This is a genomic window from Fusicatenibacter saccharivorans, assembly GCF_015557635.1.
Taxonomy (GTDB): domain Bacteria; phylum Bacillota; class Clostridia; order Lachnospirales; family Lachnospiraceae; genus Fusicatenibacter; species Fusicatenibacter saccharivorans.
The window spans coordinates 1-115,343 of sequence record NZ_JADNOP010000004.1 but is presented as its reverse complement, the minus strand read 5'-3'; the positions used below and the strand labels follow the sequence as shown (position 1 = coordinate 115,343).

The following is a 115,343-nucleotide window of genomic DNA, read 5'->3' as shown; positions in this document are numbered from 1 at the left end:
AGGGAACATTAGCATCATACACCCAAGTGCTTGCATAACCTCTTCTCTTCTGAAAAACATATCTGATCTTGGTGAATAAACATTGATATGATTAGACTCCAGAAATCTTGCCAGCGATATAACCCGCTCATGCTTAACCGAACTGAACAAGAAAGCCAGCTGATTATAATCCTGAATCTTTCCAGAATTCTTAAGCCTGTTTATAAAGTCAAGAACTCTCTCATGCCATTCATCCTCATCGTCTTTGCTCGCTAATTTCACGACACACGGACTCTCTATTTTAGACGTTTCGTTAGCTACGATTCTCTTGTCATATCTGAATTTATCCCACTCAAATTTGAACTTTGATCCAGACGTGGTAATCATCCATTTATTATAGAACTCAACGATATCGCTATCCGATCTATAATTGATCACAAGCGGTATTATCTGACATTTTCCCACGTCGAACTTAGATGGAAATTCAAGTATATTTCGTATCGTTGCACCTCTAAATCGGTATAAACCCTGGTCATCATCACCCACTACACAAATATTCTCGTGGGTTCCTAACAAAAATATAGTCTGTTCCTGAATATAATTTGTATCCTGGTATTCATCGACCATTATGTATTTAATCGAATTTCTCAAGTCTTCAAGAATATCTTTGTTCTCTTTCAGCAATCGATAACACTCTGTTTGAATAGCAGAAAAATCCATTAAATTTTCCTCATCAAGCATCGCTTGGTATGTGTTTACAACTTTAGCAATCACTGATATTTCCATATCGTGATCACTAAGCATTGCGTCAATATCTACAACCTCTTCTGTCAAATTATTTGAAAATTCACAGATTGCCTGTGCCCATTTCCAAGCGCCACCCTTTGGCATAACATTTTCAATTCCAGAAATCGTTCTGAATTTGTAGATATTCCTAAAAACCAAATACTGCTGATCAAACGTATCCAAAAGTCTGTAGTTTTTTTTCAGTCTTGTATACTCTAAGTGATCTTTAATAATGCGAAGACATAGCGAATGAAATGTTCCCACGTACATTTCGTTGACATTCACTGTAATATTTCTACTCGCCAATTCGTTTGTGATACGTGTGATTAACTCCTTCGCTGCTTTTTCCGTAAATGTAGCAATAAAAATATCTTCTGGTTTAACGCCTCGTTCTTCAATTAAATAAATAGCTCTTTGCACCAAAGTATAGGTTTTTCCGGTACCTGGACCCGCCGTAATAAGAACAGGACCTTCTGTAGTAGAAATAGCTTGTCTTTGGCCATCATTCGCATTACCAAAATCAAACATTTATTTTCCCCTTTTATTTTTCTCGGAGCTCTTCGTTCTTTTCCGTTTCTTCATCTGGCAGGGTTTCTAAAATATCACTAATCTGGCAATTCAACGCCGTGCAAATTCTAAGTAATACATCTGTAGTAATGTTCTCTCCCTTACCCAATTTCGCCATAGAAGCTGTGCTGATTCCGCTAAGTTCTCTTAATTCTTTTTTATTCATACCTTTATCAATAAGCATTTTCCATAACGGGTTATAACTGATACGCATCCAATACCTCCATCTATAATGATTATTCAGTCACCTTAGTTTCAATAGCAACCTGTTTCTCTTCTGTCGCTTTCTTTGCCCATGACCAGCCGAACAGCTCTCCACCATTTTCATAAAGTTCAATCGCCGTAATGAATAAGCAATCCCATTTTTTCCATGATTTTGTTTAGAGCATTTACGCTTTTAACATCTAGTCCCATATCCTGCAGTTTTTTTACAATTTCTCTTTTGTACAAATCACCCTTGTAATTATAAGGCATAGTTTGACCACCTCAGCACATTATCGAATAATCAAGTTTAATCGTTATCGTTCTGAGCAGATGAAGTTAACTCCATCATCTTTTGTGCGTATGTAGCTCCATCAATTTCTTCATCAGCATACTGTCGCATAAGCTCATCAATCTGTTCTTTTAATTCTTCTCTAGTCATCTTTTCGCTCCCTTAAATTATTTGTTATAGTTTCTAAAGTCTTCTTCTGATTCATAAATATCATCAGCGGAAATACTATTCTTATGACCACATTCGGTACACTTCCACACATAATGATGGTCATCAAATCCCGGTTGGTCATTCAAATAGACATTACAACGGTCACAGTACCAATCAATTCCCGGAAATCTTTCACTCATCTTCGCTACCTCCTTCTTCATCTGGATGTGCAGCATCATATTCTTTAATACCATTTATGATTTCTGCTTTTGCTTTTTCTATTTCGGTTTCGTTGTTCTTCTTTCTCGATTTGAAATAGTCAACAACTTTAATAGTTGCCGCAGCCAATAATGAAGCACCAACTGCCGCTACTCCAAGCCAAGGCAGCATCTCCATTTTACCTGCCTCTTTGCTTGCAAGCTCCAGCATTTCAACATACTTTTCTGGGCCTCCTGCTACTTTTGCATCTTTTGATAATTCTGCATAATCCCAATTCTGAGCCATACTATTCCTCCTCTTGACTTTTAGTCTTTTCATCGAGCTCTTTTATAAGTCTTTCTGCTTCATTAATACGCTGTTGTTCTTCGTCAATCTCTTCCTGAAGATGCTTGATACTCTTTTTCTTTCTAGCAATAATTTCTTTGGAAGATTGGATATTGCCTAACAACAACTTACGTATTTCTGAAGTATTAACGTGAGCATTTTTTATCTCATCATTCTTTATAAGCTGTTGAGCAAGAATGCCTCCAACAATCGCAGCTGTAGCTGTTGTTAAGCCGACTGGCGAAGCCAATAACCCTGTAGCAATACCGGCGTACTTTGGAGAGGTTTTAAGAAAAGCATCAAGCATTGATTTTGTTACTACATTTCCGCCTTTTCTCGATTCTTGAATTGCTTCTAGCTTACCTGAACGAATCCATCTTCTTACGGTTTCTGGATTTGTATTTAGCATATCTGCTATTTCCTTAACACTATAAGTATCCATCAAGCTCCCTCCTTGTAGTAATAATGTATCACAACAAATGTAGTATTACAAGAATAAATGTAGTATTAAATTGTGAAGTTTATATTAACATCATACACGCACGAAACCCTCCCAGCCATGATGGTTGAGAGGGTTTTAATTTATAATTCTGGAATACCAGTCTTTATTTCGTTTTCATTATAATCCAATTTCAATTCTTTTCTTAACAGATTATAGTCCTGCACAATTGCAACGACTATATCTTTTATCATTCTGAATTCTTCTTCATCAGCAATATCTTTAACATCAATACTTCCACCTGAACCATTTCCCGAATAATGGTCTGCGGCAAATCTATATGCAACCGCAAGCTTTAACAGTTTTTGTGAAGCCAAACTGCCATTGCTTATTATGTAATCACACAACTCTTTCTTGTTAAACTGCGATATCGGTGTTTCAATCTCTTCTGTTTTTCTTGTAACAGATGAACCATTTGCTTTGCTTATATTGAAAGTAGTAGTTTCCTTGTGTGTTGGCGTAATTTCTAAAAAAGGAGCCTCTTCAAAAGGTATATTTCTTTTATCTGTCAGTTCTATAAAATGCCTAACATACTCAGACTGAATAATAATCGCATACAATTTGCAGTATAACTCAGAGTACTGTTTATAAAAGAAATCATATTTGAACTTTACATCATTTGAAAAAAGTTCAAATCCTTCACGGAACTCTTGCTGGACTTCCTCGGTCTTTCTTGTAATTTCTTCTATGTCTTCTTTAGTTGCTAAATTCTTACCTTTTTCATCCATGTATGAAGGAAGATAATTTTTGACAAACAAACCAATTAAAAACACTGCAACTGTCAATAAAATTTCAAATATCAATATAGCCCAATCCATATTAATTCCTCCTTGTATTTACTGATTCATGCTTAACGCTTTTTCATAACATCTAATCCACAGCCTAAACCCTTTGACCGTTTTTTCAGTAGATATGTTTCAATATAAGAAATACGGACTTTCATGAGCTATTGCCTAATCTCAAAAAAAGCCCGTAAATACGCTACTTTTCGCTATTTATTTCTCTTTCTTTGACATCAAGACTACCGTCTCCACATGCTCCGACCACGCGAACATATCATACCCCCATGCCTCTTCTGCCTTATATCCGTGTTTCGTCAGATACCGCAGGTCTCTCGCCAATGTATCCGGATTGCAGGAGACGTAGACCACTTTTTTCGGTGAAAGGGTTACGACAGAGGACAGAAAGGCTTCATCACTGCCGGCTCTTGGCGGGTCCATGAAGACGACGTCGGCTTTTTCGCCTTTTTCAGCCATGGAGACCATGAAGGCGCCGGCGTCGTTCTGGTAGAAGGAGACGTTTTTGATTTGGTTTCGTTTGGCGTTTGTTACGGCATCGCGGACGGCGTCCGGGTTCAGTTCGACGCTGATGACTTCTCTGGCATCGCGGGATGCGATGAGGCCGATGGTTCCGATTCCGCAGTAGGCGTCCATGACGCGTTCGTTTCCGGTAAGGCCAGCCATAGAAATGGCTTTTTCGTACAGATTTTTCGTCTGAACCGGGTTGACCTGGTAGAAGGACTGCGGGGAGATGCGGAAGGTGCAGCCGCAGAGTTCATCCTCGATGTAACCGCGTCCGAAGAGGACAATGTCGCGTTTTCCGAGTACCATGCTGTCGGTGCGGTCGTTGACGTTCAGTACGATCGTGGTGATCTCCGGGTGGAGTTTGCGCAGGGCCTTTACGAAGTTGTTTTTTGACGGGAAGACTGGTGATACGCAGACGAGGACGACCATGATCTCGCCGGAAGCAAAGCCGGTGCGCACCATGACGTGGCGCAGGAGGCCGTAGCCGCTGTCCTCGTTGTAGATCATGATTTTGAAGCTCTTCAGCAGACTGCGGATATCGCGGATGATGGCATCGGCACGCTGATCCTCGAGCAGGCACTCATCGACCGGGACCACTTTGTGTGTGCCCTTTTCATAAATGCCGGATATGATCGTTCCGTCTTTTTTGCGTGCAAAGGCGGAATTGACTTTATTCCGGTAATGATAAGGATTTTCCATGCCAACCATGCCTTTGACCTGGACGATGCCCTTCAGAGTCTTCTTCAGGAACTGCTCTTTTTTCGCGAGCTGCTCTTCGTAGGAGAGGTTCAGATATGTGCATCCGCCGCATTTTTTCTGATAAGGACATTTCGACGATGATGAACTCTTTTTCTGCTTTCCTTTTTCCGGTGCCACGCTCTTTGTTTTCTCGGTACGAACGGCTTTCTTTTTATTTTCCCTGTCGAAATACGTCTTTTTTCTTCCGTCAGATCTTTTATTCTTCTCTCTCGTGTTTTCCACTTTCTCTTACCTTCTTCCTCTATTTCGCAAACCCGCGCAGCAGCGCGATCTCTTTTGCATATCCGTCCAGCTCATTCGGTGTTTCCAGATAGAACGGCAGTCCCGCCAGCGCCGGATGTTTCACAATCCGCTCAAATGCCGCAAGTCCCAGCGATCCCTCGCCGATCTTCTCATGGCGGTCCTTATGGCTCTCAAACGGATTCTTGCTGTCGTTCAAATGAACCGCTTTCAGCTTCGAAAGTCCTACCACGCGGTCGAACCTCTCAAGCACATCATCGAGGTGATCCACAATATCGTATCCCGCATCGTACACATGGCACGTATCCAGGCAGACACCCATGTGGTCTTTTAATTCCACGCGCTCCAGAATCGCCGCCAGCTCCTCAAACGAGCGGCCGACTTCGGTTCCTTTTCCTGCCATCGTCTCGAGCAGCACCGTGGTCGTCTGCTCCGGTTTTAAAATTTCATTCAGCATCTCCGAAATCAGACGGATTCCCTCTTCTGCCCCCTGTCCGGTATGGCTGCCCGGGTGGAAATTGTAGCAGTTTCCCGGCGTATACTCCATCCGTTTCAGATCATCCGCCATCGTCATCCATGCAAACTCTCTCGTGTGCGCATCCTTCGAGCACGGATTCAGCGTGTACGGCGCATGTGCCAAAATGCGCTCGATTCCATGCTCCTTACTGTAAGAAAGAAACGCTGCGACATCCGCCTCGTCGATGGCTTTCGCCTTGCTTCCTCTCGGGTTTCTTGTAAAAAACTGAAAGGTATTCGCCCCGATGGACACCGCCTCTTTTCCCATGGCAAGATATCCTTTGGACGATGATAAATGACATCCTATTGTCAGCATAACTTTTATTCTCCTTTATTTCCAAACCACAACTCACCGATTCTCTGCGAGCCGCATTACTTAAAGCACAATTTTCCGGTACGGAATTCCCATCTCCGAGAGTGCTTCCTCCTCCCGCTTCTGACACGTAAAGAGCAGCACCTGCGTCCGGTTTTCCGCCAGCCATTTCAAAGTTTCTTTCAGCCGGTTTTCATCGTAAAACGCAAACGATTCATCGAGAATCACCGGCAGCTCCTCCTCGCCGCAGAGCACATCCATCGCCGCCATGCGGAGCGCAAAGTACGCCTGCTCGATCGTGCCGCGGCTGACCTGTTCAAGCGGCACATATTCGTCTGCGGTGTGAAGGCCGATCCGCAGATTCTCATCCATATTCACCTGCAGATAGCGGCCATTCGTCAGCGATGACAGCGTTTTTGACATCTGCTGTTTTAAGCGGTCGCCGATCCGGCTCTGCATCTGTACGGAGAGACTCTGGATCGTCTCCCCCGCCAGGGAAAGCGCATCGAGTTCTTCCTGCAGATGATCTTTTTCCGTCATGGAAATGCAGAGCTCTTCGTATTCACTCTGCAGGTTCGACAGCACCGTCTGTTTCTGCCCCAGCTCCTGCTTCAGGCGATCCACATTCCACTGCTGGCGGCGGATCGCCTGCTCCTCCGGCTCCGTCACGACCTGCTCGACCTCCGTTTTCCGGTGACGGAACAGACTGTACGCCAGATACAAGAGCGCCGCAATCGCAAGCCCGAGTCCCGTTCTCGTCAGCAGCGAATCAATATGGAAGAACTGCAGAATGCATAAGAACAAGAGAAATCCAGCCAGCGCCACGCACGCGGCACCCCATTTGCGGCTCTTCCGAGATTCTTTTTTCATCTTCCGCACCCGTTCGATCGGCACATCCTTCTGATAAATATCCCGCTTCATCTGCTCTTTCGCCTGCTGCAGATTCTCCTCGCTCTGACGGCACTCCTCCGTAAAAACGGAAATTTTCGTCTCAAGTTCTTCCTTCCGTTTTTCCAGTCCCGCCAGCGTCTTTTTCTGTTCCTGCTCCAGGCGCTTTCTCTTCTGCTTCAGCAGATCCAGCGCCGCCGCCACATCGAGCTCTCCATCGCTGCTCCCCTGGTAATTTGCCATATAGTTCCGCAGCTCATCCGCAAGCCCTTCCTCGGTTCTGCCTTTTAACTGCCCGATCGAAGCCGTATTATCATACACAATCTCACTGACACCGCCGAGCAGCATGGAAAGATCGCCGTCCTCCACGGAGAGCACCTCGCCGTCCGTCAGGCACACCAGCTTTGCATTGGCGTTCTGCCGCCCGAAATTCCGTGTCAGGCGGAACCGTTTGCCGCCGCTTTCAAGCACCATCTCTCCCGCATAGTATGCCGGATTTTCCCATGGCTCATAACGACTGTAGACATCATTTTTTGCCGCCCGCCCCCGGCCGCGTGTCATGCCAAACAGCATGCTGCGGATGAAGGTATGGACGGTCGATTTTCCGCTCTCATTTTCCCCGCTGATGAGCTGAATCCCATCGGAAAATTCCAGTGTGCGGTTCTGCATTTTTCCAAAATTGCGGATTTCCAGTTTTTCTATTTTCATCTTCTACGCCTCCCGCAATCTTTTTTTCAGCCGTTCCTGCGTGCCGCCAGCAGCGCCTCGAGACCATAGTCGAGCGCCTTCTGTGACTGCGCATCCGTCTTTGTTTCAAATGCTTCAATATAGGTGCTGATCAGACTAGCGCCATACGTTTTCTTCAGCTGTTCCAGATCGTATGCCGGACGTGTTTCATCCTCCACAGAGATGACTCTGCCGCAGTCCAGCAGCCGTTTCGGAGAAAATTCCAGCTCGGCGGCACGGTGTCCCACAAGTTTCAGGCGGATGATTTTTCGGATCTTCCCATCCTCCCGCAGCGCCAGCTCCTGTTTCAGCTTCGTCTCCAGCGCATACTGTGTCAGATCCTCCGTCACGTTCAACACCAGATCTTCGTACTCATATCTGGCAAACGGCACAAACTGAATCCGCGTGCCGTGCTCGTCCACCGTTCCGCGGATGTAGCCGTGCGGCCCCAACTGCGTCTCATCCGTCGGTTCGAGTGCGCCTGCGTATACCATTTTGTCGGGAATAAGAATCCCCGGCTTATGAATGTGCCCGCACGCAATATAATCAAACCCTGCCTGCGCCATGCGGCCCGGATTCCACGGCATGTGGCGGGCATCGCCGCCGTGCGCGAGCAGCAGATGATATTTCATTTTGCCCTCCGGCCGCACGCCGTCCAGCCGGTTTTCCAGGATCTCTTTTTTGTCGTAACTGCATCCGTACACCGCCGTCTTCTTCTCCGGGACTTCAACACACTCCGGCTCCGGCGACAGGAGCATTACCACGTTGTCTGCCCAGTCGAAACCGCGGTAAAAGCTCTCCCGCTTCACATAATCGTGGTTTCCGGCAATCAGAACGACGATCGTCTCCGGGATGGACGCAAAAAGATCGTTGACCTCTTTCAGTTCCCGCAGAAGCGGCTGGCACTGAAACAGATCTCCCGCGATCAGCAGAAAGTCCGTCTTTTCCCGACCGGCCAGGCGGATGATCCGCCGGAAGCTCTCCCAGATGGCCTCCCCGCGCTCCTCGCTCCAGGGAAATCCCGCATCCGGCTGCATGCCGAGATGCACGTCCGCAATATGAATAAACCGCATAGGCGCATACCCCTTTCTGGATTCATTTTCTCTATTACTACAATACGGACGTCAGGCGCACCAAATCCACATTAGATTCCACTGCACCCGGCATCCGTATTTTTTAAATTTCTATATCACTTTTCGTAATTACAGCTCGCAGTTGTTTACTGTTCTCGGGAACGGGATGACGTCGCGGATATTGCCCATTCCGGTCAGATACATGACGCATCTTTCAAATCCCAGTCCGAATCCTGCATGGTGGGTAGAACCATATTTTCTGAGGTCCAGATAGAATCCGTAATCTTCCTCAGCAAGTCCCAGCTCTTTCATACGGCCAAGCAGTTTCTCGTAGTCGTCCTCACGCTGGCTTCCGCCGATGATCTCTCCGATGCCAGGAACCAGACAGTCCATAGCGGCAACGGTCTTGTTGTCATCGTTCAGCTTCATATAGAACGCTTTGATCTCCTTCGGATAATCGGTAACGAAAACCGGTCTCTTGAAGATCTGCTCGGTCAGATAACGCTCATGCTCGGTCTGCAGATCGCATCCCCAGTATACTTTGTAATCGAATTTGTCGTTGTTTTTCTCCAGAAGCTCGATAGCCTCGGTGTAGGTTACACGGCCGAACTCAGAATTTACGACATGGTTCAGACGCTCGATCAGTCCCTTGTCCACGAAACTGTTGAAGAACTGCATTTCTTCCGGTGCATGCTCCATAACGTAGCGGATGACATATTTCAGCATTGCCTCAGCAAGCTCCATATCGTCCTCCAGATCAGCGAAAGCGATTTCCGGCTCGATCATCCAGAACTCTGCTGCATGGCGGGTGGTGTTGGAATTTTCTGCACGGAAGGTCGGTCCGAAGGTGTAGATATTGCGGAATGCCTGTGCAAAGGTCTCGCCGTTTAACTGTCCGCTTACGGTAAGGCTTGTCTTTTTTCCGAAGAAGTCCTGTGTGAAATCGACAGCGCCGTCCTCGGTTTTCGGAATATTGTCAAGATCCATGGTGGTTACCTGGAACATCTCGCCGGCTCCCTCGCAGTCGCTTCCGGTGATCAGCGGGGTGTTGACATAAACGAAGTCTCTCTCCTGGAAGAACTGATGGATCGCATAGGCGCAGAGGGAACGAACACGGAATACTGCCTGGAAGGTGTTGGTTCTCGGACGCAGATGGGAAATGGTACGAAGGTATTCCATGGAGTGGCGTTTTTTCTGCAGCGGGTAATCCGGTGCGGAAACGCCCTCTACGGTAACTTCTGTCGCCTGAATCTCAAACGGCTGTTTTGCCTGCGGGGTAGCAACGAGGATACCTTTTACGATGATGGCTGCGCCGACGTTCATTTTGGAAATCTCAGAGAAGTTTTCCATCTCATCGTGGTATACGATCTGCAGGGTTTCGAAATAGCTTCCGTCGTGCAGAACGATGAAACCAAAGGTTTTGGAATCACGTACGCTGCGCACCCAGCCGCCTACGGTTACTTCTTTGTCCAGGTATGCTTCCCGGTTTTTATAAATCTCTCGGATGGTTGTAAGTTTCATTGTCTTTTTTCTCCCTAAATATTCATAGTGCTTTCTTTATTCTAACACTTTTTGCGTCATTAGAAAACCCCGCAAATCACTCGATCTTTACTTTTTTAATATAACTGATGAAGACATTGCCGTTCTGTGCGAACAATGCATCGCTGTCATCGTCAGAAAGTGCAGTTGTCTCGCCCGTTGCCGGGTTATACAGCCAGGAATTTCCAAAAATATCGTATCCGGTCAGAAGCAGACTCTCGTTCGCGCCGGTCTTTACAACAACGCCGCAGCCGCTGCTGATCATATAGAGAATTTCTTCTCTTGTGCAGCCCGTCAGGTTCAGCAGTTCGTAATCATCACCGAGTGACTCCTTCAGCACGTTTTCGTCCAGAGATGCACTCTGGAATCCCGACGGCATCGTTGTCTCGTCGAGGCGCATGCCCTGCTGGCGGTTTCCGCGCTCCCACACATAGGACTGGCTGCTGTTCAGCACAACGCCGACATTCTCATCGGCAAGCTGTACGGCCTCGGCCGGGGAGCTTAAAATGGCGATCAGTTTTCCTTTTCCATATACATAGTAAAGATCTGCGCTGCCCGTGTCGTACGACATCGTAAGATCGGTCCGTAAGGTTGAATAGATATATTTCGGTGTCAGTGTCAGAAGCGACTGTGTTTTGCCGCTCGTCGAGAATTCCAGAAGGAACTGCTGCTCTCTTCTGTCGTCCACCGTTGCCAGGCGGCCCGTCACCAGTTCCTGGCTCTGCTGCTCGCCGTTCATGATGTGATCCTCCGGCGCATCCGCATAGCCGTTTTCCTGGCGTACCACGCGGTCCAGCTCCAGAAGGCCGTCCGAAATCGACACGCCTGTCACATAATAGCCGTCCTGATGATACTCTTTTTTCACGTTTCCGTCGATGCTGACAATCCGCACCGTATGCATAGCGAAAACTTCATTGCCGGAAATATCTTTTAAAATATCGCTGTCGTTTGCCATACCATAGACAAAGTCTTCATTGATAAAGCCAAGTGCCCGGATCTTCTGTCCGTCATCCGCCGCAAAGCGCTGCGTTTCCCCGCTCTCCAGATTCATCACGGTGATGTTCATCGCACTGCTTGCATTGTCCGCATCCATCCACGCGATGCTCTCCTGGCTTTCCGATACTACAAAGCAGTCCTCCGGGATACTTTCCCGGACCACCGTCGTCGTGCCGGTTTCAATATCTACCTTACACAGGTTCTCATTCAGATAGAGATACATCTCTCTCTGCTTGTTGACGTAGGAGAGGCGGTCGAGCTGTTTTTTCAGCATCTCGTAGGAAATATCCGCCGGAACGAAAATCTCCTCGGTTGCCACATTCCGCTCGGCGCGATAATAGTAAACGGCTGCTCCCACTTCACCCTCGTGGTTTCCGCGGTTCATATAGCCATAAACAACAAACGTCACATCGCCCGCATCATCCACACGCACAATGTTGACATCATGCTCTCCGTGCTGTTCCCGTTCATCCATGCTGCCGTTCTCACGGAAGCTGAAAACGCGGATCGTCTTGTTGGCGCTGCGGTTGTAGCACCAGAGATCACCGTTTACTACAAATGCGACAATATCACCTGCCGTATTCGTCACATACTTGGTATCCTCGCCGGTCACACCGAGGTTGATGCCGGATTTCGTCAGAACACCAAGCTCCGGATCAAAGATCTGCTGTGCGCTCCGCTCGAAGTCCAGCAGAATAATCTCTCCGTCGGACTCTCGCATCCGATAGAACTCGCTTACGGTATAATACTCCGTCTGTCCGTTCTCATCCTGCGCACTGATCATGTACTCCTGTGTGATGCTGGTCGTCGTCTCATTCGCTTCTTTGATCTGCTGCACCGGCTGCTGTACGATCGTCGGTGCGAGGCTTCCCCAGGAAATCTGGTCGAGGCTGGAATGAATGTTGACATTGAGGAACGAAGAATTATCCCCCGTCTCATCCGGCTCAAGCTGCGGAACGAGCGCTTCCGCCTGCGTTTTATCCAGGCATGTCTGCGCAAACATCTGCGTGTAGGCCAGATAATCGCCGACCTCCACGCCGTTGCGCTGTACAATGCGGGTGTAATACCAGGCAGACTGGCCGTCCCCGTAGGCAACCTCGAGCTTCAGCGTATATTCCTGATTCATCAGAATCGCGGTCTCTAACTGGAAGTCTGCTTTCAGATAGCTTCCGTCCTCGTCAAACGATTTCAGCACCGAGTTTTCAATCAGCGCTCCGCCGTCTGTGCTTTCCACCGTATAGGTCACGTTTTTAATTTTCTGTCCCTTCGCATCAATTTCAAGCGTAAGCGAACGGTCCGTCGGCAGCGGTGTCAGGTTTTCTCTTGTCGTTACGCCGTTCATCTCCTGGCGGTATCCGTACATGCGGTTCACTGTCGTGTCCGCGGTCTTCATGTACAGCACCGGAAGACTCGCTGCGTCCAGATCGGTCGCATTCTCCGTCGTCTCATGGCTCATCAGGTGTGTGAACACACCGACTGATGCGGCAAAAACAAGAAAAAGGATCAGAATCCTTGCTGCTCTTTTATTCATCACGGCTCCTCCTTTTCTGTGAGGAGGTCTGCCAGTGTCGGCTTCACATGGTACGCTTCCATGCACGCTTTCAGTTCTTCCGGCAGTTTTTTCGAGCCTTCCTGGCGTTTTACCGCGCGGATCAGAAGGTTCTTCGGCGTGTGCTCCATGTCGATGAATTCGAGAATCTGTGTCTCATAGCCTGCATTCTCCAGAAGCTTTGCCCGGATTCCGTCGGTCAGAAGCGCCGCCATGCGCTCTTTTAAGATGCCGTAATCCATGATCGGATACAGTTCTTTGTTTGCAATCTGGCGGTTCAGCTCATGCTGGCAGCACGGAACGGAAAGAATAACTTTTGCATTCCATTTGACGGCCTTTTCCAGCGCATAGTCAGTCGCCGTGTCGCACGCGTGCAGCGTCACCACCATATCGACCTCGTCGCGGCCGGTATAAGAAGCGATGTCACCCTGATAGAAATGCAGCTTTTCATAGCCATATTTCTCTGCCAGTCCGTTGCAGATTGCGATGACATCCTCTTTCAAGTCAAGTCCGATGATATTGACATCCAGTTTTTTCAGTTCGCGGAAGTAATAATACATCGCAAACGTCAGATACGATTTTCCGCAGCCGAAATCGAGAATCGTGATCTCGCGGTCCGATGGGAGCTGCGGCAGGATATCTTCGATGAACTCCAGAAAGCGGTTGATCTGGCGGAACTTGTCGTAGCGGGTCCGCACGATTTTGCCTTCTTTTGTCATAACACCAAGATCCTGTAAAAAAGGAACCGGGATTCCTTCTTCCAGAATATACCGTTTCTTCCGGTTGTGCGCCAGATTGACGGGTTTGCCGGTTCCTTTCATATGCGGTTTCTTTTTGATCGTCATCGTTCCCTTTTTGCTGACCAGAACAGATGCTGTGCAGATGTCGGATTCGAGCTGCATCTGCTTGAAGGTTCCGTTCATCCAGTCGCTGATCCGGGTGATCACGTCGTCTTTTGTCATATTTTTATGAAACTCCTTCGTGCCGACGGTCTCCTGGCACTGAAAGAGCAGTTTTCCTTTTATTTCAACCGGGCGTATTCTCACTTTGGACACTTCACTGTCCCCTCTTGGGCCGCTGATCGTGATACGGTACAGCCCTTCCCGGATTTCATCCTGTAATAATTTCTGTAATTCCATTTATACTCTCCAAACTTCCTGAATCGTTTGTAAACATGTGTAATAAAGCCCCTTACAACCCCGCTAATATTGTAATCTGTTTTCCGCAAAACCACAACAGAAAAATTATTAAAAATGTGTTACCCTCTTATTACTTTATGGCGCAGTTTAAAGCCACAGATTGTAATAATGTTTCCTCCTGCTCCGCCTCCGGAACATTTCATTATAAAAAAGAACGCCGATCAAATCGAGCAGTTCCTCTTCTGCCGTTTTCTCATCCTTCCCGCCGTTTTCCCTGCCGTACTGACGTGCGATATTCCGGCAGGTGTGCTCCATCATGAGCCGGTCCGGGAATTCGTCGTACATCATGCTGCCGCGGTAATCCATGCGGTCACACTCTGCCTCCACCAGCCGCTGCAGATCAGATGCCGTCCGGGAATAATACGACTGCATCCGCTGCCGTTCCCGCGCTTCCTGCTGCTCCTCCATACTTCTTCCCCATAAGGGCTGTGCCGCAAAAAACGGCTCCGGCCGCTCCATCGGATTTCCCTGATAGGAATTTCTTCTATTTTCATACACTCTATCCTGATTCATGCCTGTTTTATTTCCTTTTTGCTCTTCCTTATACCATATGCACACCGCCGCCATTCTGCCGTTTCCCAGATCTCAAACACAATTTCACTTGCCAAAACCGCCGTTCCGTACTAAAATACAACCTGTATCTATTTTTCCGATACATCATATAGGAGTGAATATCATGAATCTGAATATGCAAACTTTCAACATCAACACGCTGCTTGGCGGTCTCGATAAAGTCCGGGACGTCATGGGTGTTTACCAGCAGCAGCTTCTTCTGATTGTGATTGTTTTTGCCCTGCTGAACTGTTTCTTCGGCTATGCGCTCCGCAAGCTCTGGAGCGTCATTCCCGGATTTTTTCTCGGCGCGGCCGCCGGTTATGCAGCGGGTACCTACACGAATCAGACCACGACGATCACCCTGGCGCTTGCCGTCGGCACCGGTCTTCTGACCGCAATCATTGCCTTCGTCCTCTACCGGATCGGACTTTTTCTTCTGATCTGCGGGCTCGTCGGCTTTTGCCTCTGGCATCTCGTCAATCCAAACGATATCACAGGTTATGGACTCGTCGCCCTCGTCGCTTTCGTGATCGGCCTGATCTGCGTTCCGTTCGAACGCATTTCCGTAATCCTGGTCACCTCCATCTGCGGCGCCCTCACGACGATCCGCATGGCATATTTCTTCAAGGACCTCGATCTGAACATGATGTTCTGGATTGTCTCTGCCATTCTCGCCGCAGCAGGCATGCTCTTCCAGTTTAAACCGTGGAAAGAGGCGGACTACTGGGAGGATGACGACGAAGAAGAACGCGAACACCGTGCAAAAGCGCGCGCCAGACGGAAGCGCAGATCCGGTTTCGACCCTCTTCCATCCAGAAAGAAGAAAAAGAAACGCCGCGGCTCCTCTTCCTCTTCTTCCGGCAACGCAAGAGATCCGTACCGCAGCTATCAGAAACCGTCGAACCGTACCCGTGTTTCGCAGAACACCATGTACGATTTCCGTTTTGTTCCGGAAGAACCTGACGATGACGACGATGAGAAAGATCTTCCAAAAATCATCCGCCGCCGGCCATCCGCAAAACCGGCCGCTCCGGAGGAGTTTGACGAAGAAGAAACATCCCCAAAAGCTTCCATGGGCGACACGAAGCCGTATACCTCTCCTTCCAAACCGCAGATCACCGAGGACGGCATCCCGGATGTCGATCTCTCCGCGATCCGGCAGCAGATTTCCGAAGAGGTACAGAGAATTTACGAAGACGATCAGAACTCGTAATCCGCACTGCAGCGCAGAAAACCCGGCAGGCAAAGGAACATTCCCTTGTCTGCCGGGTTCATTTTTTATCCTGATTTTCAGTTATAAAGATACTTCTGATTTGTCTCCAGATCGATCGTGTCTTTGTCGAGCCACTGATATCCCGTATCGATCTTCTGATCTACCGGAAGTCCCTGAATCGCGCGGACGGCCGCCACGATTGCCGCATAGCCAAGACCGTACGGATTCTGCGTTACGGTACCGTACTCGCGTCCCTCCTGGATCGCTTTCTGCTGTTTTTCACCGGAATCAAAACCGACAATCTGAATCTGCTCAGTATTTTCCATATCTGCCAGCGCATCCAGCGTCTGGTCTGCCATGTCTTCGTTCGTACAGAAGATGCCCTTCAGAGCCGGGTAGGTTTCAAGTGTATTTTTCAGCATGTCCGCGATGGATTCTTCTCCATCTCCGTAATTCACCTGAACCACTTTCACATCGGTATATTTTTCTTCGATCTCTTTTTTAAATGCTTCCACGCGCTCTACGCTGCTCTCGGTGTTGTACTGATGTGCAACAATCGCAACCTCTCCGCTGTTGCCGATGGCCTCACAGAGATGATCTGCCGCAAGCTTTGCTGCCGCTGCGTGATCAGTCGCACATGTCGAGGTGATCAGATCACTCTCGATACCGGAATCCGCGATGATGACTGGAATCTGGCTGTCGGAAGCCTCTTCCATCTGTGCCTGTCCCGACTGCTGGTCAATGATGCCAAGGATCAGCGCGTCCGGATTTTCCGAAATGACAGAGTCGATGATATTGATCTGAGAGTTGGTGTCACTTTCATTTTCCGGGCCTTCAAATGTCATATAAACTTTGTCGTTTCCGGTGTAGCCAAGCGAGGCGTTCAGATCGTCAAGTGCCTGCTGCGCACCGGCTTTTACGGCTTTCCAAAAACCGGCACTTAAGTCTTTTGCAACCACGGCGATGTAAGAGCCTTTTTCAACGGTAAGTCCATCCACGGTGTCGTACAATGCTTCCATGCCGTCTTTGTGCGGAACGGTGATTTCTATTCGTTTTTTGTCTGCTTCTTTTCCTTCATCTCCAGAGCTTTCAGAAGATGTGGATGCACTGGCTGACTCTGCTGTAGAATCTGCGCTGGACGATGAGGCCTCCGGGCTTTCTTCTGCCGCCGGAGTTTCTGTCACTTCCTGAGACGACGATGCTGCGGTGCTCTTGTCTGTCACTGCTTCTTTTCCGCATCCAGCTGCCGAGCACAGCAGGATTCCGGAAAGCAGTACTGCAATCATTCTGCGTTTCATAATTCTCCCTTTCTGCTTTGCCTGATGAATCATTTTCCATTACTTTTTACAGTTTTGTTACATAACCTTTCTCTATTATACACAAACCGTAAAAATAGTCCAGTCCTGTTTTCTTATGATTTTCTGAACTTTTTTGCAATTTCACATAGCTCTGAATAGTTACACAAAGCTGTGGAAGATTTCACCTTCTGGTTTTACGGTAAACGAAAGCCGTTTGCCTGTCCGCGGATGCTTCAGCTCGAGATGATGCGCGCACAGCGCCAGAGATCCTTTCTCTTTCGCCCCATATTTTGCATCCCCCGCCAGCGGATATCCCGCATGGGAAAACTGGACGCGGATCTGGTGGTGGCGGCCCGTTCCGAGGTGGATCTGCACCAGGGTTCGGTTCTCCTGTGTCCTTATCACTTCATATTCCAGCACCGCTTTTTTCGCTCCGGCGGTGCCTGGCTGTACGACGCGGGATGTGTTGCTCCGTCCGTCTTTTACAAGGAAATCCTCAAACTTCTGCACGCCCTGTTTTTCGATTTTTCCCTCACAGACGGCGAGATACTCTTTCTTCATCGTCCCGTCCTTCACCTGCCGTCCCAGTTTTCCTGCGGCGTCTTTGTTTTTCGCAAACACCAGCACGCCCTCAACCGGCTGATCGAGCCGGTGAACGACCGCCAGATATGGAATCTGAGTCCGCGCCTGACCCGGTGTTTCCGCCCTTGCCTGCTTCGCCAAATAATTCAGCAGCGCATGCTCCAGATCCATCTGTCCCATCCGCGCATTCTGCACTGCCATACCCGCGTGCTTGTGAACAACAAGAATATCGTTATCTTCCATTAAAATATCTTCTCTGCAAAATCCAGCCACTTTCTTCTCCTGTTCTGACTTCTTATTTTCGATACACGGATTTCTCCGCTGTTATGCTTTAAGAAGTATGCACCATTTCCGCCGCATCTGTCAAGAAAAACATGCCCGGCGGACGAATTACACAACACAAAAAGCGATCGCCATACCAATCATTTTTTCTGATACAGCGACCGCTTTTTCTTTATTTTCCATATTCAGTTTTTTCTCTACTTTCAAGGATTTTCACTGGTTTTCTTTCTTTACCGATCTGTGATCTTTGTTTTCGCTTTCGTTTGATATTTCAAAGATCGTTTCTCTTCCATTTCCCTGTTGTAGATTTTCTTTTTTTCGGGAAGATGTTCTTTTTCAGAGGCTTTTCCTTTGCGGTTAAGATTTCCACTCCGAAAATCTTTTCCTTAGGATTTCCTAAGATCTGCTCTGATCTCATGTTTATCAAAAGGTTTTCTTTCGAACTTCTTTTGTATGGATCTTTATCTCAGGTTTTCTTTCCTTTCGGAAGTCTCTCATCTTAAGAACATCTTCCTTTTCCCTTTTTTTCCATTCTTCTATAGAAGATTTCTCGTCTCTTTCTATGAAAATGGTTTGTTCTCTTGAAAAGGGGGTCCCAAGTCTTTCTCTTTGTACCTCTTGGTTAGGTTTTTGTTTTCTTGTTTCTTTGTGATTTTAATATAACAGATCCGCCAGTATTTGTCAACACATTTTTAAAATATTTTTATTATTTTTTTATATCGCTTTTTCTTTTCTTAATTATTGTGTTTATTTTCTGAATTTTATATTGTTTTCTGATATTTTGTTTCAAATAAGTGCGCAGAAAAAGAGCTATGAAACAGACTTTTCTTCTGCCACACAGCTCTTTCTCAAATACTTATCCTCTATAATAGTTGATCAGGCATCCCTTGCGGATGATTTCTCTCTCATCATCGGTCAGCGCGCCTAACGTCATCTCGAACGGAACAAGTGCTCCGTCTTTTACAACGTACGCTTTGATCACATCGGCTTTCTCTTCCACTGCCTTGCGGATCTCCGGTACAAAGATGTAATCTCCGTTTGTAAACGGCAGATCTCCCTCCGGGATCAGGAATGGAAGCATGCCCCAGTTGATCAGGTTGGAGCGGTAGCGCTTCGTTGCATACTCGTTGGCGATGTTTGCCCAGCCGCCTAATACCTTCTGGCAGGAAGCTGCCTGCTCACGCGCAGAGCCGTCGCCCGGTTTTACAGCGAAGATGGTGGATCCGACACCGACGTTTGTCTTGTCGATATCCGGGTACTGGGTATGGATGGCTGCGAAGACCGGTTTCAGTTCCGGAAGTGCCTCTGCCGGGCAGTTTCCTTCCTGGATGGCTTTCTCTGCGACCTGTACTTCTTTTGCACGTCCCACGTAAGCCGGATCTTTTCTTGACAGGGTGAACTCTGCCAGTCCGAGCGGGTTGGAACGGAAGGAAGAAGTCTCGCCGGATGGAATCAGCTCGTCGGTTGTCGTAACCGGATCGTGGATCTCGGAAACAACCTTCAGAATCAGGTTCTCGGCAAGCTGCGGCATAGCCGGCCAGTCTTTGATGTTCGGTCCGAACTGGATTTCTACAGACGGATCTGCCACACCCTTGCTGTCGAAGACACGGTTCTCGTAAATCTTCTTGTCGAAGTGGTATGCCGGTTTCGTGTATGTTCCGGTGAACTCGTCTGCTGCGGTCAGGAATCCCTTGTTTGCTGCGGTTGCTGCAATGGAACGTGCATCCATCAGGGCAACGGAAGAAATCTGGCCGTTCTGGATCTTGGATCCCTCGCGGTTCGGGAAGTTTCTGGTGGAGTGACGGATTGAGAACGCATTGTTTGCCGGAGTATCGCCTGCGCCGAAGCACGGTCCGCAGAATGCGGTTTTTACGATCGCACCGGTTTCCAAAAGGTCTGCCAGTTTTCCGTTTCTTGCCAGCTCCATATAGATCGGGGTACTTGCCGGGTAAACACTTAAGGTGAACGCATCGTCGCCAATGCTGTGGCCTTTCAGGATATCGGCTGCGTCGCAGATGTTCTCAAATCCGCCGCCGGCGCATCCTGCAATGATTCCCTGGTCTACCAGGAGTTTTCCGTCGTGTACTTTATTTTTCAGAGTGAACGGAACTTTTCCGTCGAGGCTGATGGCTGCTTTCTTCTCTACATCGTTCAGGATGTCATCGAGGTTTGCTTTCAGCTCTTCAATGGTATAAACATTGCTCGGATGGAACGGCATCGCGATCATCGGTTTGATCTTGTCGAGTTCTACTTTTACAACGCCGTCATAGTAAGCAACCGCGCCAGGATTCAGCTCTTTGTAATCTGCGCTTCTGCCGTGGATCTGATAGAACTCGCTGATCTTCTCATCGGTTCTCCAGATGGAGGACAGACACGTTGTCTCGGTTGTCATAACGTCCACACCGATCCGGTAATCTGCGCTTAAGGAAGATACGCCAGGTCCTACGAACTCCATAACTTTGTTCTTTACGTAACCATTTGCAAAGACTGCACCGATGATGGCAAGTGCAATATCCTGCGGTCCTACGCCCGGCTGCGGTGCGCCTGTCATGTAAATTGCGATCACTCCCGGCATAGCGATATCATATGTTTTGGAGAGAAGCTGTTTTACCAGCTCCGGTCCGCCCTCACCCATGGCCATGGTTCCGAGTGCACCGTAACGGGTGTGGGAATCGGATCCGAGGATCATTTTTCCGCCGCCGGCAAGCATCTCGCGGGCAAACTGATGAATTACTGCCTGATGAGGCGGTACATAGACGCCGCCGTACTTTTTCGCACAGGTAAGACCAAACATGTGGTCATCTTCGTTGATGGTTCCGCCGACTGCGCAAAGGGAGTTGTGGCAGTTGGTCAGCACGTACGGTACCGGGAATTTTTCCAGTCCTGACGCGCGCGCGGTCTGAATGATTCCAACAAAAGTAATGTCATGCGATGTAAGTTTGTCAAATTTGATCTGCAGATTTTCCATGTTGCCGGAAACATTGTGGTCTTTTAAGATTCCATAGGCAATGGTTTCTTTTGCAGCATCCGCCGGACACGGCACAGCGCCGGTACGCGCTTTGAGTTCCGCGCGGCCTTCTTCTGTATCCGGGATGATGTCGATTCCGTTGACAAGGTATGCACCTGTGTTCAGTAATTCAATCATGTCGTTCCTCTCCTCTTGTTGTTGATAAAATGTTAGGGTCAAAAAGTCTTTTGACCCCTTCGATACCCGGATTGCTCCGTGCTTTGCACTCCCGCAATCCTGTACGGCTCTGAACGGTTTTACAGATTTTCGCTGTTGTTCATATACGTCATGTAGCTTACGACCATCATGGCAATTTTAAAGGTCAGCGCATCGTCAAATTTACGAATGTCGAGTCCTGTGCTCTTCTCGAGCTTCTCCAGACGGTACACCAGAGTATTTCTGTGTACATAGAGCTGACGGGATGTCTCGGACACATTCAGGTTATTTTCAAAAAATTTATTGATTGTGGTCAGTGTTTCCTCATCGAACGTATCCGGCAGATTTTCGCCGAAGACTTCGGTCATAAACATTTCGCACAGCGGAATCGGGAGCTGATAGATCAGACGGCCGATGCCGAGGTTGTTGTACGGTACCACGTTTTTGTCTGCGTAGAAAATTTTTCCTACTTCGAGTGCCATCTTCGCCTCTTTGTAAGAACGCGATACACTCTTGATCTCGTTGACCGGATTTCCGTAGGAAACGCGCACCTGGGACATGGCCTCCGCATTCAGCATATCCACCAGCATTCTTGCGGTCTGGTTCATATCCTCGAAGGTGTCGGTGTCTTTCAGTTCTTTTACAATAATAATACTCTTCTCATCGACCGCGGTGATAAAATCCTTCGGTCTCGATGCGAACAGGCTCTTTACGGTTTCCTGCGCGCTGATGTCTTTTTCCATCTTCGTTTCTACCATGAAAACAACGCGGCGCACGTCGGTGTCGATGCGCAGCTTTTTCGCACGGTTATAGACATCCACCAGAAGGAGGTTGTCAAGAAGAAGATTCTGGATAAAATTGTTTTTGTCCAGACGCTCTTTGTATGCAATGATGAGGTTCTGAATCTCGCATACTGCAACTTTTCCGATCATGTAAGCGTCATCGCTGCTGCCTTTGGAGATCAGAATGTACTCTACGTTCTGGTTGTCATATACTTTAAAATAATGATATTCCTGTACAATCTGGCTGTCCGCAGCGGATAATACAAAAGAACGGATGCTTTCTGCATCAATCGCGGTTTCCGGGAATGTGGTCACCAGCAGAACACCATCCGTATTCGTCACACATAAATCAATTCTCGTAATATTTCTTAATTCATCAAGGGTTTTCTGTAATACCTGACTTGATACCAAATCTGCCACTTCCTTTCTCCTGGCGCATTTTACTCCAGGGTGCATCTTATTTATAACTATAGCTTATTTTTTTCTCATTGGCAACTATTTTTTGCTTCGCAAAAGGAGGGTCGTGCATATGCAGTTACTGTTCACTCAGCAGTGAAACACTTGCTGTTTCGCTGCGTAAGAAAGTGATTCAGGCGTGAGCAGCCCTCCTTTTGCGAAGCAAAACTTTAAATGAGGGCTGCGAATGTTACAGTTCGCTGGAAACCAGTGAACTGTAACCATATGCAAAAAGGACCGGCATCCGAACGGATGTCGATCCTTTTCTCTATGTTTGCGCATACGCGCTGATGTTCATATGGATTAGTTGGTAATGGTGATCTCTGTCTCTTTGTCGAACAGATGAACTTTCTCCATATCCAGAGCAAATTTAACGGTATCACCGCTTCTTGCAGTTGTACGAGGATCTACGCGGGCTGTCATTGGGAAGCCTTCGCAATCGAAGTACAGGTAAACTTCTGCACCTAACAGCTCGTATACGTTGATCTTGCACTCAACTACGCTGTCTTTGGAAGTTTCGATGAACATCTGAGAATCATGTACGTTCTCAGGACGGATACCCATAACAACGGTCTTTCCGTCATATCCGCCGTCGATAACAGCTTTTGCTTTGGAAGCCGGCAGTTTCATGTTGTATTTACCAACAGTAAGAGTAACGTCGTTTCCGTTAACTTTTACTTTTGCATCCAGGAAGTTCATCTGCGGAGATCCGATGAATCCTGCAACGAACAGGTTGCCCGGTGCGTTGTACAGGTTCTGCGGGGTATCTACCTGCTGAACAACTCCGTCTTTCATAACAACGATTCTGGTACCAAGTGTCATAGCCTCGGTCTGGTCATGTGTTACGTAGATGATGGTAGCGCCCAGTCTCTCATGCAGTTTGGAAATCTCGGTACGCATCTGTACACGAAGTTTTGCATCCAGGTTTGACAGAGGCTCGTCCATAAGGAATACTTTAGGATCACGTACGATGGCACGTCCCATAGCAACACGCTGTCTCTGACCACCGGAAAGAGCTTTCGGTTTACGGTCAAGCAGTTTCTCCAGGTCAAGGATTTTAGCTGCTTCTTTAACCTGTTTGTCGATCTGATCTTTCGGAACTTTTCTCAGTTTCAGACCGAATGCCATGTTATCATATACGGTCATGTGCGGATACAGAGCGTAGTTCTGGAATACCATTGCGATATCACGGTCTTTCGGCTCTACATCGTTTACTACTTTATCGTCAATTTTCAGAGTACCATCGGAGATCTCCTCAAGACCTGCGATCATACGAAGTGTTGTAGATTTACCACATCCAGATGGTCCTACGAAGATGATAAACTCTTTGTCAGCGATTTCCAGGTTGAAGTCTTTTACTGCTTCAAAACCGTTCGGATATCTTTTTGTAATGTGCTGTAAAGATAAACTTGCCATTTTTGAATCCTCCCTAAATGAACATCATGCGTTTTATTATGAGTTTTGCATTTGCATCTCTCTTACTTATGGGACTAGTATACCTTTTCTACCCGCATTCGACCATGCCACAATTACACAAACTTTCCTCCGGCAGATTGGCAATTCTGCTTTCGGATTTTCTCGAACCGTTCTCTTCTGTCCACTTTGCACAAACAAAATGTTCACTCTTATACAAAATGACGAAACGAAAAGTTTATATTCTCTTCATTGCATTTTTCTGAAAAATTCGCTATACTTTTCTATGATGTCTGCCAGCCGGAACGTTAATCGGCGGCACACTTAATTCAACAGAAAAGAGGAACAAATTATGAGTTTTTTCAGCCTGGACAGTAAGTTCTCGCAGATTATGGGCCGTGTCTTCGACCTGATGATGCTGAACATTATTTTCCTTATTATGTGTATCCCGATTGTGACAATCGGCGCCAATTTCACAGCAATGTACTACGTCACGCTGAAGATGATCAAAAATGAGGAGACGTATATCTTCCGTACCTACTGGAAATCCTTCCGCGAAAACTTCAAGCAGGCAACTGCCATCTGGCTCATCCTGCTGGCGGTTCTGATTGTTCTGATTCTTGATCTTCTGCTGGTCATGAAAATGCCGGGTACCATCACCTACCTGCGTTTTGTTTTCCTGGTACTGATCTTTTTCGAGGCCATGGTACTTTCCTATGTATTTCCGGTACTGAGCCGCTTTGACAATACTGTAAAAAACACGATCAAGAACTCCATCCTGATGGCAATCCGCCACCTGCCGTGGACCATCATGATCCTGCTCGTCAATCTCTGTCCGCTGCTGATCTATGTATTCTCCACGACAAAGATTGTCAGCTATCTGATTCTTCTGATGTTCCTTCTGGGCTTTTCTTCTGTGGCACTTGGATGCTCCTGGTTCTTCGTGAACAAGATCTTTCCATATTATATGCCGGAAGAAGAGAACGAGGTTCTGACCCCGGAAGAAGAGTCCTTACGCGCACTTGAAGCAATGGACAGACCAAGCCCGCTGACTGAACGTTCCGATGACGCTACTCCGGCTGAAACTACCGATGCTGCAGAAACTGCTTCGGAAGAGGAATCTGCAAGCCCGGCTGAACAGACAGAAACAGATGAAACAAACGAATAAATAAAATGCATTTCATAAACAACTCCCCGCCGGGAACCGCATCTGCTGCGTGTTTCCCGGCGGGGAGTTGTCGTTTTCTATTCTCTTTTATTTTTCAACACTTCTCAGGCATCCTGCTGTGCTTCCTCCTGTACCGCTTCCGGTACGATCATCGGAGGCATCGGTTTTTTCTCCTTTACAGCTTCATCAAACGTAATCGTAACCTTGAACAGGTCGCCGTCCAGATAAATGTTGAAGCTTCCATGCTGCAATACCGTCAGGTTCTTTGCGATTGAAAGACCCAGGCCGCTGCCCTCGGTGCTCCGGCTGACATCGCCGCGGATAAAACGCTCCGTCAGTTCATCTGCCTGGAAGTTCAGCGGGTTCTCGGAAATGTTCTTAATCGAGAACTGAATCTTTCCGTCTTTTTTGATGGCATCCACATAAACCCGTGTTCCCGGCATGGCATATTTGCAGACATTTACGTACAGGTTTTCCAGCACACGCCAGATGCGGCGGCTGTCCGCACAGATCAGAAGCGGCTCCGGCTGAAGAATACAGATCAGATCAAGATTACGGCTTTCAAACCGCTCGGTAAACTCTCCGTTCACCTGCTGTACAAGTTCGTTCAGGTTCAGGTTCATAAATTCCAGTTTAATGTTTCCGGAACTGATCTTCGATGCCTCGACAAGGTCCTCCGTCAGCTGTTTCAGGCGCTGTGATTTTTCGTCGAGTACGCGGATATAATCTTTCGCTTTCTCGTTTTCAATATTTTCCCGTTTCAGCAGATCGACATAATTAATAATAGAAGTAAGCGGTGTCTTGATATCGTGTGATACGTTCGTGATCAGATCCGCTTTTAAGCGCTCGCTCTTCATCTGCTCCTGCACTGCCGCTTTCATTCCCTCTCCGAGCGAATTGACAATTCCGGCAAGCTGAAGGTTGTCTTCCCCCTGCAGCTCCGTCAGGTCAATCTTGTAATCCAGATCGCCCGCAGCAATCTCTTTTAAGCCATGTTCAATCTGTTTTCTTCCGGATGCCTCGCGCAGCAGAAGAAGCAGCACTGCGGCATCCATCACCAGGGTAAGGAATACGCCGAACATTCCGAAGCCGCAGCAGAGAATGATCTGCACGCCGCAGAAAACGCAGAACATAAGGATCGTTCGCTCCGACTCCTGTCTGCCTTCATAGAAGGTTCTTCCGGCAGACACGATCCGGTGGCCGACGCAGTACAAAAACGACTGTTTCCAGACGTTGCGTGCTTTGATCCGGCGCACCAGTGAGCAGTACGGAATCAGTGTGATCAGAAATCCGGCGAGAATGCCCGATGCGGCCACCAGGCTTCGCCATGTATCTGCTTCATTTCCATAGGATCCGCTGTAGATGTAGTTTCCGTCAAAATTCTGGATATAATGAACGCCGCCGTAGGAAAGTTCGATGCAGACAGCAACGATTCCAACTGCTCCCATCACAATCAGGATGGCGGCTGCAGCTGCGATTTCCGTGTACCACTGATCGAAAAAGTAAAGGCGGATTTCTTTGTTTTTTCCATTTCTTCCTGCCTGCAGTGTGAACAGGACCAGGCAGACCAGCGTTCCGATTCCGCCAACTGCAATCATCAGAAGAAGGAGCTGCATTTTCGGAAGCCACTGGCTGTAGATCTCACTGTACTGGGAGAAATAGTCGCTTGCTGCCAGATCCGGATCCAGTGCAACAAAGATCTTCTGATAATTATCTGCAATCTGATTGTTCAGCAAATAGCTTCTCGCTGCTTCCACGGCCGGGCTGTTTTTTCTTGTTGCATAAGAACGGACTTTGTCGGCACCGCCGGTCCGGTCAACAACAAAGGCGAACGGATAGGACGATTTCTGCGCAATGGCTGTTGTGTAACCATTTTTCCAGGAATCCACATTCGTATAGATATTTCCTTCTTTATCCTCCAGACAGTACCAGAGATTGGCATCGTCCGCATCGACGCTGATGCCGCTCTCCTGGTTTTTAAAAGCAGCAACTTCTTCCGTGACCCCGGAAAGTGTCATGTACAGATCGCGGATGGATACCTTTTTCAGATTTGCCGCCGCGTACTCATAGAGGTACGTTCCCGCTTTCGTTTTCTGCGTTTCCAGGCTCATTCCCTGATCGTATAGATACAAAAACTGGGAGGAAACATCAGCAGGATCAATTTTTTTCTCTTTCAGGCTTTTCACTGCATTATCGGAAGGAAAGTAGACCTCGCCGTCCGGGGAAAAGCTGTCAAACGTCTCTGCATCTGCCGCGCTCACTTCTTCGGTGAGTGCGGCTACATCCGTCTCTTCTGTTTCCTGGCTCACGTCAGTTCCATCTTCGTATGCAAGATAGGCTTCTTTGTCAATTCCGGCATCGTTCGTCGCATAATTGTCCGCAGTATACGCTGCCACCTCATTGAGGTCTGCGCTGCTGCCGTCATCGTACATCTTGACAAGCTGGTCAATGGTGTACGTTGTACTTATCCCGCCGCTTCCCTCTCCATCGGTTGCAAAAGCACGGTAATCAATCTCTTTTGTTCCGTCGTATCGACCGTTTGTGCCGAATTTACTCATATCATTATAGTAGCTCATGACGTTATGAAGCTGCCGCTGCACCAGTGTGCCGCATGCGGTGGTTTCTTCAAACGCATACTTTTTTGCTGCCGCATTCGGCGTCAGGCCGACGCTGGAAAGCATCAGTGTCTGAATGCCCCCGAACAGCGCACTGGCGGCAAAAACGATCAGCAGAAGAAAAACGATCAGCTTCCCCGTCAGGCTGTAGAGTTTTCGTTCTTTCACAATTATTCACTCCTTATTATTGTTTCTCAATCTTATACCCAATTCCCCATACAACTTTCAGATAGCGCGGCTCCTTCGGGTTGATTTCGATTTTCTCACGGATGTGACGGATGTGGACCGCAACGGTGTTGTCCGCACCGATCGCCTCCTCGTTCCAGATGCTCTCGTAGATCTGTTCAATCGAAAATACCTTGCCTGGATTTTTTACCAGCAGCAGGAGAATGTTGTATTCGATCGGGGTCAGTTTGACTGGTTCGCCCTCGACGCTGACTTCTTTTAAATCGTCGTTGACGAGAAGACCCCCGACCTGATACACATTTTCTTCGTCGTCCGCCGGAAGATTTCCAAGTTTCGTGTAGCGCCGCAGCTGAGATTTCACCCTCGCCACCAGCTCGAGCGGATTGAACGGCTTCGTCACGTAATCATCCGCGCCGATGTTCAGTCCCAGAATTTTGTCCACATCCTCTGATTTTGCGGACAGAATAATGATCGGAATACTGCTCTTTTCCCTGATTTTCAGCGTCGCACGGATGCCGTCCAGTTTCGGCATCATGACGTCGATAATCAGCAGCTGAATCTCCTCCCTCTCGAGCATCTGGATGGCCTGCATGCCGTCATATGCTTTCAGCACATGATAGCCCTCCTGGGTCAGATAAATCTCAATGGCGTCTACAATCTCTCTATCATCATCACATACTAAAATGTTGTACATTTCTTCTTTCTCCACCTTTCATTTTTTCTTTTCCGGCACTTTTTTCCGCGCCGGACCTCCCACATGATTCAAAGATGATTGTACCGCAAATTCCCTCAAGTTGCCAGATGTCTTTTGTTTTCATCCTTACTGTACCAAAGGAATCTTTAGGTCCGCAAAGGAAAATCTTAAGTTTCTATAAAGTTTTGTCTGTGAATTCAGAGCTCAAACATTTTTTAGACAATTGCAATTATTTTCTTAGCACATCCTGCTTGCCGTCTATGCGGATCTCAATAATTTAAAGATTATCAATGACCGGTACGGCCATGAAGAAGGGGACTTCTCTATCCGCCTCACCGGACAGTTTCTGCAGGATTCCTTCGGGAAACGCGGTGTCTGCGGACGCATCGGCGGCGATGAATTTGTATGCCTTGTGCCGTGCTCTGGCGCAGCGATGTCCGTGGATCTGTATCGGACCCTGCACTCTGCTTTCGACCTCTTTAATAGAACGAGCGAAAAAGCATATAATATTACCGTTTCCACCAGCTTTTATCTGCTTCCCGGCGATACGGAATCCACACTTCAGGAGATGCTCGCGCATGCGGATGCAATGCTTTACGAGGAGAAACAGAAACGAGATAAGAATGTTGCGAAAATTTTACCAAAATAGGAATTGATTTTTTTCTGGAAAGCAGTTAGAATACTTGAGGGATGATTTTTGAATCCCGTATTTCAAGCGAAACAGACCGGCAAAAACGGCTGTTTGATCAAAAAATTTCTAAAAAAAGGCAGGTGAACAGAATGGATAGTTGTGATTCTCATGGGCGAAGTACCAGCATAGGACGGGAACCGGAAAATATGCAGGATGACGGCCATCCTTCTGTCCTGCTTTAATCTTAAATATTTTCCCTTCTTATCCTATGAAAACCCGAAGTAAGACACATGATCCAAACCAGTTTTGAAACGTAATTCTCTGGTTCTTTTTTCGTGTGCTTTTACTGCCCTGTGAGGGTTCCAACATGCTTTTTCGCACCGACAGCACGCATGTTTTTTTCTGCTGTCAAAAAAAAGAATGGAGGATAACGAAAAAATGGAAAAACGAGTACAGGATTATACCCAGGAGATCCTGGATACAATCCGCAGTAACTCTTCTCCGGCTGTCATGGGCAGCCGCCTGGAAGATTACCACGAAAATGACCTGGCAGATGTTCTGCCGCTTTTAACGGTTCCGGAGCGATGCAAACTGTACCGCATTCTGGACACGGACATGCTGTCCGATATTTTTGAGTATGCTGAATCCGACAACGTAGCCGAGTACCTCGAAGAGATGGATGTCAAAAAAGCCGCTTCCATCCTCTCCAAAATGGAGACCGATGCACTGGCCGAGGTTCTGCAGAAACTCGACAAAGCAAAGAAAAAACTTCTGATCGAACTGCTCGATCCGGAAGTACGCCACGATATTGAGATGATCGCCTCCTTCGATGAAGATGAAATCGGCAGCCGCATGACGACAAACTGCATCATCATCCGCGAGGATCTGAATGTCAAACAGGCGATGAGCAGCCTGATCGATCAGGCCGCAAAGAACGACAACATCTCTACCATCTTTGTTGTCAATGCGCAGCAGAAATTTTACGGAGCGATCGATCTGAAAAACCTGATCATCGCAAGACGCGACGAGACGCTCGAGGATCTGACCGTAACTTCTTACCCGTACGTATATGCAGAGGAGCCGATCAACGAGTGTATCGAAGAACTGAAGGATTATTCCGAGGATTCTATTCCGGTCCTCGACAATGACAACCGCCTGCTCGGTGTCATCACATCATCAAACATCATCGACCTGGTTGATGATGAGATGGGTGAGGACTACGCGATGTTCGCAGGTCTGACCGCAGAGGAGGATTTAAAAGAGCCGTTAAAAGACAGTATGAAAAAACGTCTTCCATGGCTGATCATCCTGCTCGGTCTTGGCATGCTGGTTTCTTCTGTAGTCGGTATTTTCGAACAGGTTGTCACAACCCTTCCGATCATCATGACCTTCCAGTCCCTGATCCTTGACATGGCCGGAAACGTTGGTACCCAGTCCCTGGCTGTTACCATCCGTGTCCTGATGGATGAGTCCCTGACCGGAAAACAGAAATTACAGCTTGTTTTCAAGGAAATGCGCATCGGTTTCTGCAATGGTCTTCTGCTTGGTGTTCTGTCCTTTGCTGTCATCGGACTTTTCATCTTCTTATTCAAGGGAAAGACCATGATGTTCGCATTTTCCGTTTCCGCCTGCATCGGCATCGCACTGCTGCTGGCAATGCTGATTTCCAGTGCAGTCGGCACCTGCATTCCGCTGTTCTTCAAAAAGATCCACATCGATCCGGCGGTTGCTTCCGGTCCGCTCATCACGACGGTCAACGACCTTGTCGCTGTTGTTACATTCTATGGCCTGAGCTGGCTGTTCCTGATCGAGATGCTGCATCTCGCAGGCTGATCTTTTGATACGACTGAAAAATTTTTAAGAGGCAGATATCAACTTTTTCTGGTTTCGGAAAAAGCTGATATTTGCCTCTTATCTTTTCTCTTCCCTTCTTTACATTCCAAACAGAAACCGATATAATAGCAGGTAACGGTGCTTTTATGCTTTGACGTTTCACAGTGCCGCAAATATTTTGAAATGAGGGTTTTTGAAAACATGATTGTCAATCTCATCACCACAGTCTACAACTTTCTCTGGGGCGATCTTTTTACGATTCCGCTCCCGGGCGGCGGCAGTCTCGGAATCTCCCTTCTGATTCTTCTGCTGATCCCAACTGGCATCTATTTTACGATCCGGACACGTTTCCTTCCCATCCGTCTGTTCCCGGACATGATCCGTGCCCTGTCGGAAAAGAAAAATGAAAAAAGCAGCCTTTCTTCTTTTCAGACACTGATCGTTTCCACCGCAACGCGTGTCGGTATGGGAAATCTGGTCGGCGTTGTCGCTGCAGTCTCCGCCGGAGGCGCAGGTGCTGTGTTCTGGATGTGGGTGACGGCTATCATCGGCTCGTCTACCGCGTTTATCGAAGCTACGCTCGCACAGCTTCACAAAGAAGAAGATCCTCTGTACGGCGGCTACCGCGGCGGTCCTGCCTACTACATTCACGATCTGGTTGAAGACCACCTCAAGAAGAAAAAACGATACGTTCTGCCGGCTGTCCTGTTCGCCATTGCCGGCCTGATCTGCTGGTGCGGCATCAGTCAGGTAATCAGCAATTCCGTAGCTTCTTCTTTTAAAAATGCATTTTCCATTCCGCCGCTTTACACCAGTATCATGCTGGTGATTCTTTCTGCAATCATCGTACTGCGGAAAAATGCAACCGTAAAGGTGCTGGATTTTGTAGTTCCTGTCATGGCAGTCTGCTATTTCTTTATCACACTGTTTATCATCGCAGTCAACTTCCGTCAGATTCCTTCTGTGTTTGCACGCATTTTTGAGGAAGCCTTCGGACTTCGTCAGATGGCAGCCGGCGGTTTTGGTGCTGTTCTGATGAACGGTGTAAAGCGTGGTCTGTTTTCGAATGAAGCCGGTTCCGGCTCCGCTCCATGCGCCGCTGCCGCCGCAGAATGTGACCGCCCGGCCAAAGCAGGCCTTGTACAGGCGCTCGGCGTTTTTGTTGACACAATCGTCATCTGCAGCTGCACCGCAATGATTATGCTGCTTGCACCAAAGGATCTGATTAATGGCCTTTCCGGCATGGATCTCTTGCAGACCGCCATGCAGTATCATCTGGGAAAATTCGGTGTGATTTTTATCGCACTTACGCTGTTTTTGTTCAGCTTTTCCACGTTCCTTGGCATTTTGTTCTATGCAAGAAGCAACGTTGCCTACCTGTTCGGTGACAAGTGGTGTTTCCAGACCGCTTACAAGGTTCTGGCACTTGTGATGCTGTTTATCGGAGGAATTGCCGCTTACACGTTTGTGTGGGATCTCGGTGATGTCGGTATCGGGCTGATGACAATTTTCAACATTATTGCACTGTATCCACTTGCAGGTGAGGCGCTTTCCGAGTTAAAATCATATGAGGAGTCGAAGAAATTGTAAATCCTGTGGATTGCTGTTTCGGACCGAAAAAGGGGTTTTAGAAAAAGGAGGTTTTTACACATGATCATTGAACCATCAAACTACACGTATGAGACAATGCCGGACTACACAGACGCGGTAGACGGCGCCGTGGAAATTCCGGTGACCGGAGAGGAAATTGAGATCCGCTATGCGCATGAAGTTGTCTACGACGAGGCGCACAATCTTCATCTGGAAATTTTCACACCATTCCAGATGGCGCACCCGGAGCGCACCTGGCCGTGCATCACATTTATTCAGGGATCCGCCTGGATGAAACAGTATGTCTACCAGAAGGTCGGCATGATCGCCCGTCTGGCGCAGCGCGGCTACGTTGTTGCAATCGTCGAATACCGTCACAGCGGAATCGCACATTTCCCAGCGCAGATCATCGACGCAAAAAATGCGGTACGTTTTCTGCGTGCGCATGCGGAGGAATACAAGCTGAATCCATCGCAGATGTTCCTGATGGGAGATTCTTCCGGCGGACAGGTTTCTTCCGTTGCCGGCATGACCGCAAAGAGCGGAAAACTTGACGAGCCGATCAATGAGGAAAGCTGCGAGGTATGCGGTATTATCGATCTGTACGGAGCTGTTGATGTGACACTGCCGTACGGCTATCCGATAACGCTGAACCATCAGAAACCAGACAGCCCGGAGGGCATGCTGATGGGCTATGACATCACCGAGCATCTTGAGGAGGCTAAGGCAGCCTGCTCCAAAACATACGTGAACGAGGATTTCCCGCCGATGCTGATCGCACACGGCACCAAGGACACGATGGTGTTCTGCCAGCAGAGTGTCGATCTCTACCACGCATTAAAGGATGCCGGAAAAGATGTACAGCTGTATCTTCTTCGCGGCGCAGACCACGGCGGTGCAGCATTCTGGACCGAGGAAATGATTACCGTTTACGATAACTTCTTCAAAAAATGTTTGGGTGAATAACATGAGAATTGCTTACTGCGAAGATGAACCGGCGCAGCGTTCCCGGATGGAACTGCTGCTCCGCACCTTTGCGGAGCGAAAAAGGCTTCCTCTGACCGTGGAAGCCTTTTCAGACTCCGCCGCTTTTCTGTTCCAGTATCCCGGCTCGTATCCGTTTGATCTCATCTTTCTCGATATTGATCTCGGCGGAATGGACGGCATGGCGCTGGCGCGGAAAATCCGTGAAACGGACAGTGAGGTGCCGATTCTCTTTCTGACGAATCATAAAGAATATGTTTTCGAAGGATATGAGGTGCAGGCGTTCCGGTATCTCTTAAAGCCGGTGACAGAGGATACACTGTTTCCGCTGCTCGAGGAGCTGCAGGCGATGCGCGGACAGGAAAAGCCGCATCTGCTGCTTTCACTTGGCGGGGAGACGCAGAAGCTGTTTCTCTCCGACCTGCTTTTTGTGGAATCCGATAATCATTATCTGACGCTGCATACAGCCGCCGGAATGGAAACTTTTAAGAAAAATCTGTCGGAGTTCCGCGAAGAACTTTCTGCCGCATGGCAGGCTTCTGGTGAGACGGGGGAATGTTTTGCGGCCGCACACCGGAGTTATCTTGTGAATCTCGCTCATGTGGAGCGGATCACGCGGACGGAATGTCTCTTGTCGGACGGAACAAAAATTCCGGTCAGCCGCGGATGCTATGCATCACTCAACCATGCGTTCCTGCAGTTTTACCGGCCGAATGCGTTTTAAAGGTTTTGCATTTTTTAATTTCCAATTCCGAACGAACCGAGGTGATGTTTCATGGCGCACATTCCATTTTTATCCCATTATCTGGAACGCAAAAATATCGAATACCAGAACCAGCTTCTCGCCCGCCAGGTCGAGGAAGTGCAGAATATCTATCTGACAATGCGCGGCTGGCGCCATGATTACCACAATCATCTGCAGTCAATGAAGGCATATGTTGAGATGGGACAGTATGATAAGCTGCAGGAATATCTCGGGCTGCTCGAAAATGATCTCGATCAGGTCAACCAGCTCTGCGACTCGGGGAATGTGAATCTCGATGCGATTTTAAATTCCAAAATTTCACTCGCCGAAAAGAACGGCATCCGCGTGGATTACAAGGCAGCCTGCCCGGCCAATCTTACGGTGAGTGATATTGATCTCTGCGCGCTGATCGGAAATCTGATTGACAATGCGGTGGAAGCATGCGAGGGCCTTGCGGATCCCTATATCCGGCTTTATATTGGTGTGCTGAAAAACCAGCTGTATATTTCCGTTACGAATGCAACAAAGGATACTGTGCGGAAGCTGGACAGCGAGTATATCACCACGAAGCGCGGAAATCACGGGCATGGGCTGAAACGGATCAATCTTGTTGTGGAAAAGTACGAAGGATATATCAACCGGCAGAACGAGCCCGGCGTTTTCGTGACGGAGATTATGCTGCCGCTGTAAAAAGCTCTTTCCAGAATTTTTTGATTTTGTCCGATGATTCTACAGAAAAATTTTGCAGAACGTGAACACTTTTTTTGCTGTTCGCGTTCTTTTTTGTTCCATTTACGTACTTTTCCCCCGTGTTTTGCATGAATATGGTAGGATAACTACAGTTCACGAAAGACATGTGACAGAGGAGGTCTTTATGTATTCATTATGGTCTAACTACATTTATATTCATCGGGAGCTGTGGCATTACAGCAAAAAGCCGTTTCTCTTTCAGGCACTCGAAATCGTCTCACAGGTGCTCACCGGCTTTTTCGGGATTCTGCTTCCTGCCGGGATTCTCCTGTTTCTGGAACAGAGCAGCGGCTTTTCCGGATTTGCACTTGGAACGCTCGTTCTCTTTCTTTGCTATGCCGTTGTTTTTGTCAGCCACACCTTTCTGCAATCGCGGAACGCCTGGCAGTATACCGAATTCCGGACCGGCTTTTTTACGCGCCGCCTTCTCTGTCATTTCATGCAGATAGATTATGCGGTTCTGACAGAACCAAAAACGCTGCAGCTCGCCGAAAAAGCCGTCGGAGCCACCTGCAGCAACTGGGTCGGCGTGGAAGGCATGTTCCGATACGATGTCACAATTTATTCTTCGTTTCTTGGGCTGATTCTCTACGCAGGACTGATCGGAACCGTCCATCCGGCTATCATTCTTCTGCTGCTTGTGCTCTCGGTTCTGCAGTTTCTCAGCTACCGCCGCGCGGCTTCTTACGAAGTCCGCCGCAGAGACGATCTGTCTGAAATTGAAGTATCGCAGCGCTATTTCCAGAAACAGTCGTACAACACATCCGCCGGAAAGGATATCCGTCTGTATCAGCTGAACGGATGGCTCGATGGTGTTTATCGCCAGCTCAACAAGCGGTATCAGAAAATTCTGTTCCGCATCCGCAGCGCCTACTTTGCAAATGATCTGCTGACACTTACACTACAGCTTCTGCGCGACGGAATCTGCTATGGCTTTCTGATTTACCGTCTATCCCACGGCACGATGACCGTATCCGGCTTTGTGCTTGCGCTCGGTGCCGTCTCCGGTTTTTCTTCATATTTTAACGAGATCACCGCCGCGCTCTCCAAATCCGTGCTCTGTCTCGAGCAGATCCGCTGGCTGCGGGAATTCTTCGATCTCCCGTTCCCTGCAGGCCACACGCTGCCGTTCCGGCCGGAACTTGCGGAAGAAAAACCGCTGGAAATCTGCTTTTCCCACGTCTCGTTTTCCCATCCGGGCGGCGATAAAAGGATCCTCGATGATGTCAGTTTTACACTCCATGCGGGCGAGCATACGGCACTTGTCGGCATCAACGGCGCCGGAAAATCCACCATTGTCAAGCTGATCTGCGGGCTATATCAGCCAACGGAAGGGAATATCACCATCAACGGCATTCCCCTTGGCAGTCTGAATCCGGCACAGTATTACAAAGCAATCGCGGCGGTCTTTCAGGACCCGTTTGCACTCTCGTTTTCGATTGCAGAAAATGTGAGCTGCTCCCCACTGGAAGAGACCGATCGTAACCGTTGCCGAGAAGCACTCATCCGCGCCGGACTCTTGGAAAAAATTGCAAGTCTGCCGCAGAAAGAAGAAACCTATCTTGGCAAGGATATGGCGGACGACGGCATTACGCTTTCCGGCGGTGAAATGCAAAAACTGATGATGGCGCGGGCACTCTATAAAAATTGCCATCTGCTCCTGCTCGATGAGCCGACGGCTGCGCTCGATGCAATCTCGGAAAATAAAATGTACGAAACCTACAGCACACTGCTGAAAAATAAGACTGCGCTTTTCATCTCGCACCGTCTTGCATCGACACGCTTCTGCGATACGATCCTGTTTCTCGAAAACGGAAAGATCAAAGAATGCGGAACCCACGATGAGCTGATTGCCCTTGGCGGATCGTATGCGCATATGTTTGAGGTGCAGAGCCAGTATTATCAGGAAACGGAGGAAGATATCTGATGAAAATGAAAGAACGGTTTCATGCCATCTGCCGCTTTTTAACTATGGTGAGCCAGGGCAATCACCGCGTGCTGTTCTGGCTTCTCGGAAGCGCTTTTGCAGCTGCAACGCTGCCGTATCTCTCCTTGTTTTTCTCGGCGCGAATTTTGAATTTACTGCTTGCAAAGTCGTACCGCGCCTGTCTGTATACTGTTGTCGTCTTTCTGCTTACGCAGTATGGGCTGGGATTGTTTGAAAAAATCTGCCGTCAGTATCTCGACGGCCAAAAAGAACTCTGTCTTGCACGCACGGAACAGAAAATCACCGCAAAGGCGCTGGAGCTGGAGTTTGAGAAATTCGAAAAAACAGAGACGATGGATGCCATCCGGCGCACCAACGTCTCCTCCATGGGATCGGGAAATGTGGGTGACCAGCTCATTGTCATTCATACGCTGATCACTTCCCTGCTCTCGGTTCTCTATGCCCTGTTTTTCCTGCTCCGTCTGTTTCTTCTGCCCGACAGCAGCAGGAATAACTTTTTCACCTCGTCGTTTTCGATGCTTGCACTGCTCCTGCTCTGTGGTGTGCAGCTTGCACTTTCCTCCCGCATCAACCGCAGGAGTACGCAGAAAAAGATAGAGCTGAACCAGGGCAACGACCATTCCAACTCGGTTGCCAATTATCTCGTTAATGTGATGCTTGAAGAACGGCGCGCGGACGATATCCGCATCGGTCATCTCGATCATTTTCTCGACGTACAGTTTGGAAAAGCCATGGAACACTTTCTGCCGATGTACCTCGACTTCGCCCGCTTCTCCGCCATCACAGACGGAAAAAACGCGCTGCTTTCGCTCCTTTCCAATTTCGCTGCGTACCTTGTGATCGGCGCCAGGGCTCTGTACGGCGTTCTCCCCATTGGGGATGTTCTTCTGTATGCCGGTTCCGTGACACGCGCCATGAGTGATCTTCAGACATTTCTCGCAACCGGATCGGAGTTCGACTATATCAATTCCTATCTCTCGACCTATGAGGATTTCATTGCGCAGCCGTCTATGGCCTACGACGGTACACTGCCGATTGAGAAACGCGACGACGGCCAGTACGAATTTGCGTTCCACGATGTCTCATTCTCTTATCCCGGTACGAATATTCCGGTACTCGAACATGTGACACTGTCCTTTGCCGTCGGCGAAAAAACCGCCCTCGTCGGCCGTAACGGAGCCGGAAAGACAACACTCATCAAGCTGCTCTGCCGCCTGTATGAGCCAACTTCAGGTTACATCACCCTGAATGGCATTGACATCCGCAAATATAGCTACAAAGAGTACACGCAGGCATTCTCCGTCGTTTTCCAGGATTTCCACCTGTTTTCCCTCCCGCTCGACGAAAACATCGCCGCCGGAACCGAGATTGATGAAGCTGCTTTGCAATCCTCTCTTGCAAAAGTCGGTCTCACCGACCGTGTACAGCAACTCCCGCAGGGCGTCCGCACCCGCCTTTACAACAACAACGGCTCCGGTGTCGACCTTTCCGGCGGCGAGGCCCAGCGCACCGCCATCGCCCGCGCCCTCTACAAGGATGCCCCGTTCGTCATCCTCGACGAGCCGACCGCAGCCCTCGACCCGATCGCTGAGGCCGAAATCTACAAACAGTTCAGCCAGATGACCGCCGGTAAAACGGCTGTCTACATCTCCCACCGCATGAGCAGCTGCAAATTCTGCGACCGTATTATCGTCCTTGACCACGGCCGCATTGCAGAGGACGGCACCCACGGCACCCTCCTCGCAAACCACGGCATCTACGCCAATCTTTACGAAACCCAGGCCCAATACTACACCTGAGTCCTCACCATCCCGTCCCCCACAACGTAAATGGGAGTCAGAAAAACACAACCCCTGGCAGTTCGTGCTAAGAACTTCCAGGGGTTGTGTTTTTCTGGCTCCCCTCCACTTATTTCAGGAATGCAAACGGCTCCTCATCATGAATAAAATGCATCAGATGATACGAGCACATAATCGCTACATTCTCTTCTCTGAGGATTCTCTTTGCCTCCTCACGGTCCGCCAAGACAACCTCAATAACTTCGCTCTCCTCCAAGTATTTCCGGCTGATCTCACCCTCACACCAGCCGTAAACTGCGGAGCATGCCTCGTCCGTCATTCCAATGGTTGTGAAGAACGGTTTTTCATAACACGGATCTACTTTTAACGGGTGGAACGTAAGCCCCGTCTCCTCGTGCATCTCACGCACTGCCGCTTCGTGGAACTCCTCACCTGATTCTACGAGGCCTGCCGGAAATTCGTAGATGTAGTCGTCAATGGAAACACGGTACTGGCGAACCAGAACGATTTTATCGCGCTTCTCCCCGTACAGACTGTACATCAGCACGCCGTCCGGCGTATTCTTCTTCGTCTTGATCTTCAGCGCTTCCATCGTTTTCGCGCGCGAAGCAACATAGTAACGGAACGGGTGATCCACCTTGTTCTTCCCTTCCACCAGATAAAGATTTACATATGGATTCTCCGTCTGTTTCGTGATTTTTTCAATCTTCGGCATGGTATCGCTCCCCCTTCTTTACGCATCAAAATCAGTCTCAAACACGCCCTCCGGGGTGCGCATCGTCAGCACGCCGAGGTTGAATTCATCATCCATCACCGTGATGTGGTACTCGAAAATCACATCATCATCAAATTTCGATAATACCACATAGGAACCGTTCTCTTTTCCCTCGATCTGGTCGCAGATGTCATCGTAAACATCGCTTCCCGAAATCGGCCGCGGATAGCCGGATTCTTTGATTTTCTTTTCAATCATTTCATATAATTCGTTCATGTTCTGCCCTCGTTTTTCTTTTTATCGGTTATGTTTCATTGTACCACGAAAAGACCCGCGGGGACAATCCATTGCGGCGATTCACCGTGAACTTTTTTTATTTTCATACATCTTCTGGTCCGCCTGTTTCATGATGACGGATTCCGAGATTTCCATGTTTTCCCGGACCATTCCGCCGACGGTGCCGTTGATTCTGTTGTACGCCGTCATGATGCCCTCTGCGCCGCTCTCCTCAATACATCTGCGGAACGGCTCGAGATACAGCTCATATTTATTCCGCGGGTCAATCGAAGAGTTCTTCCAGCCGCGGCCGACCTCGGTGTTGTTTCCATAGAAGTGTTTCAGGGTTGATGCACAGCGCAGATATTTTGGATCGTCGCCCTGCATTCCCTCGATGTAAGCGCCGGCCATTTTTCCGGTCAGCACAGGGTCCTCGCCGTAGCACTCCTCGTTTCTTCCCCATCTCGGATCACGCTCGAGGTCAACGGTCGGTGCCCAGCGGCTGCGGGAAGGATGTCGTCACGTCCGGCTTTCCTTTACGATCTCAACCGCCTCTTTCACCAGCTCTTCAATGCGGTCGAATTCGTTGTTTTCAATCATCGTATTTTTTACCATCCAGCTTCCGCCGCATGCTGCGATGCGGTCGTATGCCAGGTATTCTCTTACATTCTGCGGGTTGATGCCGCCGGTCGGCATGAATTTCATCATGGTGTACGGTGCTGCGATGGCACGGATGTATTTCAGTCCGCCTGCCGGTTCTGCCGGGAAGAATTTCACCATGGTGAGCCCAAGACCGATCGCCTGCTCCATCTCAGTCGGGGTCACGATGCCCGGGATCACTGGTACTTCGTGTGCCTGACACCATTTTACTACCTCCGGGTTGAGACCCGGGCTGACGATAAATTTTGCTCCGGCTTTTACGGCGCGGTCCGCCTGCTCGGTTGTGAGCACAGTTCCGGCTCCCACCAGCATCTCCGGGAATTTTTCACTCATAATGCGGATGGATTCTTCTGCCGCATCGGTGCGGAAGGTCACCTCGGCGCAGGCAAGTCCGCCCTTGCAGAGAGCTTCGGCAAGCGGCTCTGCTTTTGCTGCATCCTGTAAAACGACAACCGGCACAATGCCGTATGTTCCAAGCTGTTCGAGAATCTGATTCATGATAGCTGTTCCTCCGTTTTGATCTTTATCTGAAATTTATTCTGCATTCTGTTTTTATTTTATTCCCTTGTATCGTAACTGGACAAGTTGTTTTTTTCTATTGTGCGGATTGCCGAATACATTGTAAAACTTGCTGTTTTGTGATATGCTGGGAATTGTTGTTATGGTTCAAAAATATCATTTTTTTGCAAGGATGCTTTTATTATGAAAGAAAAACTGCAGACGAAATTTGCCACCCGGCAGTACATGATTTCGGATACGTTTGAGTTATACTATTACAGCACCGACGATGTGCCCGGCGTAAAAGAACATACGCATACGCATTATGAGTTCTATCTCTTTCTCGAAGGGGCGATCTCACTGGAAATCGACGGAGTGCTCTACACACCGACGCCCGGCGATCTTCTTCTGATTCCGCCCGGCGTACCGCATCATCTGGTGATGCACGACCTGTCTGTGCCGTACCGCCGCTTTGTGTTCTGGGTCAGCACCTCTTTTGCAGAGCAGCTCCGCGCCCGTTCCGCCGACTACGTTTACCTGATGGAATACGCTGCCGAAAATCAGAAATATCTGTTCCCGCTCGATTCCGTCGAGTTCAACACGATCCAGTACCGCACCATCCGCCTGATCGAAGAAATGCGGTCCGATCATTTTGGAAAAGAGACGCAGATTTTTCTCTACGTCAGCGACCTGCTGATGCAGATCAACCGAACGGTGTATGAGCAGCATCACCCGCTCACCCGGAAAGCACAGCTCTCGCTGTATGAACAGCTCTGTTTCTATATTGATGAGCACCTGTCCGAGAATCTGTCGCTCGAACGGCTGGCGGCGGAACTTTTTGTGAGCAAATATCACATTGCACACGTTTTCAAGGATGAAATCGGCATGTCGATCCACCAGTACATTTCCAAAAAGCGGCTGGCAAGGTGCCGTGAAGCGCTGCTCGGCGATGTACCGGTCACAAAGGTGTATCTGCTGTTCGGATTTCACGACTATTCGAGTTTTTACCGCGCGTTTAAAAAAGAGTACGGAATCTCGCCGAAGGATTTTAAAGAACTGCATACCGTTACCAGCGATTAACACGGTCGTTCCAAATGCACTGTTCACTTTGTACTTTTCAGGAGGATTTTTAATATGTTTCAGATGTGGGGAAAATTAGTGAAAAACAATCATATTCTTCAGGATCTTACCGTCTGCATCGACGATGAGGATACCAGAACGCACAAGGTCTTCCGTGCGCTCGATGAAATCTGTGATGCCTGGAATCTGGCGAAGCCGATCTGGCTCGATACGAATATTTCGGAGTTTAAACGGAGATCGAAAACGCGGTTCACACAGGATAATTTTATTGAATCGCTGGAGTTTGATTATCTGGAAATTCAGATTACAGAGGAATAATGTTCTCTCGTTTTTGCAGCGAATAAAGCAAATGCAAAAGCCGGGCATCCGGCGGAACCTGGGAGCGGCTGTTCTTACAGTCCCCTCTGCGGTTCCGTCGGATGTCCGGCTCTTTTTATGTATTTTGTCCCTGGCTTTGTATCCCTTTTATACCACGCGGTTTTCCATGCCGCCTTCCAGGTACGAAGCAATATTTTTCTGCACCAGTCCGATCAGGCGCGTGCGGGCTTCCTTCGATGCCCAGGCGATGTGCGGCGTGATGTACAGGCGGTCGTCGTCCGCCATTTTCAGCAACGGACTGTCACTGCGGATCGGCTCGCTGGAAAGTACATCGAGCGCTGCTCCGGCGATCAGGCCCTCTCGCAGGGCACAGCAGAGGTCACGCTCATTCACGATCGAGCCGCGGCCGACGTTGATCAGAATTGCGTTCCGCTTCATGTTGGCAAACGTTTCGATATTCATCAGGTTCTCGGTCGCCTCATTTAACGGGGCGTGGATGGAAACCACATCAGAATCCTTCAGCAGACGATAGAGATCGACCCGCTCGTAGTCCGGATCGTCGTGTGCACCGGAGGTGGAGTAATAGATCACACGGCAGCCGAATGCCTGTGCAATCGAAGCCACTTTTCTGCCGATCGCGCCAAGGCCGATGATGCCCCACGTCTTGCCCTCCAGCTCGGTGAACGGTCTGTCCATGCAGGTGAAAAGGCTGCTGGCGGCGTAGCTGCCGTTTTTTACGTAATCATCGTAATAACGGAGTTTTTCTGCCAGATAGAAGTACATCGCAAAGGTGTGCTGGGCCACGCTGACGGTGGAATAGCCGGCGACGTTCGTCACGGCGATGTTGTGGCGCTTCACATAATCGAGATCGATGTTGTTGATGCCGGTTGCGGTGACGCAGATCAGTTTCAGGTTCTCCGCGCCGGACAGGGTGCGGCTGCACATGCGCACCTTGTTGCAGATGACAATATCCGCCTCCCGCACACGCTCCGGGCATTCCTCCTCCGTTGTTTTTTCATATACTGTCACTTCTCCAAAACGGGAAAAGCCGGACAGATCCATGTCCTTTCCCAGTGACTCTGCCTCAAGAATTACAAGTCTCATGTTGGTTCCTCCTTTTGCAGATGATGATTCTGCTTTATCCGGGAAAGCAGTGCCGCCTGTCTGTTTTGAAAGACGGCACTGCCTGAAATATTTTTATCTTAGATACCTGCGGACTGCCGATTCGGAAATATGGTCATGTCGATATGCCATGCTCCCCGGCCTGATCCCCTGGTATTTACACGTATTCGCTGATAATCTCCCTCATCAGCTTCTCTTCCTCTGGCGTCAGCATTCCGGCAAACCTGCTCTCGGCCGCGGCGGTCTGGCGGATGCCCTCCCTGACTTTCGAAATCCTCGCTTCTTTTTCCGGATCTGCGAACAGTTCATTCCTCTCTTTGGCGGACTCGCTTCCCGCAGTCTGCGCTTTTGCTTTCGCCGCTCCGGTTCCTGCCTGTGCCATGGTTTCCGCCTGCACCGGCTGCCGTTCGGTCTGCTGTACGGTTTCCAGCACCGCACTCTGTTTCGTCGCTGCAAACTCATTTTCCAGATAGTCTGTCCAGCCGTTCAGCAGAATTTCCTCTTTTCCGCCGAAATCCAGACAGAGCCGGAAAAAGACAAGGCATCCGGCGAGCGCGGTGCCCGTTCCGAGGTAGCGCATCAGCTCCGCCTCTCCATAACGGTATCGGTAGATCGCCCACAGCGAAAGAATCGACAGCGCCAGAACCGTGAGGATCATATTCTGGCTTCCGCGCAGAAGCGTCGGGACTGCCATTCCCGCTGACCTGCCCTGTGCAATCTGGCTGCGCATAAACGCCCCGGCATTCGAAAAGGGATGCGCTTTTCTCTGACACGTTTCCAGCACCGACCTGGTCCATTTCGACTTTGGTTCCTTCAGCCTTCCGAGATCGCGGATGGCCCGGGTGTAGAAACGGTTATTCCAGAACAGGCACCACACACCGGCGATTCCTGCTGCTATCATTGCGTATAAGAACACATTTTGTTTCACACAAAACTCCAGCATTCTTATTCCCCCTGATGATTTTTGAATTTGCCTGTCATGATCATATGCCGGTGCTTCCGTTGCGGTGCATCGGCGGATGCCGCGGCAGAATTTGCGCGCACAGGATTCTTCCGCTGGCATATCGGCAGTGGAGACGTGTTACAGTTCACAGGTACCTGGGAACTGTAACATTCGCAGCCCTCATTGAAAATTTTGCTTCGCAAAAGGAGGGCTGCTCACACCTGAATCACTTTCTTACGCAGCAAAACAGCAAGTGTTTTACTGCTGAGCAATCCGTAGTGAGCATCTTCTTGTTCCGATGTGCCACAGTATAGCACTGCCGGAAAAATTTGGAAACAAAAAACGTTCGTCAAATTCTTTGTGATTCTGTGCTTTTTCGCGTGAATTTTTATTTTTCGTTCCTTCAGGGGACTGCTTTCGTGCCGGTTCGCGTGGTTTCGCTGGTTTTCGCCTGCCCGTTTGTCGATTTTTTCTTCTTGCTTTTTTTAGATTACAGGCGTTTTACCATTTCCTGCAGCAGGTTGACACAGTGGCGGGCTGCCTCGCTCTCAAAGGTCGGGTAGTCCATTGTTGCGCTGTCGTCTGCTTTGTCGGAGATGGCGCGGAGTACGACGTATGGAATCTTGTTCAGATAAGCGCCCTGCGCAATCGCAGCGCCCTCCATCTCGGCGCAGGAACCGTTGAATTCCTCGATCAGATGGTTTTTCACTTCTTTGCTGGAAATAAACTGGTCACCGCTGACCACGCGTCCGCGGAATACCTGGATTTCCGGATTGACTTCCTTGCAGACTTCCTCTGCCACCTCTGCGAGGTGCTCGTCTGCCGGGAAGCTCAAAACGCCCATCTGCGGAATCTCGCCGAGCGGGTATCCGAAGATGCGCACATCCATGTCGTGCTGAACAGCATCGGTCGAGATGACGATATCGCCGATGTTAATTTCATTCCGCAGGGAGCCTGCAATTCCGGTGTTGATGACACAGTCCACGCCGTAATCATCTACAAGAATCTGGGTGCAGATACCGGCATTTACTTTACCGATTCCGCTGCGCACAACAACCACTTCTTTTCCGTTCAGGTAACCGTGGTTGAACTCCATGGATGCTTTCGTGCGAATTGTAACATCCGTCATCATTTCCTTTAAGCTTGCAACTTCAACTTCCATTGCACCGATAATTCCGATTAACTTCATGTTTATGATATCCTCCAATAACTTTACATGTACTCTCCGATTCTTTCTGTTCTTGCTTTTATGAAATCATTTTTGTCAGCGGTCAGCTGCTAAAGTAAGAACGGAAAACTCCGGGAGTCCATTTTCTTTTCCTTCTGGTTTCTTTGTAATTCCTGTTACAGTATACAATAAATTTTGGATCTGTGGTATCTTTTTTCTTTGCTGTTTTCGTAATCTATGGTATAATAGCAGGAACCGAAGAATTATCGTGGCTGAAGTTCACGATAATGTTCTAATTTTTTATTCACAAAGGAGGATCTTATCGATGGAATATACAACAAAAGGTACCTGTTCCAGAAAAATTCTGTTTGAGGTAGAAGACGGTAAAGTACACAACGTACAGTTCGTAGGCGGATGCAACGGAAACACACAGGGTGTTGCAAGACTCGTTGAGGGCATGGACGTAAACGAAGCCATCTCCCGCATGAAAGGCATCGACTGCAACGGACGCGGAACATCATGTCCAGACCAGCTTGCAAAAGCACTGGAACAGGCTATCCAGAAATAACTTTTTTTACGCTTGCTCTTTTTTATTATAATACCTCCCCGGGGAATGCTCACCCCGGGGAGTTTGTAATTTATCCACTTCTGTTTTTTCTTTTCTGATGCAGCACAGCTTCCCTGCCGCCTGCTTTCTTCCGGTTTTTCTTCTATATTAATAGCACAGTCTTTCTTCCAGCCACCGGACTGCTTTATCTGTCCCATTTGTCGCAGAGACTGTTGATCTGATCGGCAAATTTCGAAAGGTCTTTGTTAGCACCACCTTTGTTTCTTGTAATGACGGTGAGCAGCCGCTGACCAGCCGCAACGAGACGATCGAAGACGGCATTTCCGCTGCTTCTCGTGCGCAGTGTTCCTGCGTTTGCCGTTGTTTCCTTCTGGATCGGAATGCCAACGGTTTTTTCGATGAATTCATTTTCTTTCAGGTCAAATACCGTGCCGGAGAACGGAGCCATCGCCGGGTAGCGGAATTCGTCCCACAGTTTTTCTGCAAAAATTTCCGTCACTTTATCTTCGCCGTGCGTTACGAAAACGCGGTCCGGTTTTGCCCGCAGACTGCCCGCCCATTTGAGCAGTCCTTCCTGATCTGCGTGGCCGCTCATGCCCGGGAACTGGATGATGTGCGCGTTCACATGAACCTCTTCCTGGAACAGTTTCACCTCCTTCGCGCCTCCGATCAGCGCCCGTCCCAGTGTACCGACGGCCTGATAGCCGACGAAGAGAACCGTACTCTCCTGCCTCCAGAGGTTGTGCTTCAGATGATGCTTGATTCGTCCTGCATCGCACATGCCGCTCGCGGATATGATGACCTTCGGGGTTTCGTTGAAGTTGATGGCTTTCGACTCATCGGATGTAATCGAGAGCTTTAAGCCCGGAAACAGAATCGGATTAATGCCCTGCGCAAGGAGCGCAGCAGCATCGGAATCGTAGCACTCTTTCTGGTGATCGCGGAAAATATTGGTTGCCTCAACGGCAAGCGGACTGTCCACGTAAACCGGGAATTCGCCGTGACCGTGAACCAGATGTTCTGCCTTAATTTCACGAATAAAGTACAGCATCTCCTGCGTTCTGCCGACAGCAAACGACGGGATCACGAGGTTGCCGCCGCGATCGAGCGTTTCCTGAATGATTTTTGCCAGTTCCGGCACGTAATCCGGTTTCGGTCCGTGGCTACGGTCGCCGTAGGTGGATTCCATAATCACGTAATCGGCGCTCTCCGGGTACTCCGGGTCGTTGATCAGCGGCTGATGGATATTTCCGATATCGCCGGAGAAGAGCAGTTTTTTCGTCACACCGTCCTCTGTCAGCCACAGCTCAATGGATGCGGAGCCGAGCAGATGACCGGCATCGAGAAAACGGATCTGAATGCCGTCCGATAGTGTCACACGCTGATGATACGGAATGCCCTCCAGCAGACGGATCACGCCGAGGGCGTCCTCCATTGTGTATGGTGTGACGTAATCTTCTTTTCCCGCCCGGCGGTTCTTACGGTTCCGCCACTCGGCCTCGGCGAGCTGAATGTGTGCGCTGTCGCGGAGCATGATGTCCGAAAGCGCTACCGTCGCCGGAGTCATATAGATTGGGCCGCGGAAGCCGTGCGCATACAGCAGCGGCAGATTTCCGGTATGGTCGATGTGCGCGTGCGTGATCAATACAAAATCAAGCTGGGATGCCGGGACCGGAATCGGCTTGTTTTCATAAATATTCGGTCCCTGCTCCATACCGCAGTCCACTAAAAACTTCTTTCCGGCAGCCTCCAGATAATAACAACTGCCCGTCACTTCATGTGTTGCTCCAAGAAATGTAAGACGCATAAGATGCCTCCTGTTCTCCCGTTTTGTTCGGGGACAAAATGTTGTCACTGCGGGTCAAAACACGCGTTATACGTTTGGCCCGTTATCGCGGCAGTCGTCAAGTTCTCATGCCAGCATGGTCTTTGACGCGTTGTCCGCGAAAATAATCTGAAATTCCTTTTGTATTTTATGCTTATTCTCTCTTTTTTGATTATTATAGCATAATATCTGGCAGATTCCAACGGAATTTTAAGGCAGATTGCACAACAATCTTAATATTTTTGTTCAATTATGGGCATCGGCCGCCGGAAGTGCATAGAAAAGAGGCACCGGTATTCCTGCAGTAATACCGATGCCTCACTTATCGGGGCCAGCCGATGTTCCGTATGATCACTCACACGCTGAACATAGTAACACATGATGACTCAGATCTGTGTTGTGGTTGGAAAAAGGAATTTCGACGCGTTGAAAATCCTGAAAGATCTGCGTTTTCGTCTTAATATATTCATTGTTATAAGGTTTCTATAGGGGACTGGCCCCGAAATTTTTAAGGGGTGAGGGAGTGTAAACTGGGTCGGGTTAGAAATTGTTTCCGGTCGTTTACGCTATCTCTCTTGTGCTTATATTCATAATATTTTTTGCTCGTTTTAATTTGAATATTCGTAACTTTCAGTTAGCCAATGTAGATTCCATTTGTTGAACTTCCACCATTCTCAAGTACTCCATTCTTTGTACATGAATGATATCCTCTTAAGCGATAATAGTACCCTTTTTCTACTTTTACCTGTGTACTCATATACAAAGAATTCGTATTATACGATACTTTGTCCCATTTTTGATAACTATAAAAGTTCCCATCCCCACTAGACCGTTCCAAATACACATTCAACTTCACCGTATTACAGCTAACGTTGCATTCCGTTCCTCCGGTTATTCCAACATACCCGTTTCCATTATTAGTAATTCTCACAAATCCTTGGTGCAGATATGTACTTCTCGCTACACTCTGGTAGTCTCCAAAAGCTTCTAGATCATTTGTCAATTCAGATCCATCAATAATACTGCCTAAATAATCCAACGCATCTGCATGCACATCAACTGTATTCAAAGACATCGCTACAATGAGCATCGCACAAAAGAGTAAGTTTTTTAAATTTATAACCTTTTTCATACTTCCTCTTTCCCCTCGTCTTCACCTACATATTATATACGTGCATTTCATAAAATAATTACACATTATACTGCATTTCATTTATAATTTTCACCAATTCCTCCTTTTCTATCTGTCCGCTTAATTGATAATAGGCATCTTTATATTTCCATAATGCATAATAATTTTCTTCTCCATTCTCTGCTAAAGTTCCCATTTCAATTTCTATCACATCATCAAGTGTTTCTACTTGAACCTTTTCTTTGTCTTTCCAATTGCCTTGTGACAAATCTTTTTCATTTGCTGCCAAATGAAAATAGATAGAATGTTCTCCATATTGATATTGGATCACCGCCATTTCCGTTTCTTCAAATATCATAAATTGACTATATTTCATTCCATCTGGTACATAATAAAATTCCGGCACCTCAATATGGATTTTTTCTACGATCTCTGTTTTTGCTTGTTCAAAATTTGTTTCTGATCCGTCCCGATTTTCACCATTATCTGTCCACGTCACGTCACCCGTATTCCGAACCCCACTAATCGTCTCCACCAACCGAATCCGATTCGCCTCGCTCGTCATACTCGCCCCAAAAACGCACGCTCCCACAACCAACACAACACCAGCTGCCTTTGCCGTCCGTACCCAGTGTTTTGTTGTTTTCGCTCTCTTCGCAATCTTCTTCTGTCTCTCCGCCTGCTTTTCGCGTTCTGCCTTTCTCTCCACGATCTGGCGGCGGATCTCCAGTGTTTTTTCTGTCGGGTTGCCTTCCGCGTCCGCGAGTCCTTCCTTCTGGAGTCGCTGCTGGAAGCGCTCGTACATTGCGTTCAGTTCTTCCTCTGAAAGTGCAGGCGCAGCCTCCGGCTCCTGTTCTGTTGCTGTGTTTCCTTCCTCTGCCTTTACAACTGCCGATTCCCCTTCCACCGTTTTCGAATCCGCAGCCATTTTTTCTTCCATCGTCTGCTCCAGTTTCTTTTTCAGCTGTTCTTCTTTTTCTATCTTTTTCATCTTCTTCCGTTCCTCGGCATTTTCCATGTTGTAACCGCTCTTGACTTTTTTTCTTCTTGAGGGGATAATAAAAGCCAAATGATATTATCAAATTCCAGGGAGGAATTCTCATGAAGCATATTGTTCTGACAGGCGGAGGTACCGCCGGCCATGTTACCCCGAATATTGCCCTGATTCCAAAATTAAAGGAAGCAGGTTATAAAATCTCTTATATCGGTTCCTACGACGGTATGGAGCGCAAGCTGATCGAAGATCTCGGCATTCCGTATTACGGAATTTCATCCGGAAAGCTGCGCCGCTACTTCGATCCGAAAAACTTTTCCGATCCATTCCGCGTCGTAAAAGGCTACTTTGAAGCAAAAAAACTGCTCAAAAAGCTGAAACCAAACGTTGTCTTCTCCAAAGGCGGCTTCGTTTCGGTACCGGTTGTCCTTGCCGCCAAAGCATGTAAAGTCCCGGCGCTCATCCATGAATCGGATATGACGCCTGGCCTGGCAAATAAGCTGTGTATTCCGTCCGCTGCAAAGGTCTGCTGTAATTTCCCGGAAACCGTTAAATGTCTCCCGGAAAACAAAGCCGTTCTGACCGGAACGCCAATCCGCCAGGAACTGCTGTCCGGCGATGCACGGGAAGGCCTGAAGTTCTGCGGATTCAATGCCGCAAAACCGGTTATTCTCGTCATCGGAGGAAGCCTCGGTTCCGTCGCTGTCAATCATGCGGTCCGTTCTATTTTACCAGAACTTCTGAAAGATTTCCAGGTGATTCATCTCTGCGGTAAAGATAAACTGGATGCATCCTTAAATGGTACCGAAGGTTACGTTCAGTTCGAGTACATCAAAGATGAGCTCCCGGATCTCTTCGCCGCAGCAGATCTGATCATCTCCCGCGCCGGCGCAAATGCGATCTGCGAAATCAGTGCTCTGGCAAAACCAAACATTCTGATTCCGCTTTCTGCCAATGCCAGCCGCGGAGACCAGATTTTAAATGCGCGTTCCTTTGAGCGTCAGGGTTACAGTAAAGTTCTGGAAGAAGAATCCGTGAATGCGCAGACCCTTCAGTCCGCAATCCGTGAGGTTTACGAAAACCGTCAGACCTACATCAATGCGATGAAGAAGAGCAGCCACACCGATTCCATCGGCCGCATCCTTTCCCTGATCCAGGAATGCGAACGCAAATAGTAACTACAGAAATCCCCTTTCTCTGGCTTTGTCAGCAAAGTGCTGGCAAAGCCATTTTTTCGTCCGGGTCATTTTCACCCGCAGATTTCCGATGGTGATACCCATTTCGGATGCTACTTCCTTTTCCGAACGCTCATGCACCTTGATTTCACGCGTAATATAATAACCCGATTCATCATGATCTTTCAGTGCATCCATCACTTCCTGAAAAAAATGATTTCTCTCCTGCTTTTCTTCCTCTGCAAGCGTCGGAAGTTCCATCTCTTCCGCCCGAAGATCCTCATCCAGTTCATTCCAGTCAAAACGTTGTGTTTTTCTTTGATAATCAATTCCCAGATTCTTTGCAGCGACACGGACCCAGCCTTCTACTCTGTCTTCATCCAGCGCATCAATATTCAGGTACAGTTTCACCATCGTTTCCTGTGCGATATCATCCGCATCGGCTTCATTGTGCACCACCTGCATTGCGGCTGAATAGGCTGTCATTACATACTTTTTATATATTTCTGAAAAGTTATTTTTGTCCATTGTTCTCCGCCCCTGTTCGTCTGTCATTGATTCTTTTTCTGGCTGCTGCCAGCCTTTTCTCAGGCCTTCAGCTCTGCCGTCACGCTCTCAATGATCTGCTCTTTTACCGCATCCTCGAGAGTTCCCTGCTTCCATGCAGCAATACCGGCATTGTCACCTTCATATCTTGGAATCAGATGCATATGGAAGTGGAATACCGTCTGTCCTGCTGCCTCACCATTGTTCTGTACCAGATTGAAGCCATCAGAATGAAGCGCTTTCGTCATGGCCGTCGCCATTTTTTTGCCGAGAATCATTGCTTTCGCTGCGGTTTCATCCGGAATTTCATAAATGTTTGCAAAATGCTGTTTTGGAAGAATCAGCGCATGTCCTTTCGTTGCCGGTCCCTGATCCAGAATGACACGAAACTCATCGTCCTCATATAGTGTTGCGGTTGGAATTTCTCCGTTTGCTAATTTACAAAAAATACAATCCATGATCTTTTTCTCCTTTACTTTTTTTAATTTTTTTGTTGTTCTGAATCCCGTTTCGCACGGTTCCGGACAACTCTATTTTCTCACTATTTGTCGAAAAATGTCAAATAATGCAGAACGCTTTTTGTTGCGCGCTCCCCCTTTTCAATGCTAAACTTTTGCCTAATCAAAAATCATTACCTACGCATCATAAGGAGGATACGGCTATGTCAAAAGAACCAACAACCAATTCACAGGGCTTATCGGAAGAATGTCACGCTATGATTTCCCGGATTTCACATGAGGTTCGAAATCCTGTTGCGATTATCCACAGCTTTCATCAGCTTCTTCTTTTAGCGCATCCGGAGCTTTCCAACGATCTCTATTTTCAGAAAATTCAGGAAAATATGGCTTTTCTGAACTCCCTGCTCGATGAGCTCTCCTGCTATAATCATTCATATCGGGCGGTACGCGCTTACGTGAATCCTTATCTTCTGCTCCAGAATCTCTGTGCCGATACCGGCGTTCTCCTCGAAAAACAACAGGTTTCCATTGAACTTGTCAAGGAATCTGCCATTCCGCGCTTTGCCCTTGATACCACGCAATTTCGTCAGCTTTTTCTGAACCTGATCCGAAATGCGGCGGAAGCAATGCCTTCCGGCGGAACGATCAAAATCTCTCTCTGTTTCGACGGTGACTTTCTGACCATCCGTGTGCAGGACACTGGCTGCGGAATCCCCGCCGAGGATCTGCCGACTCTCTTTGACCTTTTTGTCACACATAAGAAAAACGGAACCGGCCTTGGACTTGCCATCTGCAAGGAAATTGTAACCGCACACGACGGCACGATTTCCGTTTCTTCCGTTCCCGGGGAAGGAAGCACCTTTACGGTTGTTTTCCCCTTTTCCTGATCCTTGCCATTCCCGGATAGAGAACCGCCATCAGGACTGCACCTGCCAGAAAACCGCCGATGTGTGCGAAGTTGTCCACATTTGAAGACTGGAATCCGACCAGCAGCGAAAGGACAGCCATGACGGCCATCCGCCGGAAGGTGAGATCCTCCAGCCTTCCTTTCCGAAATGCCAGAAAAACAAGCATCGCTCCGACTGCAGAAAAAATCGCTCCCGAAGCGCCGGCGGAAACTGCCGGTGCTTCCCCTGTTTTCATCAGGGACAGTTCATGCAGATACGAGCACAGATTTCCGACGAGTCCGCCGCCCAGATAGATGACCAGATAACGGATCTTTCCAGCTGCGCGTTCCAGGTAATCCCCAAGGAACAAAAGAAGCAGCATGTTGTTGATCAGATGCTGGATGCCAAAGTGAAGAAACATACTCGTAAACAGGCGATAGTATTCTCCGCTCTCAATCAGCGGCGCATACGCCGCACCGCAGTCCATCATATGTCTGGAGCTCTCTGTCCCTCCGGTCAGTGTGACTGCAAGGAATACCAGAATATTGCATACGACGATGACCAGATTGATGCTGTTTTTTGATCTCTTCCACATACGGTCCACGATATCTTCGTTCGGATCGTAACTGTTTTTCCTTTGTTCTTCCATTACATCATTTCCTTATCTGTGCTATTTTTTTATTATAATTTAATTCACTTGTAAATGCAAGAAATCGTCAAATTTTTTTCTTTTTTGATAAACGTTTTTCGACAATTATTGACGCTTCACGACGGCTTTCGACGTTTTATGACATTATTTTTTACATTATTTCTTTTTTTAATTTTATGCATAATTTTCTTTTCTGTAATATTTTTGTTTCATTCGCATAACTTTTTTCTTTGATCATTCTGCCATATTAAAAATAACGCATCCAGCGCTTTCTCCAAATCGAAAAAGTGTAATGCGTCATTTTTCTCTAATTTCTGTTTTTCTCTCCCGCCTTATACCGGTATTTCTTCCCGGCAAATGAGATATCGTCTCCATCCTCCAGCTTCTTTTTTGTCTCGCCCATCAATGGAACGCCATTCACCGTTGTTCCGTTCCGCGAATTCAGATCCAGCAGATAATCTCCCTCTTCTGTACTGACCAGCTTTGCGTGAAGGCGGCTTACCGTACGGTATGGCAGAATTACATCTGCCGCCGCTGACAGTTTTCCAATCAATGTGCTTCCGCGTTCAATCGGAATCAGCGGAAGATCAATCGGATCTATCGGAATCAGATATGCCCTTCCCTCATCCTCCGGGCTGGTCAGCAGTTCCGTTTTTCCAAACAGATCCTCTTCATGCCCCTCCAATTCCATCAGGCTGTGCATCTTTCTGTTTTCCTGTTCTTCATTCTTTTCCCATGTTTTCTCTTTTTCGACTGAGGAATCCCTTCTCCATCCCTGCTGTTCTGTATCGCTTTTCGGATTCCATGTTCCATCTTTCTGTTTTAAGCCCTTCCGATTCTGATATTCCGAAAATACATCTCCTGTTTCTCCTTGTTTCCGGATTCCTGCGGCCTTCCCATAGCTTCCTGTTTCTGTTCCCGACTGCCGCTTTTTCCATCGGCTGACAAGTTCCAATACCAGACTTACAATTCCCACAACAGCCGCCGCTCCTCCCAGCACCAGATACCAAACAGTTTCGGCCTGTGTCCACCGCAGTGCCAGCACACCTCCCAGAAATCCGATGCAGATCACTGCTTCCACAATATTTTTCCAGCGTCCCTCATCCTTTTCTTCCTCCGCTTCCACAAAAAAATTTTCCGCCGCTTCCGCTTCTTGTTCTCCCCAAAGTGTTTCCTCCATCTGTACAGGCGGATTTTCTTCCCTAGGACGCTCTTTTCCCTCCTGCTCCGTCGTTTCTTTCTTCTCTTTCCCTGTCTGATATAAGAGTGCCTGAATCATCTCAACCGAAAAGATCTCCGCCGAAATCTCCCGATACAGTCCATACCCGAGTACTACCGCATCCTGCTCCTGGTGATCCAGCTTCGGCAGCAGATATTCCATCAGCTCCCGGATCTGCTTCTGAAAACAGCCTGTGTGTCCCTGCTTTCCCGGCAGATAACAGAAGGAAAAGTTCTCCAGATTTGCATCTGCAAAAACCAGCTCCGGCTGCAGAACGAGGCCGTCCGGTGCAAGCAGGTACTGCCCCAGTTCTTCGAGAAGATCCAGCAGCTGTTCAAATAGTTTCCGCAGCGCCTCCGCCCCAATCGAGCGCTGTTCAAACACACTCTGAAGCGACTGCCTTGATGTCACCTCATAGTAAAACAGTGTTTTATCATCCATTTTCCCGATTTTGCAGTCCAAAAGCCCTGGGATTGCGTTTGTCAGCAGCATACGGATCTGATACGACGCCGTGTCCGGCTCTTTTTCCTCCTGTAAAATAACATACGTATGGTTCAAATCTCTTTTATAATCAATCTGCATTTCTCCGCTTCCGTCCTTACTTCTGGTTCCAGATCTGTTTTACTGCCCGTATCTTCCGGATCGTTTTCACCGGATTGTTTCTCCTGCTTTCACTCAAAACCGAATATTCCCACGCGTTCCGGCTCCAGATTGGCAGAATGTTTCCTTCTGCTTTTATCTGAATCTCTTTTTCTCTGCATTCCGTCTGTACAGTCACCGATTCAGCCGGAAGCGGTATCTGGGAAATCCACCATTCCATCCGGCTTTGGGCGGCTGCCTCTCCTTTTTCCACAGACAGGCGGCCTTCACTGGCGGCAAGCATTGTGCTTTCATATGCCGCAAATGTATACCAGCTCCGTGCGTGCACAAAAAATGTCAGCGACAGCAGAAGAAAAATCACCATCAGAACAAGCGGCACGACCAGAACTGCCTCTACCGTAATACTTGCTTTTCTCATTTTCACTTTCAAAGCATTCCGCACCTCCCCACAAATCCAAGCAGCAGAAACGGCACCAGCGGTATAGAATCCTGTTTCCGTATTTTCTTCCGCATCAGAAGAACTCCGCAGAGTACCGAACAGAGAATGAGTCCCAGCGTCAGAACGCCGAACGTCTGCCCAAATCCCAGCCAGATTCCAACCGTCAGAAGCAGAAGGCCGTCCCCGTATCCCACCTGTTCCCGTGATATATAACTGAGCGTCAGAAATCCCGCTCCCGGCAGCAGGGACAGCAGCCATTCCAGCCACGATGTCTGTTCCACCAGAATCTGCCATCCAATGCCTGCAAGGAATAAAACACCGGTCAGGACAAGGCTGATCTGCCGTTTCCTCACATCCATTCCGGCAAGAATCCCCAGATACAGCAATATAATTGCACTCTTTACTTCTTCCTGATACACAGCCGCGGCCTCCTTTCCGCAAACCCGAGTTTCTGTTTACCGTCCTTCTTTCCGGTCTCACCCGGAAAGAAGACACCTGCTCTGCTCATATCCGGCTTTCTTACGCCGCCTTTTTCGCGCATTTCGAGCACTGCGGCAGTCCATCCGTCTGTTCCAGTGCTACAAGTTTTACTTTACGTTTCAGCCCTTTGCAGGAAAGACTGTTATGATACCGGTTTCCGTATTTCGTATAGTAAACTTCCGCACCCGCAGCGCCATTTCCCACGCACTGTTCGCATTCCTTATATTTTTCTCCATCCTGATTCCGTTTCCACGCAAGCGCACCCGGTGAGGAAACCTGGATCGAAAGATTGATATGACTGCACGACGAATCGGTATGATACACACTGCCGTTCTCAGTCACCCACACCATCTGTTTTGCTTCGCCCTCTTCTTCATCCGCCTCCTCTTCTGTCTTTCCGCAGAACAGATGCACTTTCGCACACGCTGCAATTCCCCGGTTCCGCACCGGAATGAGGCGGTTTCTCATTTTCGGCCAGTAAATCGCTTTCAGTTCCAGCCATCCATTTTTCACACGGCTTCCTGCCAGTGTCACCATTCCATTTTCGCGGATTTCTTTTGGAATCTTTGCTTCTGCATAAGCAATGCACGCGGCCGTTTCCGGTATTTCATACGTTTCTTTTCCTGTCTCATCCACCGCGTAGGCACAGACGGAAAGATACCGCGCGGACTCCTGCAGAGATACCGTCAGCATTCCATGCAGCCGGTAAAGATCCACGATTTTTAATAACACAAGAACCGCGATCAGAAAAACAGGAAGTGCCAGTGAAGCTTCCACCGTCAGGCTTGCCCTGTTCCATTTTCGTTTTACAAAAGGCTGCTCTCCTGATCCGGATTTATAAAAATTCCCGGAAGAGTGGATAAGTTTTTTGATAAGGTTCCAGAAATAAATGTGCCGTTCAGAAGAACACCCTTTTGTATCCCTGCCGGAGTCATCCCATTTTTCAGGCTGCTCCCTGCATCTCATATCCATAATTTCTCGTAATCTCATACTCTCGTTTCCCAATTACCGCCGTAAAACCGGCTTCCAGTTCATCGACACAGCAATCCAGTCGGAAACCCAGCTGCTGCTGTTCTGTCCGCATATTGTATTCCACCAGATCCATCGCTCCAAACGTTACCGCTTTTCCCGATTTCTGCATCAAAAGCAGCCGCAGATAATCGGAATACTCCATGCCGCCCGGTGCATTTTTTCTGCTCTGATCCCCTGTTTCCAGCAGTTTCGGAAGCTGTTCCAGAGAAAGCTGCCACGATTCTGCCGTTTTGAACAGTGCTACTTTTCCACCATCCAGCATTTCCCGCAGATCCAGAATGCTTTCTGCAAATGCCCAGCACACGGCAAGTGCCATTTTCACAACCGGCATCGCCGCCGGAACTCCAAACGACGCGGCAATTACCCCCGCCATTGCTTCCATCTCGCCCTGCTTCTGCGCATCTTTCGCCAGATACACCAGATTTGCCGCCTCCCGCAGCGCCAGCAGACGGTTCACGGTTCCCGCCAGATTATCCTGGTCACTGTTTTTTCCGCAGAGCACATATTCCACCTGGCACTGCAGCCCTTCCTTCTTCTCCTTGCTGGTATAGCACGGAAATTTCCACAGAATATATTCGGACGAAAGCATCTTATCCACAAAGCTCAGTTCTTTTCCACACTCTGCCATGCCAAACCCGCTCTGCAGCTCCCGTTTTGATGCAAGAAACGATACATCCGTTTCCCCCTGTGACAGTGCCTGCCCTTCCGGGAGGACCAGTCCTAAAATTCCCATTTTCATTACTTTTTGAATGACCTCAATCGGATTCACAAAATCTTCCGGTACCGGCTGCTTCTGATCCGGTTCCGAAGGCGTGCCGTTTCCAGATTCTCCTTCACCTTTTGTTTTTTCTGTTCCCTCTTCTGGCTGTTTGGATTCTTCATACTGTTTTAAAACCTCCTCTTCCTCGTAACCGCTCTGTCCGTCCTCCTGACGTTTCACGGTTTCCTGTTCTCCTCTTAATTTCTGGGAAAGCTGCTGTATTCCATAAGTTCCAAGGCTGGCTTTCATTGCCTCACAGATCTGACGGGAGAAAGCACTTCCCTCCTCGTCTGTCGCAAGACGATAGCCGCCGAGATAAACTTCTGTAACCTGTCCGCCAGATAAACTGCCTGATAGAATTCCCATCCCCGATGCAGTGGGGGACAGAACTTCTCCCGCAGTTTCTGCGACTTTTCTGCTCATGGTTTCAGGTTTCCAGACACCGCTCTTATCCCCGCCGTTATAAAAAAACAGCTCGTACTGTCCCAGCAGTGTTCTGTCATACCCGGCAAACAGAGAATACAGTCCCTGTTCCATTGCGCAGGCCGTCATCACCCGTGCATGGGCATTTCGCACCGACGCAATTGTCCCGGAAATCAGGGAAAGCATCAGTATCAGAACGAGACACAAATATGCTGTTATGCTTCCGGCTGCCCATCTTTTCTGTCTTTCTGTTTCCCTCATGGGATACAGCTCCTTCCACTTTACTTTTACTTTTTCGAACTTTAGATGCCGTGGATCGGATAAAGGATATACCGAGACACAGATATGCAAATGACATATAGGTCCGTACCGGCTTCTAAATTTTTCTTTGGAGTTCCGTATTGGACATTTTCCCGTTTATACGGTGTTGCTCTGGTTTGTGACCTTCTCCATCAGACTGTTGACCAGACTCACAAGCTGCTTTTTAAAGATTAGTACGAGTCCGATCAGCACAACGAGAATCAGAATCACTTCCACAACACCCACCGCATCTTCCTCTTTCCAGAACTCCGATATCAGCTTCATAATTCCCACCTCCCTCTCTTTACCAGCTGTTGTGGGGATAAAAACATCCCCTATGCATAAAAGGACAAAAATGCCGGAACCGTGAGTATGACCAATACAACCGCAAGCATCATGCCCATCGGAAGAAGAAGCTTTGTCGATGCCTTTTCTCCTGTTGTTTTCGCCTGCCTTCTTCTCTCCTCAAAGGCCTCCTGCGATTCCTGTTTCAATAATTCCAGCAGTCCTTTACTGCCTTTTTTCAGATTCTGCGTCAGCAGAACAGCAAGGGAACGATACGCTCCGGTTCCCATACGCATTCCCATGCGCTGGTACGCTTCCTGCTCGGAAACACCGTTTTCCATCTCCTGGCAGGTAAATACAATCTCTTCATAGGCAAAACGTTTCTGCCCGCCAAGCGCCAGATTTTTCCGGTAATCCACTGCAATCCGCTCGAGTACTTTCCGCATCCCAAGCCCGGCACCCAGAAGAAGAACCATTTTGCTGACAATTTCGGGATAATCCCGCAGCATCTGTTCTTCTCTTTTCTGCCTTGCTTTTTCTTCTTCCCTTCCTTTTGCCGCCCAGCAGACTGCTCCTGCCGCCGCGGCAAGTGCCATCAGCTCCAGACCTGTCAGATCCGGCACTTTTGACCATGTTACAGTTTCTCCGTTCAGTGTCTCCGGCAGATAATAAGCTGTTTCTTCGGGATGCGCTTCGTTTTCTTTTTCCACTGCTTTTTTCAGTGCCCTAAGAACCGCATCCCGCCCTTTTATCTCCGGTGGATAGACCTGAACCTTCCGTATATATTCTGTTGTTTCCCCCTGAAGTTCCAGTTCCGCTTTCAGCGTAACCTCCACTCCTTCTTCGGGAATCTCGTCTGACAGCAAACCCCGGCTGTCAATCAACAACGGCCTGTCTGTTTCCCAGCTAAGCGCCACCGGGCTTCCCGGTATTTCCGTAACCAGATCCATGTTTCTGTTTACCGTATGAAAAGACAGATTCTCACCTAAGATGATTTCATCCAGCGCCTCTATCGCCGCACTGAACGCCTCTTCTATCTCTTCTGCGCTGTAAGCTCTTGCAGGTACAGACAGTGTAATTCTTTCCGGTTTCTGATTTCCAACAGAAACCTCAAGTTTTTCCTCTGTCGGTTGGCTGCCTAAGGCACCCCGTTCCAGTTGAAGTTCCGCTTTTTCATCTCCTGAAACTTTTCGCACTCCGATCGGAAGGCAGAGTGCAGTGCCCGCTATAAACCCTGTCGCTGCAAGGCAGAAAATCCGTCTCACCAATTTGTGATCTTCCGCCTTTTTTCTCATCCGGAAATACCAGATGAACAGCCCCGCCCATGCGGTCAGACAAATCCACAACATTTGATTCCTCCCCTTTTTTGCGGACGAATCGTTATGATTCGCAGTCTTACTTTTTAAACTTCAATTGCTTCTTAAAATTCAATGTCCAGAATCTTCTTTCCAAGCACCCATGCTGCCAGATACACGGCAAGGCATCCGCTCATGAAGAAAACTCCGATTACATTCCCATACATCACACTTAAGAATTCCGGAAAGGAAAGCTGTACATATCCCAGAATTCCAAACGGCACAACACTCATAATATTCTGCTCGAACCGCCGGGAAGAAACGCCCGCACGGATTTCCCGCATCGTGTCAATTCTCGTACAGAAAATATCCCACGTATTCTGAAAGATCTCGCAGACATTTCCTCCTGTCCGCTTCGCAATCACCAGTACACTTGCAAACGTCGCAATATCGTCAATGCGGCTTCGCACCGCAAGATCCTGAAACAGTTGTTCCACCGGCACGGAAATCATCATTTTATGACGCATCCGGCGCAGTTCCTGTACCAGAATGTTTTCTTTTCCCAGCGACTGTTCCAGCTGTCCTGCCGCCTCCAACACTGCATTTTCCATGGAATAGCCGGAACGCAGTGCCGTGTGCATCCACGCAATCAGATCCCGGAAGCTGTCGTACAGCTCCTCTTTCCGTCTCTGAATCCGGTTTTTCCGATACGTGTGAAAACATACGATTCCAACCGGAACCACAGCAATGCATGCCCACCACGCCCGGTAACAGAGCAGGTTCACAGCGGCGGCAATCCCAAGACTGATTCCCGCTATTTCGAGATATTCCCGACCGGTAAATTCCCAGATCTGATAGTCAATCCCCTTCGTCTCCTTCTCCTCTGCCATGCCCGTCTTTGCCTGGCTTCCCGCACGTATTCTCATCCTGTTTTCCCCTCCAGTTTTTCTCTGTGTACCAGTTCGCCTGTCTTTTGCAGGCCTCTCCCATATTCTCTTCGAAACAAAGAAACCGTTTTGATTTCGTCCTCCTCCATCCCTGTGATCTCTGCGATCTCCTCCACCCGACGGCTTCCATCCTCTCCGCGTCCTAAATGCACGAGAATTTCGATTCCCGATGCAATCTGGCGGCGGATTGCTTCCAACGGGAGCTGCACTCCCATCAGCACCATCGTTTCCAGACGGGAGATCATATCTTTCACGCTGTTTGCATGTGCCGTGCTCAAAGATCCCGCATGCCCGGTATTGAGTGCGGATAATAATTCAAACGTTTCCGCTCCGCGCACTTCGCCGATAATTACGCGGTTCGGCCGCATACGCAAAGCTGCGCGGATCAGATCGCGGATCGTAATTTCTGTTCCTGATTCCAGATTTGCCTCTTTTGCTTCCAGCCGCACCAGATTCTCCACACCCTGGATCTGCAGCTCTGCATTGTCTTCGATGGTTATGATGCGCTCGCCCTTTGGAATGTAGGCGGAAAGCACATTCAGAAATGTCGTTTTGCCAGATCCGGTCGCCCCGCCGATCATCATGCTGTAGCGGGTCCGGACGAGAGCCTGCAGAAACTCTGCCGCCTCTTTTGTAATACTCCCGATGGAGACCAGAAATTCCATCGTCACCGCCTGCTCCGGAAAGCGGCGGATGGTCAGAATCGGTCCGTTTAATGCGACCGGTTTCATGACAACGTTGACGCGGTCTCCATTTTCCAGCCGTGCATCCACAATCGGATTCTGTTCATTCACCACGCGGTTGCACCGGCCTACAATCTGCTGAATCACATCCTCCAGCTTTTCTGCGGAGGTAAAGCTTTTGCCGTATCTCTCGATTCTGCCGTTCCGTTCCACGAAGATATGCTGATAACCGTTTACCATAATTTCGGTAATTCCCGCATCTTCCAGCAGCTCCTGCAGGACATCGAGCCTCCGCACACTGTAGAACAGCTGTCTGCGCAGCTCCGCCTTCTGTGCCACCGGAAGATACCGTGTTTCTTCTTCCCCTAAAATCAGACCGTCAATCTCTTCGAGAACCTCTCCGTCATCCGGTTCGGATGCGATATCGATCCGCTCCATCAGTTTTCTCCGCAGAATTTCCGGCATTGTCATGTTTCTTCTCCTCTTCTGCCGTCCCGCAGAATCTGACGCACATAGTCGCCCAGCTCGCTCCAGACAAGCTCCTCAAAGTAGGCTTTTCCCGTCCGGTTTGCCGTGTGGAACGGAACGTGGATTTTCCGCATCTTGTCCAGCACCGACTGGCAGTCCCACCGGCGCAGCAAATTTTCAAACTGCTCCATTTTTGCCGCAGAAATCACATCATTCCTTATCGGAACGTAAATTTCATTGCAAAAATCCAGGATCTGATACAAATCCACCACGCCATCCCCGAGGTCGAGAATCAGCACTTCATAACTGCTGTTCTTCTCAATCTCCTGAAACAGCCATTTCCATTCTTCATATTTTGCAGTCTGAATGTCCATCGGCGATGCGGCGGGCGGCAGATAATCCAGGTTCTGCATCGACTGGACCATTCCGCCCAGTTTGTAGATGATGCCCTGATTTTCCTGTCTCGCATAATACAGAATATCGCTCATCCCCCTGTCGTAGCTGCATTCCAGCAGCCGTTCAAATCCGGAATAGCTTTCCATATTGAGATACAGCACTGCCCGCTCCTTCGCCAGAATCTGCCCCATCGTCAGGGCAAACGAGGTTTTCTGCGTCCGTCCGACCGGCGAATAAATGCCGATGATGCGCATTTCCTTTTTCGGCAGCAGTGCAGGCGATGTATCGACACCATTTTCTACGCCGTAGCACGCCATGACCTCGCGGATCACCTTTTCCGACGACTGGTATTTGTAGACCGCCGGATACTGATCCAGCACCGGACTGTGTACGCCCTCAGACAGAATGATAATCTGACGGATCGGATACCGGCGGATCTCTTCTTTCATCGCTTTATCCGAAATCAGAAGAATCTCTGTTTCGTTATTCTTTGCGAACTCCAGAAACATCTCCGCACTGGAAAATGCATGCACTTCGAACGGAATATTTCTCTTCTGGTTCAGATATTCCATAAAATTGCGTGCATATTCCATTTCCGTGTCACAGACTGCAAAAACACTCTTTTTCTTTGCAGTATTCAATAAAATCCCCCAATCCAGAGCAGCACTCCCATCAGCACGGGAACGGAAAAATGGATGCACTCCATGCCCCACTTCCCATCGTAATAGGGAACCGGCTCTGTTTTTTTCTGGTATTTTCTTTTGGTAAAATAAGTTTGGAAATAATTGAAAAATTTGGTAAGACGCTGCGGTAAATTTCCGCAGACGAGAATAATTCCGATAGATAAGACCGCTCCAGACAGGAACGACACAATCATACATTTCAGGATCGCTGGCACACCGAGAAAGCCTCCAACAGCGGATAGGAGTTTGATATCTCCCGCGCCCAGCATATGAAAATAGAACAGAATGTAAAGTGCGAGTATCGGGAAAAGCATCCCAAAAAGAAAAATACCCGCTCCCGCGGCGCCATAGCGGATGAGCTGTGTAACCAGCCCGGCGATCCATGCGGTGATAATCCATTCATTTGCAATTCTGCGTGTTCTTAAATCCATCCATACCGCCCCTGTCGCAACTGTCAGTACCAGACAGTGCTGCAAAGACATTTTGTCTCTCACCTCCCGTTTCGTTTGGGTCAACTTGATTGTGAGGTCATTATAGTTGCCTCTTTTCGATTTGTCCAGCGGTTTTCGGCAATTTTTTCCGGTTTGTGAATTGCCTCCAAAAACGGGATGAAAATTTCTCACACCCAAAAGAAAAATCGTGTGAAAGGTTTTCCGTTTTTCGCGGATTCGTAGAATCGTATCGCAATTTCACCGCTGCTTTTTAGCTATTATTTTATGATCCTTTTTTGAAAGAAATCTTCCAGCCGCATCACAGCAAAAAGAAACAGACCAGAACTTTTTTCTTCGTTCTGGTCTGCTTCCATACAGTTTCTTCTGTTTTTACTGAATAAAATCCGCATACTCCGCTCTGCTGACCTTCTTCAGATCCTCCGGCGCCATGCACAGCGTGGTTCCGATTCTTCCCCCGCTCACGTAAACCTTGTCAAAATTCGCCGCACATTCCTGAATCACGGTCGGATACTGTTTTTTCATTCCGATCGGGCTGCATCCGCCGCGGACGTATCCGCTGACTGCAGTGATATCTTTGACATGGATCATCTCGATGGATTTCTCCCCCACCGCTTTTGCGGCTTTTTTCAGGTCTACTTCCTCTGCAATCGGAAGCACCAGCACATAATACTGCTTGCTTTTTCCCTGTGCCACAAGCGTTTTAAATGACTGCTCGACCGGCGCGCCGGTTTTCTCTGCTGTGTGAAGCCCGTCGATAAATTCATCGCATTCATATTGAAGAACTTCGTATTTGATTTTCTGGCGGTCCAGAATCCGCATTGCATTTGTTTTGATTTCTTTTTCTTTTGCCATTATTTTCTCTCCGGTGCTCCCTGCAGTGCATACAGTTCTTTTTTGAGCTGTTTGATTTCTTTTTTCATCTCAATATTTTTCTGTTTCAGCCGTACGACAGCATCCCCGGCTTCTTCCGGTTTTACAGAAAGTAAACGTGCAATGCCGAGGGTATTGATGTGTTTTAAGCAGTAATCCGCATACGCTTTTTCACCGGAAAGCATGGTCACGCGAACGCCGCCTTTGTATTTCTGGGCACTTAAGATTTTAATCAGACGGATTTCCCCTGTTTTTGCAACGTGGGTTCCACAGCACGCACAGCTGTCGTAACCTTCGATCGTCACAATCCGCACCTGGCCCTCGATCTCTTTTTTGCTCCGGTAATCCATGGTTTCCAGCTCTTCCTTTGACGGATAACTGATCGTAACCGGAACATTTCGAAGCACGGCTTCGTTTGCCTCCTGCTCCACATCGTAGAGCTGCTCCTCGGTCAGAACGCCGTCAAAATCAACGGTAATGACATCACTTCCCATATGGAATCCAACGTTGTTGAAACCGTAAATCCGATGCACGATACCTGACACGATATGCTCTCCGCAGTGATTCTGCATATTGGAAAAACGTTTTTCAAAGTCAATTTTTCCAACTACCGTTTTGCCCGGCTCGAGCGGTGCTTCCACGGTATGCCAGATTTCGCCGTCGATTTCCTGTACATCCGTTACAAAAATTCCATCCAGCGTTCCCTCATCTGCCGGCTGGCCGCCGCCCTCCGGGAAAAATGCGGTCTGATCCAGCAGCACGCGGTACATGCCGCCCTCGCAGACGCTCCGTTCTACGGTTGCCTCAAATTCACCCAGGTACGCATCCTGATCAAATAATCTTGTTGTGCTCATAATTTTTCCTCTTTTCCGTCTATTCGTTTACAATGTCAATCTGGCACATTTTCATAGCTTCCAATGCATTTTTATGACTCTGCGGCGTTACGCCCGCGCACGCGGATGCATCGACCGAAATCGGCACTTCCGGATAAAATGCTTTCAGCAGCATGGCATTGGAAATCACGCAGATGTCGGTGCAGAGTCCCACGAGTTCAATGAATTCCGGCACGCCGCCTGCCAGTTTTTCGATCTCCTCCGGCAGATTTTTTGCACCGAAGGTGATTTTATTCATCACCACGGCCTGTTTTTTCTCCGCCATTTTCTGAATTGTATCCTGCAGTGCATGACCCTTCGTTCCTTCGATACAATGCTCTACCGGAAGTTTTCTGCCCTCGGACGTTTCCAGATAATCCGCAAAATGGGTATCTCTGGTGCAGATAACAGCTCCGTCAAACGAATCCATCACCTCTGCAACGCGGTCAACAATCCCGACCGCCTCTTTCGTGCCGAGACTTCCGTCGATAAAATCATTCTGCATATCTACTACAATTAATACTTTCATCTTTGTTCTCCCTTCTGGGACATTTTTTTATAAATGCTGCATCCAGCTCAGTGCCAGTGAAATCCAGCTCTGGCACTCTTCGCGTACTGCGTTCTGGTATTCATAGCTCTGTGTCTCCTCGCTTGCAAGGCCAAGGCCGTGGCCGCCGACCGGATAAATATGCATTTCTACCGGAATCTCCAGTGCATGCAGTGCAGTAAAGAACAGAATGGAGTTTTCTACCGGCACGCAGTCGTCCGGCGCGGTATGCCACAGGAAGGTCTTCGGCGTATCGAGGCTGACCTGATTCTCGAGAGACATCTCGTCTACCAGCTCATCGTACCGGTCTCCCAGCAGATTGGTGAAGGATCCGCGGTGCGCTTTCGGACCGGATGTGATAACCGGGTAGGATAACAGCAGACCGTTCGGACGAAGCTGCTCTGCGTCTACGCCAAGTTCTTCTGCAAGGAATGTTTTCTTTTTCCAGAACACACCGTACGATGCTGCCAGATGGCCGCCTGCGGAAAATCCCGCTACTACTACTTTGTTCGGATCAATATGATATTCTGCCGCATGCTCCCGCAGATGTGCAACGGTCCAGGCAAGCTGGCGGAGTGCCGTCGGATAGTGAGCTGCCGGAGCAACACTGTAATGCAGAACAACAGCGTGGTAACCGGCTCCGACAAACTTCAGCGCAATCGGCTCTGCCTCACGCTCGGACACCCATTCATAACCGCCGCCCGGGCAGATCACGATGACCGGACGCACGCGTTCCGGAGCAATCTCACGCGAGTTGTCCAGAAAATACGTATATAATTTTGCAGTTTCTTCTGTATCTTTTACTTTGACATCTAATACCTGATAATTCATAAATTCTTCCTTTCCCCCAATTTTTCCGGGCATGGGCACGGCCACAGCCGCCAATTTTTACTCTGTTGTCATTATACCGTATCAGCGCAAAATATCAAGCGTATCACGCCAGTCACTTTTTTCTTTTCAAATTCACTTCCTCATAGTATAATAATTTTAAATTTGCATGTTTTTGAGCGGCAAATAACACACCAAGGAGGATATTGCAATTATGGATTCCAATCTTATTGTCCTTACCGATCAGGACGGAAATTCTGTCCGTTTTGAGCTTCTGGATATCGTAGAATACAAGGAGGATGAGTACGCAGTTCTCTATCCGGCCGACGGCGGCGATGACGAACCGGTACACATTCTGCGCATCATTTCCGAGAATCTCGATGTCAACGAAGCCGAGTTCGAAGGCCTCGATGACGATGAACTGATCGACACCATTTATCAGATCTTCCGCGAGCGCAACGATCTGGACGACTGATTCTGCCACGCAAAAAGAGCAGCATTTTTACCTTTCACACGTCGGTAAAATGCTGCTCTTTCTTTATTCTAATTTTTCCTCTTTCTTTGTTTCAATCCACAGTCGGTAATTTCACAGAGTCTGACATGTCAGCAAAATGCTGACTGTGGTTTGCCTCATGTCAGTGGGGGATACCGATTTCTCTCCGCCCGCCACTGCCGTTAACTTTCTTATTTGCAATTCATCTCACCACCTATAGAGGTGAGAGAATCCTTGCTATTATTTGTTGAATATTTTTCCAATATCGCAGCCAGTGGAGAGAATATCTCTTTCTGAGGGACATTACAATTTATACTGCATAAAATTCCCATTGTGCACAAATCCAAAATCTGTATACAACTTAACGCCCATATCCGATGCCGTAATCTGTATTGTTCCGCATCCATATTCTTTTGCATCTTCTATCACACGGGACAGCAATTCTTTTGCAATACCTCTTCTTCGATACGCCGGATCTGTAAACATACTGGACAGTAATCCAATTCTGCCGCTCGGGCATTCAAAGTATGGAGGTTTTTCTACAAATGACATTCCACTTGTTGCGATGATGCTCTCTCCGTCAACAGCAATCCAAGATACAAAAGTACCATCCGCCATATGACGTTCATAGTAATCTTTTAACGCAGGTGCTAAATCAATTTCTTCTTTTGCCCCCTCTTCGCGAAGCTGATGGATTCTCATCTGAATGAAAAAATCCAGTTCCTTTTGGGTAAGTCTTTTATATTCGATTGCCATTTTTATTTCCTTCTGCTTATTTTCTCACATCCAGCACCTGCACATACGGGTCGTCCTTTGTGCATGGTTTCCAGTCGTCTTTTCCCTCTGCGTTCGGGTTTCCGGTTTTCATGAAATTGGTCCAGTCGTCCATCATTTCTTTGCTGAGGGCATAGTCGCCTTCGGTTTTCGGGCGCCAGCTTCGGCCCAGGGTTCCGAACATGTACCAGAGTTCGGAGGAATGGAACGCTCCGGCGTCGTCACCTAACAGGGCACGGGTGAAGTAGTAAACGTAAGCCGGTTTTCTTCCGAGTTTTTCCAGCGCAAGGCTCCAGTTGATGCATCCCTTATAGATGCCGCCGTGCTCGCCTTTTTCTTTCATCTCCGGGAACACACCGATGTCGTCTGCAGTTGAACCGAGCATATATGGGATGTCCTTGATTTTTCCTTCGGTTACGGCATCGTTATAGCCGCAGGTCAGCAGATGATTGTCGATGTTCGGTACGAAGCTCAGCATTCTCGATGGATTTACGCGGCCAAACTCCTCCTGCAGCTCCACAATTTTCTCAGCCGGAATCGCACGCAGTTCTTCCAGCGATTTTGCTCCGCTAAGCTCTACAAATTCCTGGCCGATGGTTTCTGCCTCGGAAAGCGGCATATCGCGGTTCAGTCCGGTGTCGTAGCCGCCGGCGCTCTGGAAAATGGCTTTGCTGATCCAGTTTTCAGTCAGCGGAGAACTGACGAGTGTCTGTACGCTCATGCATCCCGCGGACTGGCCGAATACGGTGATATTTTCCGGGTTGCCGCCGAATGCTGCGATATTTTCTTTTACCCATTTCAGTGCTGCGATCTGGTCGAGAATCGCGTAGTTTCCGCTTCTTCCGACACCGCTCTCCTCGGACAGCCACGGATGTGCCAGAAATCCGAAAGCACCGAGACGGTAATTGATCGTAACGAGAATCACGCCGCGTTCGCAGTAAGCAGATCCATCAAATTCGGATTCGTGGCTGAAGCCGTGCATAAACGCGCCGCCGTGAATCCAGAAAGCAACCGGCAGTTTTTCATCCACTGTATTTGCCGGTGTCCAGATATTTAAGTACAGACAGTCCTCACTCTGCTTCATGCCGAATTCCGGGTCGAGATAAAATTCTTTTCCATAGAAGGAGTCCGGCTCATGCTCGGTCTGCGGGCAGACGCATCCGAAATGATCCGCCTTATAAACGCCCTCCCAGCACGCCGGCTCTTCCGGCGGGCAGAATCGTTTTTCGCCTACCGGCGGCTTTGCGTACGGAACGCCGCGGAATACGGTGTAGCCTTCTTTTGGTGTACCATGAATCTGTCCATATTTTGTTTTTGTCTCTGTAATTGCCATAAGTAAAAATCCCCTTTCCGTTTCTTATAACTGTGATAAAAACCCTCATACAGCTTCAGTATAGCAAATCTTTTTCTTCGCTTCTATATGCACAATTCCAAATAATGGCACCCAGTTTTGTAACTATTGATTATTGGTTATGCAGACATTTAAAAATCCTCTTGATTTATTAGCACACAGAAATAATAATATTTTGTATATAAGATTGACTTATTATCACTGACAAAAACTTTTCATGACTGATCTGGTTTACTTTGACCGGTTTTGGTGCTACACTTCTCTTTGCTTCAAAACGACATATTTCATAGTGAGGAGGAGTATTTAGTATGAAATCCATTTTAACAGATCTTCTGGCAATCATCGGCGTTGTGCTGAATGGTCTGCCGCAGGGTCTTCTTGCTCTGACGTTTGGATTTGCATCGGTTCCGACGGCGCTGGCATTCTTTGTTGGTGCGGTGGGCAATACGATTACGCAGAGTGTCGCACCAATTTCCTTCCAGGCGGAGACGATCACTTACGCCGGAACGGCTGGAAAAGACCGTTCGGAACGCTGTACAATGATTTTTATCGGCGGTGTGATTATGGCTCTGATCGGAGTGTTTGGACTGCTGACAAAAATCGTAAACTTTGTAGGTGAGGATGTTGCCTATGGAATGATGGCCGGTGTCGGTATCATTCTGGTAAAGGCCGCGATCGATATGATCAAGAGTGATGCCATTTCCGGCGGTGTTTCCCTGGCCGCAGCACTGATCACCTATTACTTTACCAAAGACAGTGCCAATACCCTGGTTTATACCATCGTCATTTCCGTTGTAGCATCCTGCATTGCCAATGCATTTTTCAACAAAGAGAAATCCAGCATTGTCGTAGAGGATGATAAATTTGTCCGCCAGAAATTTACAATCAATGCCAACGTAATTCTCGGCGCACTCGGTATGGTCTGCCTGAACATTGGTTCCAACATTTCCTTCGGCGGAATTACCGCAGGAATGGCAACCGGTGGAAATTACAACGTCGATAACCTGACCGTGATTTCTTCCCTGGCCGATATGTTTTCTTCCTTTTTCGGAGGAGCCCCGGTTGAGGCAATCATTTCCGCAACTGCCAATGCACCGCACGCTGTATGGGCTGGTGTCATCATGATGGTTGTGATCGGTGTAATTCTGCTTCTGAAACTGCTTCCGAAAATCGGAAAATTTGTTCCGTCTTCTTCGATCGCAGGTTTCCTGTTTGTACTCGGTATCTTCAAAACCGTTGTACTGGATGCGCCGTCTGCCTTCGCTGTCAATGCAGCCGTCGGCGGAACCACAATGGTTGTCACTGCAGTAACAAACCCGTTCCTCGGAATGCTGGCCGGTGTTGCTGCAAAACTGCTTGGATTATAAATTCAGTAACATAAGAGGAAAATCGTATGAAAGAATACAGCATGGAGCTCTGCGGAGTGAAAAGAACACTTCCATTTATCCCGATCAGTGAGGAGATGGCGTTTGCAAGCTTTGTTGTCCTTGGTGACACCGAGCTGGTAAGTGCATGTGCGCCGGAGCTGGCCGCAAAAATCGGAGAAGTCGATGCCATTGTCACCGCAGAAGCGAAAGGTATTGCCCTAGCGTATGAAGTAAGCAAAGAGCTGGGCCATAAAGAATTTATCGTTGCACGAAAAAGCACAAAATCCTACATGAAAGATGTGGTTTCCGCATCCGTTCATTCGATTACAACAGCGGGTGAGCAGCATCTTTATCTGGATGGAAAAGACGCAGATAAAATCCGCGGCAAACGTGTCTGCCTGCTGGATGATGTCATTTCCACCGGCGAGTCCCTGCACGCACTGGAATGCCTGATGGCGAATGCCAGTGCAGAGGTTGTAAAAAAAGCAGCGATCCTTGCTGAGGGCGATGCTGCTGATCGAAAAGATATTGTATTTCTGCAGAAGCTTCCGTTATTCAAAAAGACGGGCGACGGAGAGTACGAAGTCATCGAATAATTGCCAATCCTTCTAATGCATATAGAGAATAGAAAAACGGTGCAGTTCTGAATTTCTGCCATGAATTCAGAACTGCACCGTTTCTTTTTAAAAGAGACGCAGAAGCATCATATACGAAATGGTTCCAAGAAGGATGGAGACGAGGGTCTGGTGTTTCCATTTGTAGGTGATAAAAACGACCGCTGCTGCGAGCAGTTTCGGTACTGCGGCAGAGATACCGCCGGTGGGAATATCTTTCATACAGTAAATGATCAGTACCGCCATGATGGCAGACGGCAGTGCCCGGCCGAGTCGTTCGAGTGATGCGGGCATTTTACGGCTGCCGGAAACTGCAAGAAACGGGAGTGCACGGAGTCCGAAGGTGATCAGAGCGGAGACAGCGCCAGCGTGTGCTTCTCTGCTTTTTCCCATTGGTCAATGAAAATAACGAAAAACAGGGCTGTCATACAGAAATCAAGGCCCGTCAGGTCAAATGGAATGATCTGGCCTAAAATGCCGCCGAGAACCGAACCAACTATCCAATAGCAGCGGCTGAACAGAGCGACGAGGAACATGGTGTCCTCTTTTTCTTTTTTCGGAAGATCTAAGGTACAGTTTACGGCGTATGTCTCATCGGTCATCGTGTGAATCATGTACAGCTTGCGGCGCCCCATCTGTTTGAATTCCTTCAGGAAGGTAATGCTGTAAAAACTCTGGCGGCTGTTCATCAGAAGTGCAGTGAGCGCAATGGTGATGAGGGAAGCGCCGCTAGAAAGAAACGTAATCAGAACGAACTGGAACGCGCCCGTATAGACCGTCAGACTTACCAGCAGTGAATCATACCAGGGAAAGCCGGCGGATGCCATCATCATGCCGTAGGCCATGCTGACGAAAACGTAGCTGCAGAAAATCGGGATGGATTTTACGAAAGCAGTTTTTAAGGTAGTGGAAGAAAATCGTTTCATAGATAAAATATCCTCACGTAAAAATAAATTTTAAAAATTAAATTTATCATACTATCTATATCATAGTGAGTCAATAGGAATACCATTTTACGCCAAAAGAAACGGATGACCTTCATCACCCGTTTCTCTCATTCTGCTCCAATCAACACATTCTTCCCCGCAAATGCAAACCCATAATGCCGGATCCTTTCCTGCGGCACGCCAAGGGCCACCAGTTCTGCGTCGTATTTTTTATCCACGATCTGTTTTAAAGCCTCCTGCACCGCATCTTCCAGTGTCTCCTTTTTTACCCGGCTGCAGACTTTAAATTCAATAATAATCGCCGGATCTTTTTCTCTATTCTTCGGAATCATCATCACATCATACCGTCCAAATCCACTTTCCCGATTCGACCGGATCTGATAACACTCTGCGCGTTCTGCCATCAGTCCCAGGACGAAGCCATGATAGAATCGTTCCGGCTCCAGGCTTTCATTTGTTTCCCCGCCGACATCAAAATGGCTGAAGGTCGCAAGGGACACTTTATTCATATAATAATTCATCGCTTCCAGATCGCCCTGCATCAGTGCTTTCACAAAGCTGCTGTACCCAGCTTCCGATGCTTCAAACCATCCGCTGAACATATCATCAAACATGCTCACCGTTTCCAGATTGGTGATACGGAGCTGATACCACGGCTTCAAAGTAATTCCGCGATACTCCACCTCTTCCGCTTTCAGATAACCGCTCGCGAGCAGCAGACTCCAGATTACATTTTCATTGTAATCCAGCTGTTCAAACACCATCTGCTCATCAAAGTTCACCGTGACTGCCTGTCCGTTCAGTAGATCTTCCATATACTCTTTGATTTCCGGCGAGGCGGTGCGGATCAGCTTTCCCACCAGACCGTTCGAACTCGTATCTGCCCAGTACGGGCGCAATTTCTTTTCTTTTAAATAATTGGTAATCGACCATGGATTGTAGATATCGCGGTGTCCGCCGAAGATAAATCCATCATACCACTGCTTCACAACATCCTTTTTGTCTCCCATTCCGAACTCGTCCAGAGATGCAAAAACTTCCTTTTCGGTAAATCCAAAACAGTCCGCATACAGATCCGATGTCGTCGTCACCACACGCAGATTATTTAAGTCAGAAAAAATACTTTCTTTCGAAACCCTCGTGATTCCGGTCATCATCGCACGTTCCAGATAAGGATTCGTTTTAAACGTCGCATTAAACAGACTCCGCACAAACGTTGTAAATTCCGCCCAGTAGCCATGGACATACGCTTCCTGCATCGGCGTGTCGTACTCATCCAACAGAATAATCACTCTTCTGCCGTAATACCGCGCCAGATACATACTCATATTATTGAGTGCCGCTGCGGCCTCCGCATCACCCATATGCAGATTGACCTCGTTGTATGCTTTCTTCTCATTTCCGCTCAGCAGATCCCCATCCAGAAGATAACGGTTTTCTTCATACACTCTCGCAATCTGCTGTTTGATCTGAATTTTTGCTTCCGAAAGCTGATCTGCTTTCACGGCTGCAAAACTCAAAAAGATCACCGGATACTTTCCCTGCAGTTCCCGATATTTTTCTTCTTTCCAAACGCCAAGTCCTTCAAACAGATCGCCCCGGGCGGCATATTTATTAGAGAAAAAGCAGTCCAGCATACTCATATTCAGTGTCTTGCCAAAGCGGCGGGGGCGGGTGATCAAGGTGATTTCATCTCCGTTTTCCCACCAGTCCTTGATGAAGTGAGATTTATCCACAAAGAAATAATGGTTTTCCCTTAAGGATGCAAAATTCTGTTTTCCTATACTGATTACTTTTTCCATCCATCACACCTGCTTTCGGAATTTGTCCTTTTCTCGATTATACACTATCCTTTCCTGAATTCCAATCTTAAAACATCCTATTCGCCGCAAACGTAAAAAACAATAACGCCAGAAACAGCACTTCCAGCACCGCTCCCAGAATGGTAATGATCTTTCCCGTCTTCTCTTTCCAGATTTTTTTCATCCCCAGATACAATAGAATTCCGATCACCGCGCCAAGCGTATTATCGATCACATCCGTAATATCACTCGCGCCGATCGCAAAAATATACTGCGTCACCTCAAAAAACAGGCTCAGTCCCGATGCAAGGAGAATGCGGTTCTGGATTTCGCTGTCCGGATAGAAGGCTGAGATGCAGAGGCCGAACGGCAGAAAGACCAGCATATTTTCGATAATTTCACTAATCTGCACTTTCCCGTTCACCACAACCGACGCCGCATATGGAATCAGATTAATCCCCCGCAGGTGCGGAATTTCTTCCGGGCGCAAGGCGAATTTGAATAAAATGCACCAGGCAAGCAGCGCCAGGTAAATGCCGAATACCACAAGTAATGCTTTTGATTTTTTCTCGTTTTTCCAGGTCATGTTCTTTCCTCTCTCATCTTCACTTGATAAGAGGATTCTACCAAAACATTCTTAGGATTCCGCTTCTTCTTTTCCAAAGAAATCCCAATAAATTTCCTAAGATTTTCTGATGCTCAGATTCTTTTACATTTCTTCGTCATGCCAATTTATTATATCTTTCATATCAATTATATCTTTTACATATCACAAAAAAACTGTGTATAATACCCCGTGTGCAGAGAAATGAATCAAAATGAAAATCCCATGTTCCCCTGGGACAGCAGTATTCTCCCCACTGCTGTCCCTCCTTTCAGGGAAACTGTTACTGACAGTTTTCTTTGGTGTAGACGAAAAGAGGAGGCTGTGCAGCGACCACAGCCTCCTCTTTTCTATCTTTTTCGTTTTTCTTTTTGTTTATTTCTTAATCTCATACCCGCAATACTGCATCACCAGCTCGCAGAACATCGCATTCGCCCAGGAGAACCACTCTCTGGTGTAAACGGTCGGATCATCTACGAAAACACCCTCGTGCATCAGTCCTGTACCCCCGTCGGTTGCCATCAGTTCGTGGATCATCTGATGTTTCTCCTCCTTTGTCGGTGCGGTCAGTCCCTCGATGGCTTTGGAGATGTGCCATACGTAGCGAACCGGTGTGTGCGGGCTTCCGATACCGGAAAGCTTCGTTCCTGCATAATAGAACGGGTTTGCCTCGCTTAAGATCAGCTTTCTTGTGTTGTCAGCCACTTCCTGGCTTTCCGGCTCGTAGCCGAGATAGCTCATAGCCAGAAGACTCGGTACATTGGCATCGTCCATCAGATTATACTGGCCAAAGCCGTCTACCTCGTAAGCATAAACATCGCCAAGTCCCCAGATATGGGTGGTACCGTAAGTCTCAATGGCCTGTTTTACGGTCTTTGCCATCTCTTCTGCTTTCTTCGCAATTTCCTCTTTTCCGCCGACGAAATCTGCGATCTCCTTCAGATAATTCAGAACGACAACCGCAAACATGTTGGACGGAATCAGATAACCGTAACGGCAGGAATCATCGCTTGGACGGAAGCCGGACCAGATCAGGCCGATGCCGGATTTTACCTGCGCACCTTTTCCATCGCGGGAAAGCGTATCGGTGTAGGAGCAGTTTTTACGGATGAAGCTGTACGGGGATTTCTCCTCGTGGTTCATTTCAGTCTCAAATACAGTCAGGATTTTGTCAACACCTTCCCAGAAAACCTCGTCAAACTGATCCGTTCTTCCGGTGTTCTTCCAGAACAGATAGGAGAACTGCAGCGGATAGCAGAGAGAATCGATCTCATACTTTCTCTCCCAGATCCACGGTCCCATATCGGTCTCGTCCTTCTCCCAGCAGTTGCCGTTCGGTCCTTCGTTGAATGCGTTTGCGTATGGATCGATGTTGATGCACATAAACTGGCGGCGGATGAGGCCTGCGATCAGGTCAGCCAGCTCCGGGTCGTTCTGCGCCGGAACAAGGTACGGGCGCAGCTGTGCTACCGAGTCACGCAGCCACATTGCCGGGATATCTCCGGTGATGACGTAGGTGCTGCCGTCCTCCATTTTCTTTACGGTTGTGTCGAGGGTATTGGAGTAGCATCGCTCAAACATATCAACGATTTCCGGCTCGTCTTTCAGTTTTTCTCTCAGGCTTAAAATCAGCTCCTGAACGGACTTTGGTAATGTCTCTTTCATTCTTTTTTCATCCTTTCGCTCAATTTTTTCATTTCCCGTTATCCTGCAACAGGGCATCTCCGTAATCGAAAATGCCCTGTTGTAGTTCTTATAAAGTTAATGTATCAAACTTATTTCTGTGCGTCAATCTGTTTCTGAGCTTCCTCGCGGATGGTCTCCCAGCCTGCTGTCTCAAGCTCAGCATCGATGGTTTTTACAAGCTCTCTTGGATCCTGTGCGCCGGTGAATAACTCAGAATAGTATTTTTCATATACGGCACGGCAGTTTGCAAGCTCTGTTTCGATGTTGGAGGTATCCAGGTTGAATCCAAGCATCTCAGACGGAGTTGCTTTCTCGTTCAGCTCTTCTACTTCATCCCACTGGTTGAAGTCAACATCGTCTGTCTGAGTTACGTTGAAGAAAGTACCCTGGGTATATCCGGCCATACCCCAGTCAGTGGTCAGGCGGTGTACCTTATTGTCATCGGTGTACTCGAAGTCTTTTCCTTCTGCTCCATAGTAGAACCAGTCACGTACTTTGGAATCCGTATTTACCAGGTTCAGAAGCTGAAGTGCTTTGTCCGGGTGCTTGCATCCGGAGTAAATACCATTGATGGAACCACGTACAGTTGTGTTGGAAACGACTGTGTTGCCATACTGTACTGCTGAACAATTGGCGATACCATTGTTCGGACCCCATGTTGTTTTTGCAGCGCCGCTCCATCCCTGTGCAACAAAGAACATTGCGTATTTGCTGGAATCATCTGCTGTCGGAGCGTCTCCGTTGATGATGCCCTCCTGATACATTTTACGAACGATATCCAGGTTGGAAAGGATTTCTTCGTCATCCAGCGGATTGACAACGGTCTTGCTGTCATCGCCGTATTTAACGCCGATTGCCGGAAGTCCGGAGCTTAAATCATCGTAGTTCAGGTTCAGCAGGAAGTTTGCACCATTTTTGGACATGAAGTACGGAGATCCGCCTTCGCCCTCTTTTACTGTCTTCAGAGCATCGTACAGAGTATTGAAATCTGTTACAGAATTTACATCAATGTTATATTTGTCTGCAATATCCTGATCCCATACAAAGTACTCGGAAAGGGAGCTGTCTTTGTAGGTCGGTACGCCGTAGATTTTTCCATTTACTTCTACTGCTTTCCAGTAATCTTCCGGAATCATGTCATACAGCTCGGAAGCGTTGTCTTTGAGCAGATCTGTAATGTCCATCAGTGCGCCGGTGTTCACCTCAGAAGAGTAACGGTTCTGGTCGGTGAACAGGATATCGAAATACTCGCCGGAGTTTGTGATAACGCTTCTTCTGTTATCCCAGTCACCCCACGGAACGATTTCCATGTCTACATTAACGCCGATTTTCTCCTCCAGATATGGGTTGATCTGTGCAAGCCACTCATCATAATCCTTCGGCATTCCGTTACCAACCTGAATCCATTTCAGTGTAACAACTTCATCTTTTGCATCACTCTTTGAAGAGCTGCTGCTTCCGTTGCTGCTTCCGCAGCCTGCCAGCATGCCACCGGCCATAACAGCAGAAAGTGCAAGAGCTAAAAACTGTTTCTTTTTCATTGTAGCATCCTCCTGATATAAAATATAGAATGTTGAAATTATCCTTAACCGAAGCCTTTTGCTTCAGTATGAGATCCATAAAGGTAAATGGTCGATCAGCCTTTTACCGCACCGACCGTCAGACCGGAAATGAAGTATTTCTGGAAGAACGGATAGCAGCATGCGATCGGGATGATGATGATGATTGCCATCGCCATACGGGCGCCCTCTTTTGGCATCGAGTTCATGTACTGTGCCGTGGTAACGCCAAGAGACGGGTTGTTTGCCATCATCTCAATATTTCTCTGTACGTGATCCAGCAGAGCCTGCAGGGAATACAGCTTGGTATCGCTGATGTACAGGGAAGACTGGAACCAGTCGTTCCAGTAACCGAAGGTGAGGAACAGGGCGATCGTTGCCATCAGCGGTTTCGACAGCGGCAGGGCGATCTTTCCGAAAATCTGGAACTGGGTTGCTCCGTCGATCTGTGCCGACTCAATGATGGATTCCGGAATGTTGGTCTTGAAGAACGTTTTACAGATAACAACGTTGAACGAAGAAACACAAAGCGGAAGGATCAGCGCCCAGATACTGTTTTTCAGGTTGAGGAACTGTGTGTTAACTACATAAGAAGAAATCATACCACCATTGAAGATCATTGGAATAAAAACGACCATGGTGAAGAATCCGTTCAGTTTGTAGGTGCTTCTGGAAAGAACGTAACCCATCAGCATCGTAAGGGCAACTCCGATTACCGTACCGATAACCGTTACCGCAACGGAAACGCCAAGTGCAGTCACAATCATCTGTCCTTCCCGAAGAAGGAATTTGTAGGAATCCAGCGAGTATGCACTCGGGATAAACTGGTAGCCATTCATCTTGATCGAATGCTCGGAAGAAATCGAGATCATGAAGATGAATACCACCGGGATAATGCAGGCCAGGGCAAGGATCACAAAAATAACATTGAAAATTGCATTTGTAGATCCCTGGATCTGATTTAAATGTGAAGAGGAAGCCAGATCAAGATCTTTTTTCTTTTTTGCCATTTTTGTACCTCCTTAAATAATCGCGCTGTCTTCATCAATCTTCTTCACAATGGCATTGGCAAGAAGGATGGTGATGCAGCATGCAACAGACTGGAAGAATGTTGCCGCAGAAGTCATTCCGATCGGAGTGGAAGACTGCAGTGCGTTGTATACATATGTGTCGATAGTTGCTGTCGTTTTGAAGATCGAACCGCTTGCTCCCTGAGAAAGCTGGAAGAACAGTCCGAAGTCGGAGTAGAAGACCTTTCCGACATTCAGGATGAACATCATGATGATGACACTCTTTAAGCAAGGCAGGGTAATGTGCCATACCTGCTGTCTCTTATTGGCGCCGTCCATAACGGCTGCCTCGTACAGTGTGGTATCAATACCGGAAATGCTGGACAGGTAGATAACCATGTTGTATCCGGTAGATTTCCACAGATACATGAAGATCAGGATAAATGGCCATACACCGGCACTCATGTACCACTGAATCGGTTCCTTGCCTGCATTTCTCATTATACTGTTGATCAGACCGTTGTCCTGGTTCAGGAATGCATCCAGGAAGTAGGAAGCTACAACCCATGACATGAAATATGGGAAGAACATCATCGTCTGATATACCTTCGACGCTCTTTTGTTGTGCAGCAGGCTGATCATGATAGCCAGTCCTACGGAAAATACCATACCAAGAACGATAAATGCAAGGTTATACAGGATTGTGTTTCTCAGGATGACGAACAGGTCGTTGGATCTGATCAGGAACGAAAAGTTTTTGAAGCCGGCCCAGTCACTGTGGAGCAGGTTATAAATGAAACTCTTTCCGCCGGTGATTTTGTAATTCTTGAACGCAATGATCAGACCGAACATAGGCAGGAAGCAGAACAGAATATACCAGATGGTGGTCGGCAGCGCCATGACGGTCAGCTCCGTGTCATTCTTGGTCCAGCGTCCTTTTTTCTTTTTGCTTGGTTTACTCAAGATTTTTTCCTCCTTCTCCCGATTGCTCGGGCTTATCACTTGATCCGTTTATCTTACAAACGGAATCCCGGTAAATAATCTTTCCGGGAATGCGGTATACCTCGCCGCTCTTTTTCTGCGGTTCATTCATATGTTTGATCATACGTTTTGCCGCAAGACGTGCAATCGCGTCGGTGTCAACCGCAACCGTGGTGAGCGACGGACTGCACAGTTGTGCATAAATGGAATCATCAAAACCGGTCACGGAAACATCCTCCGGTACGCAGATTCCACGCTCTTTTAATGCCTGCACTAATTTGAATGCGGTGGCATCGCAGTTACAGACAAATGCGGTGGGCAGCTTCTCCGGTAGCAAAAGCGGAATGGCAATGCCTTCCTCGCTTCGGTCCGGGATTCTCCACTCATTTTTCGGGGAAATTCCCTCCTCCAGCATTCTCCGCAGATATCCGAGATATCGGTCGGAAATACTGGTTGTACTTCCTACGGTTCCGACAAATCCGATGTCTGTGTGGCCCTGCTGGATCAGGTAATTGGTCAGCTCATAGGAGCTGTAAATATTCTCGGTGATGACGGAATCGGATTTGTGGGTTCGATCGTAGATGTCCACATACACCTTCGGGAGATCAATCTGTGCAATCTGCTCCCGGACACCCTTATCGAGAATACCAAGAAAGATCAGGCCGTCGAACAGCCCTCTGGTCTGTATCGTGTTCATGTCCGACGGGAGTGTTGCTGTTGTCGGAGAAATCATGATACTCGAACAGGATGCTCTCTGCAGCTCGTAGATGATCCGCTCGTACATTGCCATATAAAATTTTCCTTCGTCTCCGGAGCTGAACCGCGGACTCATGATGATACCGACTTTTTTGCTCTTCCGTTTTCCGTAGTCCGGAAGGACATAACCGGATTCTCTCGCAAGCGCAAAAATCTTTTCTTTCAGTTCTTCTCCCACGCCGTCTTTTCCGTTCAGCGCCTTGGAAACTGTTACTTTACTGATGCCCAGCTTATCTGCCAGGTCCTGCATGGATACTGATTTTCTCTCTGCCATGTTACCAACAGCCCCTCTATTTGTTTCTTAACTTGTGTTTAGATGTTAACATCTTTTAGAAAGATTGTCAATAGCCTTTTCGTTATTTTGTATATTAAAATTCTTATTTTCCAGTCCTAATTTGTATAGATCGAGGAGTATTCTTCTGTTTCTTTTGATTTTTTAGACAGAAAATCTGTGTTCTTGTGTTAAGTCACATAACATCTTAATATTAACGCAGTACTTTTTCGCCTGTTTTCATTTTTAACGAAAAAGCAGCGGAAAGTCTGACTTTTTCGTCTAATTGTCATACTCCCCGCTGTCTTTTTTCATCTTCTGCTGTTTTTCATACTACCGCCAGACAGCCATGGCCTCATTGCCTGACACCGCCGTAAAACCGCGGAACAATGATTACCCGCAAATAAAGGTAACCACACCCTTGTCATTATCTGACAGGCTTTCCATATCTTTCTCTGCGGTTCCCTGCTCCACAATCTCCACTCCATAACGGAACTCACTGAATCCGGACAGGTCCATCTTGAAGTTTGTTTCCCATGTGTTATTCATAATCCAGCTGTAAACCGGCCGTTTATTATTCTCCTCTTTGTTATCGCACAGAAGGATTGGGTGGGATTCCATCTCCCCCATGTAAAGTAACGGTGTGTCAAAAGTATTAACCAGAATCGTCTGATCTTTTGTCCGGTAAACGAGCCCTTCATCCGCAATATAGTATTCCATATTGGTGCCAGGAAGCTGATCAATACCAGGGCGCATGGTAACACCTCCGTTCTGGATCATCACTTCCGCATCCGGAAGATTTAACGATAACGGAAGGTACAGGCTTTCGATATCCTCGCTTAATGTTTTGGCTACCCGGTAAGAAAACTCAATTTTCGGAAGATGACGGTACATTTTGATCACAACACTGCTGTGATACGTTCCCTCCAGGGTAAAGATCAGTTCTACTTTGGTAAACACCGGTCCGTGATCCAGAATTTTCACATCCGTAAGGTCACCCTGATACTGCTCTGCGTGAAGTCCGCGGATATTTCTTCCGATCAGACTGCGTTCCGCATAAACACCCTTCCGTATTTCGGTGCGTTCATAAACCGGCGTGAAGAACGTTTCCAGACCGGATTTGCACATTTCAACCTCTGCTTTTTTATTGTAGAAGGAGGTAATGCCCTCTCCGACTTTCCATTTGATCTGAAAGAAATCGTTTTCCAGACCGTAAGGCAGTTTGTAACTTTCCGGATCGTACGTGTTCACAATATCGCGCACCCGCTCTGCGCCTACCCAGGCAGTTCTGGTGAACAGGGTCTGGGACAGAGCCGGCTGCTCTTCGTACGTGAACGTTTTCTCTTCCATCGGCTCAAATTCTGCCAGAAAACTTATCAGGACTCCGCGCGGATGAGCAGACAGCTGCACCTCCATCTCCTGTTTTGTTTTGTCATCGGTTACTTTAACTGCAAAAAGACTTAAAGTTTCTACGTAAAATTCTACCGGAAATACTCTCTTTTGATGGCTTGTGGAGACCGCTTTCACTTTGCCGGACAGATTGTAATACCGCAGGATATCACCCAGTTTATGGCACTGTTCATTTTTACGCATTGCCGCGGCCTCATGTGCCTTGGAAGCATAGCTGCTTTTTCGCATATCCAGATTTGTTACCATGGTATCATACGGATTGGTTACCGTAGCAGAATGACCCCAGGTGTGCTCTGCATACAAAAGAGAATTGTCGCCATATGCCTGAATCATTTCTTTGTTATGTACCCCTGTTTTTTCTTCCAGTCGGTCGCAGATATGGTTCAGTCGTACGGCTTCTTTGTAATGTTTTACCGCATATGGTGTACTTCCAACGCCATTGCCCCACCAGTCATTGAGGGCACCCCGATACACTGGTGCATCCTGCACTTTATCCCGGATCTTGTCATACAATTCCTGAAGCGTCACCATATGCATGGTGACTTCTTCGCCATATTTTTCATTAAACAGCGCAACCGTATCTGCAATGGCCGGGTTGATCGGCGCATTATCCGAAAAAACGCCGGAAACACTGGTGATATAGAAATCGTACGGATAACCGTTTTCTTTATATTCCTTTATGCTCGCAGCCAGATTCGTGTGCAGATTTTCCAGAAGTCCTGTCACATCACCATTCTTTTTGCCGAAGTAATTTTCTGTCATAAAGTTAACATTTTTATTCAGGACGATGCCGAGGGCATTTCCCAGGTTATAATGCTCACCATTCCATACCAGCAGACGCTGTCCGTTCTCATTTTCCCAGAAATACGGTTTCTGGTTCTGATACAGCGGATACATGCCGTGATGGGTATGGATATTGGTATACAAAAATTCTACTCCGTTTTCGATCAGGGCATCGCGCTGTCCCATGGAGATACCATTAATATCTGCAATCATGGCTGTTTTGATCTGGATTCCTTTTTCGCCGCAGATTTCCTGCATCGTATGGATTTTTTCTTTCAGATATTTGCAGTCGGCAAGATCATTAAAGTTCAGATAATTGGCAGACAGACCGATGTTTCCTTTTTTTACCAGATCGAAAAACTTTTCTTTTTCTTCCTCCGTTGCCATTTTGAAAAACTGCTCCACGCAGTACCATGTCTCACAGTTCCATTTCAGATCTTTCTGGGTTGTGTTGTTTTTGATTCCATTTTCAATCAGTTCGACCGCCCTGCGGATGTTGTTTGCCTGATTGTAGATAACCTGCTCCTGCAGATCGGTGTATCCCACGTCAGTGTGGGAATGATGTACGATGTAGACTTCTCTGATTTTGTGTGTCATGATAATTTCTCCTTTTCCTGTTCTATGTTGCTCAAAATTTTTATCTCTCTTTACCCCACAGATGCTACCAGCATTTTAATCATTTCGCCCTCTTCCGGTACAATCCGGTATGTTCCGACCGCTGCAGGAACGATGGCGGTTTCTGCGTAATGTACCGTGAACGGTGCAAAGCTGCCATCCATGCTCTCGATGCGGGCACTTCGTCCCTCCACGAGATTCATCACATGAACCGTGTCATCCATCGAGACGGTGTGCGGCCCGGAAAGTGTATAGCGGATTGTGTCGATAAATTCGCGGCTGTGCAGTCCGGTGCGCTCTACTTCACAGTTTTCTGTTTTTTCCATCGTTCTGGTCTGGCCGACGATATTGTCGTACACCCATTTGGTATCACGGTTCCACTGAATATTTTTCATACCGTGGTCGAGGTGGATCGGACGCGGCAGTCCATCCATGCCAAGGCGGCCCCAATCCCATAGTTTGAAGGTAAAGATATACGGTGTCGCACTGATCTCCAGCACCATCGTGTTTTTTCCGGAGCAGTGCACCGTTCCTGCCGGGATCAGCACATGATCGTGTTTTTTGACCGGAATTTTGTTGACATATTTTTCAGCTGGGAAAAGTTCTTCTCCTTTTTCTGCTGCACGAAGTTCCCGCCCCATCTCTTTTTTATCCACGCCTTCTTTGAGACCGAGGTATACATACGTTTCCTCGTCTTCATCGGCATCCAGAAGATAGTAGCTCTCATCCTGCGTATATGGCATGCCGAATTTTTCATAGATATATTCGGTCAGCGGATGTACCTGCAGGGAAAGGTTCTGACCGCCCATCGTATCCAGCAGGTCAAAACGGATCGGGAATTCTGCGCCGAACCGGCCGTGGACTCTTTCACCCAGCAGTTCATGCGGCGCATAGAAGACAAGATCCTGTGCCGGTACTTTTAAGACTTTTCCGCCGATTTCCAGATTCAGGCTGTTTTCCTCCGGAACTCCGTCAAAGCTCCACGCGAAATTTTCCTTCGATGCATCCAGACCAAAGTTTTCCTTCATCCACTGACCGCCCCATACGCCAGGGTCGAAATACGGCTCCATACGAAATGGCTGTCTGGCAAGCTGCTGCAGTGCGCCTCGGAAGGCATTTCCCGTTGTAAGAACCGGTGCATTTTCTTTCTCCGTATCCAGAAGATACGTGAATTTTTCATACCGCTCTTTTTTATAGCGGTCCGCCAGACGCCATTCAATGAAAAATCCCCGTTTATATTTCGTCAGGATCGGATCATTATAATTGGTACTGTGCCAGTTTGGCATGCCGCTCCGGTAGCGGAGCTGAACTTCCCAGCGGGTCAGATCACAGTAAACAAGAACATCTGCTTCGGCCAGAAGCTCTGTCGCTGTACCAACGATCACGATCAGACCACCGTTTGTATCTTTTTCTTCCATACATTCTGTCTCAATTGCTTTTTTCATGGTTTCCAGCTTTTCGCTCTCAAACCAGGTATCTATTGCTTTATGACACATGATACCGAAAACACGGTCATCGGTGATGTAATCGTTAAATTCTCTTAACAACGTTTCTTCGTCTTTGGCACAGTCTTCGATATCAAAAATCCGGTCCGGCTGCAGCGCATTGGCCAGTTCCATTATTTCTTCTTTTCGTACACCCGGGTACAGATCAAAGGAAAGAATACAGGTTTTCTTTTCTTTCTGTTTTTCCTGAACCGCCCGTTTTAATTCTTCGATGATCTCCTTTTTTTCATCCCAGATTTCATTTTCGTATCCTGTGATCTTCATTTGCGGATGTAATTCGTAGTTTCCATATTTCTTTTTTAAATTCATTTAGATTCTTTTCCTTTTCTTAATTTTTCTTCCATCCATTGGGTTGTTTCCTGCGCCGATCAGACCTATCATCTTTGTTTCAACGCTTTCGCATCTGGCGGATTTCGCACTTCTGTCCGGTTTCGTTTTTTTACATGTCATATGTTTACAGTTCCACCGTGTACTTATAACGATTTCCCGGATAATAGCAGATCGAATATTCAAAAACCTCGCCGCCCTTCCGAAATGTCTGCCGTGTCCGGATAAAAATAGGCATCTGCGCATCAATTTTCAGTGCTTTCTGCACCTCTTCCGATGGAAGTGCCGCCTCAAGCGTATCCCGGCCGGATTCAATATAGATTCCATGCTCCTCCCACAGATACTGATACAGCGATTCCATGTATGGCTCCGGCTCTGTTGGCAGTTCGCAGATTTTTTTCAGATACGTAATGGTATAGACCATGGGTTTTCCCACAGCATTCCTCACACGTTTCAGGCAATAACATGGCTCCGTCAATGGAATCTGCAGACTTCTTGCTACTGTTTCCCCGGGACTGATCAGTTCCATCTTGCAGTATGTTGTCTGCATTTCGATATGATGCTTTTTCATTTCTTCCGTGAAGCTGATGACACCTTCCATCTGCTCTTCGACTTTCTCGTAGACAACATCTGTTCCGATGCCGCGCCGTGCACGGGCGTAACCGCTCTGTACCAGATTCGTCATCGCCTGGCGTACTGTCACACGCGAAAGCTCGTACTTTTCCATCAGCTCTTTTTCTGTTGGCAGAAAATCTCCTTTTTTGTACGTGCCGCATTCGATCTGCTGTTTCAGAATCTGTTCCAGCTGCGCATACAGCGGCGGTGCTCCCGGATTTCTATCCATTTTTGCAGTTTCTCCTTCTTCTTTTCTCTCCATAGCATTGTATTTTTGTTTCTGAAAATATTTTTGCTCTATTGTGTTTTTTCAGGAAACTGTGACAACAGGCCTTCCATGGCACGGCCGGATGTTTCCGTTTCTATCTGAATCCGAATCTTTCTTTTCTCGCACTCTCTTTCCAGTTCTTTTCCAAACCAGGAAAAACTTTTTGCAATCTGTCCGCCCAGAAGCAGCAGATCCGGCTGATATTCCTCCAGCACAGGAAGAAGGCCAGCCGCCACATCTGCTCCAAATCTTCTCCAGACTTCTTCTGCCTCCATGTTTCCCGCTTTTACCAGACCATACAATTCTTTTCCACTCCACACTTTTCCTGTCACAGCCAGGCTAATCTGCTCCAGCCCGCGCACAGAAAGATAATCGTCCAAAATGGAATCTCCAAACGGCTGTTGATAAATCCATCCATTTTCCGGCACACCTTTTCCTGTTTTCACCGTTTTCCCGTTTTCTATAAAAGCCGACCCGGCGCCGGTTCCGATGCAGACGCACAGAATTTTATCTACATCACGACAGTTTCCGTACCAGCTTTCTCCCAGTGCAAATGCTTCAATGTCATGTAAAAACAAAAATCGTGCTGATCCAAGTTCCGGCACGCGCGCCTTGATTTCTCTTTCCAGTGGAATCCCGTAAATGGCATCGTACTTATTCAGTCCCTGCATCCGGCTGATTCCATTTTCATAATCAAACGGACCCGGAATCGCCATCCCAACTCCGACAACACTTCCGTCTGCTTCTCTCATCAGTTCCCGGCAGATCTTTGCAAAATTGTCCAGAATCTTCTCTGTGCTCTTCTGCGCCTGTGCTGGAAATTTCCGGATTTTCGTTCTTACTCCATTTCTGTCCGACACACTTCCTTTGATTTCCGTTCCGCCAACATCCAGAAGGATATATTTTTTCTTCTCCATCCCGCTTCCGTCCCTTTTCATCTTTTCCCTGTATTCTTTCTGTTTATATGCCACTAGGATCTCATTTCTTTGTATTGGTTCTCCTGCCACCTTGTTATAATGTTATAACCTATTCATTTTTCTGTTGCAAGCGCCTGTCTGCAATTTTGTCTGCTTTTGCAAAACTTTGTGAAAACGCGATAATACGTTTTATGCACTTGGCGCAGAACGCAAAAAATCCCCTGTTTCCGGGGTTTTTTATACACTCCGGACAGAGGATTTTTCTTATTTTCTACTTATTTTAATACATTTTCCAATTTAACAAAAAGGTTATTCATCTCCTGCGCCACACTCTGCAGACTCTTTTCCCCGACATAGTTTCCAATCGCAAACAATGCCTTATACAAAAAATTAACCGCCCCCTGCAATTCTTCGTTTTGCTCTTTTGTTTCTTTCCGAAGCTGCTGCAGTTTTTCTGCCATCGGAAACAATTCCGCAAGAATCTGCTCTTTTCGTGCCCGGTCCGACGGTTCATCTGTCTCCATTTCTTCGAGATCATAGTTATCTGTTCTGCCGCATTTCCCCTTGCACACTGCGCAATCCGGATTCAGACGGTTCTTTTCTGCCTCCACGCGTACAATCCAGGATTTCCCCTCTTCTTCCCTCAGCTCTTTTTCCGGATTTGCCGCACAAATTCCGCCAAGCAGAATCTCATGCGTGGCTTTGTCCGGGCGGTGACCATTGCTGTCACCGCTGGAAAACTCCTGCGATTCACCTTTTGCTGCTTCTCCTCTTCCATCTACCGACCGGGCCAGACCGATCAGCGCACCAAGAAGCTCCTTTTGTATCTTCGTCATACTCATTTTTCTAATACCTCTTACCGAGCTTTTCATTTTTTTCGTCTTACATATTCCACAAAGCAGAATGTACCAATTGTAAAAATACTTTTAAGGGCACACGCTAATTACTATATCTGATTTTCTACAAAATTTCCCCCTTCGTAGAAATCACCACGGTTTTCACCGGAATCTTCTTTCCACTCTCTTTCAGTGCCATCTTCACGGCACGCTCCATTCCTGCGCAGCACGGAACCTCCATGCGTGCAACCGTGATACTCTTAATATCATTGCACATAAAAATCCGCGCAAGTTTCTCGGAATAATCGATATCGTCAAGTTTTGTACAGCCTACGAGAACGACATGATCCCGAATAAAATCCTGGTGGAAGTTTCCATACGCATACGCTGTACAATCCGCCGCAACGAGAAGGTCTGCTCCTGCAAACATCGAAGCCCGCTCCTGCACCAGCTTGATCTGCACCGGCCACTGGCGGAGCCGGGACGGAACTGCTGCAGAATTTTCCTGCGCATCTGCACGGTCAATCGCCCAGCTGTTTTCACCTGCTTTTCCTGCTCCGGTATTCTCCTGTCCGGCCGCCTCTTTTGCCTTCCGCTGGTTCTCTTTTACCGCCTCCTCATCATACGGCAGCGCCTCCCGCTCCACAAACGAAATCGCATCTGCCGGACAGACCGGCAGGCAGTCACCGAATCCGTCGCAGTAGTCATCCCGGATCAGCTTTGCCTTCCCGTCAACCATCGCAATCGCACTTTCATGACAGGCATGCGCACAAAGCCCGCATCCTGTACATCTGTCTTCCTCTATCTGAACAATTTTTCGAATCATCGCTGAATCTCCTTTTTTCTCTTTATTTCTCAATACCTGTTTGTTTCTCAACTATGATATCATACTTTATCCCTGTTTTGACAGTTGTTTTTTCTAGTAGTTTTTTCCTACAATACCAACTCTTCATCCAGTGCCAGCGAATAAATAATTTTCTCTTTCACTTTCTTCCCTGTCGTCCGCTCCAGTGCCTGCTGGTAGTAGGCGAGCTGTTTTTCATACCGCTTTTTCAGCTCCCCGGCTTCTTTCACACGGTCCGTTTTGTAGTCCACAAGAACAATCTCATCCCCCTCCGGGAACCATGCATCAATGATTCCCTGCACGAGAATGGTTTCGTCTTCCGGATAGGACGGATCTGCCTCACTTGCCGGAACGGACATCACAAACGGCTGCTCCCGTTTCAGGGTTTCATTCAAAAAGGCATTCCGCATCCGCATTCCAACCGGACTTTTTGCGAAAGCGAGGATCGATTTGAAATAAATGCATTCCGCTGCTTCTTTCGTCATCTTTCCTTCTGCAATCAGTTCCTCCGTCTGTGCCATCAGCTCTGTGATGCTGTACGCTCTGCGGTAATCGAGACATTCCAGCAGGCGGTGGTACGCCGTTCCGCGGTCAGAGCCCGTCAGAGCCGCAACATGATCCTTTTTCAGAAAGCCCGGCACAATTGGTACGAGTTCTTCCTGCGCAAACAGCTCTTTTCCGATCTCGGATTCCTCCATCCCGGCCTTCTTCAGCTGTGAAACGGTAACCTTTACCGGAATCTGTTTTTCCTTCTCATACGGATACTGGTAGGCAAACCGCTCCTCCACAAGTTCCTTCAGCGCTGCTTCTCTCGGCGGCTGCTTCGGAATTTCCATGATTTTCTGCTCATTCACCGCGCGCTCCATCTGATGCAGCACCTCTCCCTCAACAAGTCCTGCCGGTGATACAAGGCGGATCGTTACCGGAATTTTCTCTGCATACAGCGGATTGTCCACATTCCCTGCCAGACCGAATTGTTCATACAGCCCGTCGAAACACCGGTTTCTCGAAAATGCCGGCAAAATCCAGTCGAGATACCCGGATGCACTGCTCAATGTCTGATACGACAGCAGCTCCTCCTGCCGCCCCGCATGTGCCGCGCACTGCTTCACGCGGCTCTCCAGCTTCGACGCCATGCCCGTCATAATCAGCTTCTCCTTCGGGCGCGTCATGGCAACGTAAAGCACCCGCAGCTCCTCCGCCAGATTTTCCAGCTTCATGCTCTGCCGGATGATCTGCCGCGGCAGTGTCGCCTGACGGACGCGGTGCTCCGGATCGATCGCATCCGCGCCGATACCCATGCGGGAATGGAGTACAAGCGCCGCACGGCTGTCCATCTGGTTAAACGATTTGCCCATGCCCGAGAGGAACACAACCGGGAATTCCAGTCCTTTACTCTTGTGAATACTCATGATACGCACCGTGTCTGCGCTCTCCCCGTAAATATTCACCTCGCCGAAATCGACTTCATACTTCTGAAGCTGCTCGATATAACGGATAAAGTTGAACAGTCCACGGTAACTCGTCGCCTCAAATTCCACCGCCTTTTCCACCAGCATCTCCAGATTTGCCCGCCGCTGCACACCACCCGGCATTGCAGATGCATAGCCGCCGTAGCCCGTCTCCTCGAGAATCTGTGTGATCAGCTCATGGATCGGCGTATACGGCACGCGGCTTCGCAGCGTTTCGAGCTGTGCAAGGAACCTCCTCAGCTTCTCCCGGAGTGCTTCATCATCCCCCATCGCCGCATATTTTCCACATGCCTCGTAAATTTTCACATCTTTATCCACACAACGCACCGCCGCAAGCTCCGTGTCTGTGCATCCGCAGATGGGGGAACGCAGAATGGCCGTAAATGGAATCTCCTGACATGGATTATCACACAGGTGCAGATAATTCAGCACCGTAACAATTTCCTGCGTGGAAAAGTACCCTGTTTTTGATGTACTGTAAGCCGGAATTCCAGCCGCCTGGAGCACACGCGAAAACGTCTCCGACCAGCCGCTGACCGCACGGAGTAAAATGACGATATCCCGGTACTGGATTTTCCGGTATTCCCCGGTCTCCTTATCCACAACTTCCTCATTTCCAACCATTTCCCGGATGCGCGCCGCAACGGCAGCCGCCTCCGTTTCCATCTTCGTCTCGCGGGATTTATCATCTTCCAGCTCCGGCGCCTGGTCGTCCAGCAGCAGAAGCTCCGTTTCGTATGCCCTCTGCCACGGATCCATATTTCCTTCTTCTTTTTTCGGGAACACCGCACCCGCATGAAGGCTCGCCGCCTCATCATACGCAATGCCGCCAAGCTCCGGACTCATGAGCTTACGGAACACATAGTTCGCCCCTGCAAGCACCTCCGGCCGGCTTCGAAAGTTTTTATCGAGATCAATCCTCTGCTGGCTTTCTCCGTCTTTTTGATACGTGCGATATTTTTCCAGAAACAGCTCCGGCCGCGCCAGACGAAATCCGTAGATACTCTGCTTGATATCGCCGACCATAAACCGGTTCCACCTGCCGTCCTCCTCACCGGACACCGCAGAGAGCAGTGCCTCCTGGATAAAGTTGCTGTCCTGGTACTCATCGATCATAATTTCCCGGAATTGCTCCGACAGCTCCCGCGCCGCATCGGTCCGCACCAGGCAGCCGTCTTTTTGCTGCACGAGAATTTCAAGCGCAAAGTGTTCCAGATCGGCATAATCAAGAATATTTTTGCTCCGTTTTTTCTCCGCAAACGCTTTTGCAAACTGCTCCGTCAGATCAATCAGCACCCCGATGGGCTCCCGGCAGTCGGCAATCTCCTCCGCAATCGCAGCGCTGTCCTTCTCAAAGAACTGCTCTTTTAACTTCTGCAGCTCCTTTTTACATGCATCGCGCTCCGCCTTTACCTGATCTTTCAGCGTTTCACTCACATCGTCTGCCTTTTTCCGCGAAAGTGCTTTAAACTTCATTCCGGCCATCGCGCGCACCAGTTCATCAAACGATTCTGTTTCCAGCAGTTCTTCCACCATCTGCTGGTCAGAAGCCAGCGCCTCATCATATAAATACGGTCCTCCAGAGCTTACTGCTGTTTTCCGGTTTTCCTGAATCCCTTCCAGAATACTCGAGAGCCGCTTTTTCGCCTCGCTCATCAGCTCCTGTACCCAGATACTCTCCTGCACTGCTTCCGGTGAATCCATCTGGTACGCCGCCCGGCACTCTTCGAGCCACTGCTCCGGCCATGGATAGCTCATGGAAAACTCATACAGTTTCAGCACAAGTGCATCGAGCCCGTCATCCTGCTTTCCCGCCGCGTAGCTCTCCACAAACCGTGTAAATGCAGACTCCTTTTCCGTAAAGCGTTCTTCCATGACCTTCTGGATCACATCGCTTTTCATCAGACGGATCTCCCCTTCATCCGCCATGCGGTACACCGGATCGAGATCGATCATCTGAAAGTAATTTTTTATCACATAGGAACAGAAACCGTGAATTGTGCTGATCTGCGCATGGTGAAGCAGGGTCTGCTGCCGCTGTAAATGCTCATTTTCCGGGTTTTCCGCAAGGCTCTGCTGCAGAGCGCGGCCGATTCTCTCTTTCATTTCTCCTGCCGCCGCACGCGTAAAGGTTACGACGAGAAGCTGGTCAATGTCGATTGGATGCACAGGGTCTTTCACCATTGCAAGGATCCGCTCTACCAGAACCGCCGTCTTTCCGGAACCCGCCGCCGCGCTGACCAGAAGATTCCGGTCTCTCGCATCAATGACTTTCTGCTGTTCCGCTGTCCATTTTACTGCCATGTTCTTTCCCTCTTCTTTCTGGCTGATTTTCTTTCCCTCACTTGGAAAAAATGCACCATATTTCACTTTTTCAAAAGCAGTCACTCTTTTTGATCTCTTTGTGCTGTCTCCTGCATTACCTTCATCAGCAGTTCTGTATCCATGCCCTTTAATTTACGGTATTCATATCCCTGAATTTTCTGATCGAATCCGCAGATTCCCTGATATTCGCAATATGCGCATGCCGTTGCTCCATCCCGCTGAAACGGCGAAATTTTTACATTTCCCGAGAAAATGCCCTCGCCGATCTCACGTACCTTCTTTCTGGTGTATGTCCGAATCACATTAAACTGCTCCGACGATGCCACTTTCGAATAGCCCGTGTAGCTTCCATCCTTCTTCTTTCCAACCGGAATCACATCCGACGTCGTTCCATCCGCGAGTACTCGGTCGAGAAGCTCCACCACCTTCCGATCTGCATTTACAAGGCCATCCATCCGCAGTGCTTTCAGCATCCGTCTGCCCCACGCCTCATCGGTCTCATCTTCTTCTTGGTCGATGATCGGATCATCAATATGATAATAAAATACCCCCGCAGGCTCCACCAGCTTACCTGGATGCTTTTTCTGCTCCAGCTCCACCGCCGCATCCAGATAAACCGCCAGCTGCAGCTGTAACCCATAATAGAGCGCCACCAGGTCAAGCGATGTATTTCCCGTCTTGTAATCGATAATTTTCACATAGACCTTATCGTCCGTCTCACAGAGATCCACGCGGTCAATCCGTCCGCGCAGGCGCATCTTCTCATGCTCCGACAGATCAATATTAATCGCCGACAAGGAGTCCTCCATGGAGAACGAAACCTCAAATTCACCCGGCTCAAATTCTCCCTGCCGAATCTGCTGCTGCAGCGCCCACACCGTCCGTTTCAGAATCCGCTTTACGCAGATGATGCGATACTGATTCCGGCTTGAGCTCTGGAAAATCGTGTTTCCGTAATCTGCCATCGTCTCCTCGACGCACTCCTCGATCAGGCGGTCACGGGTATCATCCCCGACAGTCTTCCATGTCTCGCCATTTTCCTGCAGTTTTTTTGAAAACTTTTCGAGTGCTTCATGCATAACCGTTCCCATATCGACCGCTTTCAGCTCATACTGATCCCGCTCGCGGATCTGAAGTCCGAACTCCATAAAGTGGGCAAACGCACATGCCGCATACTTTTCCAGCCGTGTCGCACTGTTTTTCAAAGTGTCCCCGTACAGCGCCGATGCCGCACTCCTTCCGATCACACCGTCCGCACAGCGCAGAAAAGCCGCTTTCCGATATGTCTCCGCCGGAATCCCCGCCTCCGGATGTGCCGCATACCAGCGGTAAAGCTCTTCAAACAGCGGATTCATCTCGCCCTCTGCCGCCTTTCCAAGCTCCTCCAGAAACAGTGCCTCCCCGGAACGCGGCATTTCCAGTTTTTCCTCCGGATTTTCCTCTTTTTCGATATCCCGCACCGGGATCTCCGGGAAGAGTTTTCGGATTTCGTTAATCAGATACGACGGATTCTGCGCCTCGCCGGACGCGCCCGCTTTCGCAAAGGAAAGGTACAGCCGCTCCGATGGTTTTGTCAGATTTCGGTAGAGATGGAATTTCTGCTGATACATCGTCTCCCGCGCCGTCGGGGAGAGTTTTGCATCCGCGCGCTCCAGCTCCTCGCGGTCATACTCCGAAAGAATACCGCCTCCCGCGTCGTGACGCGGAATCAGCCCGTCGTTCACACCGACGAAAAACAACACACGGATATCCTTCAGACGTGATCTCTCATTGTCACCGATCAGTACCTGGTCCGCGGTCGGCGGAATAATGCCAACAGAAGCCTCTGCAAAGCCAGCCTCCAGAATCTCCTGATACTCTGCCAACGTCATTTTTTCATCGCCAAGCACCTCGACAATCTTGTCTAGCAGTTCCATAACGATGCCATAAATCTGGCTGTATTCTTTTGCAAATGCCTCCTGACCCTGCTGTTCAAACTGACACCGTCGCTCTTCGAGCTTTTCCTGTACCTGATTCTGAACGACAAGCGCATACAATGCCTCCGTCCGTTCCCGCACCGTGGCATCTTTTTTCTTCATCTGTTCCGCAAACGGCTGAACCTCCTCATAGAATTTTTCCCGAAGAAGATTGCGCTGCGGCACTTCATCCGGTTTGATGCTGCGATACCCCCTCGTCCACGTTTCCGCATACGCTTTTAGTCCGCGGATTCCAAGCGCGAGTACATAATTTTCCATCGCATCTGTCTCCGCACGGTTCAGACTCGAGAGACCGCAACGCAGATAACGGAAGACGCTCTCGTAGGAAAAGCTCTGTACCACCATCTCGATCGCCGCGCGCAGAAATTCCACGAACGGATTCATCAGCACAGAATGCTTTTCGTCCACAAAGTACGGAATGCCGCATTTTTCAAAAATTTCCCGCGCATATGTGCCATAAATAGAAAGATCTCCGGTCAGAACGGCAAAATCCTGGTACCGCATCTTCTCCTCACGCACCATGCGCCGGATCAGGCGCACCGTTTCCTCGAGCTCCGCACGTGGAGATGGCGCTACACTAATGTAAATACCCTGCTGTTTCAGATTTTGTCCGGACTCCAAATGCTCCTTTTTCGTTTTCTGTGCATTTTCCAGCGTGCTTGGCCCAATTTCTTTTTTGTTCTTTCCATTTGTTCCTGCCCCTGCTTTTGACTCTGCTCTTTTTCCTGCCTCTGTTCCGACAATCCTTCTTATTCCATATCGAAACAGGTTCTGTTCCAACTGATCCATCATGCTTCCCGACTGAAAACGGCCATATCCCGAGCGTCTGACCCAGATTTCCGGCTCCACTGGGCACCCTGCTTCGTCTGCCGCTTTCATAAGCTGTTGAATCAGCTGGCGGCTCATCGCAAAGAGCTGGTGCGGGATCGCCTTTTTATACGGATCCTCCCGCTCATCCATAATAATCGTCACATAGACCTTTTCACAAAGCCGGAACAGTTTTCCAAGCACACCGATCTGTACTGGCGTAAATCCGGTAAATCCGTCCACCAGTACCTCACTGTTTCGAATGAGTGATGATTCTTCCAGCTTTCCCGCCAGAACTTCCAGCACATCCTCCGCCGTCACGTAGCGATTTTCCAGATATTCTTCAAATGCACGGTAGATTACCCCGGTGTCCTTCAGCTTTGCTGCCAGCAGCTTTTTCTCTCCCGTCTCCTCCGCCCACGTATCAAGCTCGGACGGCGCAATCTGATACTGCTTCAGCTCGGAAATCAACGATTTCATCTGCGAAACTGCGCCGGTTCTCTTTAACGTACTTCCAAGAATCGTCAGCTCCTTTTTCTTCTCCTGTGCAACGCGTTTTACCACAAGACTCTTTCCCGTTTCTTCGAGCACCGGGTACAGACTGCCTCCGGTCTCCTCAAAAATACGGTAAGCCAGACGCTGGAAGCTCAAGATATCAACATTTAAAATACCGCCCGCCGGATGCAGTGACACAAGCTCTTTCTGCGTCTGCATTGTAAACTGCTCCGGCACAATGATCAGATAAGTTTTCTCCGGGTGGCGCATCGCTTCCGCCAGAATTTTCTGATACGCATATCTCGACTTTCCAGCTCCCGAATTTCCCATAATAAACTGCAGACTCATGTTTCGCTCCTCCTGTTCTGATCCACTTCTGCCAAGAAAATAAACATAGCTACAGTATAGCAGACTCCTTTTTTTGATGCAATCAACCTTCAGGCAAACAGTAACCATTTTCTTCCGACAATACTGCCGTATATTTCCAACATAAACGGCCGCTCTTAACAGCTGAAAATATTCAGCATTAAGAGCGACCGTACATTTTAAGATCAATGACAGCGTCATATATTTTTATTATGTTATACTTTTCAAACGTTCCATCAAGGTTTCCATGCGGCACAAAAAAATCGTTGCCGCAAGTAAATCCGCAGCTCCTCCCGGACTCATATTTTTCCGGATACAAATCTGATTCAGTTCTCGCACTTTTTGCAAACCCTCCGCGCAAAAAGCACCACCTGTCTTAAGAATTGCCCTTGCTTCTGTTTGCAGCCATCGCATTTCTTTCTCACTGGTTCTGCTGATGACATTTGTGTCCGTAAGCTCTCCTATAATCTCAAGAAGAATCTGTACATTGATCTGATTTTGATCCCTGTTATTTGCTATATACTGTTTCATATGAGGAACCGTAAGTTCACACAGAATCGGATATCCGCTCATCGCCAGTCCCCGGACTCCTTTCTCGCCCAGATGACAGTAAATTTTTTCTCCATGTGTGATCCCCGAGCTTTGTTTTAGTTTCCTCAGATCTTGTTCTAGCTCTTTTTTTGTCATTTCCATACTGATTCGGCAAACATTCTCCGACTCGATTTTTCCGTAATTTCTCAGGGAAATTCCGGCTGCAGCTGCAAGAATGCCAATCGTAAAAATGATTCCTTTGTGCGTATTGACTCCTCCGGTTGCAACAAACATTTTTTCTTCCGTCTTTTTTCCTCTTTCTCTGAGAAGGGGAAACAATGTCTTCGGATCTGCCTCCCAGGAATACCCGGCTTCAAACATTGCCGCCAGATCTTCGGCGATCGCCTCTGTACTCTTTTGAAATGTCTGACAGTTCATATCTGTATGCGCACCGGTATCCTCCCGGTCTACTAAGCCTGGTTTTGGTGTTGTATACACTTCCTCCATCAGTGCCTGACTGATCTCAGCAGCTACGCCTCTTTGCAGCTGTTCTTCCCATATGATACCATAGATCTTTTTTCTCAATTCTTCGATCGAATGTTTTCTGCTTCTGCCACACTGGCAGGCCGGGTTGTCGCATAACAGACATTTTCTTTCCGGAAATCCAAGATCCTTTCTGCTGATTTTCGTATTTTCTTTTTCCAATACATCAATATCATACAGTCTCCCGATCTTCGTCTCTTCCAAAGCAATCATAAGCTTTTTCACCTGGCAGCCGTCTGCTTTCACAACCAAATATCCTTCATATCCGGTTATGTTTTCTTGTACCAGCCGGACTTCCGTCGAAATTTTTTCCGTTTCCAGCTTATTCTGTATCTTTTCTAGTCCTTCATAAAAGACCTTTTCGAAAAGTTCATTTACCTTTTCCGGACCCGGAATATTGAGCATAAAGCAGATTAAGGTACCCGGATATTTTTCAAGAAGCTCTTTCTGCGTTGCCACCCTTTTTTCTCGGCTCCACAATACCTGCTCTAAGGAAACCTTATTTTCCGTTTTCATTCTTTTTCCTTTCCAGATAGCGCCAGGTACTTTCCGGAAGCATCCCGCAGACGCTTTTTAATTGATTTTCCGCATATCTTTTTCTGACCTCAGATGCACTGATGATCTGGTCTCCATATGTTTTTCGGGGAATTTCATGAAAGCGGATCTGATAGCACGGCAGCTGCTCCCGTAAGCACTGGTTATAGGTATGTGTCACATCGCAGGCCGGTTCACTGCCTACATAGCGATCCGTTATATTAAGTTCCGGTGCAATACGCTCTCCAAATAACTGAATATCCAACTGGCAATTCATCTCATAGGCTTTCGCTTTTTCTTTGATAAAATATGTCGGAAACACAGCCGGCGAAATCATGTATTCTGAGGTCTGGTGAAGAATCACATTTGGAATTTCCTGTATTCCTTCTTTTACCAACTGATACCGTTCTCTCGTTGTCAGAAAGCTCTGTTCTTCTGAGAGGATAAAAATGTGCAGCCATTTGTTTTTTTTTGCCGCCTCCCGGATCAGGTATTCATGTCCCCTGGTAAAGGGATTACAATTCATAACCACTGCCCCAATACCGTTTTCATGCCTGTTTTCCACTTTGCACTTCTGTTGTTCCTGTGTTTCTTTTTTTAATCGTTTCAGGAATTTTTCAAGTCCGTTTTTGTCATTTTCCAGAAGAAGAATTTTTTCTGTCTGTGTCACCGGATACATTCCCATACTACAAAACAGTTCCTTGTTCTGAGGCTTGGTAAATCCAAAAAAATGAGAAATTCCCATTCCATAAAAATATTCAATCAGAGATGTCATAAGATGCGCCAGCAGATTCTGTCCTTGATACGCTTCTGATACCGCAACACATTTTATGATATTTTTCTGGCAGGAAGCAGTTGCTATGATTTCTTTCTCTTTTCGCAATACGATAGAATGCGTAATCTGCTCATCATAAGTAAGTCCCATGTATTCCAGAAATTTTTTGAGTTCCTCTTTCTTTTTCCCGGTAAAAGGATCCCCCGTTTCTTCCATATAGTCACTCACTGCCTGCCCTCCCTTCTCTTATTTATGTACTGGCTCCGGGAGTATATTCTTTTCCTCTTTAAACCGGAATGGTTTAATCTGATGAACTACATCCATGATGGTTCCGTCTCTGCTTTCAATAATTCCTACAACACGTTCGCCAAATTCTACTTTCTCCGGTTCTCCTGCAATCCGGTAAGCCAAATCCCGAAGTTCTTCTATCGTTTTCAGCGGAAGTCCACTGTTTTTTACCGCTTCCAGCAGATCTTTTCGCAGTGGGTTAACTGCAACTCCATATTCCGTGATGACTACATCTACAGATTCTCCCGGTGTTGTCACTGTTGTTACTTCCGTACAGATTGCCGGAATTCTTCCCTGTAATAAAGGAGTCAGTACAATGGTGCATTTTGCACCTGCCGCCGTATCCGGATGGCCCCCCTGCGCACCTGTTATAACGCCATCGGAACCTACTACAACATTGCAATTGAAATTTACATCAACTTCCAATGCTGCCAGAATCACAAAATCCAGTTTGTTGACTACTGCGCCCTTGTTAAAAGGATCTGCATATTCACCGGCACTGATTCTGAAATGCCTGATATCTTTTACTGATTCTACCGCATCCAGATCAAAATCCTGCGTATCCAGAAGTACATCAACCTGATTGTTATCCAGAAGATCACACATCGGTTTTGTCAGACCTCCGACACCGAAACGCATACGGATTCCACGTTCCTTCATGATTTTTGCCAGCGAAATGGTGGAAGCGATAGACGCGCCTCCCACACCTGTCTGATAGGAAAATCCATCTTTAAAGTACGGGGTAGACGTTACAAATCGTGTACAGTAATCCGCCATCATCAGTTTTCTCATATCTTTCGTCGGTTTTGCTGCACCTGTTGCAATTTTTTTCGGATCTCCGATCGCATCTACCACTACTACATAATCGACTTTGGTCATAGAAATATGTGCCGGAAAATTAGGAAACGGCACCAGGCAGTCCGTAATTGCTACGACCCTGTCTGCATAATCAGCATCGACCATCGCATAGGACAACACTCCGCAGTCCGCCTTTCCACCGATACCACGACAGTTTCCATAATCATCACACGTCGGTGCTCCGATAAATGCAATATCCAGGTGTACTTCTCCTGTTTCGATTGCCCGAACTCTGCCGCCGTGAGAGCGCATCACTGCAAGCCCTTTCAGTTTTCCCTCGGAAATCGCCTTTCCAATCTCACCGCGCACACCGGAAGACTGTATTCCCGTAATCGTTCCATCTTCCATGTACGGCACCAGTCCTGCATGCGCTTTCCCAAGAGAGCTGGCACAAATGGTAATATTTTTAATACCCATTTTATGGATTTCTTCCATCACCATATTTACAACCAGATCACCATCCCGGAAATGATGATGAAATCCAATTGTCATGCCATCCCGGATTTCGCATTTTACCAGTGCCTCATGAATTGTTTTCACCAGTTTGCTGCCATCGGAATTCACCACGCAGCGGGTTTTCGGACCATCTTTCCGATATTCATAACCATCATAATAATACACTCCGTGAAATACTTCTTTTCCTGTTATCTTCAATATTTCCTCGGGAATTTCTCTCCCTACTGCATTTTTCATTTTACAGTTCCCCCTCGTACACACCGGAAGCCTTGGCCAGTTCAATGATTCGCTTTGCGCCATCATAAAACGCAATATCAATCATCTTTCCGTCTACAGTAAACACACCGATTCCCTGTGCCTTTTTGCTGTCAATCTCACGGACTACTTTTTCCGCAAAAATAATCTCTTTTTCTTTCGGTGTAAAAATCTCATGTACAATACGGATCTGTCTTGGATTGATAATCGATTTCCCATCAAAGCCCATCAGGTGAATCGTATTGACGTCTTCCCGAAAGCCCTCTTCATTTTCCAGATCTGTATAGACGGTATCAAAACACTGCACACCGGCTGCCCGCGCAGCGATGACAAGCTGCTGTCTTGCTCCCATCAGTTCTATTCCGGTTCCCGTAATGTGGGTATGCAGATCTTTCGTGTAATCCCCACCGGACAGCGCGATACCAAACAGCCTTTTCGAAGCCTCGCAAATTTCTAACGCCTTCACCACACCTCTTGCCGATTCTATCGCTGCCATAATTAAGGTACTGTTCTCCGGTCTGCCAAATTCATTCTCTGCCTTTAAAATTTGCTGCTCCACTATCTTTACATCTTGTGCTGTCTCTGTCTTCGGAATACGGATGCCATCACATCCACCGGCTACTGCGCAACGGATATCTTCCTTCCAGAAAGGTGTGTCCAGGCCATTGATACGTACAATCCGTTCCGCTCCATGATAATCAATCGTGCGAAGTGCATGAAACAGGGAAAATCTGGCCGCGTCCTTCTGATTTTCTGCCACTGCATCTTCTAGATCCAACATCAGAGAATCTGCTCCATAAATATAGGGATCTTTAATCAGTCCCGGCTTATGTGCGTTTAAAAACATCATGGTACGGCGTAATCGTTTTTTTGCGTCTCTCATCTGATCGCACCTCCCCATGGCAGCTGCTCCGACTGCCCGGCGGAACGGTATACCGCAGCTTCCACCCTTGCACGGATGGTGCAGTCCAGAGCTCCTTTATCTACAACCTTAATTTTTACGTTCTGAACTCCCAGACTTTCCAGTGTATCCAGAACCACATGACGGATCTGATTTCCATACTGATGAATCACTGTGCTTTCCAGTACCAGATCTATGTTGCCATCCCCATCTTCTACCGTAACCATACAATCGCTGGATTCCAGTGTTCCGGCTACGGCTGCTTTTTCTATCTCCATTTTTCTCTTCTCCCTGTATTTCCCGTGGGGCTGTCGCACTAAAAAAATCTGGCGAGACAACCCCCTTTATACTCTGCAGATTTTACTCTTCTACTGATTTTCCCGCAAAGTTCATCCAGTCCAGAATCTTCTGAATATACTCATCAAAGAAAATGTCATCATGTCTTCCCGGTCCCTCTTCAAACAGAAGCGGAACGCCCAGCTGATCCGCAAACTCCTTCAGATCGACCGAATCCTGGTGACGTCTGTCCTCTGTACCGCAGCAGGTATACAATCTCGGAATATCTCTTCCTTCTTCTTTCCGGTTTTTCAACAGTGTAAAAACATCATGAACCTCCGGTGTAATCGCAGGCGGATCACCATATAACGCTTCACAAAGGGTGGATACCGTGTTAACCTTTCCCTGATAACGATATTCGGCATGGTAAGATCCCGCAACGCCTCCGATTGCCGCAAATTTTTCCGGACAGGTAAGTCCCCATTTATAGGCACCGTAACCTCCCATCGACATTCCTGCAATAAAACGGTTTTCCCGCTTTGTTGCTGCCGGGAAATTTCTCTCCACAAAATCTGTCAGTTCTTCTGTCAGATAAGAAAAATAATCCAGTCCGTATTTCATGTCCGTATAGGCGCTGTTATATACGCTTGGCATAACCACCATGATCTGATGCTCATCTGCATAACGCTCAATTTTGGAGGTCCGCAGATACGTAAGGTGGTCACCTGTAAATCCATGCAGCAGATACAGGGTCTGATATTTTTTGTTTTTTCCGAAAGTCTCTCCCTTTTTTCCCTGCTCCACATCTTCCATCCGCTCCTTTTCCGGAAGCAGAATCGAAACATCTACCTGCATCCGCAGGATACAGGAATGAAAATTACAATGTACATATGCTGCCATCTGTTTCTCCTTTCTGTCAGCCTTTTACAGCGCCGACAACCACACCTTTGATAAAATATTTCTGAAGCATCGGATAAATAATAATGATTGGTAAAATTCCGACAAATGCCAGTGCCATTCGGATGGAGTTGCCCGGAAGCGAAACTGCCTGTCCTTCCGCTGCCAGCTCTGATGCTCCGCTTCGCAGATATTCAATGTTTTTCATGATACGCATCAGCAGATTCTGAATACCAAAATATTTTGGATCCTGTACGTAATATAAAGCATTGGTCCAGCTGTTCCAGTAGGAAAGACCTGTAAACAGTCCAATGGTGGCAACTACCGGCTTCGACAACGGAAATACAATTTTGGTGAAAATTCCAATTTCTGACGCTCCGTCCAGCTGCGCAGCTTCGTATAATGCTTCCGGCAGACTGTTGCTGTAATAGTTTCTTACCAGGAAAATATTGAATGCTGTCATCAGAAGATTCGGAAAAATCAGTGCTGCATACGTATCTTTAATGTGAAAAAATGTTGTCCACATAATATACTGTGGCACCAGTCCTCCATTAAACAGCATGGTAAAATACACAAAAAAGGATAATGCATTTCTATATTTGAATGTTTTTCGTGCCATCGGATATGCGATCGAAGTTGTCAGTAGCACGCTTAATCCGGTTCCGACAACGGTTGTTCCAATCGTAACAAGATACGATCTTACAATTGTTGCTGCCTGTTTTACCATGTAGGTATATGCTTCCAAGCTGAGTTTCTTCGGCAAAATCTGATATCCGTTTGTAATCAGTTCATTTTCATCGGTAAAGGACGCAACCACCAGAAGAATCATCGGAAACAACGCCACAATACTGATTACCACTAAAATAACTGTTGCTATTGCAATAAATCGTTTTTCATCGCTGACTGTCTTTTTCATATCCTGCCTCCTAGAACAATGCGTTTTCCGGATCTTTTTTCCGCACAATAAAGTTTGCAATCATTACCAGTGCAAAACCAACTAATGACTGATATACACCTGCTGCCGAAGACATTCCTACATTACCCTGTTCCATCAAACCGCGATATACATACGTATCTATCGTCTGTGTCGTAGAAAACAGGGTTCCCGCATTCATCGGTACCTGATAGAACAAACCAAAGTCCGAATAGAATACACGGCCGATTGCCATTAATGTCATAATAATAATGGTTGGTCTCAGAAGCGGAAGTGTAATGGCAGTAATCTGTTTCAATTTAGAAGCGCCATCAATCTTTGCTGCTTCATAAATTTCCTTATCAATGCCTGCAATACCTGCCATATAAACGATCGCATTATATCCGGCATTCTTCCAAAGATATACAATAACCAGGATAAACGGCCATGCCGTTTTTGCGGTATACCAGTCTACGCCCTTTTTCCCCAGCGCATTTAAGATTGTATTGTTCACAAAACCGGTTGTACTTCCCAATAACGCATATACCAGATACGCCGTTACAACCCAGGACAGTAAGTGCGGAAATAACAGCACGGACTGGAAAAACTTTCCGCGTAACAGTTCTCCCAGCTCATGCAGCAGGATTGCAAAAATCACAGAAACTACTGTTCCGATCACAATAAACGCCAGATTATATAACAACGTGTTTCTCGTAATGACCCATGCATCATCTGTCAGAAACAAAAATTTAAAGTTATTCAGTCCACACCATGGGCTTCCCCAGATTCCTTTTGCATAACTGAACTTTTTAAACGCAATAAAGGTTCCCACAATCGGGATATAGTTATTAATAATCAGATATGTAATACCTGGCAGTGCAATGAAAAGCAATGCTAATGTATTTTTACTGGCATATTTCTTCTTACTCTTTGGCATAATTCGAGCTCCCTTTTATAAATAAGGCTGCGGTGATATTCCGCAGCCCTTTCCTTTTTTCAAAGTCTTTTCTACTTACTACTCATCCATGCATCCAGCTGCTCCTGCTTTGCCTGAATCAGGTCATCCATACCAGCTGCTTTCAGTCGTTTTGTCATCTCGGCAAGTGTTGTATCTACATCTGCTGCACCAACCCACAGAGATTTTTTATACTCTTCTACAATGTTCTGGCATGCGGTGTATTCTGCTTCTTTATCACTGTAGTCGTAAAGGAAACCATAATAATTTGAATGATCTCCATCATAATTCTGCTGTTTATTTGTCTCTTTTTCTTCTCCATACAGACCGCCTGCAACCGGATAGGTCAGCCATTTATTTCCCCAGAAATAGTAGTTCATATTATTGGTATATGCTACACTGTTCAGATCCGTATATCCATCCGGTGCTACTGCACAACCATTTTCATCCAATTTGTAATCCACTCCTTCTTCTCCATAGACCAGAAGGTTGTCTACATATGCATCCGTGTACAGCAGGTTCATAAATTTGCAGGCTGCTGAAGGATCTTTACAACCGGAATTTACCATCCATGCTCCGCCGTTTCCAGACCAGATCATAGAATCACTGATCTGTACGTTTTCAAAAGGATGACCATAGTTGTTTGTATACTGCTGCGCAATCTTTGGATTACCCAGTCCACAGAATGTACCAAAGCAGTTGCCGGACATCAGTAATTCTGCGGTAGTTGCCGTTGTGGTAGCTGCATCACTTGCATAATAACCAGCTTCAAACCAGCTTCTGGTCAGTTCGCACAGTTCTTTGAAATCTGTCGTTTCATACATATCCACTACAGTTGCATTGTCCTGATAAGCCACACCGGAAACTGGTGAGGCAATATTGTCGCCTAATGGATCGATTTTATCAATCTTGCCCAGGTAACTTTCAAATAATGCATTCGCTCTGTTCGGATCAATGATTGTCATATCCGGATAAGCTTCTTTTACCTTTGCAAACACTGCAGTCAGATCTTCCGGTTTGGTAACCTGGCTCATATCAATTCCAAGTTTCTCTGTAATATCTTCACGATAGGTAAATCCACCCGGTACATAGTTAGAACCCATATTCAGAATTCCATATGTTTTTCCCTCTACCGTTGTCGGCGCCAGAAAACCATCGTAAAGAGTTTCTGTTGTCTCTTTCAGATCATTGTCCAGATACTCTGTAATATCCAGCGCTGTTCCATCCTGGATATATTTCAGATGAGATGTATTATATGCCTGAAATAAATCCAGCTGTTCTCCGGATGCCAGCATCAGATTCACCTGATTCATATAATCAGAATTGGAAAACAGTACCAGTTTGACCTTCGTATTGATCTTATCTACTGTATAATCGTTGATCAGGTTCTGAATTCTTTCCAGTTCTGATGACTCCGGGATATTGTTCTGCGTCATGTACGCAAATACAACCTCTGCCGGTTCTTCGCTGTCGCTGCTTTCCTGTTTGCCGCTCTCCTGCTTTCCGGCTGCATCACCGCTCTGTGCTCCACCACATCCGCTCAGCAGAGATCCTACTGTCAAAGTAGCCATCAAAATCGCCAAAATCTTTTTCTTCATTTGTTTCTCCTTTCTTCTTTCCGGTTCCTTTTGATAGACTTATCATAACGCAAAAAAAACGAAAGTTCTTACACAAAAAAGTACAAAAACTTTCGTTTTTAAGATATCTATTCTCTTTTCCGAAACTCTGCCGGTGAAACTCCCGTATATTTTTTAAATACAGATGAGAAATACGGAAGCGTATCAAATCCGACTTCCAGCGCAATATCAATCACCTTTGTATTGGTGTTTTCCAGCAAATGTTTCGCTTTTTCCACGCGCAGAGAATTAATATAATCATTCAACGACGTTCCGATATCCTTCCGGAACATTTTTCCAATGTATTCCGGTGAAAAATGAAACCTCTCCGAAAGCGTATTTCTGTTAATATCTTCCGTATAATGTTCTCTGATATAATCAATTACCTGATCTGTGATCCTTTTTTCTTTCCGTTCCTCCTGTGTCAGATCAAATACCTTATTCATCAGCCAGGTCATCCACTGCACCATAGAAAATTCCGATTTAACCGCATTCATATCCAGTCGCAGATAGATCGGATCACGAATCACGCTGTTCATATTTTCCTTTTTATCATGGAGATATTTGCTTACAAGCTGTGTCAGTTCCACCTGAAAATTGCGAAATCCTTCTACGGAATGCATCGTTTGCTTTACATGCTGCAGCGTTTTTTGTAAATATTCCATTGTACTTACCCTGAATCCCTTGTTCAGACACTGCAGGATATAATCTTCGTCCAGAATATGTCCGGACGCCTCCTTTTCTCGAAGCAATACCATAAATTCCTTTATTTCCCCTTCGTCATAAATATGCGTTTTGTCATATTCCATTATTTTTTCTTTTTCCAGACCCACTTCATAAAAAGGAACACTCGGGGAAATGTATCCGATCTGCAATGTCTCCGGAAAATATTTTTCAAATATGTTTCTGACCTGCTCTGCTCTCTCTTTCGTCTCCTTTTCCGAAAATTCCGACAGAATTCCAAGATAGGTTCCCTTATTTTCTTCCCAGCAGATCACATTTTCCATTTTGATTTTTTCTGTGAATGCTTCTGCCAGAATGTTTTCCATTGCAAATTTATAAATGGATTCCTGTCCCTTTTCTTTACCCAAGTCCAGTTTTCCACTGGCAAAATGAAGAATCACAACACAATATTTTTCCTGAATCTCTTCCTCTATCCCCTGCTGCTTTATTTCCTCCTCGAGTCCCTGTTTCTGCACACCGGGTTCCAGCAATACTCTTGTCCAGAAATATCGCACCATCTTTCTTATTCCGCTCTCCCAATATTCCCGGATTTCCTCCGTTTTTTGTTTCCAGACTATTTTTTCTGTCACACGAAGCAATGTCTGATTGATTTTATTCATGTCAATCGGCTTCAGCAGATAGTTTGCCGCACCATTCTGTACAGCTCCATAGGCATATTCAAATTTTTCATGGCTGGTCAGAAAGATAACCTCTGTCTGGATTTTCTGTTCTCGTACCCATTTCAGAAAATGAATTCCATTCTCCTTTGGCATTTCAATATCACATAAAATCAGTTCCACTTTATTTTTTTGCAAAATATCTCTGGCCATAGAAGTATTGTAGGCCACATAGATCTGGTCAATAGAAAGTAACTCGCGATCCAGCTGTTCTTCCAATACCTGCGTTGTCACAATTTCATCATCTACAATCAGCAAATTCATCTCTCTTCGTCTTTCTCCTCATCTGTACATTTCAGTGTTTTCGGAATCCATATGGTTATTTTAGTTCCTTCCGGTTCCAGATTCTCAAAATACAGAAGATGATCCTGCTGGTACATCATCTTCAGAACCTCTTTTACATTTTTTATTCCAATTCCACTTCCATCTTCTTTTTCTGTTATTTCCATATCTTTATTCACAAAGTCCAGTATTTCCTGCGAAAATTGACCCTGCGATATATATAGTTCCAGTTTTAAGTAAACTTCCTTCCCCGAAAAGCTCAACAATGCCTGAATCAGAACCGTAGTGAACGAATCAATACTGATCACGTGCTTAAATATATTTTCCAAAAATGTATGCAGGATCATCTGCGGCACCGGATACTGCTGCGTTTCTTCCGGTATATCCATATAGACATAAAAGCAATCCCGGTACATAAGTCGCTGCATTTCCAGATATCCACTGGCATTCTTTATTTCATCCTGCAGCGGAACGGTATGCAGACCGGTTCGAAACATATAGCGGATATTCTGTGAAAATGCCTGAATAAAGGTATGGACATTCTCTTCCTCGTGCTGATAAACCATGCTGTTGATTGTTGATAAAGCATTCAGGAAATAGTGTGGTTTTAATTGCATATGGATATACTTCAGTTGTACATCCTTCATTCGAAGTTCCTGTTCGTACTTTTCTACCCTCATTTCAAGAATCGTCTGTACCATATCATTATATGCCTGTTTTACTTCTTCCATTTCGTAGCTGTTTGTATTATATTCCGCTCTTGCCCTGAAATCCCCACTGTGAATTTTTCTGGAAACCCAGGACAGGTCTGCAATCGGCTGAAAAATTTCTTTTTGCATATACCAGACAATTGTTCCAAAGAAAAGTAAAGACAGTACTAAAAATCCAAAAATAGCGATACCGGATGTAGAATATGCGGCATACTCGGAGGATTTTACGCTGTAATACATCTGATATGCATCTTCCAGAACAGATCCCCGATAGATACTGATGGATGGATCCTGTTTCTGCAGATTCTCTATCGCTTCTCCATATGTCCAATCCTCTCCTGAACCGCACAGAATTTTCCCTTTTTTGTCTGTAAGATAGAACGCTGCCTCTTTGATGGACATATCATTATAGTTTAACAAAGAGTCCAGTCTTTTTTCTGATATCAATACAGCGATCGTATTTGCACCATAATTATAATATTTTACCAGATACACCTGCTCCCCCATGACAGTAGAAGTCCAGCCGGATGTAGGAGTTTTATCAAACGTATTACGCTTTTGAAGATACTTTTTGATATCTTTTATTGTATCATATGTTATATTTCCATTTCTCTGAATCAAAATACTGTTGTCTTTGCAATTAACAATCGCATAGGCATCCGCTTCTTTGGTATCTTTACATCTTTCCTTAAGAATCTGCAGCATTTGATGCTGCGCTTTCACTTTCTCCAGATTATTTTCTCCATTCAGCTGTGTCAAAAGCAGCCGACATCCCAGTAAAAGATCCAGGTTATCGTCAAGTCGCTCCAATACACTTTCCATCGTATTATGATAAATTTGCAGTGTATTTTCCACCAGGTTTTTCTCGTTTTTTTTAGCAATATCAACAATAAATGATTTGTACAGAAACAGTAATATAATCTGCAGAAGCAAAAAAGTAGTTAAAAAAACACTCATAGTACTTCTGATTTTTCTTTTTTTCATCTTTCCCCTCTTCTTTTCCCAACTCTTCTCTGAAATCTGTTATCGTGACCGATTACATTATATACTAATTCTCGGGCAGAAGAAAGACTGTCCAAAGATTATATTCGGAATTTGCATGTTACGAAACTTTCTTTCATAAACGATTTCTCTTTTACATACATTATAATAAAAACGCCCGTCCGTTTGCCCCTCGTCCGCTCACAGACGGTTTTTCAAAAAGGAGTGTGCCCGCCCATGAGTTCCAAAACGAAAATCATTGTACTACATATGAAAGAAGTGGTTTACACCACTGTTTTTCTCGCTCTCGCGATCCTTCTGCTCGTGGTTTTTCTGATTATGTTCGGTTCCGGAAAAAAGGAGTCTGCGAAGAAACCTGCGGCCTCATCCACCGGTTCTGCCGAGAGTGCACGCTACATTCCCGGCATCTATACCTCCACAATTTCTCTCGGTGACCAGACCTTCGATATACAGGTCGATGTCGAGCAGGACCGCATTACCGCAATCTCAATGAATAACCTAAGCGAGACCACGGCCGCTATGTACCCGCTTATGGAGCCTGCACTCGATTCCATTGCAAGTCAGATCTACGTAAACCAGACAACCGAAGGCCTCATTTACGGCGAGGATAACCGCTACACCTCCGAACTGCTTGTCATGGCAATCGACCAGGCTCTCGATCAGGCCCGCAATCCTTCTGCAACCAAATAAAGTTAAAAATGGCTCCTGAGTGTTCTCACTCCGAAGCCATTTTTCTGTTGTTTTTCTATTGCTTTTCTGTTGTCTTATCTGTCAATCCTTGATTCTGTGAACCAGACACACTCTAATGCTTATCGTCCGAACAGTTTACCGCGTCAATCGCAAGCACCAGAAGAAGCGCCGGAATCTCATGCGATGGATTACAGCCGGTCAAGCTGTTCTCTCCAGAGTTTCACGCTTGCATCACTTGGCATGCGCAGATCGCCTCGCGGGGAAACCGCAACGCTTCCGACCTTCGGTCCGTCCGGCAGGCAGGAACGCTTAAACTGCTGTGCAAAAAATCTCCAGTAGAAGGTTTTCAGCCACTTCAGGATTGTTGTATCATCGTAAACACCGGCAAACGCAAGTTTCGCCACACGGTAAATTTTCAGCGGCTCGTACGTCACACGCAGCATATAGTACAAAAAGAAATCGTGGAGTTCGTACGGTCCGACAAGATCCTCTGTCTTCTGGGAAATGACACCGTCTTTCGGCGGAAGCAGCTCCGGGCTGACCGGCGTATCAAGCACATCCAGGAGAATATCAGAAAGTGCTTTCTCTCCGCAGGTATCCGCATAATACTGCACCAGATGGCGCACCAGTGTCTTTGGCACAGATGCATTGACTGCATACATTGACATATGATCGCCATTGTACGTTGCCCAGCCAAGTGCCAGCTCGGAAAGATCACCCGTTCCGATAACCATACCGCCGGACTGGTTGGCAAGATCCATCAGAATCTGCGTTCTCTCACGCGCCTGTCCGTTTTCATACGTCACATCGTGTTTCTCCGGATTCTGTCCGATATCACGGAAATGAAGATTGACAGCCTCCTTGATATCGATCTCTTTTAAGGTTGCGCCAAGGCATCTCGTCAGCTCACATGCATTCTGATACGTACGGTCTGTCGTTCCAAAACACGGCATCGTTACAGACAGGATCTGCTTTCTCGGAATCCCGAGCAGATCAAATGCTCTTGCCGTTACAAGCAATGCCAGCGTCGAGTCAAGTCCACCGGAAATACCGATAACTGCGCTCTGGCAATGGGTATGCGCCAGACGTTTTTTCAGTCCCATAGCCTGAATATTTAAAATTTCGTCGCATCGCTGATCGCGGTTATGCTTATCCGACGGTACGAATGGCCGTGGATCGAAGTAACGGGTCAGCTTTGTCTCTTCTATTGACAAGGAGAATCGAACGACCTGATACCCATCGGTTCTCTGCTCCGGATACGTGGTCATCCTTCTGCGCTCACTTGTGAGACGATCCACATCGAGATCTGCACAAATGATCTGATTCTCAAATCGTTTTGCCTCGGCAAGAATGGTTCCGTTTTCAGCAATCAGATGCTGTCCGCCAAAGACAAGATCTGTCGTCGACTCGCCCTCACCTGCTGTCGCATAAATATAGCCGCAGATCAGACGCGCCGACTGTGCGCTCACAAGGCTTCTCCGGTAACTGTCTTTTCCAACCATTTCATCACTGGCAGAAAGGTTTACGACCACTGTCGCACCTGCAAGCGCATGCGCCACACTCGGCGGATTTGGGGTCCAGAGATCCTCACAGAGCTCTGCCGCAACCTTAAGACGCGGCATTTTTTCACACTGGAAGAGCAGATTCATGCCAAACGGAACCTCTTTTCCAAAAAATTCCGTTGTTGTCACCGCTTCTTTTCCCGGCGTAAAATGACGCAGCTCATAAAATTCATTGTAGTTCGGCAGATACTTTTTCGGCACAATGCCGAGAAGCTCTCCGTGACAGAGCACAGCGGCTACATTGAACAGCTTTCCGCCCTGTTCCCACGGCAGTCCGACAAAAATCAGCGCATCGGTCTCTTTCGTACCATCGGCAATTTCCTTTAATCCTTCTTTCGCCGCATCAATCATCTGACTCTGCCAGAATAAGTCACTACAGGTGTAGCCGGTGAGAGCCAGCTCCGGGAGCACCATCACCTTTGCTCCCTCGCCCTCCATTTTATGAATCGTTTCCAGAATGACTCTCGTATTTTCTCTGACATCCGCTACCACTACCGCACAGGAAGCGGCGGCAACTTTTACGAATCCCTGTTTCATCTCTTTCTTCCTCCACTATCTGGTTCCCTGTTACAGATTTTCTGCAAACAGAAGCTCTCACAGCCTCCGTTTCGCCTGAAACAGTACTGCTATTTGCTCTTACGCAATAATTCTTTCAGATCCTCGGTAGAAAATTCATAGGCGCTGTTGCAGAAATGGCATTTCAGCTCCACCGGTTTTGCTTCCTGAATCATCTCGTTCAGTTCTTTTCTTCCGACCGCAATCAGCGCTTTCGATACACGCTCACGGCTGCAGTTGCAGTAAAACTGGGTCGGCACGGTATCGTTGATCACAAGGTCCATGTCTCCAAGCAGTTTTTCAAGAATCTGCTCCGGAGTCAAGCCCTCGTCAAGGAATGCGGTAACGGAATTGACTTCTGCCAGACGCTGCTCCAGTTTTTCAATGACTTTCTCATCGCAGAACGGCATCAGCTGAATGATAAAGCCGCCGGCCTGACGGACGGTATTGTCTTTGTTCATCAGCACACCGAGTCCGACGCTGGACGGAACCTGCTCACTCGTTGCAAAATAGTAGGTCAGATCCTCTGCGATCTCACTCGTCTGCAGAACGCACTGTCCGACGTACGGCTCTTTCAGTCCCAGGTCTTTGATGACATCCATGAATCCGACGCCGACAGCACCTGCCACGTCAAGTTTTCCTTTTTTGTTGGCCGGAATCACGACGTCCGGGTTTCCGACGTAACCTTTTACATTTCCTTTGGAATCTGCTGTTACGGTAATGCCGTTCAGCGGTCCGCCGGCATGGATGCGCAGGGTCAGAAGGTCTTTATCTCCCTTCATCATAACGCCCATCATTGCACCTGCCGTCAGAAGGCGGCCCAGCGCTGCGGTTGCAACTGGGCTCGTGTTGTGATCCTGGCGTGCTGTCTCTACGGTTTCTCTTGTTGTCGCTGCAAACGCACGAATCTGTCCGTCTGCCGCTGTTGCTCTTACAATATAATCCATGTTTCTCTCCTATTTCTCACTTTTTCCTTTTTCTCTTGCTACGACATAAATACGTTCGCTCTCCGGTCTCGGCGCATCCTTTGTGAATGCATCGTAGGCCGTCACAAACTCCATGCCTGCCTCTTCCAATAAGCGGCGGATCGTCGCAAGATCGTACGCTCTCTGATAATGTACCTCCTCAAATTTACGGTACAGATCGGAATCTTCTCCCTCCGGGATGAAAATGGCAAGCTCATATTCGTTGATCTCTTCCTCCGGGTCATAGTAATTGTCCCATATGAAGCTTGCCTCCTCGCGGTTTTCCGCAATCGTAGTCTCACCCATCTGTTCATATTTATACTTGGTATTCAGATCAAAGATAAACATGCCCTTCGGGTCCAGATAATTGTTGACGAGCGAGAAGACTTCCCGCAGATCGTCTTCCTCCAGAATATAGTTGATGGAATCGCAGATGCTCACAACCGCCTTCACGGTTCCGTAGAGCTCAAATTCCCGCATATCCTGAAGCAGATATAAAATGTTTAAGCCGGACTCGGCGCGTTTTTCACTGGCAATCTCGAGCATATCCTCAGAATTGTCCACGCCGATCATATCGTAGCCCTCTTCGGCGAGCAGCTCGGTCATGTTTCCCGTTCCGCAGCCAAGATCGAGCACCAGTCCGTCTTCCACCTGATATTCTTTTAAAAGCTGAATCAGATATTTGCTCCAGGCAGAATAGTCCACGTTGTCCATGAACATGTCATATACCTGGGCAAAACTGGTATAACTTTCATTCATCTTTCTTTTCTCCTTCATCGTTTACAGTAGCTACGCCTTATTGTATCACATCACACAGGGCAACTCAATATACGAAAAGACCTGCAGGATCCCTGCAGGTCTCATTCACTCCCCGAGTTGGGCTCGAACCAACAACCCTTCGGTTAACAGCCGAATGCTCTACCATTGAGCTATCGAGGATTATTTAATTGAAGATATTTGATATACCTTCAAAACCGCATACACTACACATCTATCATTCCATTTCTGTGAACACAACCAATTAGGTCAAGCCCTCGACCGATTAGTAACAGTCAGCTCCATGCCTTACGGCACTTCCACCCCTGCCCTATCTACCTCGTCGTCTTCAAGGGGTCTTACTTCTTAAAGAATGGGATATCTCATCTTGAGGGGGGCTTCACGCTTAGATGCCTTCAGCGTTTATCCCTTCCCGACTTGGCTACCC

The 115,343-nt window shown here is 47.6% G+C and carries 102 protein-coding genes, 1 tRNA gene, 1 rRNA gene and 1 pseudogene (1 of these 105 running past the window's edge); 19 read left to right on the top strand and 86 right to left on the bottom strand.

Annotated features, from left to right (window positions below; translation table 11 throughout):
- From I2G42_RS04865 to I2G42_RS04795, 16 genes are all read right to left on the bottom strand, one after another.
- Positions 1–1,293, bottom strand: the beginning of a protein-coding gene (locus I2G42_RS04865) for an ATP-dependent helicase (protein WP_055226679.1). The gene continues 1,575 nt to the left of window position 1, outside the view; 1,293 of the gene's 2,868 nt are visible here — the first part of the coding sequence; it begins with the start codon at positions 1,291–1,293; the stop codon falls past the left edge of the window.
- 13 nt (positions 1,294–1,306) lie between these two features.
- Positions 1,307–1,546 carry a helix-turn-helix domain-containing protein gene (locus I2G42_RS04860; protein WP_055226677.1) on the bottom strand — a complete coding sequence of 80 codons (240 nt, stop codon included), beginning with the start codon at positions 1,544–1,546 and terminating at the stop codon, positions 1,307–1,309.
- A gap of 119 nt (positions 1,547–1,665) precedes the next feature.
- On the bottom strand, positions 1,666–1,806 hold the full coding sequence (locus I2G42_RS04855; protein WP_156327538.1) for a hypothetical protein: 141 nt from the start codon (positions 1,804–1,806) through the stop codon (positions 1,666–1,668).
- Between the two features lie 37 nt (positions 1,807–1,843).
- Positions 1,844–1,975 carry a hypothetical protein gene (locus I2G42_RS16570; protein WP_256359661.1) on the bottom strand — a complete coding sequence of 44 codons (132 nt, stop codon included), beginning with the start codon at positions 1,973–1,975 and terminating at the stop codon, positions 1,844–1,846.
- Positions 1,976–1,992: 17 nt separating this feature from the next.
- Entirely contained in the window at positions 1,993–2,175 is a 183-nt protein-coding gene (locus I2G42_RS04850; RefSeq protein ID WP_055226675.1) for a Sec23/Sec24 zinc finger-containing protein, read from the bottom strand.
- Positions 2,168–2,479, bottom strand: coding sequence for a hypothetical protein (locus I2G42_RS04845; protein WP_055226672.1), 312 nt, complete (start codon positions 2,477–2,479; stop codon positions 2,168–2,170). The genes I2G42_RS04850 and I2G42_RS04845 overlap by 8 nt, the downstream gene beginning before the upstream one ends.
- 1 nt (position 2,480) lies before the next feature.
- A complete protein-coding gene (locus I2G42_RS04840) occupies positions 2,481–2,960 on the bottom strand; it encodes a helix-turn-helix domain-containing protein (RefSeq protein ID WP_055226670.1) in 480 nt (159 codons plus the stop codon).
- 140 nt (positions 2,961–3,100) lie between these two features.
- Positions 3,101–3,835, bottom strand: coding sequence for a hypothetical protein (locus I2G42_RS04835; protein WP_055226668.1), 735 nt, complete (start codon positions 3,833–3,835; stop codon positions 3,101–3,103).
- Positions 3,836–4,012: 177 nt separating this feature from the next.
- Complete coding sequence (gene rlmD, locus I2G42_RS04830; protein WP_055226666.1) at positions 4,013–5,302, bottom strand: 23S rRNA (uracil(1939)-C(5))-methyltransferase RlmD; 1,290 nt, start codon at positions 5,300–5,302, stop codon at positions 4,013–4,015.
- A gap of 19 nt (positions 5,303–5,321) precedes the next feature.
- Positions 5,322–6,152, bottom strand: coding sequence for a deoxyribonuclease IV (locus I2G42_RS04825; protein ID WP_055226664.1), 831 nt, complete (start codon positions 6,150–6,152; stop codon positions 5,322–5,324).
- A gap of 60 nt (positions 6,153–6,212) precedes the next feature.
- Positions 6,213–7,745 carry an ATP-binding protein gene (locus tag I2G42_RS04820; protein ID WP_055226662.1) on the bottom strand — a complete coding sequence of 511 codons (1,533 nt, stop codon included), beginning with the start codon at positions 7,743–7,745 and terminating at the stop codon, positions 6,213–6,215.
- Positions 7,746–7,771: 26 nt separating this feature from the next.
- Complete coding sequence (locus tag I2G42_RS04815; protein WP_055226660.1) at positions 7,772–8,836, bottom strand: metallophosphoesterase family protein; 1,065 nt, start codon at positions 8,834–8,836, stop codon at positions 7,772–7,774.
- A 129-nt stretch (positions 8,837–8,965) separates the two neighbouring features.
- A complete protein-coding gene (asnS, locus tag I2G42_RS04810) occupies positions 8,966–10,357 on the bottom strand; it encodes an asparagine--tRNA ligase (protein WP_055226658.1) in 1,392 nt (463 codons plus the stop codon).
- 76 nt (positions 10,358–10,433) lie between these two features.
- Positions 10,434–12,902 carry a hypothetical protein gene (locus I2G42_RS04805; protein WP_055226656.1) on the bottom strand — a complete coding sequence of 823 codons (2,469 nt, stop codon included), beginning with the start codon at positions 12,900–12,902 and terminating at the stop codon, positions 10,434–10,436.
- Positions 12,902–14,059, bottom strand: a complete 1,158-nt coding sequence (locus tag I2G42_RS04800; RefSeq protein WP_055226654.1) for a class I SAM-dependent methyltransferase — start codon at positions 14,057–14,059, stop codon at positions 12,902–12,904. Before I2G42_RS04800 ends, I2G42_RS04805 begins: the two co-directional genes overlap by 1 nt.
- A 147-nt stretch (positions 14,060–14,206) precedes the next feature.
- Positions 14,207–14,632, bottom strand: a complete 426-nt coding sequence (locus I2G42_RS04795; protein ID WP_082424871.1) for a hypothetical protein — start codon at positions 14,630–14,632, stop codon at positions 14,207–14,209.
- Positions 14,633–14,795: 163 nt separating this feature from the next.
- Here I2G42_RS04795 and I2G42_RS04790 point away from each other — a divergent pair, with 163 nt between their 5' ends.
- Positions 14,796–15,887 (top strand): TM7S3/TM198-like domain-containing protein, encoded by a 1,092-nt coding sequence (locus I2G42_RS04790; protein ID WP_195530796.1) that lies wholly within the window; start codon positions 14,796–14,798, stop codon positions 15,885–15,887.
- A gap of 77 nt (positions 15,888–15,964) precedes the next feature.
- Here the strand turns inward: I2G42_RS04790 and I2G42_RS04785 are convergent, their stop codons facing one another.
- From I2G42_RS04785 to I2G42_RS04765, 5 genes are all read right to left on the bottom strand, one after another.
- Positions 15,965–17,185: an ABC transporter substrate-binding protein gene (locus I2G42_RS04785; RefSeq protein ID WP_158568586.1), complete on the bottom strand. Its 1,221-nt coding sequence runs from the start codon at positions 17,183–17,185 to the stop codon at positions 15,965–15,967.
- A 159-nt stretch (positions 17,186–17,344) separates the two neighbouring features.
- Positions 17,345–18,010: an RluA family pseudouridine synthase gene (locus I2G42_RS04780; protein WP_055265689.1), complete on the bottom strand. Its 666-nt coding sequence runs from the start codon at positions 18,008–18,010 to the stop codon at positions 17,345–17,347.
- A gap of 895 nt (positions 18,011–18,905) precedes the next feature.
- Positions 18,906–21,194, bottom strand: coding sequence for a hydratase (locus tag I2G42_RS04775; RefSeq protein ID WP_022461535.1), 2,289 nt, complete (start codon positions 21,192–21,194; stop codon positions 18,906–18,908).
- A 119-nt stretch (positions 21,195–21,313) separates the two neighbouring features.
- On the bottom strand, positions 21,314–22,405 hold the full coding sequence (locus I2G42_RS04770; RefSeq protein ID WP_055226895.1) for a PucR family transcriptional regulator: 1,092 nt from the start codon (positions 22,403–22,405) through the stop codon (positions 21,314–21,316).
- 348 nt (positions 22,406–22,753) lie between these two features.
- Entirely contained in the window at positions 22,754–23,866 is a 1,113-nt protein-coding gene (locus I2G42_RS04765; RefSeq protein ID WP_055219170.1) for an ABC transporter ATP-binding protein, read from the bottom strand.
- A 349-nt stretch (positions 23,867–24,215) separates the two neighbouring features.
- On the opposite strand from I2G42_RS04765, the gene I2G42_RS04760 reads away from it, so the two are divergent.
- Positions 24,216–25,031, top strand: a complete 816-nt coding sequence (locus tag I2G42_RS04760) for a YesL family protein (RefSeq protein ID WP_207741837.1) — start codon at positions 24,216–24,218, stop codon at positions 25,029–25,031.
- Between the two features lie 104 nt (positions 25,032–25,135).
- Here I2G42_RS04760 and I2G42_RS16665 read toward each other — a convergent pair whose 3' ends face one another.
- Complete coding sequence (locus tag I2G42_RS16665; RefSeq protein WP_195530795.1) at positions 25,136–27,814, bottom strand: sensor histidine kinase; 2,679 nt, start codon at positions 27,812–27,814, stop codon at positions 25,136–25,138.
- Positions 27,815–27,830: 16 nt separating this feature from the next.
- Positions 27,831–28,526, bottom strand: a complete 696-nt coding sequence (locus I2G42_RS04750) for a response regulator transcription factor (RefSeq protein WP_195530794.1) — start codon at positions 28,524–28,526, stop codon at positions 27,831–27,833.
- A gap of 244 nt (positions 28,527–28,770) precedes the next feature.
- On the opposite strand from I2G42_RS04750, the gene I2G42_RS16955 reads away from it, so the two are divergent.
- The 8 genes from I2G42_RS16955 to I2G42_RS04710 all read left to right on the top strand — a co-directional run bounded on the left by I2G42_RS16955 (position 28,771) and on the right by I2G42_RS04710 (position 38,806).
- On the top strand, positions 28,771–29,175 hold the full coding sequence (locus I2G42_RS16955; RefSeq protein ID WP_195530821.1) for a GGDEF domain-containing protein: 405 nt from the start codon (positions 28,771–28,773) through the stop codon (positions 29,173–29,175).
- Positions 29,176–29,595: 420 nt separating this feature from the next.
- Positions 29,596–30,990 (top strand): magnesium transporter, encoded by a 1,395-nt coding sequence (mgtE, locus tag I2G42_RS04740; protein ID WP_022461398.1) that lies wholly within the window; start codon positions 29,596–29,598, stop codon positions 30,988–30,990.
- Positions 30,991–31,191: 201 nt separating this feature from the next.
- Positions 31,192–32,580 (top strand): alanine/glycine:cation symporter family protein, encoded by a 1,389-nt coding sequence (locus tag I2G42_RS04735; protein ID WP_195530793.1) that lies wholly within the window; start codon positions 31,192–31,194, stop codon positions 32,578–32,580.
- Between the two features lie 60 nt (positions 32,581–32,640).
- The gene (locus I2G42_RS04730; protein WP_055219163.1) at positions 32,641–33,546 is read left to right on the top strand and encodes an alpha/beta hydrolase; all 906 of its coding nucleotides are present in this window, start codon (positions 32,641–32,643) and stop codon (positions 33,544–33,546) included.
- A 1-nt stretch (position 33,547) separates the two neighbouring features.
- Positions 33,548–34,288, top strand: coding sequence for a LytR/AlgR family response regulator transcription factor (locus tag I2G42_RS04725; protein ID WP_055219161.1), 741 nt, complete (start codon positions 33,548–33,550; stop codon positions 34,286–34,288).
- Positions 34,289–34,339: 51 nt separating this feature from the next.
- Positions 34,340–34,999, top strand: coding sequence for a sensor histidine kinase (locus I2G42_RS04720; protein WP_055219159.1), 660 nt, complete (start codon positions 34,340–34,342; stop codon positions 34,997–34,999).
- Positions 35,000–35,183: 184 nt separating this feature from the next.
- Positions 35,184–36,986, top strand: a complete 1,803-nt coding sequence (locus I2G42_RS04715; RefSeq protein ID WP_118719930.1) for an ABC transporter ATP-binding protein — start codon at positions 35,184–35,186, stop codon at positions 36,984–36,986.
- Positions 36,986–38,806 carry an ABC transporter ATP-binding protein gene (locus I2G42_RS04710; protein ID WP_195530792.1) on the top strand — a complete coding sequence of 607 codons (1,821 nt, stop codon included), beginning with the start codon at positions 36,986–36,988 and terminating at the stop codon, positions 38,804–38,806. Before I2G42_RS04715 ends, I2G42_RS04710 begins: the two co-directional genes overlap by 1 nt.
- A gap of 109 nt (positions 38,807–38,915) precedes the next feature.
- Here I2G42_RS04710 and I2G42_RS04705 read toward each other — a convergent pair whose 3' ends face one another.
- The 4 genes and pseudogenes from I2G42_RS04705 to I2G42_RS04690 all read right to left on the bottom strand — a co-directional run bounded on the left by I2G42_RS04705 (position 38,916) and on the right by I2G42_RS04690 (position 40,955).
- Positions 38,916–39,521 (bottom strand): NUDIX hydrolase, encoded by a 606-nt coding sequence (locus tag I2G42_RS04705; protein WP_173828064.1) that lies wholly within the window; start codon positions 39,519–39,521, stop codon positions 38,916–38,918.
- A gap of 18 nt (positions 39,522–39,539) precedes the next feature.
- Complete coding sequence (locus I2G42_RS04700; RefSeq protein WP_173816022.1) at positions 39,540–39,797, bottom strand: hypothetical protein; 258 nt, start codon at positions 39,795–39,797, stop codon at positions 39,540–39,542.
- 81 nt (positions 39,798–39,878) lie between these two features.
- Positions 39,879–40,286: pseudogene (locus tag I2G42_RS04695) on the bottom strand (glycoside hydrolase family 3 N-terminal domain-containing protein); the annotation flags it as partial.
- A gap of 30 nt (positions 40,287–40,316) precedes the next feature.
- On the bottom strand, positions 40,317–40,955 hold the full coding sequence (locus tag I2G42_RS04690; RefSeq protein WP_055265555.1) for a bifunctional 4-hydroxy-2-oxoglutarate aldolase/2-dehydro-3-deoxy-phosphogluconate aldolase: 639 nt from the start codon (positions 40,953–40,955) through the stop codon (positions 40,317–40,319).
- Positions 40,956–41,159: 204 nt separating this feature from the next.
- On the opposite strand from I2G42_RS04690, the gene I2G42_RS04685 reads away from it, so the two are divergent.
- Together I2G42_RS04685 and I2G42_RS04680 are read left to right on the top strand one after the other, a co-directional pair.
- Positions 41,160–42,035 (top strand): AraC family transcriptional regulator, encoded by an 876-nt coding sequence (locus I2G42_RS04685; protein ID WP_117802480.1) that lies wholly within the window; start codon positions 41,160–41,162, stop codon positions 42,033–42,035.
- 54 nt (positions 42,036–42,089) lie between these two features.
- On the top strand, positions 42,090–42,353 hold the full coding sequence (locus tag I2G42_RS04680; RefSeq protein WP_173828063.1) for a hypothetical protein: 264 nt from the start codon (positions 42,090–42,092) through the stop codon (positions 42,351–42,353).
- 147 nt (positions 42,354–42,500) lie between these two features.
- Here I2G42_RS04680 and I2G42_RS04675 read toward each other — a convergent pair whose 3' ends face one another.
- The 3 genes from I2G42_RS04675 to I2G42_RS04665 form a co-directional block, all read right to left on the bottom strand.
- Complete coding sequence (locus I2G42_RS04675) at positions 42,501–43,457, bottom strand: D-2-hydroxyacid dehydrogenase (RefSeq protein WP_022461361.1); 957 nt, start codon at positions 43,455–43,457, stop codon at positions 42,501–42,503.
- A 175-nt stretch (positions 43,458–43,632) separates the two neighbouring features.
- The gene (locus I2G42_RS04670; protein ID WP_117804836.1) at positions 43,633–44,418 is read right to left on the bottom strand and encodes a hypothetical protein; all 786 of its coding nucleotides are present in this window, start codon (positions 44,416–44,418) and stop codon (positions 43,633–43,635) included.
- A gap of 490 nt (positions 44,419–44,908) precedes the next feature.
- Positions 44,909–45,607 (bottom strand): 5'-methylthioadenosine/adenosylhomocysteine nucleosidase, encoded by a 699-nt coding sequence (locus I2G42_RS04665; RefSeq protein WP_022461363.1) that lies wholly within the window; start codon positions 45,605–45,607, stop codon positions 44,909–44,911.
- A gap of 304 nt (positions 45,608–45,911) precedes the next feature.
- Between I2G42_RS04665 and I2G42_RS04660 the strand changes: the two genes are divergently transcribed.
- Positions 45,912–46,154, top strand: coding sequence for a TIGR03905 family TSCPD domain-containing protein (locus tag I2G42_RS04660; RefSeq protein WP_022461364.1), 243 nt, complete (start codon positions 45,912–45,914; stop codon positions 46,152–46,154).
- Between the two features lie 184 nt (positions 46,155–46,338).
- Here the strand turns inward: I2G42_RS04660 and I2G42_RS04655 are convergent, their stop codons facing one another.
- From I2G42_RS04655 to I2G42_RS04645, 3 genes are all read right to left on the bottom strand, one after another.
- Positions 46,339–47,961, bottom strand: a complete 1,623-nt coding sequence (locus I2G42_RS04655; RefSeq protein ID WP_055219142.1) for an MBL fold metallo-hydrolase RNA specificity domain-containing protein — start codon at positions 47,959–47,961, stop codon at positions 46,339–46,341.
- A gap of 652 nt (positions 47,962–48,613) precedes the next feature.
- Entirely contained in the window at positions 48,614–49,111 is a 498-nt protein-coding gene (locus I2G42_RS04650) for a DUF6147 family protein (RefSeq protein ID WP_118601520.1), read from the bottom strand.
- A 58-nt stretch (positions 49,112–49,169) separates the two neighbouring features.
- Positions 49,170–50,102, bottom strand: a complete 933-nt coding sequence (locus I2G42_RS04645) for a DUF4367 domain-containing protein (RefSeq protein WP_195530791.1) — start codon at positions 50,100–50,102, stop codon at positions 49,170–49,172.
- Between the two features lie 110 nt (positions 50,103–50,212).
- On the opposite strand from I2G42_RS04645, the gene I2G42_RS04640 reads away from it, so the two are divergent.
- Complete coding sequence (locus I2G42_RS04640; protein WP_055219136.1) at positions 50,213–51,280, top strand: undecaprenyldiphospho-muramoylpentapeptide beta-N-acetylglucosaminyltransferase; 1,068 nt, start codon at positions 50,213–50,215, stop codon at positions 51,278–51,280.
- Positions 51,281–51,283: 3 nt separating this feature from the next.
- On the opposite strand, the gene I2G42_RS04635 is transcribed toward I2G42_RS04640, so the two are convergent.
- Complete coding sequence (locus I2G42_RS04635) at positions 51,284–51,808, bottom strand: RNA polymerase sigma factor (protein WP_158568377.1); 525 nt, start codon at positions 51,806–51,808, stop codon at positions 51,284–51,286.
- Between the two features lie 59 nt (positions 51,809–51,867).
- The gene (locus I2G42_RS04630; protein WP_172680766.1) at positions 51,868–52,284 is read right to left on the bottom strand and encodes an HIT family protein; all 417 of its coding nucleotides are present in this window, start codon (positions 52,282–52,284) and stop codon (positions 51,868–51,870) included.
- A gap of 203 nt (positions 52,285–52,487) precedes the next feature.
- Between I2G42_RS04630 and I2G42_RS04625 the strand changes: the two genes are divergently transcribed.
- Complete coding sequence (locus I2G42_RS04625) at positions 52,488–53,171, top strand: two-component system sensor histidine kinase NtrB (protein WP_195530790.1); 684 nt, start codon at positions 52,488–52,490, stop codon at positions 53,169–53,171.
- On the opposite strand, the gene I2G42_RS04620 is transcribed toward I2G42_RS04625, so the two are convergent.
- The 16 genes from I2G42_RS04620 to I2G42_RS04545 form a co-directional block, all read right to left on the bottom strand.
- Positions 53,146–53,820: a rhomboid family intramembrane serine protease gene (locus tag I2G42_RS04620; RefSeq protein ID WP_243277145.1), complete on the bottom strand. Its 675-nt coding sequence runs from the start codon at positions 53,818–53,820 to the stop codon at positions 53,146–53,148. The genes I2G42_RS04625 and I2G42_RS04620 overlap by 26 nt on opposite strands.
- Before the next feature lie 307 nt (positions 53,821–54,127).
- Positions 54,128–55,621, bottom strand: a complete 1,494-nt coding sequence (locus tag I2G42_RS04615; protein WP_195530789.1) for a DUF6382 domain-containing protein — start codon at positions 55,619–55,621, stop codon at positions 54,128–54,130.
- 16 nt (positions 55,622–55,637) lie between these two features.
- On the bottom strand, positions 55,638–56,063 hold the full coding sequence (locus I2G42_RS04610; RefSeq protein ID WP_330611276.1) for a TadE/TadG family type IV pilus assembly protein: 426 nt from the start codon (positions 56,061–56,063) through the stop codon (positions 55,638–55,640).
- A gap of 2 nt (positions 56,064–56,065) precedes the next feature.
- Positions 56,066–56,497: a prepilin peptidase gene (locus I2G42_RS04605; RefSeq protein ID WP_022461943.1), complete on the bottom strand. Its 432-nt coding sequence runs from the start codon at positions 56,495–56,497 to the stop codon at positions 56,066–56,068.
- A 100-nt stretch (positions 56,498–56,597) separates the two neighbouring features.
- The gene (locus I2G42_RS04600; RefSeq protein ID WP_195530787.1) at positions 56,598–57,335 is read right to left on the bottom strand and encodes a hypothetical protein; all 738 of its coding nucleotides are present in this window, start codon (positions 57,333–57,335) and stop codon (positions 56,598–56,600) included.
- Positions 57,336–57,501: 166 nt separating this feature from the next.
- Positions 57,502–59,034 (bottom strand): DUF5702 domain-containing protein, encoded by a 1,533-nt coding sequence (locus I2G42_RS04595; RefSeq protein ID WP_195530786.1) that lies wholly within the window; start codon positions 59,032–59,034, stop codon positions 57,502–57,504.
- 156 nt (positions 59,035–59,190) lie between these two features.
- Positions 59,191–59,358 (bottom strand): Flp1 family type IVb pilin, encoded by a 168-nt coding sequence (locus tag I2G42_RS04590; protein ID WP_022461946.1) that lies wholly within the window; start codon positions 59,356–59,358, stop codon positions 59,191–59,193.
- Between the two features lie 50 nt (positions 59,359–59,408).
- On the bottom strand, positions 59,409–60,707 hold the full coding sequence (locus I2G42_RS04585; RefSeq protein WP_055226608.1) for a type II secretion system F family protein: 1,299 nt from the start codon (positions 60,705–60,707) through the stop codon (positions 59,409–59,411).
- 71 nt (positions 60,708–60,778) lie between these two features.
- Positions 60,779–61,579 carry a type II secretion system F family protein gene (locus I2G42_RS04580; RefSeq protein ID WP_195530785.1) on the bottom strand — a complete coding sequence of 267 codons (801 nt, stop codon included), beginning with the start codon at positions 61,577–61,579 and terminating at the stop codon, positions 60,779–60,781.
- Complete coding sequence (locus tag I2G42_RS04575) at positions 61,576–62,754, bottom strand: CpaF family protein (protein ID WP_055226604.1); 1,179 nt, start codon at positions 62,752–62,754, stop codon at positions 61,576–61,578. The genes I2G42_RS04580 and I2G42_RS04575 overlap by 4 nt, the downstream gene beginning before the upstream one ends.
- A complete protein-coding gene (locus I2G42_RS04570) occupies positions 62,751–63,788 on the bottom strand; it encodes a P-loop NTPase family protein (protein WP_243277144.1) in 1,038 nt (345 codons plus the stop codon). Before I2G42_RS04570 ends, I2G42_RS04575 begins: the two co-directional genes overlap by 4 nt.
- Positions 63,785–64,453: an A24 family peptidase gene (locus I2G42_RS04565; protein ID WP_227094224.1), complete on the bottom strand. Its 669-nt coding sequence runs from the start codon at positions 64,451–64,453 to the stop codon at positions 63,785–63,787. The genes I2G42_RS04570 and I2G42_RS04565 overlap by 4 nt, the downstream gene beginning before the upstream one ends.
- 198 nt (positions 64,454–64,651) lie before the next feature.
- A complete protein-coding gene (ybaK, locus tag I2G42_RS04560; protein ID WP_022461952.1) occupies positions 64,652–65,134 on the bottom strand; it encodes a Cys-tRNA(Pro) deacylase in 483 nt (160 codons plus the stop codon).
- Positions 65,134–66,006, bottom strand: a complete 873-nt coding sequence (locus I2G42_RS04555) for an alanyl-tRNA editing protein (protein ID WP_195530783.1) — start codon at positions 66,004–66,006, stop codon at positions 65,134–65,136. The genes ybaK and I2G42_RS04555 overlap by 1 nt, the downstream gene beginning before the upstream one ends.
- A 19-nt stretch (positions 66,007–66,025) precedes the next feature.
- Positions 66,026–66,553, bottom strand: coding sequence for a cysteine hydrolase family protein (locus I2G42_RS04550; RefSeq protein WP_117509965.1), 528 nt, complete (start codon positions 66,551–66,553; stop codon positions 66,026–66,028).
- 27 nt (positions 66,554–66,580) lie between these two features.
- Positions 66,581–67,402, bottom strand: a complete 822-nt coding sequence (locus I2G42_RS04545; RefSeq protein WP_022461955.1) for an alpha/beta hydrolase — start codon at positions 67,400–67,402, stop codon at positions 66,581–66,583.
- A gap of 211 nt (positions 67,403–67,613) precedes the next feature.
- Between I2G42_RS04545 and I2G42_RS04540 the strand changes: the two genes are divergently transcribed.
- Positions 67,614–67,874 (top strand): DUF1292 domain-containing protein, encoded by a 261-nt coding sequence (locus tag I2G42_RS04540; protein WP_022461956.1) that lies wholly within the window; start codon positions 67,614–67,616, stop codon positions 67,872–67,874.
- Positions 67,875–68,195: 321 nt separating this feature from the next.
- Here I2G42_RS04540 and I2G42_RS04535 read toward each other — a convergent pair whose 3' ends face one another.
- Together I2G42_RS04535 and I2G42_RS04530 are read right to left on the bottom strand one after the other, a co-directional pair.
- Positions 68,196–68,648: a GNAT family N-acetyltransferase gene (locus tag I2G42_RS04535; RefSeq protein WP_195530782.1), complete on the bottom strand. Its 453-nt coding sequence runs from the start codon at positions 68,646–68,648 to the stop codon at positions 68,196–68,198.
- Between the two features lie 16 nt (positions 68,649–68,664).
- Positions 68,665–69,999 carry a carboxylesterase/lipase family protein gene (locus I2G42_RS04530; protein WP_195530781.1) on the bottom strand — a complete coding sequence of 445 codons (1,335 nt, stop codon included), beginning with the start codon at positions 69,997–69,999 and terminating at the stop codon, positions 68,665–68,667.
- A 326-nt stretch (positions 70,000–70,325) separates the two neighbouring features.
- Here I2G42_RS04530 and I2G42_RS04525 point away from each other — a divergent pair, with 326 nt between their 5' ends.
- Together I2G42_RS04525 and I2G42_RS04520 are read left to right on the top strand one after the other, a co-directional pair.
- Positions 70,326–71,384, top strand: coding sequence for a benzoate/H(+) symporter BenE family transporter (locus I2G42_RS04525; RefSeq protein ID WP_118667032.1), 1,059 nt, complete (start codon positions 70,326–70,328; stop codon positions 71,382–71,384).
- A gap of 26 nt (positions 71,385–71,410) precedes the next feature.
- Positions 71,411–71,980, top strand: coding sequence for a phosphoribosyltransferase family protein (locus I2G42_RS04520; RefSeq protein ID WP_117509969.1), 570 nt, complete (start codon positions 71,411–71,413; stop codon positions 71,978–71,980).
- Between the two features lie 87 nt (positions 71,981–72,067).
- On the opposite strand, the gene I2G42_RS04515 is transcribed toward I2G42_RS04520, so the two are convergent.
- The 28 genes from I2G42_RS04515 to I2G42_RS04380 all read right to left on the bottom strand — a co-directional run bounded on the left by I2G42_RS04515 (position 72,068) and on the right by I2G42_RS04380 (position 110,349).
- Positions 72,068–72,391 carry a branched-chain amino acid transporter permease gene (locus tag I2G42_RS04515; RefSeq protein WP_195530780.1) on the bottom strand — a complete coding sequence of 108 codons (324 nt, stop codon included), beginning with the start codon at positions 72,389–72,391 and terminating at the stop codon, positions 72,068–72,070.
- Positions 72,346–72,924 carry an AzlC family ABC transporter permease gene (locus tag I2G42_RS04510; RefSeq protein WP_195530779.1) on the bottom strand — a complete coding sequence of 193 codons (579 nt, stop codon included), beginning with the start codon at positions 72,922–72,924 and terminating at the stop codon, positions 72,346–72,348. The genes I2G42_RS04515 and I2G42_RS04510 overlap by 46 nt, the downstream gene beginning before the upstream one ends.
- A 128-nt stretch (positions 72,925–73,052) precedes the next feature.
- Positions 73,053–74,747: an AAA family ATPase gene (locus I2G42_RS04505; RefSeq protein WP_195530778.1), complete on the bottom strand. Its 1,695-nt coding sequence runs from the start codon at positions 74,745–74,747 to the stop codon at positions 73,053–73,055.
- Positions 74,748–74,814: 67 nt separating this feature from the next.
- Complete coding sequence (locus I2G42_RS04500) at positions 74,815–75,333, bottom strand: VanZ family protein (RefSeq protein ID WP_117509973.1); 519 nt, start codon at positions 75,331–75,333, stop codon at positions 74,815–74,817.
- A gap of 393 nt (positions 75,334–75,726) precedes the next feature.
- Positions 75,727–77,016, bottom strand: a complete 1,290-nt coding sequence (locus tag I2G42_RS04495; protein ID WP_118719958.1) for a glycoside hydrolase family 125 protein — start codon at positions 77,014–77,016, stop codon at positions 75,727–75,729.
- Positions 77,017–77,126: 110 nt separating this feature from the next.
- Positions 77,127–78,578, bottom strand: coding sequence for an ABC transporter substrate-binding protein (locus I2G42_RS04490; protein WP_117509974.1), 1,452 nt, complete (start codon positions 78,576–78,578; stop codon positions 77,127–77,129).
- Between the two features lie 95 nt (positions 78,579–78,673).
- Positions 78,674–79,606 (bottom strand): carbohydrate ABC transporter permease, encoded by a 933-nt coding sequence (locus tag I2G42_RS04485; protein WP_055265506.1) that lies wholly within the window; start codon positions 79,604–79,606, stop codon positions 78,674–78,676.
- A gap of 12 nt (positions 79,607–79,618) precedes the next feature.
- Positions 79,619–80,506 (bottom strand): ABC transporter permease, encoded by an 888-nt coding sequence (locus I2G42_RS04480; protein WP_055265684.1) that lies wholly within the window; start codon positions 80,504–80,506, stop codon positions 79,619–79,621.
- Between the two features lie 55 nt (positions 80,507–80,561).
- Positions 80,562–81,617, bottom strand: coding sequence for a LacI family DNA-binding transcriptional regulator (locus I2G42_RS04475; RefSeq protein WP_117761903.1), 1,056 nt, complete (start codon positions 81,615–81,617; stop codon positions 80,562–80,564).
- Positions 81,618–82,007: 390 nt separating this feature from the next.
- Positions 82,008–84,404 carry a glycoside hydrolase family 38 N-terminal domain-containing protein gene (locus tag I2G42_RS04470; RefSeq protein ID WP_055226584.1) on the bottom strand — a complete coding sequence of 799 codons (2,397 nt, stop codon included), beginning with the start codon at positions 84,402–84,404 and terminating at the stop codon, positions 82,008–82,010.
- 50 nt (positions 84,405–84,454) lie between these two features.
- Positions 84,455–86,236 (bottom strand): class I mannose-6-phosphate isomerase, encoded by a 1,782-nt coding sequence (locus tag I2G42_RS04465; RefSeq protein ID WP_055226582.1) that lies wholly within the window; start codon positions 86,234–86,236, stop codon positions 84,455–84,457.
- Positions 86,237–86,381: 145 nt separating this feature from the next.
- The gene (locus tag I2G42_RS04460) at positions 86,382–87,098 is read right to left on the bottom strand and encodes a GntR family transcriptional regulator (RefSeq protein WP_055219308.1); all 717 of its coding nucleotides are present in this window, start codon (positions 87,096–87,098) and stop codon (positions 86,382–86,384) included.
- Between the two features lie 68 nt (positions 87,099–87,166).
- Positions 87,167–88,054 carry an ROK family protein gene (locus I2G42_RS04455; RefSeq protein WP_055226882.1) on the bottom strand — a complete coding sequence of 296 codons (888 nt, stop codon included), beginning with the start codon at positions 88,052–88,054 and terminating at the stop codon, positions 87,167–87,169.
- Between the two features lie 275 nt (positions 88,055–88,329).
- Complete coding sequence (locus I2G42_RS04450) at positions 88,330–88,896, bottom strand: hypothetical protein (RefSeq protein WP_055219074.1); 567 nt, start codon at positions 88,894–88,896, stop codon at positions 88,330–88,332.
- A 118-nt stretch (positions 88,897–89,014) separates the two neighbouring features.
- Complete coding sequence (locus I2G42_RS04445; protein ID WP_055219072.1) at positions 89,015–89,716, bottom strand: ATP-binding protein; 702 nt, start codon at positions 89,714–89,716, stop codon at positions 89,015–89,017.
- Between the two features lie 107 nt (positions 89,717–89,823).
- The gene (addA, locus tag I2G42_RS04440; RefSeq protein WP_055219304.1) at positions 89,824–93,510 is read right to left on the bottom strand and encodes a helicase-exonuclease AddAB subunit AddA; all 3,687 of its coding nucleotides are present in this window, start codon (positions 93,508–93,510) and stop codon (positions 89,824–89,826) included.
- An 80-nt stretch (positions 93,511–93,590) separates the two neighbouring features.
- Positions 93,591–97,157 carry a PD-(D/E)XK nuclease family protein gene (locus I2G42_RS04435; RefSeq protein ID WP_195530777.1) on the bottom strand — a complete coding sequence of 1,189 codons (3,567 nt, stop codon included), beginning with the start codon at positions 97,155–97,157 and terminating at the stop codon, positions 93,591–93,593.
- Between the two features lie 228 nt (positions 97,158–97,385).
- Positions 97,386–98,765, bottom strand: coding sequence for a citrate lyase holo-[acyl-carrier protein] synthase (gene citX / locus I2G42_RS04430; protein WP_195530776.1), 1,380 nt, complete (start codon positions 98,763–98,765; stop codon positions 97,386–97,388).
- Positions 98,749–99,786, bottom strand: a complete 1,038-nt coding sequence (citC, locus tag I2G42_RS04425) for a [citrate (pro-3S)-lyase] ligase (protein ID WP_195530775.1) — start codon at positions 99,784–99,786, stop codon at positions 98,749–98,751. The genes citX and citC overlap by 17 nt, the downstream gene beginning before the upstream one ends.
- A gap of 18 nt (positions 99,787–99,804) precedes the next feature.
- A complete protein-coding gene (gene citF / locus I2G42_RS04420) occupies positions 99,805–101,397 on the bottom strand; it encodes a citrate lyase subunit alpha (RefSeq protein ID WP_195530774.1) in 1,593 nt (530 codons plus the stop codon).
- Position 101,398: 1 nt separating this feature from the next.
- Positions 101,399–102,298 carry an aldolase/citrate lyase family protein gene (locus I2G42_RS04415; protein WP_195530773.1) on the bottom strand — a complete coding sequence of 300 codons (900 nt, stop codon included), beginning with the start codon at positions 102,296–102,298 and terminating at the stop codon, positions 101,399–101,401.
- Positions 102,295–102,594, bottom strand: coding sequence for a citrate lyase acyl carrier protein (gene citD, locus I2G42_RS04410; protein ID WP_195530772.1), 300 nt, complete (start codon positions 102,592–102,594; stop codon positions 102,295–102,297). The genes I2G42_RS04415 and citD overlap by 4 nt, the downstream gene beginning before the upstream one ends.
- 82 nt (positions 102,595–102,676) lie before the next feature.
- Positions 102,677–103,492 (bottom strand): alpha/beta hydrolase, encoded by an 816-nt coding sequence (locus I2G42_RS04405; RefSeq protein WP_117509984.1) that lies wholly within the window; start codon positions 103,490–103,492, stop codon positions 102,677–102,679.
- 16 nt (positions 103,493–103,508) lie between these two features.
- Positions 103,509–104,405 carry a carbohydrate ABC transporter permease gene (locus I2G42_RS04400; protein WP_055226569.1) on the bottom strand — a complete coding sequence of 299 codons (897 nt, stop codon included), beginning with the start codon at positions 104,403–104,405 and terminating at the stop codon, positions 103,509–103,511.
- A gap of 10 nt (positions 104,406–104,415) precedes the next feature.
- Positions 104,416–105,339, bottom strand: a complete 924-nt coding sequence (locus tag I2G42_RS04395; protein ID WP_055226567.1) for an ABC transporter permease — start codon at positions 105,337–105,339, stop codon at positions 104,416–104,418.
- Positions 105,340–105,410: 71 nt separating this feature from the next.
- Positions 105,411–106,955 (bottom strand): ABC transporter substrate-binding protein, encoded by a 1,545-nt coding sequence (locus tag I2G42_RS04390; RefSeq protein ID WP_055226565.1) that lies wholly within the window; start codon positions 106,953–106,955, stop codon positions 105,411–105,413.
- A gap of 107 nt (positions 106,956–107,062) precedes the next feature.
- Positions 107,063–108,637, bottom strand: a complete 1,575-nt coding sequence (locus I2G42_RS04385) for a response regulator transcription factor (RefSeq protein WP_195530771.1) — start codon at positions 108,635–108,637, stop codon at positions 107,063–107,065.
- Positions 108,634–110,349, bottom strand: a complete 1,716-nt coding sequence (locus I2G42_RS04380; protein ID WP_055226561.1) for a sensor histidine kinase — start codon at positions 110,347–110,349, stop codon at positions 108,634–108,636. The genes I2G42_RS04385 and I2G42_RS04380 overlap by 4 nt, the downstream gene beginning before the upstream one ends.
- 234 nt (positions 110,350–110,583) lie before the next feature.
- Between I2G42_RS04380 and I2G42_RS04375 the strand changes: the two genes are divergently transcribed.
- A complete protein-coding gene (locus I2G42_RS04375) occupies positions 110,584–111,057 on the top strand; it encodes a hypothetical protein (RefSeq protein WP_055226560.1) in 474 nt (157 codons plus the stop codon).
- 188 nt (positions 111,058–111,245) lie between these two features.
- On the opposite strand, the gene I2G42_RS04370 is transcribed toward I2G42_RS04375, so the two are convergent.
- From I2G42_RS04370 to I2G42_RS04350, 5 genes are all read right to left on the bottom strand, one after another.
- Positions 111,246–113,156 carry an NAD(+) synthase gene (locus tag I2G42_RS04370; RefSeq protein WP_055226558.1) on the bottom strand — a complete coding sequence of 637 codons (1,911 nt, stop codon included), beginning with the start codon at positions 113,154–113,156 and terminating at the stop codon, positions 111,246–111,248.
- 89 nt (positions 113,157–113,245) lie between these two features.
- The gene (hslO, locus tag I2G42_RS04365) at positions 113,246–114,121 is read right to left on the bottom strand and encodes an Hsp33 family molecular chaperone HslO (protein WP_022462421.1); all 876 of its coding nucleotides are present in this window, start codon (positions 114,119–114,121) and stop codon (positions 113,246–113,248) included.
- Between the two features lie 9 nt (positions 114,122–114,130).
- On the bottom strand, positions 114,131–114,898 hold the full coding sequence (locus I2G42_RS04360; RefSeq protein WP_055226556.1) for a class I SAM-dependent DNA methyltransferase: 768 nt from the start codon (positions 114,896–114,898) through the stop codon (positions 114,131–114,133).
- A gap of 108 nt (positions 114,899–115,006) precedes the next feature.
- Positions 115,007–115,078, bottom strand: a tRNA-Asn gene (locus I2G42_RS04355).
- Positions 115,079–115,161: 83 nt separating this feature from the next.
- Positions 115,162–115,343: ribosomal RNA gene (locus I2G42_RS04350) — 23S ribosomal RNA — on the bottom strand; the annotation flags it as partial.

Coding starts and splice junctions, on each gene's coding strand:
- I2G42_RS04860 (WP_055226677.1), bottom strand. CDS start 1,546: ATGCGTATCAGTTATAACCCGTTATGGAAAATGCTTATTGATAAAGGT.
- I2G42_RS04855 (WP_156327538.1), bottom strand. CDS start 1,806: ATGCCTTATAATTACAAGGGTGATTTGTACAAAAGAGAAATTGTAAAA.
- I2G42_RS16570 (WP_256359661.1), bottom strand. CDS start 1,975: ATGACTAGAGAAGAATTAAAAGAACAGATTGATGAGCTTATGCGACAG.
- I2G42_RS04850 (WP_055226675.1), bottom strand. CDS start 2,175: ATGAGTGAAAGATTTCCGGGAATTGATTGGTACTGTGACCGTTGTAAT.
- I2G42_RS04845 (WP_055226672.1), bottom strand. CDS start 2,479: ATGGCTCAGAATTGGGATTATGCAGAATTATCAAAAGATGCAAAAGTA.
- I2G42_RS04840 (WP_055226670.1), bottom strand. CDS start 2,960: ATGGATACTTATAGTGTTAAGGAAATAGCAGATATGCTAAATACAAAT.
- I2G42_RS04835 (WP_055226668.1), bottom strand. CDS start 3,835: ATGGATTGGGCTATATTGATATTTGAAATTTTATTGACAGTTGCAGTG.
- I2G42_RS04825 (WP_055226664.1), bottom strand. CDS start 6,152: ATGCTGACAATAGGATGTCATTTATCATCGTCCAAAGGATATCTTGCC.
- I2G42_RS04820 (WP_055226662.1), bottom strand. CDS start 7,745: ATGAAAATAGAAAAACTGGAAATCCGCAATTTTGGAAAAATGCAGAAC.
- I2G42_RS04815 (WP_055226660.1), bottom strand. CDS start 8,836: ATGCGGTTTATTCATATTGCGGACGTGCATCTCGGCATGCAGCCGGAT.
- asnS (WP_055226658.1), bottom strand. CDS start 10,357: ATGAAACTTACAACCATCCGAGAGATTTATAAAAACCGGGAAGCATAC.
- I2G42_RS04805 (WP_055226656.1), bottom strand. CDS start 12,902: ATGAATAAAAGAGCAGCAAGGATTCTGATCCTTTTTCTTGTTTTTGCC.
- I2G42_RS04800 (WP_055226654.1), bottom strand. CDS start 14,059: ATGGAATTACAGAAATTATTACAGGATGAAATCCGGGAAGGGCTGTAC.
- I2G42_RS04795 (WP_082424871.1), bottom strand. CDS start 14,632: ATGAATCAGGATAGAGTGTATGAAAATAGAAGAAATTCCTATCAGGGA.
- I2G42_RS04790 (WP_195530796.1), top strand. CDS start 14,796: ATGAATCTGAATATGCAAACTTTCAACATCAACACGCTGCTTGGCGGT.
- I2G42_RS04785 (WP_158568586.1), bottom strand. CDS start 17,185: ATGAAACGCAGAATGATTGCAGTACTGCTTTCCGGAATCCTGCTGTGC.
- I2G42_RS04780 (WP_055265689.1), bottom strand. CDS start 18,010: ATGGAAGATAACGATATTCTTGTTGTTCACAAGCACGCGGGTATGGCA.
- I2G42_RS04775 (WP_022461535.1), bottom strand. CDS start 21,194: ATGATTGAATTACTGAACACAGGTGCATACCTTGTCAACGGAATCGAC.
- I2G42_RS04765 (WP_055219170.1), bottom strand. CDS start 23,866: ATGGCAAGTTTATCTTTACAGCACATTACAAAAAGATATCCGAACGGT.
- I2G42_RS04760 (WP_207741837.1), top strand. CDS start 24,216: ATGAGTTTTTTCAGCCTGGACAGTAAGTTCTCGCAGATTATGGGCCGT.
- I2G42_RS04750 (WP_195530794.1), bottom strand. CDS start 28,526: ATGTACAACATTTTAGTATGTGATGATGATAGAGAGATTGTAGACGCC.
- mgtE (WP_022461398.1), top strand. CDS start 29,596: ATGGAAAAACGAGTACAGGATTATACCCAGGAGATCCTGGATACAATC.
- I2G42_RS04735 (WP_195530793.1), top strand. CDS start 31,192: ATGATTGTCAATCTCATCACCACAGTCTACAACTTTCTCTGGGGCGAT.
- I2G42_RS04730 (WP_055219163.1), top strand. CDS start 32,641: ATGATCATTGAACCATCAAACTACACGTATGAGACAATGCCGGACTAC.
- I2G42_RS04725 (WP_055219161.1), top strand. CDS start 33,548: ATGAGAATTGCTTACTGCGAAGATGAACCGGCGCAGCGTTCCCGGATG.
- I2G42_RS04720 (WP_055219159.1), top strand. CDS start 34,340: ATGGCGCACATTCCATTTTTATCCCATTATCTGGAACGCAAAAATATC.
- I2G42_RS04715 (WP_118719930.1), top strand. CDS start 35,184: ATGTATTCATTATGGTCTAACTACATTTATATTCATCGGGAGCTGTGG.
- I2G42_RS04710 (WP_195530792.1), top strand. CDS start 36,986: ATGAAAATGAAAGAACGGTTTCATGCCATCTGCCGCTTTTTAACTATG.
- I2G42_RS04705 (WP_173828064.1), bottom strand. CDS start 39,521: ATGCCGAAGATTGAAAAAATCACGAAACAGACGGAGAATCCATATGTA.
- I2G42_RS04700 (WP_173816022.1), bottom strand. CDS start 39,797: ATGAACGAATTATATGAAATGATTGAAAAGAAAATCAAAGAATCCGGC.
- I2G42_RS04690 (WP_055265555.1), bottom strand. CDS start 40,955: ATGAATCAGATTCTCGAACAGCTTGGAACATACGGCATTGTGCCGGTT.
- I2G42_RS04685 (WP_117802480.1), top strand. CDS start 41,160: ATGAAAGAAAAACTGCAGACGAAATTTGCCACCCGGCAGTACATGATT.
- I2G42_RS04680 (WP_173828063.1), top strand. CDS start 42,090: ATGTTTCAGATGTGGGGAAAATTAGTGAAAAACAATCATATTCTTCAG.
- I2G42_RS04675 (WP_022461361.1), bottom strand. CDS start 43,457: ATGAGACTTGTAATTCTTGAGGCAGAGTCACTGGGAAAGGACATGGAT.
- I2G42_RS04670 (WP_117804836.1), bottom strand. CDS start 44,418: ATGCTGGAGTTTTGTGTGAAACAAAATGTGTTCTTATACGCAATGATA.
- I2G42_RS04665 (WP_022461363.1), bottom strand. CDS start 45,607: ATGAAGTTAATCGGAATTATCGGTGCAATGGAAGTTGAAGTTGCAAGC.
- I2G42_RS04660 (WP_022461364.1), top strand. CDS start 45,912: ATGGAATATACAACAAAAGGTACCTGTTCCAGAAAAATTCTGTTTGAG.
- I2G42_RS04655 (WP_055219142.1), bottom strand. CDS start 47,961: ATGCGTCTTACATTTCTTGGAGCAACACATGAAGTGACGGGCAGTTGT.
- I2G42_RS04650 (WP_118601520.1), bottom strand. CDS start 49,111: ATGAAAAAGGTTATAAATTTAAAAAACTTACTCTTTTGTGCGATGCTC.
- I2G42_RS04645 (WP_195530791.1), bottom strand. CDS start 50,102: ATGAAAAAGATAGAAAAAGAAGAACAGCTGAAAAAGAAACTGGAGCAG.
- I2G42_RS04640 (WP_055219136.1), top strand. CDS start 50,213: ATGAAGCATATTGTTCTGACAGGCGGAGGTACCGCCGGCCATGTTACC.
- I2G42_RS04635 (WP_158568377.1), bottom strand. CDS start 51,808: ATGGACAAAAATAACTTTTCAGAAATATATAAAAAGTATGTAATGACA.
- I2G42_RS04630 (WP_172680766.1), bottom strand. CDS start 52,284: ATGGATTGTATTTTTTGTAAATTAGCAAACGGAGAAATTCCAACCGCA.
- I2G42_RS04625 (WP_195530790.1), top strand. CDS start 52,488: ATGTCAAAAGAACCAACAACCAATTCACAGGGCTTATCGGAAGAATGT.
- I2G42_RS04620 (WP_243277145.1), bottom strand. CDS start 53,820: ATGGAAGAACAAAGGAAAAACAGTTACGATCCGAACGAAGATATCGTG.
- I2G42_RS04615 (WP_195530789.1), bottom strand. CDS start 55,621: ATGCAGATTGATTATAAAAGAGATTTGAACCATACGTATGTTATTTTA.
- I2G42_RS04595 (WP_195530786.1), bottom strand. CDS start 59,034: ATGAGGGAAACAGAAAGACAGAAAAGATGGGCAGCCGGAAGCATAACA.
- I2G42_RS04590 (WP_022461946.1), bottom strand. CDS start 59,358: ATGAAGCTGATATCGGAGTTCTGGAAAGAGGAAGATGCGGTGGGTGTT.
- I2G42_RS04585 (WP_055226608.1), bottom strand. CDS start 60,707: ATGTTGTGGATTTGTCTGACCGCATGGGCGGGGCTGTTCATCTGGTAT.
- I2G42_RS04580 (WP_195530785.1), bottom strand. CDS start 61,579: ATGAGAATACGTGCGGGAAGCCAGGCAAAGACGGGCATGGCAGAGGAG.
- I2G42_RS04575 (WP_055226604.1), bottom strand. CDS start 62,754: ATGACAATGCCGGAAATTCTGCGGAGAAAACTGATGGAGCGGATCGAT.
- ybaK (WP_022461952.1), bottom strand. CDS start 65,134: ATGGCAAAAGAAAAAGAAATCAAAACAAATGCAATGCGGATTCTGGAC.
- I2G42_RS04555 (WP_195530783.1), bottom strand. CDS start 66,006: ATGAGCACAACAAGATTATTTGATCAGGATGCGTACCTGGGTGAATTT.
- I2G42_RS04550 (WP_117509965.1), bottom strand. CDS start 66,553: ATGAAAGTATTAATTGTAGTAGATATGCAGAATGATTTTATCGACGGA.
- I2G42_RS04545 (WP_022461955.1), bottom strand. CDS start 67,402: ATGAATTATCAGGTATTAGATGTCAAAGTAAAAGATACAGAAGAAACT.
- I2G42_RS04540 (WP_022461956.1), top strand. CDS start 67,614: ATGGATTCCAATCTTATTGTCCTTACCGATCAGGACGGAAATTCTGTC.
- I2G42_RS04535 (WP_195530782.1), bottom strand. CDS start 68,648: ATGGCAATCGAATATAAAAGACTTACCCAAAAGGAACTGGATTTTTTC.
- I2G42_RS04530 (WP_195530781.1), bottom strand. CDS start 69,999: ATGGCAATTACAGAGACAAAAACAAAATATGGACAGATTCATGGTACA.
- I2G42_RS04525 (WP_118667032.1), top strand. CDS start 70,326: ATGAAATCCATTTTAACAGATCTTCTGGCAATCATCGGCGTTGTGCTG.
- I2G42_RS04520 (WP_117509969.1), top strand. CDS start 71,411: ATGAAAGAATACAGCATGGAGCTCTGCGGAGTGAAAAGAACACTTCCA.
- I2G42_RS04515 (WP_195530780.1), bottom strand. CDS start 72,391: ATGGGAAAAAGCAGAGAAGCACACGCTGGCGCTGTCTCCGCTCTGATC.
- I2G42_RS04510 (WP_195530779.1), bottom strand. CDS start 72,924: ATGAAACGATTTTCTTCCACTACCTTAAAAACTGCTTTCGTAAAATCC.
- I2G42_RS04505 (WP_195530778.1), bottom strand. CDS start 74,747: ATGGAAAAAGTAATCAGTATAGGAAAACAGAATTTTGCATCCTTAAGG.
- I2G42_RS04500 (WP_117509973.1), bottom strand. CDS start 75,333: ATGACCTGGAAAAACGAGAAAAAATCAAAAGCATTACTTGTGGTATTC.
- I2G42_RS04495 (WP_118719958.1), bottom strand. CDS start 77,016: ATGAAAGAGACATTACCAAAGTCCGTTCAGGAGCTGATTTTAAGCCTG.
- I2G42_RS04490 (WP_117509974.1), bottom strand. CDS start 78,578: ATGAAAAAGAAACAGTTTTTAGCTCTTGCACTTTCTGCTGTTATGGCC.
- I2G42_RS04485 (WP_055265506.1), bottom strand. CDS start 79,606: ATGGCAAAAAAGAAAAAAGATCTTGATCTGGCTTCCTCTTCACATTTA.
- I2G42_RS04480 (WP_055265684.1), bottom strand. CDS start 80,506: ATGGCGCTGCCGACCACCATCTGGTATATTCTGTTCTGCTTCCTGCCT.
- I2G42_RS04475 (WP_117761903.1), bottom strand. CDS start 81,617: ATGGCAGAGAGAAAATCAGTATCCATGCAGGACCTGGCAGATAAGCTG.
- I2G42_RS04470 (WP_055226584.1), bottom strand. CDS start 84,404: ATGACACACAAAATCAGAGAAGTCTACATCGTACATCATTCCCACACT.
- I2G42_RS04465 (WP_055226582.1), bottom strand. CDS start 86,236: ATGAATTTAAAAAAGAAATATGGAAACTACGAATTACATCCGCAAATG.
- I2G42_RS04460 (WP_055219308.1), bottom strand. CDS start 87,098: ATGGATAGAAATCCGGGAGCACCGCCGCTGTATGCGCAGCTGGAACAG.
- I2G42_RS04455 (WP_055226882.1), bottom strand. CDS start 88,054: ATGGAGAAGAAAAAATATATCCTTCTGGATGTTGGCGGAACGGAAATC.
- I2G42_RS04450 (WP_055219074.1), bottom strand. CDS start 88,896: ATGAGTATGACGAAGATACAAAAGGAGCTTCTTGGTGCGCTGATCGGT.
- I2G42_RS04445 (WP_055219072.1), bottom strand. CDS start 89,716: ATGATTCGAAAAATTGTTCAGATAGAGGAAGACAGATGTACAGGATGC.
- addA (WP_055219304.1), bottom strand. CDS start 93,510: ATGGCAGTAAAATGGACAGCGGAACAGCAGAAAGTCATTGATGCGAGA.
- I2G42_RS04435 (WP_195530777.1), bottom strand. CDS start 97,157: ATGAGTCTGCAGTTTATTATGGGAAATTCGGGAGCTGGAAAGTCGAGA.
- citX (WP_195530776.1), bottom strand. CDS start 98,765: ATGAAAACGGAAAATAAGGTTTCCTTAGAGCAGGTATTGTGGAGCCGA.
- citF (WP_195530774.1), bottom strand. CDS start 101,397: ATGAAAAATGCAGTAGGGAGAGAAATTCCCGAGGAAATATTGAAGATA.
- I2G42_RS04415 (WP_195530773.1), bottom strand. CDS start 102,298: ATGAGAGACGCAAAAAAACGATTACGCCGTACCATGATGTTTTTAAAC.
- citD (WP_195530772.1), bottom strand. CDS start 102,594: ATGGAGATAGAAAAAGCAGCCGTAGCCGGAACACTGGAATCCAGCGAT.
- I2G42_RS04405 (WP_117509984.1), bottom strand. CDS start 103,492: ATGGCAGCATATGTACATTGTAATTTTCATTCCTGTATCCTGCGGATG.
- I2G42_RS04400 (WP_055226569.1), bottom strand. CDS start 104,405: ATGAAAAAGACAGTCAGCGATGAAAAACGATTTATTGCAATAGCAACA.
- I2G42_RS04395 (WP_055226567.1), bottom strand. CDS start 105,339: ATGCCAAAGAGTAAGAAGAAATATGCCAGTAAAAATACATTAGCATTG.
- I2G42_RS04390 (WP_055226565.1), bottom strand. CDS start 106,955: ATGAAGAAAAAGATTTTGGCGATTTTGATGGCTACTTTGACAGTAGGA.
- I2G42_RS04385 (WP_195530771.1), bottom strand. CDS start 108,637: ATGAATTTGCTGATTGTAGATGATGAAATTGTGACAACGCAGGTATTG.
- I2G42_RS04380 (WP_055226561.1), bottom strand. CDS start 110,349: ATGAAAAAAAGAAAAATCAGAAGTACTATGAGTGTTTTTTTAACTACT.
- I2G42_RS04375 (WP_055226560.1), top strand. CDS start 110,584: ATGAGTTCCAAAACGAAAATCATTGTACTACATATGAAAGAAGTGGTT.
- I2G42_RS04370 (WP_055226558.1), bottom strand. CDS start 113,156: ATGAAACAGGGATTCGTAAAAGTTGCCGCCGCTTCCTGTGCGGTAGTG.
- hslO (WP_022462421.1), bottom strand. CDS start 114,121: ATGGATTATATTGTAAGAGCAACAGCGGCAGACGGACAGATTCGTGCG.
- I2G42_RS04360 (WP_055226556.1), bottom strand. CDS start 114,898: ATGAATGAAAGTTATACCAGTTTTGCCCAGGTATATGACATGTTCATG.